Annotated in this window: 117 protein-coding genes, 6 tRNA genes, 3 rRNA genes and 2 other annotated features (2 of these 128 only partly in view); of the genes, 120 read left to right on the top strand and 6 right to left on the bottom strand. The window is 37.6% G+C overall.

Annotated features, from left to right (window positions below):
• The 69 genes from MKY60_RS20270 to MKY60_RS19930 form a co-directional block, all read left to right on the top strand.
• Window positions 1-799, top strand: partial view of a PIN/TRAM domain-containing protein gene (locus MKY60_RS20270; RefSeq protein ID WP_090567716.1) — the 3' portion only. Its footprint begins 290 nt before the window's first position; the window shows 799 of its 1089 coding nt (coding positions 291-1089); its start codon lies off the left edge, out of view; its stop codon occupies window positions 797-799.
• A gap of 66 nt (window positions 800-865) precedes the next feature.
• Window positions 866-1555 carry a 2-C-methyl-D-erythritol 4-phosphate cytidylyltransferase gene (gene ispD / locus MKY60_RS20265; RefSeq protein WP_093495450.1) on the top strand — a complete coding sequence of 230 codons (690 nt, stop codon included), beginning with the start codon at window positions 866-868 and terminating at the stop codon, window positions 1553-1555.
• A 4-nt stretch (window positions 1556-1559) separates the two neighbouring features.
• Window positions 1560-2039 carry a 2-C-methyl-D-erythritol 2,4-cyclodiphosphate synthase gene (gene ispF, locus MKY60_RS20260; RefSeq protein WP_090567721.1) on the top strand — a complete coding sequence of 160 codons (480 nt, stop codon included), beginning with the start codon at window positions 1560-1562 and terminating at the stop codon, window positions 2037-2039.
• A gap of 152 nt (window positions 2040-2191) precedes the next feature.
• Window positions 2192-3655 (top strand): glutamate--tRNA ligase, encoded by a 1464-nt coding sequence (gene gltX, locus MKY60_RS20255; protein WP_093495449.1) that lies wholly within the window; start codon window positions 2192-2194, stop codon window positions 3653-3655.
• A 59-nt stretch (window positions 3656-3714) separates the two neighbouring features.
• Window positions 3715-3934, top strand: a binding site (T-box leader).
• 54 nt (window positions 3935-3988) lie between these two features.
• Complete coding sequence (gene cysE / locus MKY60_RS20250; RefSeq protein ID WP_093495448.1) at window positions 3989-4645, top strand: serine O-acetyltransferase; 657 nt, start codon at window positions 3989-3991, stop codon at window positions 4643-4645.
• The gene (gene cysS, locus MKY60_RS20245) at window positions 4642-6042 is read left to right on the top strand and encodes a cysteine--tRNA ligase (RefSeq protein WP_093495447.1); all 1401 of its coding nucleotides are present in this window, start codon (window positions 4642-4644) and stop codon (window positions 6040-6042) included. Before cysE ends, cysS begins: the two co-directional genes overlap by 4 nt.
• 4 nt (window positions 6043-6046) lie before the next feature.
• Window positions 6047-6466, top strand: coding sequence for a Mini-ribonuclease 3 (locus tag MKY60_RS20240; protein WP_418939807.1), 420 nt, complete (start codon window positions 6047-6049; stop codon window positions 6464-6466).
• Window positions 6467-7237 (top strand): 23S rRNA (guanosine(2251)-2'-O)-methyltransferase RlmB, encoded by a 771-nt coding sequence (rlmB, locus tag MKY60_RS20235; protein WP_093495446.1) that lies wholly within the window; start codon window positions 6467-6469, stop codon window positions 7235-7237.
• Window positions 7238-7241: 4 nt separating this feature from the next.
• Window positions 7242-7751 carry an NYN domain-containing protein gene (locus tag MKY60_RS20230; protein ID WP_093495445.1) on the top strand — a complete coding sequence of 170 codons (510 nt, stop codon included), beginning with the start codon at window positions 7242-7244 and terminating at the stop codon, window positions 7749-7751.
• A 68-nt stretch (window positions 7752-7819) separates the two neighbouring features.
• Window positions 7820-8461, top strand: coding sequence for an RNA polymerase sporulation sigma factor SigH (sigH, locus tag MKY60_RS20225; RefSeq protein WP_090567740.1), 642 nt, complete (start codon window positions 7820-7822; stop codon window positions 8459-8461).
• 39 nt (window positions 8462-8500) lie between these two features.
• Window positions 8501-8686 carry a 50S ribosomal protein L33 gene (gene rpmG / locus MKY60_RS20220; protein ID WP_445677994.1) on the top strand — a complete coding sequence of 62 codons (186 nt, stop codon included), beginning with the start codon at window positions 8501-8503 and terminating at the stop codon, window positions 8684-8686.
• 40 nt (window positions 8687-8726) lie between these two features.
• A complete protein-coding gene (gene secE / locus MKY60_RS20215) occupies window positions 8727-8912 on the top strand; it encodes a preprotein translocase subunit SecE (RefSeq protein ID WP_093495444.1) in 186 nt (61 codons plus the stop codon).
• A gap of 102 nt (window positions 8913-9014) precedes the next feature.
• On the top strand, window positions 9015-9548 hold the full coding sequence (gene nusG, locus MKY60_RS20210; RefSeq protein ID WP_090567748.1) for a transcription termination/antitermination protein NusG: 534 nt from the start codon (window positions 9015-9017) through the stop codon (window positions 9546-9548).
• Window positions 9549-9719: 171 nt separating this feature from the next.
• The gene (gene rplK / locus MKY60_RS20205) at window positions 9720-10145 is read left to right on the top strand and encodes a 50S ribosomal protein L11 (protein ID WP_139176005.1); all 426 of its coding nucleotides are present in this window, start codon (window positions 9720-9722) and stop codon (window positions 10143-10145) included.
• Window positions 10146-10273: 128 nt separating this feature from the next.
• Window positions 10274-10966: a 50S ribosomal protein L1 gene (rplA, locus tag MKY60_RS20200; RefSeq protein WP_090567754.1), complete on the top strand. Its 693-nt coding sequence runs from the start codon at window positions 10274-10276 to the stop codon at window positions 10964-10966.
• A 42-nt stretch (window positions 10967-11008) separates the two neighbouring features.
• Window positions 11009-11152, top strand: a sequence feature (ribosomal protein L10 leader region).
• Between the two features lie 32 nt (window positions 11153-11184).
• Window positions 11185-11685 carry a 50S ribosomal protein L10 gene (gene rplJ / locus MKY60_RS20195; protein ID WP_090567757.1) on the top strand — a complete coding sequence of 167 codons (501 nt, stop codon included), beginning with the start codon at window positions 11185-11187 and terminating at the stop codon, window positions 11683-11685.
• A 69-nt stretch (window positions 11686-11754) separates the two neighbouring features.
• Window positions 11755-12117 (top strand): 50S ribosomal protein L7/L12, encoded by a 363-nt coding sequence (gene rplL, locus MKY60_RS20190; protein ID WP_090567761.1) that lies wholly within the window; start codon window positions 11755-11757, stop codon window positions 12115-12117.
• A 76-nt stretch (window positions 12118-12193) separates the two neighbouring features.
• A complete protein-coding gene (locus tag MKY60_RS20185) occupies window positions 12194-12814 on the top strand; it encodes a class I SAM-dependent methyltransferase (protein ID WP_090567764.1) in 621 nt (206 codons plus the stop codon).
• Window positions 12815-13024: 210 nt separating this feature from the next.
• Window positions 13025-16579, top strand: coding sequence for a DNA-directed RNA polymerase subunit beta (gene rpoB / locus MKY60_RS20180; RefSeq protein ID WP_090567767.1), 3555 nt, complete (start codon window positions 13025-13027; stop codon window positions 16577-16579).
• A 160-nt stretch (window positions 16580-16739) separates the two neighbouring features.
• Window positions 16740-20342 carry a DNA-directed RNA polymerase subunit beta' gene (gene rpoC / locus MKY60_RS20175; RefSeq protein WP_090567772.1) on the top strand — a complete coding sequence of 1201 codons (3603 nt, stop codon included), beginning with the start codon at window positions 16740-16742 and terminating at the stop codon, window positions 20340-20342.
• 135 nt (window positions 20343-20477) lie between these two features.
• A complete protein-coding gene (locus MKY60_RS20170) occupies window positions 20478-20726 on the top strand; it encodes a ribosomal L7Ae/L30e/S12e/Gadd45 family protein (RefSeq protein ID WP_090567775.1) in 249 nt (82 codons plus the stop codon).
• A gap of 98 nt (window positions 20727-20824) precedes the next feature.
• Entirely contained in the window at window positions 20825-21244 is a 420-nt protein-coding gene (rpsL, locus tag MKY60_RS20165; RefSeq protein ID WP_090567780.1) for a 30S ribosomal protein S12, read from the top strand.
• A 41-nt stretch (window positions 21245-21285) separates the two neighbouring features.
• Window positions 21286-21756, top strand: a complete 471-nt coding sequence (gene rpsG / locus MKY60_RS20160; protein WP_090567783.1) for a 30S ribosomal protein S7 — start codon at window positions 21286-21288, stop codon at window positions 21754-21756.
• A 62-nt stretch (window positions 21757-21818) separates the two neighbouring features.
• Window positions 21819-23897: an elongation factor G gene (gene fusA, locus MKY60_RS20155; RefSeq protein ID WP_090567786.1), complete on the top strand. Its 2079-nt coding sequence runs from the start codon at window positions 21819-21821 to the stop codon at window positions 23895-23897.
• A gap of 116 nt (window positions 23898-24013) precedes the next feature.
• Window positions 24014-25201, top strand: a complete 1188-nt coding sequence (tuf, locus tag MKY60_RS20150) for an elongation factor Tu (protein ID WP_090567789.1) — start codon at window positions 24014-24016, stop codon at window positions 25199-25201.
• 92 nt (window positions 25202-25293) lie between these two features.
• On the top strand, window positions 25294-25983 hold the full coding sequence (locus MKY60_RS20145; protein ID WP_093495443.1) for a response regulator transcription factor: 690 nt from the start codon (window positions 25294-25296) through the stop codon (window positions 25981-25983).
• Window positions 25980-27011, top strand: a complete 1032-nt coding sequence (locus MKY60_RS20140) for a sensor histidine kinase (protein ID WP_340931001.1) — start codon at window positions 25980-25982, stop codon at window positions 27009-27011. Before MKY60_RS20145 ends, MKY60_RS20140 begins: the two co-directional genes overlap by 4 nt.
• Window positions 27012-27109: 98 nt before the next feature.
• A complete protein-coding gene (locus MKY60_RS20135; RefSeq protein WP_093495441.1) occupies window positions 27110-27871 on the top strand; it encodes an ABC transporter ATP-binding protein in 762 nt (253 codons plus the stop codon).
• Window positions 27861-29843 (top strand): FtsX-like permease family protein, encoded by a 1983-nt coding sequence (locus tag MKY60_RS20130; protein WP_269915782.1) that lies wholly within the window; start codon window positions 27861-27863, stop codon window positions 29841-29843. The genes MKY60_RS20135 and MKY60_RS20130 overlap by 11 nt, the downstream gene beginning before the upstream one ends.
• 137 nt (window positions 29844-29980) lie before the next feature.
• On the top strand, window positions 29981-31297 hold the full coding sequence (locus tag MKY60_RS20125; RefSeq protein ID WP_340931000.1) for a Na+/H+ antiporter family protein: 1317 nt from the start codon (window positions 29981-29983) through the stop codon (window positions 31295-31297).
• A 392-nt stretch (window positions 31298-31689) separates the two neighbouring features.
• On the top strand, window positions 31690-31998 hold the full coding sequence (rpsJ, locus tag MKY60_RS20120; protein ID WP_042478628.1) for a 30S ribosomal protein S10: 309 nt from the start codon (window positions 31690-31692) through the stop codon (window positions 31996-31998).
• A 44-nt stretch (window positions 31999-32042) separates the two neighbouring features.
• Complete coding sequence (gene rplC, locus MKY60_RS20115; RefSeq protein WP_090567814.1) at window positions 32043-32672, top strand: 50S ribosomal protein L3; 630 nt, start codon at window positions 32043-32045, stop codon at window positions 32670-32672.
• A 26-nt stretch (window positions 32673-32698) separates the two neighbouring features.
• Entirely contained in the window at window positions 32699-33322 is a 624-nt protein-coding gene (gene rplD, locus MKY60_RS20110; RefSeq protein WP_090567817.1) for a 50S ribosomal protein L4, read from the top strand.
• The gene (rplW, locus tag MKY60_RS20105) at window positions 33322-33606 is read left to right on the top strand and encodes a 50S ribosomal protein L23 (RefSeq protein WP_090567820.1); all 285 of its coding nucleotides are present in this window, start codon (window positions 33322-33324) and stop codon (window positions 33604-33606) included. Before rplD ends, rplW begins: the two co-directional genes overlap by 1 nt.
• A 42-nt stretch (window positions 33607-33648) precedes the next feature.
• Window positions 33649-34479, top strand: coding sequence for a 50S ribosomal protein L2 (gene rplB, locus MKY60_RS20100; protein WP_090567824.1), 831 nt, complete (start codon window positions 33649-33651; stop codon window positions 34477-34479).
• A gap of 60 nt (window positions 34480-34539) precedes the next feature.
• Entirely contained in the window at window positions 34540-34818 is a 279-nt protein-coding gene (gene rpsS / locus MKY60_RS20095; RefSeq protein ID WP_090567829.1) for a 30S ribosomal protein S19, read from the top strand.
• A 20-nt stretch (window positions 34819-34838) separates the two neighbouring features.
• On the top strand, window positions 34839-35183 hold the full coding sequence (gene rplV / locus MKY60_RS20090; protein WP_090567832.1) for a 50S ribosomal protein L22: 345 nt from the start codon (window positions 34839-34841) through the stop codon (window positions 35181-35183).
• A gap of 3 nt (window positions 35184-35186) precedes the next feature.
• Complete coding sequence (gene rpsC / locus MKY60_RS20085) at window positions 35187-35843, top strand: 30S ribosomal protein S3 (protein ID WP_090567835.1); 657 nt, start codon at window positions 35187-35189, stop codon at window positions 35841-35843.
• A gap of 1 nt (window position 35844) precedes the next feature.
• Complete coding sequence (rplP, locus tag MKY60_RS20080; protein WP_090567838.1) at window positions 35845-36279, top strand: 50S ribosomal protein L16; 435 nt, start codon at window positions 35845-35847, stop codon at window positions 36277-36279.
• On the top strand, window positions 36269-36469 hold the full coding sequence (rpmC, locus tag MKY60_RS20075; RefSeq protein ID WP_090567840.1) for a 50S ribosomal protein L29: 201 nt from the start codon (window positions 36269-36271) through the stop codon (window positions 36467-36469). Before rplP ends, rpmC begins: the two co-directional genes overlap by 11 nt.
• A gap of 18 nt (window positions 36470-36487) precedes the next feature.
• Window positions 36488-36751, top strand: coding sequence for a 30S ribosomal protein S17 (gene rpsQ / locus MKY60_RS20070; protein ID WP_090567844.1), 264 nt, complete (start codon window positions 36488-36490; stop codon window positions 36749-36751).
• A gap of 43 nt (window positions 36752-36794) precedes the next feature.
• A complete protein-coding gene (gene rplN / locus MKY60_RS20065) occupies window positions 36795-37163 on the top strand; it encodes a 50S ribosomal protein L14 (RefSeq protein WP_053591327.1) in 369 nt (122 codons plus the stop codon).
• A gap of 36 nt (window positions 37164-37199) precedes the next feature.
• The gene (gene rplX, locus MKY60_RS20060) at window positions 37200-37508 is read left to right on the top strand and encodes a 50S ribosomal protein L24 (protein WP_090567845.1); all 309 of its coding nucleotides are present in this window, start codon (window positions 37200-37202) and stop codon (window positions 37506-37508) included.
• A 23-nt stretch (window positions 37509-37531) separates the two neighbouring features.
• Complete coding sequence (rplE, locus tag MKY60_RS20055; RefSeq protein ID WP_090567848.1) at window positions 37532-38071, top strand: 50S ribosomal protein L5; 540 nt, start codon at window positions 37532-37534, stop codon at window positions 38069-38071.
• An 18-nt stretch (window positions 38072-38089) separates the two neighbouring features.
• On the top strand, window positions 38090-38275 hold the full coding sequence (gene rpsN / locus MKY60_RS20050; protein WP_090567851.1) for a 30S ribosomal protein S14: 186 nt from the start codon (window positions 38090-38092) through the stop codon (window positions 38273-38275).
• A 30-nt stretch (window positions 38276-38305) separates the two neighbouring features.
• Window positions 38306-38704 (top strand): 30S ribosomal protein S8, encoded by a 399-nt coding sequence (gene rpsH / locus MKY60_RS20045; RefSeq protein ID WP_090567854.1) that lies wholly within the window; start codon window positions 38306-38308, stop codon window positions 38702-38704.
• A gap of 30 nt (window positions 38705-38734) precedes the next feature.
• Window positions 38735-39274, top strand: a complete 540-nt coding sequence (gene rplF, locus MKY60_RS20040; protein WP_090567856.1) for a 50S ribosomal protein L6 — start codon at window positions 38735-38737, stop codon at window positions 39272-39274.
• Window positions 39275-39304: 30 nt separating this feature from the next.
• Window positions 39305-39664, top strand: a complete 360-nt coding sequence (rplR, locus tag MKY60_RS20035) for a 50S ribosomal protein L18 (protein ID WP_090567859.1) — start codon at window positions 39305-39307, stop codon at window positions 39662-39664.
• 21 nt (window positions 39665-39685) lie between these two features.
• Window positions 39686-40186: a 30S ribosomal protein S5 gene (rpsE, locus tag MKY60_RS20030; protein WP_090567863.1), complete on the top strand. Its 501-nt coding sequence runs from the start codon at window positions 39686-39688 to the stop codon at window positions 40184-40186.
• Window positions 40187-40201: 15 nt separating this feature from the next.
• Window positions 40202-40384 carry a 50S ribosomal protein L30 gene (rpmD, locus tag MKY60_RS20025; RefSeq protein WP_090567866.1) on the top strand — a complete coding sequence of 61 codons (183 nt, stop codon included), beginning with the start codon at window positions 40202-40204 and terminating at the stop codon, window positions 40382-40384.
• Between the two features lie 32 nt (window positions 40385-40416).
• Complete coding sequence (rplO, locus tag MKY60_RS20020) at window positions 40417-40857, top strand: 50S ribosomal protein L15 (RefSeq protein ID WP_090567869.1); 441 nt, start codon at window positions 40417-40419, stop codon at window positions 40855-40857.
• Complete coding sequence (gene secY, locus MKY60_RS20015; RefSeq protein ID WP_090567873.1) at window positions 40857-42149, top strand: preprotein translocase subunit SecY; 1293 nt, start codon at window positions 40857-40859, stop codon at window positions 42147-42149. The genes rplO and secY overlap by 1 nt, the downstream gene beginning before the upstream one ends.
• A 65-nt stretch (window positions 42150-42214) precedes the next feature.
• On the top strand, window positions 42215-42868 hold the full coding sequence (locus tag MKY60_RS20010) for an adenylate kinase (RefSeq protein WP_090567876.1): 654 nt from the start codon (window positions 42215-42217) through the stop codon (window positions 42866-42868).
• 437 nt (window positions 42869-43305) lie between these two features.
• Window positions 43306-43524: a translation initiation factor IF-1 gene (infA, locus tag MKY60_RS20005; RefSeq protein WP_016429904.1), complete on the top strand. Its 219-nt coding sequence runs from the start codon at window positions 43306-43308 to the stop codon at window positions 43522-43524.
• 40 nt (window positions 43525-43564) lie between these two features.
• Entirely contained in the window at window positions 43565-43678 is a 114-nt protein-coding gene (gene rpmJ, locus MKY60_RS20000; protein WP_003247619.1) for a 50S ribosomal protein L36, read from the top strand.
• A gap of 23 nt (window positions 43679-43701) precedes the next feature.
• The gene (gene rpsM, locus MKY60_RS19995; RefSeq protein ID WP_090567879.1) at window positions 43702-44067 is read left to right on the top strand and encodes a 30S ribosomal protein S13; all 366 of its coding nucleotides are present in this window, start codon (window positions 43702-43704) and stop codon (window positions 44065-44067) included.
• A 25-nt stretch (window positions 44068-44092) separates the two neighbouring features.
• Complete coding sequence (gene rpsK, locus MKY60_RS19990; protein WP_090567882.1) at window positions 44093-44482, top strand: 30S ribosomal protein S11; 390 nt, start codon at window positions 44093-44095, stop codon at window positions 44480-44482.
• A 134-nt stretch (window positions 44483-44616) separates the two neighbouring features.
• Window positions 44617-45561 carry a DNA-directed RNA polymerase subunit alpha gene (locus MKY60_RS19985; protein WP_090567885.1) on the top strand — a complete coding sequence of 315 codons (945 nt, stop codon included), beginning with the start codon at window positions 44617-44619 and terminating at the stop codon, window positions 45559-45561.
• A gap of 53 nt (window positions 45562-45614) precedes the next feature.
• Window positions 45615-45995, top strand: a complete 381-nt coding sequence (rplQ, locus tag MKY60_RS19980) for a 50S ribosomal protein L17 (protein ID WP_090567888.1) — start codon at window positions 45615-45617, stop codon at window positions 45993-45995.
• A 446-nt stretch (window positions 45996-46441) separates the two neighbouring features.
• Complete coding sequence (locus MKY60_RS19975) at window positions 46442-47290, top strand: energy-coupling factor ABC transporter ATP-binding protein (RefSeq protein WP_093495437.1); 849 nt, start codon at window positions 46442-46444, stop codon at window positions 47288-47290.
• A complete protein-coding gene (locus tag MKY60_RS19970; protein ID WP_093495436.1) occupies window positions 47266-48135 on the top strand; it encodes an energy-coupling factor ABC transporter ATP-binding protein in 870 nt (289 codons plus the stop codon). Before MKY60_RS19975 ends, MKY60_RS19970 begins: the two co-directional genes overlap by 25 nt.
• Complete coding sequence (locus MKY60_RS19965) at window positions 48135-48932, top strand: energy-coupling factor transporter transmembrane component T family protein (protein WP_090567897.1); 798 nt, start codon at window positions 48135-48137, stop codon at window positions 48930-48932. The genes MKY60_RS19970 and MKY60_RS19965 overlap by 1 nt, the downstream gene beginning before the upstream one ends.
• 15 nt (window positions 48933-48947) lie before the next feature.
• Window positions 48948-49697, top strand: a complete 750-nt coding sequence (gene truA, locus MKY60_RS19960) for a tRNA pseudouridine(38-40) synthase TruA (protein ID WP_093495435.1) — start codon at window positions 48948-48950, stop codon at window positions 49695-49697.
• Between the two features lie 166 nt (window positions 49698-49863).
• The gene (rplM, locus tag MKY60_RS19955; RefSeq protein ID WP_090567905.1) at window positions 49864-50301 is read left to right on the top strand and encodes a 50S ribosomal protein L13; all 438 of its coding nucleotides are present in this window, start codon (window positions 49864-49866) and stop codon (window positions 50299-50301) included.
• Between the two features lie 22 nt (window positions 50302-50323).
• On the top strand, window positions 50324-50716 hold the full coding sequence (rpsI, locus tag MKY60_RS19950) for a 30S ribosomal protein S9 (protein WP_090567909.1): 393 nt from the start codon (window positions 50324-50326) through the stop codon (window positions 50714-50716).
• Between the two features lie 163 nt (window positions 50717-50879).
• Window positions 50880-51389: a GNAT family N-acetyltransferase gene (locus MKY60_RS19945; RefSeq protein ID WP_269915781.1), complete on the top strand. Its 510-nt coding sequence runs from the start codon at window positions 50880-50882 to the stop codon at window positions 51387-51389.
• 27 nt (window positions 51390-51416) lie between these two features.
• Complete coding sequence (locus MKY60_RS19940) at window positions 51417-52601, top strand: MFS transporter (RefSeq protein WP_093495433.1); 1185 nt, start codon at window positions 51417-51419, stop codon at window positions 52599-52601.
• Between the two features lie 51 nt (window positions 52602-52652).
• Window positions 52653-53366, top strand: coding sequence for an N-acetylmuramoyl-L-alanine amidase (locus MKY60_RS19935; RefSeq protein WP_090567958.1), 714 nt, complete (start codon window positions 52653-52655; stop codon window positions 53364-53366).
• Between the two features lie 78 nt (window positions 53367-53444).
• Window positions 53445-54497, top strand: coding sequence for an Mrp/NBP35 family ATP-binding protein (locus MKY60_RS19930; protein ID WP_090567917.1), 1053 nt, complete (start codon window positions 53445-53447; stop codon window positions 54495-54497).
• Window positions 54498-54526: 29 nt separating this feature from the next.
• Here MKY60_RS19930 and gerD read toward each other — a convergent pair whose 3' ends face one another.
• Window positions 54527-55135 (bottom strand): spore germination lipoprotein GerD, encoded by a 609-nt coding sequence (gerD, locus tag MKY60_RS19925; protein WP_093495432.1) that lies wholly within the window; start codon window positions 55133-55135, stop codon window positions 54527-54529.
• A gap of 140 nt (window positions 55136-55275) precedes the next feature.
• Here gerD and MKY60_RS19920 point away from each other — a divergent pair, with 140 nt between their 5' ends.
• Window positions 55276-55953 (top strand): KinB-signaling pathway activation protein, encoded by a 678-nt coding sequence (locus MKY60_RS19920; protein ID WP_090567926.1) that lies wholly within the window; start codon window positions 55276-55278, stop codon window positions 55951-55953.
• A gap of 105 nt (window positions 55954-56058) precedes the next feature.
• Here the strand turns inward: MKY60_RS19920 and MKY60_RS19915 are convergent, their stop codons facing one another.
• A complete protein-coding gene (locus MKY60_RS19915; RefSeq protein WP_093495431.1) occupies window positions 56059-56718 on the bottom strand; it encodes a hypothetical protein in 660 nt (219 codons plus the stop codon).
• Between the two features lie 382 nt (window positions 56719-57100).
• On the opposite strand from MKY60_RS19915, the gene MKY60_RS19910 reads away from it, so the two are divergent.
• From MKY60_RS19910 to MKY60_RS19800, 23 genes are all read left to right on the top strand, one after another.
• Window positions 57101-58655 (top strand): 16S ribosomal RNA (locus tag MKY60_RS19910).
• Window positions 58656-58888: 233 nt separating this feature from the next.
• Window positions 58889-61817, top strand: a 23S ribosomal RNA gene (locus tag MKY60_RS19905).
• Between the two features lie 185 nt (window positions 61818-62002).
• Window positions 62003-62118, top strand: a 5S ribosomal RNA gene (gene rrf / locus MKY60_RS19900).
• The 16S, 23S and 5S rRNA genes sit together here, the layout of an rRNA operon.
• Window positions 62119-63125: 1007 nt before the next feature.
• Window positions 63126-63200: transfer RNA gene (locus MKY60_RS19895), tRNA-Asn, on the top strand.
• A gap of 13 nt (window positions 63201-63213) precedes the next feature.
• Window positions 63214-63286, top strand: a tRNA-Thr gene (locus MKY60_RS19890).
• A gap of 158 nt (window positions 63287-63444) precedes the next feature.
• Window positions 63445-63520: transfer RNA gene (locus MKY60_RS19885), tRNA-Val, on the top strand.
• A gap of 20 nt (window positions 63521-63540) precedes the next feature.
• Window positions 63541-63624 (top strand) — tRNA-Tyr (locus tag MKY60_RS19880).
• 6 nt (window positions 63625-63630) lie between these two features.
• Window positions 63631-63705: transfer RNA gene (locus tag MKY60_RS19875), tRNA-Gln, on the top strand.
• Window positions 63706-63730: 25 nt separating this feature from the next.
• A tRNA-Ala gene (locus MKY60_RS19870) sits at window positions 63731-63803 on the top strand.
• A gap of 108 nt (window positions 63804-63911) precedes the next feature.
• Window positions 63912-64502, top strand: a complete 591-nt coding sequence (locus tag MKY60_RS19865) for a GNAT family N-acetyltransferase (RefSeq protein ID WP_241598237.1) — start codon at window positions 63912-63914, stop codon at window positions 64500-64502.
• A gap of 70 nt (window positions 64503-64572) precedes the next feature.
• The gene (rocF, locus tag MKY60_RS19860) at window positions 64573-65472 is read left to right on the top strand and encodes an arginase (protein ID WP_090565746.1); all 900 of its coding nucleotides are present in this window, start codon (window positions 64573-64575) and stop codon (window positions 65470-65472) included.
• A gap of 222 nt (window positions 65473-65694) precedes the next feature.
• On the top strand, window positions 65695-66267 hold the full coding sequence (gene sigW / locus MKY60_RS19855) for an RNA polymerase sigma factor SigW (RefSeq protein WP_090565748.1): 573 nt from the start codon (window positions 65695-65697) through the stop codon (window positions 66265-66267).
• A 17-nt stretch (window positions 66268-66284) separates the two neighbouring features.
• A complete protein-coding gene (locus tag MKY60_RS19850) occupies window positions 66285-66914 on the top strand; it encodes a zf-HC2 domain-containing protein (RefSeq protein WP_090565750.1) in 630 nt (209 codons plus the stop codon).
• Between the two features lie 118 nt (window positions 66915-67032).
• A complete protein-coding gene (cdaA, locus tag MKY60_RS19845) occupies window positions 67033-67866 on the top strand; it encodes a diadenylate cyclase CdaA (RefSeq protein WP_090565752.1) in 834 nt (277 codons plus the stop codon).
• A complete protein-coding gene (locus MKY60_RS19840) occupies window positions 67859-69130 on the top strand; it encodes a CdaR family protein (RefSeq protein ID WP_340930999.1) in 1272 nt (423 codons plus the stop codon). The genes cdaA and MKY60_RS19840 overlap by 8 nt, the downstream gene beginning before the upstream one ends.
• Before the next feature lie 37 nt (window positions 69131-69167).
• A complete protein-coding gene (gene glmM / locus MKY60_RS19835) occupies window positions 69168-70520 on the top strand; it encodes a phosphoglucosamine mutase (RefSeq protein WP_340930998.1) in 1353 nt (450 codons plus the stop codon).
• A gap of 245 nt (window positions 70521-70765) precedes the next feature.
• Entirely contained in the window at window positions 70766-71278 is a 513-nt protein-coding gene (locus tag MKY60_RS19830; RefSeq protein ID WP_090565758.1) for a type 1 glutamine amidotransferase domain-containing protein, read from the top strand.
• A 196-nt stretch (window positions 71279-71474) separates the two neighbouring features.
• Window positions 71475-73079 (top strand): gamma-glutamyltransferase family protein, encoded by a 1605-nt coding sequence (locus tag MKY60_RS19825; RefSeq protein WP_093496729.1) that lies wholly within the window; start codon window positions 71475-71477, stop codon window positions 73077-73079.
• Between the two features lie 415 nt (window positions 73080-73494).
• Window positions 73495-75297, top strand: coding sequence for a glutamine--fructose-6-phosphate transaminase (isomerizing) (gene glmS, locus MKY60_RS19820; protein ID WP_093496728.1), 1803 nt, complete (start codon window positions 73495-73497; stop codon window positions 75295-75297).
• 1578 nt (window positions 75298-76875) lie between these two features.
• Window positions 76876-77004, top strand: a complete 129-nt coding sequence (locus tag MKY60_RS19815) for a hypothetical protein (protein WP_340930997.1) — start codon at window positions 76876-76878, stop codon at window positions 77002-77004.
• A gap of 115 nt (window positions 77005-77119) precedes the next feature.
• Window positions 77120-77320, top strand: a complete 201-nt coding sequence (locus MKY60_RS19810) for a hypothetical protein (RefSeq protein WP_340930996.1) — start codon at window positions 77120-77122, stop codon at window positions 77318-77320.
• Between the two features lie 600 nt (window positions 77321-77920).
• Entirely contained in the window at window positions 77921-78352 is a 432-nt protein-coding gene (locus MKY60_RS19805; protein ID WP_340930995.1) for a helix-turn-helix domain-containing protein, read from the top strand.
• 588 nt (window positions 78353-78940) lie between these two features.
• Entirely contained in the window at window positions 78941-79783 is an 843-nt protein-coding gene (locus MKY60_RS19800) for a hypothetical protein (protein ID WP_340930994.1), read from the top strand.
• 310 nt (window positions 79784-80093) lie between these two features.
• On the opposite strand, the gene MKY60_RS19795 is transcribed toward MKY60_RS19800, so the two are convergent.
• The gene (locus MKY60_RS19795) at window positions 80094-80609 is read right to left on the bottom strand and encodes a hypothetical protein (protein WP_340930993.1); all 516 of its coding nucleotides are present in this window, start codon (window positions 80607-80609) and stop codon (window positions 80094-80096) included.
• A 220-nt stretch (window positions 80610-80829) separates the two neighbouring features.
• Between MKY60_RS19795 and MKY60_RS19790 the strand changes: the two genes are divergently transcribed.
• From MKY60_RS19790 to MKY60_RS19755, 8 genes are all read left to right on the top strand, one after another.
• Window positions 80830-81366: a hypothetical protein gene (locus MKY60_RS19790; RefSeq protein ID WP_340930992.1), complete on the top strand. Its 537-nt coding sequence runs from the start codon at window positions 80830-80832 to the stop codon at window positions 81364-81366.
• A gap of 115 nt (window positions 81367-81481) precedes the next feature.
• On the top strand, window positions 81482-81814 hold the full coding sequence (locus MKY60_RS19785; protein WP_340930991.1) for a hypothetical protein: 333 nt from the start codon (window positions 81482-81484) through the stop codon (window positions 81812-81814).
• 23 nt (window positions 81815-81837) lie between these two features.
• The gene (locus tag MKY60_RS19780; RefSeq protein ID WP_340930990.1) at window positions 81838-82236 is read left to right on the top strand and encodes a hypothetical protein; all 399 of its coding nucleotides are present in this window, start codon (window positions 81838-81840) and stop codon (window positions 82234-82236) included.
• Between the two features lie 139 nt (window positions 82237-82375).
• Window positions 82376-84967 (top strand): ATP-dependent helicase, encoded by a 2592-nt coding sequence (locus MKY60_RS19775; protein WP_340930989.1) that lies wholly within the window; start codon window positions 82376-82378, stop codon window positions 84965-84967.
• Complete coding sequence (locus MKY60_RS19770) at window positions 84960-85778, top strand: PD-(D/E)XK nuclease family protein (RefSeq protein ID WP_340930988.1); 819 nt, start codon at window positions 84960-84962, stop codon at window positions 85776-85778. The genes MKY60_RS19775 and MKY60_RS19770 overlap by 8 nt, the downstream gene beginning before the upstream one ends.
• A gap of 3 nt (window positions 85779-85781) precedes the next feature.
• A complete protein-coding gene (locus tag MKY60_RS19765; protein WP_340930987.1) occupies window positions 85782-87644 on the top strand; it encodes a site-specific DNA-methyltransferase in 1863 nt (620 codons plus the stop codon).
• A 12-nt stretch (window positions 87645-87656) separates the two neighbouring features.
• On the top strand, window positions 87657-90659 hold the full coding sequence (locus tag MKY60_RS19760) for a restriction endonuclease (RefSeq protein WP_340930986.1): 3003 nt from the start codon (window positions 87657-87659) through the stop codon (window positions 90657-90659).
• Window positions 90660-90742: 83 nt separating this feature from the next.
• The gene (locus MKY60_RS19755; protein WP_340930985.1) at window positions 90743-91477 is read left to right on the top strand and encodes a hypothetical protein; all 735 of its coding nucleotides are present in this window, start codon (window positions 90743-90745) and stop codon (window positions 91475-91477) included.
• A 23-nt stretch (window positions 91478-91500) separates the two neighbouring features.
• Here the strand turns inward: MKY60_RS19755 and MKY60_RS19750 are convergent, their stop codons facing one another.
• Both MKY60_RS19750 and MKY60_RS19745 read right to left on the bottom strand, forming a co-directional pair.
• Window positions 91501-92295: a hypothetical protein gene (locus tag MKY60_RS19750; protein WP_340930984.1), complete on the bottom strand. Its 795-nt coding sequence runs from the start codon at window positions 92293-92295 to the stop codon at window positions 91501-91503.
• Entirely contained in the window at window positions 92279-92740 is a 462-nt protein-coding gene (locus MKY60_RS19745; RefSeq protein WP_340930983.1) for a TFIIB-type zinc ribbon-containing protein, read from the bottom strand. The genes MKY60_RS19750 and MKY60_RS19745 overlap by 17 nt, the downstream gene beginning before the upstream one ends.
• 237 nt (window positions 92741-92977) lie before the next feature.
• Between MKY60_RS19745 and MKY60_RS19740 the strand changes: the two genes are divergently transcribed.
• Entirely contained in the window at window positions 92978-94669 is a 1692-nt protein-coding gene (locus MKY60_RS19740) for a hypothetical protein (RefSeq protein WP_340930982.1), read from the top strand.
• 780 nt (window positions 94670-95449) lie between these two features.
• Here MKY60_RS19740 and MKY60_RS19735 read toward each other — a convergent pair.
• Window positions 95450-96007, bottom strand: coding sequence for a hypothetical protein (locus MKY60_RS19735; RefSeq protein ID WP_340930981.1), 558 nt, complete (start codon window positions 96005-96007; stop codon window positions 95450-95452).
• A 154-nt stretch (window positions 96008-96161) separates the two neighbouring features.
• Between MKY60_RS19735 and MKY60_RS19730 the strand changes: the two genes are divergently transcribed.
• The 18 genes from MKY60_RS19730 to MKY60_RS19645 form a co-directional block, all read left to right on the top strand.
• Window positions 96162-96818, top strand: a complete 657-nt coding sequence (locus MKY60_RS19730) for a hypothetical protein (protein WP_340930980.1) — start codon at window positions 96162-96164, stop codon at window positions 96816-96818.
• Window positions 96819-96882: 64 nt separating this feature from the next.
• Complete coding sequence (locus MKY60_RS19725; protein ID WP_340930979.1) at window positions 96883-97035, top strand: hypothetical protein; 153 nt, start codon at window positions 96883-96885, stop codon at window positions 97033-97035.
• A 36-nt stretch (window positions 97036-97071) separates the two neighbouring features.
• On the top strand, window positions 97072-97317 hold the full coding sequence (locus tag MKY60_RS19720; RefSeq protein ID WP_340930978.1) for a hypothetical protein: 246 nt from the start codon (window positions 97072-97074) through the stop codon (window positions 97315-97317).
• A 375-nt stretch (window positions 97318-97692) separates the two neighbouring features.
• The gene (locus MKY60_RS19715) at window positions 97693-98076 is read left to right on the top strand and encodes a four helix bundle protein (protein WP_340930977.1); all 384 of its coding nucleotides are present in this window, start codon (window positions 97693-97695) and stop codon (window positions 98074-98076) included.
• 155 nt (window positions 98077-98231) lie between these two features.
• Entirely contained in the window at window positions 98232-98690 is a 459-nt protein-coding gene (locus MKY60_RS19710; protein WP_340930976.1) for a hypothetical protein, read from the top strand.
• A 271-nt stretch (window positions 98691-98961) separates the two neighbouring features.
• Entirely contained in the window at window positions 98962-99777 is an 816-nt protein-coding gene (locus MKY60_RS19705; RefSeq protein ID WP_340930975.1) for a recombinase family protein, read from the top strand.
• The gene (locus MKY60_RS19700) at window positions 99758-100600 is read left to right on the top strand and encodes a TnsA endonuclease C-terminal domain-containing protein (RefSeq protein ID WP_340930974.1); all 843 of its coding nucleotides are present in this window, start codon (window positions 99758-99760) and stop codon (window positions 100598-100600) included. The genes MKY60_RS19705 and MKY60_RS19700 overlap by 20 nt, the downstream gene beginning before the upstream one ends.
• Window positions 100572-102755, top strand: coding sequence for a Mu transposase C-terminal domain-containing protein (locus tag MKY60_RS19695; protein WP_340930973.1), 2184 nt, complete (start codon window positions 100572-100574; stop codon window positions 102753-102755). Before MKY60_RS19700 ends, MKY60_RS19695 begins: the two co-directional genes overlap by 29 nt.
• Window positions 102739-104403, top strand: a complete 1665-nt coding sequence (locus MKY60_RS19690) for an ATP-binding protein (RefSeq protein WP_340930972.1) — start codon at window positions 102739-102741, stop codon at window positions 104401-104403. The genes MKY60_RS19695 and MKY60_RS19690 overlap by 17 nt, the downstream gene beginning before the upstream one ends.
• Before the next feature lie 4 nt (window positions 104404-104407).
• The gene (locus MKY60_RS19685; RefSeq protein ID WP_340930971.1) at window positions 104408-106273 is read left to right on the top strand and encodes a TnsD family transposase; all 1866 of its coding nucleotides are present in this window, start codon (window positions 104408-104410) and stop codon (window positions 106271-106273) included.
• A gap of 101 nt (window positions 106274-106374) precedes the next feature.
• Window positions 106375-107517 (top strand): Ig-like domain repeat protein, encoded by a 1143-nt coding sequence (locus tag MKY60_RS19680; RefSeq protein WP_340930970.1) that lies wholly within the window; start codon window positions 106375-106377, stop codon window positions 107515-107517.
• An 84-nt stretch (window positions 107518-107601) separates the two neighbouring features.
• Complete coding sequence (locus MKY60_RS19675) at window positions 107602-108699, top strand: SAVED domain-containing protein (RefSeq protein ID WP_340930969.1); 1098 nt, start codon at window positions 107602-107604, stop codon at window positions 108697-108699.
• 13 nt (window positions 108700-108712) lie between these two features.
• Entirely contained in the window at window positions 108713-110083 is a 1371-nt protein-coding gene (locus MKY60_RS19670; RefSeq protein ID WP_445677993.1) for a nucleotide-binding domain-containing protein, read from the top strand.
• Between the two features lie 451 nt (window positions 110084-110534).
• Complete coding sequence (gene merR / locus MKY60_RS19665) at window positions 110535-110933, top strand: Hg(II)-responsive transcriptional regulator (protein ID WP_340930967.1); 399 nt, start codon at window positions 110535-110537, stop codon at window positions 110931-110933.
• Window positions 110934-110949: 16 nt separating this feature from the next.
• On the top strand, window positions 110950-111180 hold the full coding sequence (merF, locus tag MKY60_RS19660; RefSeq protein ID WP_340930966.1) for a mercury resistance system transport protein MerF: 231 nt from the start codon (window positions 110950-110952) through the stop codon (window positions 111178-111180).
• 18 nt (window positions 111181-111198) lie between these two features.
• Window positions 111199-111504 carry a mercuric transport protein MerT gene (gene merT, locus MKY60_RS19655; RefSeq protein ID WP_340930965.1) on the top strand — a complete coding sequence of 102 codons (306 nt, stop codon included), beginning with the start codon at window positions 111199-111201 and terminating at the stop codon, window positions 111502-111504.
• Window positions 111505-111725: 221 nt separating this feature from the next.
• Window positions 111726-113348 (top strand): mercury(II) reductase, encoded by a 1623-nt coding sequence (gene merA, locus MKY60_RS19650; RefSeq protein WP_340930964.1) that lies wholly within the window; start codon window positions 111726-111728, stop codon window positions 113346-113348.
• Window positions 113349-113937: 589 nt separating this feature from the next.
• On the top strand, window positions 113938-115343 hold the 5' portion of the coding sequence (locus MKY60_RS19645) for a TnsD family Tn7-like transposition protein (RefSeq protein WP_340930963.1). Its footprint extends 433 nt past the window's final position; the window shows 1406 of its 1839 coding nt (coding positions 1-1406); the start codon lies at window positions 113938-113940; the stop codon falls past the right edge of the window.

Below are 115343 nucleotides of genomic sequence, written 5' to 3'. Positions count from 1 at the left end.
CCTTGGTTCTGCGCTTAATAATATTGCAATACTGGGTATTGGATCGATTGTTCCGATACTATTGTCTATTGTTTTGGGATACTTAGGTTTCCAAGTCGGTTTTAAAAAGCGTGACGAACTTCTTCAAGTTTTTACTCCTTCTAAACAGAATAGTAGCAAAAAGAAAACAGAGGACGAGGATAACCAAGAATTGATTTTAGGAACTTATAAATTGTTAGATACGAGCGTTATTATTGATGGTCGCATCGCTGACATTTCGGTAACAGGATTTATCGAAGGGGTTCTTGTCGTTCCTCAATTTGTTTTGACTGAATTACAACATATTGCAGATTCCTCGGATACGCTTAAACGAACAAGAGGGCGTCGGGGTTTAGACGTATTGAAAAAACTACAAACGGAAAGAGCATCTGCCGTGTTAATCGTAGAAGAAGATTTCGAAGATATCCAAGAGGTAGATTTAAAATTAGTTCGACTAGCTAAAAAGATGAATGGAATTGTTGTAACAAATGACTTCAATCTAAACAAGGTTTGTGACCTACATCAAGTGCGTGTTTTGAATATTAATGACTTGGCAAATGCGGTAAAACCGGTCGTTATTCCCGGGGAAATAATGCATGTTGTCGTTATTAAAGACGGCAAAGAACACAATCAAGGTGTTGCATATTTAGATGATGGAACAATGATTGTTGTGGAAGGTGGTAAAACATATATTGGACAGGCCATAAATGTAGAAGTAACAAGTGTACTTCAAACATCGGCTGGCCGAATGATATTTGCAAAACCACAGGACTCAAAATAACGAAGAAGGGTTGTTTCCTTTGAGAAAGGAATACGCCCTTTTTCTATGTGATGGAGGTTCGTTAACATGATATATACTGTTTTATTGCCAGCAGCGGGTAGTGGGAAACGAATGGGTGCTGGACAAAATAAGTTGTTTTTAGAACTGCGTAATGTTCCTATTTTGATACATACTTTAAGAGTGTTTGATAGAGATCCTAATTGTGAGCAAATTGTATTGGCTGTGAAGAAAGAGGAAAAAGAATTGATTGAACGGCTCCTTAAAGAATACTGTATTACAAAAGTTTCGGCTATTGCCGAAGGTGGAGAAGAAAGACAGCATAGCGTATATGCGGGTTTAAAAGCCGTGACCACTAAAGGAATTGTACTCGTTCATGATGCAGCAAGACCATTTATTCATCAAGAAGTGATACAACAATTAGTACAAGTTGCACACATTTCAGGAGCTGCAGTAGCGGCAGTTCGGGCAAAAGACACGATGAAAAAAGCAGTAAATGGTATAATCCAAGAAACGATTGATAGAGAAAGTTTGTGGATTATTCAAACGCCTCAAGCATTTCAGTATACATTATTAGAAAAAGCGGAAAGATTAGCGGAAGTGGAAAACTTTCTCGGGACAGATGAAGCGATGCTCGTAGAAAGATTAGGAGAGCGTGTTCATATTGTTGAAAGCACCTACGATAATGTAAAAATGACGACGAGGGAAGATCTTCTATACGGAGAGGCTATATTAAATAAGCGAGAGCAGGAGGAATAATAAGATGATGCGAATAGGACAAGGATTCGATGTACATGAATTTGCGGATAATCGTCCGCTAATAATAGGGGGAATCGAGATACCATACGAACGAGGGCTAATCGGGCACTCAGATGCAGATGTACTACTACATACAATCACAGACGCAGCATTAGGAGCGATTGGAGAAGGGGATATTGGAAGGCATTTTCCAGATACAGACCCAGACTTTAAAGATGCAGATTCAGCAAAGCTACTAGAGCATATTTGGAAGTTGGTAGACGCTAAGGGATATAAGTTAGGGAATATTGACTGTACAATTATTGCTCAAAAGCCAAAAATGTCACCGTATATTGAAACAATTCGTACGCGTGTTGCAGAGTTACTTCAGGCGGATGTTTCTCAAGTAAATGTGAAGGCTACAACTACGGAAAGACTAGGATTTACAGGTCGTGAAGAAGGGATAGCATCGATGGCGACAATATTACTTCTCAAGAAAGACTAACTTTAATAAACATATAAGCAATGGTAGAATGGAGTAAGCTAGAGCCGTCGCAAGATGTTATCCAGGTTGTGTAAGATAATTTTAAGCATGCCCAATTGGACGCAAGTACACTAAGGCTAATTTGATGGAACGAAAACTAGGAGGATATACTTATGACACAAGAAGTTCGCGTACGCTACGCGCCAAGTCCAACAGGATTTTTGCATATTGGAGGAGCACGCACAGCGTTATTTAACTATTTATATGCACGTCACCATGATGGTAAATTTATCGTTCGTATTGAAGATACGGATATTGAACGTAATGTAGAAGGTGGCGAGTTATCACAACTTGAAAACTTAAAGTGGTTAGGGATCGACTATGATGAATCTGTAGATATTAGTGGACCTTATGCGCCGTATCGCCAAATGGAGCGCCTAGATATATATACAAAGCACGCGGAGGAAATGTTAGAAAAAGGGCATGCATATAAATGTTTCTGTTCTTCAGAGGAATTAGAAGCAGAACGTGAAGTACAAAAAGAAAAAGGTATTGCAGCTCCTATGTACAACGGTAAATGCCGTCATTTATCAAAAGAAGAAGTACAAGCAAAAGAAGATGCAGGCCAACCATATACGATTCGTATGCGTGTACCAGAAAATGTAACTTATACATTTGAAGATTTAGTTCGTGGACTGGTTACATTTGAATCTAAGGATGTTGGTGACTGGGTGCTTGTAAAAGCCAATGGAATCCCAACTTATAACTATGCTGTTGTATTAGATGATCACTTTATGGAAATTTCTCATGTATTCCGTGGGGAAGAACATTTATCAAACACACCAAAACAATTAATGGTGTTTGATGCATTCGAATGGGCATATCCTAAATTCGGTCATATGACATTAATCATCAATGAGAACCGAAAAAAGCTTTCAAAACGCGATGAGTCAATTATACAATTTGTTACTCAGTACAAAGATCTTGGGTATTTACCGGAAGCTATGTTTAACTTCTTTGCATTATTAGGCTGGTCTCCTGAAGGGGAAGATGAAATCTTCACCAAAGAGGAATTCATTAAAAACTTTGATGTATCGCGTCTGTCTAAATCACCATCGATGTTCGATAAACAAAAACTTACATGGATGAACAACCAATATATTAAACAACTTCCACTTGAAAAAGTAGTAGAGCTTGCATTGCCGCATTTACAAAAAGCAAATCTACTTCCGGCTGAATTATCAGAAGACGAACTTACGTGGGCAACAAAGCTTATTGCCCTTTACCATGAGCAAATGAGTTTTGGTGCTGAAATCGTTGAATTATCTTCATTATTCTTTGATCACGAAATTGCATATACTGAAGAAGCAACAGAGGTGTTAGCTGGGGAGCAGGTTCCTGAAGTAATGGCTGCTTTTAAAACACAGTTAGAAGGCCTAGAAACATTTGAAGCAGTAGAGATTAAAGCTGCTATTAAAGCTGTGCAAAAAGAAACAGGACATAAAGGGAAAAACCTTTTCATGCCAATACGTGTAGTAACAACAGGTCAAATGCATGGTCCAGAATTAGCTGATGCAATCAGTTTAATAGGGAAAGAAAAAGTAATTGCTCGTGTAGCCAAGTTTGCAAAACAATAAGATTGACTTTCCCCTAACAAGGTGTGAAAATGGTGATACAAATTCGAAGTAAAAAGAATAGCAAAGCGAAGAAGAGGAGAAGTAAGTAACGCACGTTCTTTAGAGAGGACCATCACCGGCTGAAAGTGGTCTGAGCCTACGAGTTACTGAAATGCACCTCCGAGCGTCATGCCGAACTTCTAAGTAGGCTGAACGTAACATCTGCGTTAAAGATGCAAAGTGGGGAAAGTATTTATATTTTTCCAATCAGAGTGGAACCGCGCTAACTGCGTCTCTGTCTATATTTATAGACAGAGACTTTTTTTATGGAAAAAAATGAAGGGAGGAATCCTTGTGTTCGATCGAATGAAAGAAGATATTGCGGTAGTATTTGAACAAGATCCAGCAGCAAATAGTAAGCTAGAGGTTATATTAACATACGCGGGACTTCATGCGATTTGGAGCCACCGCATTGCACATGCATTATTTAAAAAGAATCTTTTTTTTCTAGCACGTGCAGTTTCACAAGTTAGTAGATTTTTTACAGGTGTCGAAATTCACCCGGGTGCAACAATTGGGAGACGCTTTTTTATCGATCATGGATCGGGTGTAGTCATCGGAGAAACTTGTGAAATTGGAGATGATTGCACTATCTACCAAGGTGTCACATTAGGTGGTACCGGGAAAGAAAAAGGGAAGAGACATCCCACGCTTCATAATAATGTACTAATTGCTACAGGAGCAAAAGTATTAGGATCGATTACAATTGGTGAAAATAGTAAAGTAGGAGCTGGGTCGGTTGTATTGAAAGATGTACCTACTAATTCTACTGTAGTTGGTATTCCAGGTGTAGTTGTAATTCAAAATGGTGTAAAAGTGAAACGGAATCTCGATCATCAGGACCTGCCTGATCCGTTTACTGATCGATGTAAACAAATGGAAGATAAAATAGAAGATCTACAAAAAGAAATAGACCATTTAACGAAAGAAAAGGAGAGAAACTGGTCATGACAATCCAAATTTTTAATACATTAAAGCGTGAAAAAGAACCATTTATTCCACTCGAAGAAGGCAAGGTCAAAATGTATGTATGTGGACCAACTGTTTACAATTATATTCATATAGGGAATGCTCGACCTGTAATTGTATATGATACGGTAAGAAAGTATCTACAATATCGTGGATATGATGTGACATACGTTTCTAACTTCACAGACGTGGATGACAAAATTATTAAAGCGGCCAACGAACTGGGGGAAGAGGTCTCCGAGCTTACAGAACGTTTTATCAATGCTTATTATGCAGACGTAGAGGCTCTTGGCTGCAATCGAGCAGACTCACATCCTCGTGTAACGGATCACATGGATCAAATTATAGAATTTATAAAAGTATTAGAAGAAAAAGGCTATGCATACGAGTCACAAGGGGATGTATATTACCGTACTAGAAAATTTGATGGATACGGTAAGCTTTCTCATCAATCTGTAGACGATTTAAAAGTCGGTGCCCGTATTGAAACTGGTGAGAAAAAAGAAGATGCACTTGACTTTGCACTTTGGAAAGCTGCAAAACCTGGAGAAATTTTCTGGGAAAGCCCTTGGGGTCAAGGACGTCCTGGGTGGCACATCGAATGTTCTGTAATGGCAAGAGAAATATTAGGAGATACAATTGATATTCATGCTGGAGGGCAGGATCTAACTTTCCCTCACCATGAAAATGAAATTGCTCAGTCAGAAGCTAGAACTGGAAAGACATTCGCAAGATATTGGATGCATAATGGATATATAAATATAGATAATGAAAAAATGTCAAAATCACTAGGTAATTTTGTATTGGTAAATGATATTCGTCAGCAAATTGACCCTCAAATATTGCGTCTCTTCATGTTGAGTGTTCATTATCGAAACCCAATTAACTATTCAAAAGAATTGGTGGAGCAAGCAGAGGCTGGTTTGGACCGTATACAGACTGCTTATGATAACTTAGTTCATCGCTTAAGTACTACTGCAAATTTAGGAGACCATGACGATATTTGGCTACAAAAAATTGCGGCTGTAAAAGTACAGTTTGAAACAGCGATGGATGATGATTTTAATACAGCAAATGGGATTGCAGCTATTTTCGAATTGTCGAAACTTGCGAATACTTATTTACAAGAAAAACAAACATCTGAATCCGTATTGAAACAATTTATAGCAGATATGGATGATTTGACAGCTGTACTTGGACTAACGCTTGCTAAGGAAAAAGAAGTATTAGATGAAGAAATCGATGCATTGATCGAAGAACGAAATCAAGCAAGGAAGGATCGTAACTTTACCCGTGCCGATGAAATTAGAGATCAATTAAAAGAGTTAAATATTATTTTGGAAGATACTGCACAGGGTATTCGATGGAAAAGAGGATAAACTTGTGGAAAACTTAACATTATCAGATGTAAAACAACTAAATTCTTTAGCACTTGCTTATATGGGTGATGCTGTTTTCGAACAGGTCGTTCGGGAACACCTCATCCGCTCTGGGCGGGTTCGACCAAATATTTTACACAAAGAAGCTACTAACTATGTATCTGCAAAAGCACAAGCGACGATTGTGAAAGAGATGCTGGACAAAGAGTTTTTATCGGAAGATGAACAAGCAGTCCTACGAAGAGGGCGTAATGCGAAATCTGGATCTGTACCTAAAAATACGGACGTTATTACTTATCATCATAGTACTGCGTTTGAAGCGGTCATCGGGAGTCTATACTTAAGTGGACAAACAGAGCGTTTACAAGAAGTGTTACATTTTTCGATTGACTTTATAGATAAACAGAAAGGGGCGAACAAATAAATGACAGAAAAAAATGATCAAGTTGAGCAAACTGGTGAACTTATAGCAGGGAAAAATCCTGTTGTTGAAGCCCTTCGTGCCGGTAGAGATATGAACAAAGTTTGGCTAGCAGAAGGCATCCAAAAAAGTGGTGTATCTGAAATTATTCAATTAGCTAAAGATGCTGGAATAATCGTGCAGTTCGTACCTAAAAAGAAGCTCGATAACTTAACTGATGCAAACCACCAGGGGATAGTCGCGTCGGTTGCTGCATATCGTTATGCAGAATTAGATGATTTATTTGAGCTGGCGGCTAGCAAAAAAGAGGATCCTCTTTTTATTATTCTAGATGAAATTGAAGATCCCCATAATCTTGGTTCTATAATGAGAACGGCAGATGCCATAGGGGCGCATGGAATTATTATTCCTAAAAGAAGAGCGGTTGGACTAACAGCGGTAGTTGCAAAGGCTTCCACGGGAGCTATCGAACATATTCCAGTCTATCGTGCGGGTAACCTGGCTCAAACAGTAGATGAGCTAAAAGACCGTGGCGTTTGGATTGCAGGAACAGATGCGGCGAAGTCTACTGATTATCGAAATATGGATGCAACACTTCCACTAGCTCTTATTATTGGTAGCGAAGGAAAAGGAATGAGTCGACTGCTAAAAGAAAAGTGTGATTTTCTTTACTATTTGCCAATGGTCGGTCATGTAACGAGTCTTAATGCGTCGGTTGCTGCTTCTGTTTTGTTGTATGAGATATGGCGCGTAAGAAATCCGTTAAAAGGATAAGAAGATGCAAATTCTACTTGTCGATGGATATAATATCATCGGCGCATGGAGCGAGCTAAGGAAGTTAAAAGAAGTAAAATTACTGGACGCTAGAGACCGTTTGATTGAGCTGATGGCTGAATACAAAGCATATACAGGTATTCGAGTGATTGTGGTCTTTGATGCGCACTTAGTACCTGGTATTGAAAATAAAAAGAAAAAGTACAACGTGGAAGTTATTTATACGCGGAAAAACGAAATTGCAGATGAACGCATTGAAAAGTTAACGAAAGAATTGAGTAGTAGAAGAGTTCAAATTTATGTAGCTACATCCGATTTGACCGAGCAACGAGTTATATTTGGTCAGGGTGCCCTACGAAAATCAGCAAGAGAATTAGAAATTGAGATGTTGTCCATTTCTTCCAAAATAACAAAAAAAGTGAAGAGTATTCAGAATGACAAGCCTGCTTCTAATATTCCATTAACGGCAGAAGTTGCAGAAATTTTCGAAAAATGGCGAAGAGGAATGAAATGATTCATTGACGCTATAAATTTTCTTCCTGTATAATTGGAATAATATTCTTGTTAGCTGAGGTGACTTCATTGGAAAAGACAGAGCAGATTCTACAATTCGATAGTTTACTAGATGAAGAGCTTGTAGAGATGGTTCATCAAGGAAACACTGAAGCGCTAGATTTTTTAATAACAAAATATCGTTCTTTCGTCCGTATGAAGGGAAGATCATACTTTTTGATAGGGGCAGACAAAGAGGATATTCTACAAGAGGGAATGATCGGATTGTATAAGGCGATTCGGGATTTTAGGGAGGAGAAACTTGCTTCTTTCCGAGCATTTGCCGAATTATGTATTACTCGACAAATAATAACCGCTATCAAAACAGCTACACGTCAAAAGCATATACCGCTAAATTCCTATGTATCATTGGATAAACCTATATATGATGAAGAATCTGATCGAACTTTGATGGATATGATTGCAGGTTCGGTAATAGATGATCCAGAGGAATTAATCATCAATCGAGAAGATTTTGATTACATGGAAGGTAAGATGGCTGAAATATTAAGTGAGCTGGAACAACAAGTACTTGCCTTATACTTGGATGGCCAATCATATCAAGAAATTTCCGAAGAATTGAATCGTCATGTAAAGTCGATCGACAACGCATTACAACGAGTAAAGCGTAAACTAGAACGCTATATGGAGATTGGTAGTAATTATGCATAACTGGGATTTTGTTGACATGGAATGTGTAAGATGATAATCTTGAAAAAGACTTATACGCCGAAAAAAGGTGATATTATGGTGAAGAAGATTGTCTTAAGTTGTGTTCAATGTGGCAACCGTAATTACACGGTTCCTGCATCTAAAGAGAATGTAACAATCCGAATTGAACGTAAAAAGTATTGTGCACATTGTAATGTGCATACGCTTCATAAACAAACGTTATGAATAAAGTAATATAGATTTCTTGTGTGGGGGTTTAGCTAAAATGGCTAATGTTGGTGGGTTTTTCAAAAATGTAATGAGTGAAATGAGAAAAGTAAGTTGGCCTAAACGCAAAGAGCTTGCTAAATACACTGTAATTGTGCTTGCTACTGTTGCAGCAATGGCTGTATTTTTTGCTTTGGTTGATTTAGGGGTATCTGAATTGTTCCGTTGGTATTTAGCGTTATAATAAGTAGCATGTAAATATTTGAAAATAGCCCGTCTTATTAAACGAACGGGTTTTTTCATTTGTCTTGAGAAAAGGAGGGGACGGACGACTAGTCCTGACACTATGGAAAAAAATTGGTATGTTGTTCATACTTACTCGGGGTATGAAAACAAAGTAAAAGCAAACTTAGAAAAACGAGTAGAAACAATGGGTATGTCGGATAAAATATTCCGTGTATATATCCCAGAGCAAGAGGAGACGGATTTTAAAGACGGCAAAAAACGTGTTGTTGTTAGAAAAACTTTTCCAGGTTATGTTTTTGTTGAACTTATTATGACAGATGATGCATGGTATGTGGTTAGAAATACACCAGGTGTAACTGGATTCCTTGGTTCATCAGGTGGTGGAACAAAACCAACACCTCTGGCACCGGAAGAAGTTCAATCTATGCTTAAACAAATGGGTGACGCAGAACGTGTTGTCGAAGTAGACTTTACAGTTGGAGAATTGGTGGAAGTATTAGAAGGGCCGTTTGCGCACTTCCAAGGAAAAGTAGAAGTGATTGATACAGATAAAGGTAAAGTAACTGTATCTGTAGATATGTTTGGTCGAGAAACTAATATGGAACTAGATTTCGAACAAGTTATTAAAATATAATTTATGTTTCCACTTGCTAAAGGTGGAGAATAGTGATATCATTTCAAAGGTCAGACTGAAAATGGGTCTGTATTAATTTTTCTAATGTTATCAGCGCAGAGCTGAGAGACAGATATTTGAGTGGGAGGGGCAACCCAATTACCACATCACGGACTTAAGGAGGTGTGTCTCGTGGCTAAAAAAGTGATTAAAGTTGTTAAATTACAAATTCCTGCTGGTAAAGCAAATCCAGCACCGCCGGTTGGTCCAGCATTGGGTCAAGCAGGTGTTAACATCATGGGATTCTGTAAGGAGTTCAACGCACGTACTGCTGATCAAGCAGGTCTAATCATTCCGGTTGAAATTTCTGTATTTGAAGATCGTTCATTTACTTTCATTACAAAAACTCCGCCGGCAGCAGTGTTACTTAAAGTAGCAGCAGGTATTCAATCTGGATCAGGTGAACCGAACCGCGTAAAAGTGGCGACAGTGAAACGTGAAAAAGTTCGCGAAATCGCAGAACAAAAAATGCCAGATTTAAACGCAGCATCTGTTGAAGCAGCTATGTTAATGGTTGAAGGTACTGCACGCAGCATGGGTATTACGATCGAAGACTAATACTTAATGTGCATTTTGATATGACGCATTGTTTTTTGGAAGGTTGTAGTTGTTCATATAGGATAACTGCAACCTTTACACGTGGGAGGTTTATTCCGCTAAAACCACTATCAAGGAGGACATTTATAATGGCTAACAAAGGTAAAAAGTTACAAGAAGCAGCTAAATTAGTAGAAGCTTCAAAATTATACTCAGCTAAAGAAGCTATTGAGCTTGCTAAAAAAACAAGCACAGTAAACTTCGATGCGACTGTAGAAGTTGCTTTCCGTTTAGGAATCGATACTCGTAAAAATGACCAACAAATCCGTGGAGCAGTAGTTCTTCCAAACGGAACTGGTAAAACTCAACGTGTATTAGTATTCGCTAAAGGTGAAAAGTTAAAAGAAGCAGAAGCTGCTGGTGCAGATTATGTGGGCGATACTGAATATATTAACAAAATCCAACAAGGATGGTTTGACTTCGATGTAATCGTTGCAACACCTGATATGATGGGTGAAGTTGGTAAAATCGGTCGTGTACTTGGACCAAAAGGTTTAATGCCAAACCCTAAAACTGGTACAGTTACATTTGATGTAACAAAAGCTATCGAAGAGATCAAAGCTGGTAAAGTAGAATACCGTGCTGAAAAAGCAGGGATCATTCATGCTCCAATCGGTAAAGTTTCTTTTGAAGACGATAAATTAGTAGAAAACTTCTTAGCAGTATTTGATGTAATTCAAAAAGCTAAGCCTGCAGCATCTAAAGGTGTTTACATGAAGTCAGTGAATATCACGACTACTATGGGACCAGCTGTAAAAGTTGATACTCAATCCATTAAATAATAGTTGACAGTATAAGGGATGTCTGTTAAGATGACCTTTGTTGTTAAATATACATTTGTACCGAAGACAGTAGGAGCAATAAACTGCTTAATTTCCTACCGAGGACAAGTAAATTCAGATTCTTTTAAGATGATGACTTTCTGCCTCTGTGTCTATTCGTAGAACAGAGGCTTTTCTTTTGTCGGTATAAATGGCCAATTCTTATAGGAGGTGCCAAGATGAACAAAGCAATCGAAACTAAAAAAGTGCAAGTTCAAGAAATTGCAGAAAAGTTTAAAGCTGCTGCTTCCGTAGTAGTTGTTGACTATCGCGGTTTGAACGTTGCGCAAGTAACAGAATTACGTAAACAACTTCGTGAAGCGGGTGTGGAATTCAAAGTTTATAAAAACTCACTTACACGCCGTGCTACTGAAATTGCTGGAGTTGATGGGATTAACGAAAGCCTTGTTGGTCCAAATGCTGTAGCATTTTCTAACGAAGACGTAATTGCCCCTGCTAAAATCATTAATGATTTTGCTAAAAAGAACGAACAACTTGAGATTAAAGTTGGGATCATCGAAGGAACTGTAGCATCTGCTGAAGATGTGAAAGCATTAGCAGAACTTCCATCACGCGAAGGACTACTTTCAATGCTTCTTTCAGTACTTCAAGCTCCAATGCGCAACTTTGCGCTTGCAACAAAAGCTGTTGCAGAACAAAAAGAAGAACAAGGCGCATAATTCATTACGCGGCTTAAACACAACTAAAAGGCTAATAGCCTAAATTATCCATAATAGGAGGAAAATATAATGAATAACGAACAAATCTTAGAAGCTATCAAATCAATGACAGTTCTTGAATTAAACGACTTAGTAAAAGCAATTGAAGAAGAATTCGGTGTTACTGCTGCTGCTCCAATGGCAATGGCTGCTGGTGGCGGAGCTGCTGCTGCTGAAGAAAAAACTGATTTTGACGTAATCCTAGCATCTGCTGGAGATCAAAAAATCAAAGTAATCAAAGTGGTTCGTGAAATCACTGGTCTTGGATTGAAAGAAGCTAAAGAATTAGTTGACAACGCTCCAAAAGCTCTTAAAGAAGGCGTTTCTAAAGACGAAGCAGAAGCTTTCAAAGCACAACTTGAAGAAGTTGGCGCAGGCGTAGAAGTTAAGTAATTTTGTACAATTCGAAGAAAAAAGCTCGTCTGTAAACGACGGGCTTTTCTTCGTATGTATTGCGGAGGGTGATTTGGTGTCTGATCATTATTACTCTAGGAAACCTCAAACGGAAAGTAAACCGCGTCATTGGAATTTTACGTTGCTCGGGCACAATTTCCGATTTGAAACAGATGCAGGTGTATTTAGTAAGAGCGAAGTAGATTTTGGCTCCCGTGTATTAATCGATGCTTTTGAAGCGCCGGATCTAGAAGGTTCAATTTTAGATATAGGCTGTGGATATGGGCCGATAGGTCTTTCTATTGCAAAAGCAAATGAGAAAAGAACAGTTCATTTGGTAGATGTTAACACACGTGCAATCCAACTTGCAGAAAAAAATGCTGCTGCTAACGGGATACAAAATGTACGAATCTATGAAAGTGATGGATTGTCAGCGGTTGACACTGCGAACTTTGCGGCTATTATAACTAATCCACCGATTCGCGCTGGGAAAGAAACTATTTTTCGTTTCTATAATGAATCCTATGAAAAGTTAGTTTCAAAGGGAGAATTGTGGGTTGTGATTCAAAAGAAACAAGGGGCACCATCAACTTTTAGTTATTTAGAAGAGATTTTTGGTCAAGTTGATGTGGTAGATAAAGCTAGAGGTTATTGGATTATCAAAGCTACAAAGATTGACTTGACAAAATCGCTATGATATTATAATAAAATGCAAAAATATTATTTTGAGGACGTATGCCCTTTTGAATAAAAACAAGTAGAAATGGGTATACTGGCCGAGAAAAAGTTTGGTTAATCGAAAATGAGCTCTTGTTAAGAACTCGTTTTCTTTTTGTCTTTCGATATCATACACTAAAATGTTCATATCGAAAAGACCTAATATCGCTTTAATTGAGGGGTGAATGAGTTGACAGGTCAACTAGTTCAATACGGACAACACCGCCAACGCAGAAGTTTTGCGCGTATTAGTGAGGTGCTGGAACTACCGAATCTAATCGAAATTCAGACGGCATCTTATGAATGGTTCCTTGAAGAAGGTTTACGTGAAATGTTTAAAGATATTTCACCAATCGAGGACTTTACAGGCAATCTATCACTTGAATTTGTCGACTATAGTTTAAACGAACCGAAATATTCCGTCGACGAATCGAAAGAACGTGACGCAACATACGCTGCACCATTACGCGTAAAAGTACGTCTCCACAACAAAGAAACGGACGAAGTGAAGGAACAAGATGTCTTTATGGGTGATTTCCCATTAATGACTGAAACTGGAACTTTCGTTATTAACGGAGCTGAGCGAGTAATCGTATCTCAGTTAGTCCGCTCACCAAGTGTTTACTTCCATGATAAAACAGACAAAAACGGTAAAAAAGGTTTTGGATCAACAGTTATTCCGAACCGTGGTGCTTGGTTAGAATACGAAATCGATGCAAAAGACGTAGTTTATGTTCGTATCGATCGTACACGTAAACTGCCAGTTACTGTTTTACTTCGTGCACTAGGTTTTGGATCAGATCAAGAGATTATCGATTTAATCGGTGACAATGAATATTTACGTAACACGCTAGAAAAAGATAATACAGAAACGTCTGAAAAAGCGTTACTAGAAATCTATGAGCGTCTACGTCCTGGTGAACCACCAACAGTGGAAAGTGCAAAGAGTCTGTTATATTCTCGCTTCTTTGACCCAAAACGCTATGATTTAGCGAATGTTGGTCGTTACAAAATGAACAAAAAACTGCATATTAAAAATCGCTTGTTTAACCAAACAATAGCTGAAACGCTAGTGGATCCAGAAACAGGAGAGATTTTAGTAGAAGCTGGTACGCTGATTGATCGTCGTGTACTAGATCGTCTAATTCCTCATCTTGAAAATGGAATTGGCTTCAAAACGTTATCTCAAGTAGGTGGTGTTTTAGAGGACGATATTACAATCCAATCGATTAAGATTTATGCGCCAAATGACGAAGAGCAAAAAGAAGTTAACGTTATAAGTAACGCGTATGTGGAAACAGAGATTAAAAACATTACGCCTGCTGATATCGTTTCATCTATTGGCTACTTCTTTAACCTTTTGTTCAACGTTGGGAACACAGATGATATCGATCATCTTGGTAACCGTCGTTTACGTTCTGTAGGTGAGTTACTACAAAATCAGTTCCGTATAGGTCTTTCACGTATGGAACGTGTAGTTCGTGAGCGTATGTCTATTAACGATACACAGTCAATCGTTCCACAACAATTGATTAATATACGCCCAGTTATTGCATCTATTAAAGAGTTCTTTGGTAGTTCTCAATTATCTCAGTTTATGGATCAAACGAATCCACTTGCTGAGTTGACGCATAAACGCCGTCTATCGGCGCTTGGACCCGGTGGTTTAACACGTGAGCGTGCAGGATTTGAAGTACGTGACGTTCACTACTCTCACTATGGTCGTATGTGCCCGATCGAAACGCCAGAGGGACCAAACATTGGACTTATTAACTCACTTTCAAGTTTTGCGAAAGTGAATAAATTTGGATTTATTGAAACACCATATCGTCGTGTTGACCCTGAAACAGGGTTGGTAACATCACGTATCGACTATTTAACTGCGGATGAAGAGGATAACTATGTGGTAGCACAAGCAAACTCTCCATTATCTGATGAAGGAGAATTCCTGAAAGAAGAAGTAGTTGGTCGTTTCCGCGGTGATAATACCGTGTTCAGAAAAGAGCAAATCGACTATATGGACGTATCGCCGAAACAAGTTGTTTCTGCTGCAACAGCATGTATTCCTTTCTTGGAAAATGATGACTCCAACCGTGCACTTATGGGAGCGAACATGCAACGTCAAGCTGTTCCGTTATTAAATCCAGAGGCTCCATTCGTTGGGACTGGTATGGAACATGTGAACGCACGTGATTCAGGTGCCGCGGTTATTGCGAAATACCACGGAATTGTTGAACATGTTGAAGCAAAAGAAATTCGTGTTAGACGCATTGAAGACGTGGATGGAAAAGAAGTTAAAGGTGATTTAACATCTTATAAAGTCCATAAATTTGAGCGTTCAAATCACGGTACATCTATAAACCAACGTCCAATTGTAAAAATTGGTGATCGTGTTAAACCTCTGGATATTCTTGCAGATGGTCCTTCTATGGAACAAGGAGAGCTTGCTTTAGGACGTAATGTACTTGTAGCTTTCATGACATGGGACGGATACAACTATGAAGATGCCGTAATTATGAGTGAACGATTAGTGAAAGATGATGTATATACTTCAGTGCATATTGAAGAATATGAATCAGAATCACGTGATACAAAACTCGGACCAGAGGAAATTACGAGAGATATTCCAAACGTAGGAGAAGACGCATTACGCAACTTGGACGACCGTGGAATTATCCGTATTGGTGCAGAAGTTCGTGATGGAGATATTCTTGTTGGTAAAGTAACACCTAAAGGAGTTACAGAACTAACAGCAGAAGAACGTTTACTGCACGCAATCTTCGGTGAAAAAGCTCGTGAAGTTCGTGATACTTCCCTTCGTGTACCTCATGGTGCTGGTGGGATTGTATTAGATGTAAAAGTATTTAATCGCGAAGATGGCGATGAGTTATCTCCAGGTGTTAACCAATTAGTTCGTGCTTATATCGTTCAAAAACGTAAAATCTCTGTTGGGGATAAAATGGCCGGACGTCATGGTAACAAAGGGGTTATCTCGCGTATTCTTCCTGAAGAAGATATGCCATTCCTTCCAGACGGCACACCAGTTGATATCATGTTAAACCCACTTGGTGTACCTTCTCGTATGAATATCGGGCAAGTATTAGAGCTTCACTTAGGTATGGCTTCTAGACTGCTAGGCGTTCATATGGCATCACCAGTATTTGATGGTGCAGACGAAGAAGACGTGTGGAACACAATGGAAGAAGCAGGTCTTAACCGTGATGGTAAAACAATCCTATATGATGGACGTTCAGGTGAACCATTTGATAACCGCGTATCTGTAGGGGTTATGTATATGATTAAACTTGCCCACATGGTAGATGATAAGCTACATGCACGTTCTACTGGACCTTATTCACTTGTTACGCAACAGCCTCTTGGAGGGAAAGCGCAATTTGGTGGACAGCGTTTCGGAGAAATGGAAGTATGGGCACTTGAAGCTTATGGTGCTGCTTATACGTTACAAGAAATCTTAACTGTAAAATCCGATGACGTTGTTGGACGTGTGAAAACATACGAAGCAATTGTTAAAGGGGAAAGTGTACCAGAACCAGGAGTTCCTGAATCATTCAAAGTATTGATTAAAGAACTACAAAGTCTAGGTATGGATGTTAAGATGCTTACAATCGATGAAGAAGAAATTGAGCTTCGTGATTTAGATGAAGATGATGATATTCCTGCAGCTGACGCACTTGGTATCTTACCAATCACAGCGGAGGAAGAACCAGTTGGAACAGTTGAATAAAGAATAGCGAAAGGTACCGCGAGGGTCCTAAGCAAATTCTAGATTAAACAATAAGAATCGGACAGGTGATGCCTGTCCGTATTTCCGTATAAAATTGCATAATGCAGAGCTACTTGGAAAAGTCTTTTAAAAGACACAAGACTAAAGGGAGGTAGGCTCCTTGATAGACGTTAATAATTTTGAGTATATGAAAATTGGTTTAGCTTCACCTGATAAAATCCGTTCATGGTCTTATGGGGAAGTTAAAAAACCTGAAACAATTAATTATCGTACATTAAAACCTGAAAAAGATGGTTTATTCTGTGAACGTATTTTTGGTCCTACAAAGGATTGGGAATGTCATTGCGGTAAATATAAACGCGTTCGTTATAAAGGTGTTGTATGTGATCGTTGTGGAGTAGAAGTAACACGTGCAAAAGTACGTCGTGAACGAATGGGTCACATCGAACTTGCAGCTCCGGTATCGCATATTTGGTATTTTAAAGGTATCCCAAGTCGTATGGGTCTGATTTTGGATATGTCTCCAAGATCACTAGAAGAAGTAATTTACTTTGCTTCTTATGTAGTAATAGAGCCAGCAGACACACCTCTTGAAAAGAAGCAATTGCTTTCTGAAAAAGAATACCGTGCTTATCGCGATAAGTTTGGAACTAAATTCCAGGCTGCGATGGGTGCTGAAGCTATCAAACGTTTACTTTCAGAAATTGATTTAGAAAGTGAAACAGAACAATTAAAAGAAGAGTTGAAAACAGCTCAAGGTCAACGTCGTACACGTGCTATTAAACGTTTAGAAGTCGTAGAATCTTTCCGTAATTCAGGGAACAGACCTGATTGGATGATTTTAGATGTTCTACCGGTAATTCCTCCAGAATTACGTCCGATGGTTCAGTTGGACGGTGGACGTTTTGCTACTTCTGATCTAAATGATTTATATCGTCGTGTTATTAATCGTAACAATCGTTTAAAACGTCTATTGGATCTTGGTGCTCCTAGTATCATCGTTCAAAATGAAAAACGTATGCTTCAAGAAGCTGTTGATGCTTTGATTGATAACGGTCGTCGTGGTCGTCCGGTAACAGGTCCGGGTAACCGTCCGTTGAAATCACTTTCACATATGTTAAAAGGGAAGCAAGGTCGTTTCCGTCAAAATCTACTTGGTAAACGTGTTGACTACTCTGGTCGTTCCGTTATCGTAGTAGGACCAAACTTGAAAATGTATCAATGTGGACTTCCAAAAGAAATGGCAATTGAACTATTTAAACCATTTGTTATGAAGGAACTTGTTGAACGTGGTTTAGCCCACAACATTAAGAGTGCAAAACGTAAAATTGAGCGTATGCATGCTGAAGTATGGGATGTATTAGAAGATGTAATTAGAGAGCATCCGGTTTTACTTAACCGTGCCCCTACTCTTCACCGTCTTGGTATCCAAGCATTTGAACCGACATTAGTAGAAGGTCGTGCAATTCGCCTTCACCCTCTAGTATGTACAGCATATAATGCTGACTTTGATGGTGACCAAATGGCTGTTCACGTTCCTTTATCAGCAGAAGCACAAGCGGAAGCTCGTTTACTAATGCTTGCAGCACAAAACATTTTGAACCCGAAAGATGGAAAACCAGTAGTTACACCATCTCAAGATATGGTTTTAGGAAACTATTACTTAACACTTGAGCGTAAAGGTGCAATGGGTGAAGGTTCTACATTCTACGGTCCGGAAGAAGTGCTAATTGCTTATAATACTGGTCATGTACATTTGCATACACGTATTGCAATACCGGCAGCATCTGTAAACAATCAAACATTTACAGAAGAACAAAATAAGATGCTATTGCTAACAACTGTAGGTAAAGTAATTTTCAATGAAATACTTCCAGAAACGTTCCCATACATCAATGAGCCGACAGATTTCAATTTACAAATTGAAACTCCGGAGAAATATTTCGTTCCTACGATTACAGATGTGAAAAAACATATCGAGTCTATGGATCTTGTACAGCCATTTAAGAAAAAAATTCTTGGTAATATCATTGCGGAAGTATTTAAACGTTTCCATATCACAGAAACTTCAAAAATGCTTGACCGTATGAAAGCTCTAGGGTTTAAATATTCTACTAAAGCTGGAATTACAATTGGTATCTCTGATATCGTAGTACTTCCAGATAAAGGCGAAATTCTTGAAGAAGCACAAGGTAAAGTAGATAAAGTTATTAAACAATTCCGCCGTGGTCTAATAACGGAAGAAGAGCGTTATGCTAGTGTCATTGGACACTGGAGTAAAGCAAAGGAAGTTATTCAAGATAAACTGATGAAATCGCTAGATAACATGAATCCAATCTTCATGATGAGTGACTCAGGTGCCCGTGGTAATGCATCTAACTTTACTCAACTTGCAGGTATGCGTGGACTAATGGCCAATCCGGCTGGTCGAATTATCGAACTTCCGATTAAGTCATCATTCCGTGAAGGGTTAACAGTACTTGAATACTTCATCTCTACACATGGTGCTCGTAAAGGTCTTGCCGATACAGCACTTAAAACTGCCGATTCAGGTTACTTAACTCGCCGTCTAGTAGACGTTGCGCAAGATGTAATCGTTCGTGAAGATGATTGTGGAACTGACCGTGGATTACTAATCGGTTCACTTATGGAAGGCACAGAAGTTATTGAAGAGTTTGGCGAACGTATTGTCGGTCGTCATACTAAGAAAACAATTTTCCATCCAACTACTAATGAATTGATTTTAGAAAGAGACGGGTTAATTACACAAGACGTTGCTCGTGTTATTGAAGAAGCAGGTATTGATGAATTAACAATTCGCTCTGCATTTACTTGTAATACAAAACATGGTGTTTGTAAAAAATGTTACGGCTTGAATTTAGCTACTGGAGACACAGTTGAAGTTGGAGAAGCAGTTGGTATTATTGCTGCTCAATCGATTGGGGAACCAGGTACACAGTTAACAATGCGTACATTCCATACAGGCGGGGTTGCAGGAGACGATATTACACAAGGTCTTCCGCGTATCCAAGAGATTTTCGAAGCTCGTAATCCTAAAGGGCAAGCTGTTATTTCCGAAATTTCAGGTACTGTTACTGAAATTGATGAAATTAGAGAAGGTCAAAAAGAAATTACAATTCAAGGTAATGTGGAAACTCGTAAATATTTGGCGCCGTACAATGCACGTTTAAAAGTTCAACTAAACGATACAATGCACCGTGGTCAAGTACTTACTGAGGGTTCTGTAGATCCTAAGGAATTGTTAAGAGTTAAAGATGTTTCAACTGTTCAAGAGTACTTATTAAAAGAAGTACAAAAAGTTTATCGTATGCAAGGGGTAGAAATTGGGGATAAACATATCGAAGTAATGGTACGCCAAATGCTTCGTAAAGTACGTGTGATTGAAGCTGGAGAAACAGACCTACTTCCGGGATCACTACTAGACATCCACCAATTTGCCGAAGCGAATAAGGAAGCAGTTTTACAAGGTAAGATTCCTGCTACTTGTCGTCCGGTTATCCTTGGTATTACAAAAGCTTCTCTTGAAACAGAATCGTTCTTGTCTGCTGCATCATTCCAAGAAACGACTCGTGTCTTAACTGACGCAGCGATTAAAGGGAAACGTGATGAATTACTAGGCCTGAAAGAAAACGTAATTATCGGTAAGCTAGTTCCAGCAGGTACAGGTATGCAACGTTATCGCCAAATTAAAATCACAGACAATGAAGCAGATACTGAAAAAGAATTAGTTAACGCAGAATAAAACAAACAAAATATTAGGGAGGACTAATTTTATTTCTCCCTAATATTTCATGTTTATTGTTGACACCTTTTTCAATGAATGATAATATATTTAAGGTTGATAGTTATTTGACTTGTACCTTTGGAGGATATGCAAATGTCTTATGAAAAAGTGAAACAAGCGAAAGAAACAATCATAGGTACAAAGCAAGCAGTAAAAGCAATGAAAAAAGGGCTTGTCAACGAAGTTTATATTGCACTAGATGTAGAAGAGAGAATCATTGAACTAGCACGACAAACAGCTGTGGAAAACAATGTTTCGATTAACTATGTTGAGTCTAAAGTAGATCTTGGTAAAGCTTGTGGACTGCGCTTAGCGGCGTCAGTAGTAGCTATTACTGTGTAACAGTTTTTGTGTAATGCACAAAGACTTTGTTTTTACCCCAAAAATGAACCACCTGGATGTGTGGTATTAACAAGAACAAATGAAGGGAGGAATAATCGATGCCTACAATTAACCAATTGGTACGTAAGCCTCGTCAATCCAAAAGCACGAAATCAAAGTCTCCAGCACTAGGAAAAGGTTATAACAGCTTCAAAAAGGCTGGTACTAATCTTAACTCTCCACAAAAACGTGGGGTTTGTACTCGTGTTGGTACTATGACGCCGAAAAAACCTAACTCAGCACTTCGTAAATATGCGCGTGTACGTTTAACAAATACGTTAGAGGTTACTGCTTATATTCCAGGAGAAGGACACAACCTACAAGAACATAGTGTTGTACTTATCCGCGGAGGAAAAGTAAAAGATTTACCAGGGGTACGTTATCATATCGTACGTGGTGCTCTTGATACAGCTGGTGTTACTGGTCGTATGCAAAGTCGTTCTCTTTACGGTGCAAAACGCCCTAAAGAAAAGAAATAATTTAATTAATAATTTGACATTCGTCGAAAGGAGGAAAACACATGCCTCGTAAAGGTCCTGTTTCCAAACGTGACGTGTTACCAGATCCAATTTATAATTCAAAACTAGTAACTCGTTTAATCAATAAAATGATGGTTGACGGTAAAAGAGGTACTTCTCAAAAAATTCTATACGGAGCGTTCGAACTTGTTAAAGAACGTTCAGGTAAAGATGCATTAGAAGTATTTGAAGCTGCTCTAAATAATGTAATGCCAGTTCTAGAAGTACGTGCTCGTCGTGTTGGTGGTGCAAACTACCAAGTACCGGTTGAAGTACGTCCTGACCGTCGTTCAACACTAGGTCTTCGTTACTTAGTAAACTATTCACGTCTTCGTGGAGAAAAAACGATGGAAGAACGTTTAGCTAACGAAATTCTTGATGCATCTAACAACACTGGTGCTTCAGTTAAAAAACGTGAAGATATGCATAAAATGGCAGAAGCTAATAAAGCATTCGCTCACTATCGTTGGTAAGCTATTCTTTAAAATCAATCTAAAATCATACTCTAATCCGAATATGGAAGGAGAAATACAATATGGCTAGAGAGTTCTCCTTAGACAAAACACGTAATATCGGTATCATGGCTCACATCGATGCTGGTAAAACGACTACTACGGAGCGTATTCTTTATTACACTGGTAAAATCCACAAAATCGGGGAAACTCATGAAGGTGCATCACAGATGGACTGGATGGAGCAAGAACAAGAACGTGGGATCACTATTACTTCAGCTGCAACAACAGCTGCATGGGATAATCACCGTGTAAATATCATCGATACACCTGGACACGTAGACTTCACTGTTGAAGTTGAACGTTCACTTCGTGTACTTGATGGTGCGGTTACAGTACTAGATGCTCAATCTGGTGTTGAACCACAAACTGAAACAGTATGGCGTCAAGCTACAACTTATGGCGTACCGCGTATTGTTTTCATTAACAAAATGGATAAAACGGGTGCAGATTTCTTATATTCTGTAGGAACTCTACACGATCGTTTACAAGCTAACGCTCATCCAATTCAATTACCAATCGGTGCAGAAGATGAATTCTCTGGAATTATCGACTTAGTAACGATGAAAGCAACTGTGTACGGTAATGACTTAGGAACAGACATTCAAGAAGTGGAAATTCCTGAAGAATACATGGCACAAGCTGAAGAATATCGTGAAAAGCTAGTTGAAGCTGTAGCTGAACTTGATGAAGATTTAATGGAAAAATATCTTGGTGGAGAAGAAATTACGAACGAAGAATTAGTTAACGGTATCCGTAAAGGTACTTTAAACGTAGAATTCTATCCAGTAGTATGTGGTACTGCATTTAAAAACAAAGGTGTTCAAAAAGTTCTTGACGCAGTTGTTGCATACCTACCATCACCACTTGATATTCCGGCAATGAAAGGAATCGATCCTAATTCTGATGATGAAATTGAACGTCATTCTGACGATTCAGAACCATTCTCTGCATTAGCATTTAAAGTTATGACTGACCCTTACGTTGGTAAATTAACATTCTTCCGTGTATATTCTGGTACATTACAAGCTGGTTCGTACGTTCAAAACTCAACTAAAGGTAAGCGTGAGCGCGTAGGACGTATCCTACAAATGCATGCTAACTCTCGTGAAGAAATCTCACAAGTTTACGCTGGAGATATTGCTGCAGCTGTAGGCTTGAAAGATACAACAACTGGAGATACTTTGTGTGATGAAAAAGCTCTAGTAATTCTAGAGTCTATGGAATTCCCAGAACCAGTTATTTCTTTATCAGTTGAACCAAAATCTAAAGCTGACCAAGACAAAATGGGTGCTGCTCTTGTAAAATTAGCAGAAGAAGATCCAACATTCCGCGTTCATACAGACCAAGAAACTGGTCAAGTTATTATCGCAGGTATGGGTGAACTTCACCTTGATATCTTAGTTGACCGTATGCGTCGTGAATTTAAAGTAGAAGCTAACGTAGGTGCTCCTCAAGTATCTTATCGTGAAACTTTCCGCTCTTCAGCAAAAGTTGAAGGTAAATTCGTACGTCAATCTGGTGGACGTGGTCAATTCGGACACGTTTGGATTGAATTCTCTCCAAACGAAGAAGGAAAAGGCTTTGAATTTGAAAATGCTGTTGTCGGTGGGGTAGTTCCACGTGAATACATTCCAGCTGTTGAGGCAGGTCTTCGTGACTCACTTAACAATGGTGTACTTGCTGGATATCCATTAATCGATATTAAAGCAAAATTATACGACGGATCATATCATGATGTTGACTCGAATGAAATGGCCTTTAAAGTTGCTGCTTCTATGGCATTGAAAAATGCTGTATCTAAAGTAAACCCAGTAATTCTTGAGCCAATCATGAAAGTTGAAGTTGTTATTCCTGAAGAATATTTAGGAGACATCATGGGTGATATCACTTCTCGTCGTGGTCGCGTTGAAGGTATGGACGCTCGCGGAAATGCACAAGTTGTGCGTTCAATGGTTCCGCTTGCTGAAATGTTCGGATATGCAACGGCATTGCGTTCTAACACGCAAGGACGTGGAGTATTCTCAATGACATTTGATCATTATGAAGATGTTCCAAAATCAATTTCTGAAGAAATTATCAAAAAAAATAAAGGTGAATAATTGAATTTTCACCAAAACTAAAGTATAACTAACTTATAGTATATGAAAGACAAGGGGCTATTAGTCCCTTACTTTTATAATAAAAAATCATACAATTACTGAGGAGGACTTCTCTAATGGCTAAAGAAAAATTTGATCGCTCCAAAACACATGCTAACATTGGTACAATCGGACACGTTGACCATGGTAAAACAACTCTAACTGCTGCTATCGCAACAGTTCTTTCTAAAAAAATGGGTGGAACAGCTAAATCATATGCTGACATCGATAACGCTCCTGAAGAAAAAGAACGTGGAATCACTATCAATACTTCACACGTTGAGTATGAAACTGAAACTCGTCACTACGCACACGTTGACTGCCCAGGACATGCTGACTATGTTAAAAACATGATCACAGGTGCAGCACAAATGGACGGCGGGATCTTAGTAGTATCTGCTGCTGATGGCCCAATGCCACAAACTCGTGAGCATATCCTTCTTTCACGTCAAGTAGGTGTTCCATACCTAGTTGTATTCATGAACAAATGTGATATGGTTGATGACGAAGAATTACTTGAATTAGTTGAAATGGAAATTCGTGACCTTCTTTCTGAATACGACTTCCCAGGTGATGACCTTCCTGTAATTAAAGGTTCTGCTCTTAAAGCTCTTGAAGGAGAAGCAGATTGGGAAGAAAAAATTATTGAATTAATGGACGCTGTAGATAGCTATATCCCAACTCCAGAACGTCAAACTGACAAACCATTCATGATGCCAGTAGAGGATGTATTCTCAATCACTGGTCGTGGTACAGTTGCTACTGGACGTGTTGAGCGTGGACAAGTTAAAATTGGTGACGTTGTAGACATCATCGGTATTACTGAAGAAGCAAAATCAACTACTGTAACTGGTGTTGAAATGTTCCGTAAACTTCTTGACTATGCTGAAGCTGGAGACAACATTGGTGCACTTCTTCGTGGGGTTTCTCGTGAAGAGATCCAACGTGGGCAAGTATTAGCTAAACCAGGTTCAATCACTCCACACACAGACTTCAAAGCTGAAGTTTATGTTCTTTCAAAAGAAGAGGGTGGACGTCATACTCCATTCTTCTCAAACTACCGTCCTCAGTTCTACTTCCGTACAACTGACGTAACTGGTGTTTGTAACTTACCTGAAGGTGTAGAAATGGTTATGCCTGGAGATAACATCGAAATGACTGTATCTCTAATCTCACCAATCGCTCTTGAAGAAGGTACTAAATTCTCTATCCGTGAGGGTGGACGTACTGTAGGCGCTGGTGTAGTTGCTACTATCACTAAGTAATCTATAATTCTTTAATATAAAACCATCTCGTGACGACGAGATGGTTTTTTTTATACTTAAAATTGTGTACACTGTACGTAGGAGGTAATAAAATGCAAAAAATTATGCTAATTGAAGATGATATTTCGATATTTAATTTATTAAAAGAAAAGTTTCTTCTTTGGTCATTTGAAGTAATTGGGCCTAATGACTTTCAGCAAGTACTTCCTACATTTATAGAACAGAAACCACAGTTAGTAATTATAGATATACAGCTTCCGGCTTATGATGGCTTTCATTGGTGCCGAGAGATTCGGGTGCATTCAAAGGTGCCTATTATCTTTCTTTCGTCGAGAGATCATCCAATGGACATGATTATGGCGATGCAAATGGGGGCAGATGACTTCGTTCAAAAACCTTTTAATATGGAAGTCTTATTAGCGAAAGTTCAGGCACTCCTTCGTAGAACGTATGACTATACTGAAGAACAGTCAGATATTGTACAGTGGAACGGTGCTATTATAGATTACTCTAGAAGTAATATCTCCAAGGGAGATAAAGAGGTTGAACTTACTAAAAATGAGTTATTTATACTTAAAATTTTATACCAATTCGTAGATAAAATAGTTTCTAGAGATGATCTCATGAGAAAGTTATGGGATGATGAGAAATTTGTGAATGACAATACACTTTCTGTAAACGTTAATAGACTGCGGTTAAAATTGGAGCAAATTGGGTTAGAAGAAGTTATAATAACCAAAAAAGGATTGGGATATATGGCGGTAACAAAGGGTGAGCTATGAAGCTGTTTCTCTTATATATAAAAGAACGTACTCCATGGATTTTATTTTTTGTTTTTTTTCAGCTATGGATTAATATACTACTGACAATAGACGTTTCCTTTACAAATACCTCTTTATTGTATATGAATAGTATAAATTTATTTTTGTTTTTAATGTTCTTTTTGTGGAGATTTTATCAAGAAACAAGATTTATAAATAGTATTGTTAGTATAAGTGAGAAAGACTCTACATTTGATCAGGTTATTGCAAGATTACCAAAGGGACAATCCCTTTTCGATAAAATAATCATGGATGAGCTTCAAGAGCTTATTCTATTAGGGAAACAGGAGTTAAATGATTCTAAAACAGTTTTACTTGAAGAAAAGGACCAAGCACTTTCCTGGATACATGAGATGAAAACCCCACTAACTAGTATGAAACTTATGTTAGATAACGTGCAAGATTCAATGCTTAAAAAAAAATTAGAGGTAGAATGGCTCAGGTTACACATGCTTTTAGATCAACAGCTTTATAAAACACGCCTTCCTTTTATAGAAAAAGATAATGTGATAGAAGAAGTAAATCTAAAAAGTGTTATTTTCCAGGAAATAAAAGAATTAAAGCCTTGGTGTATGCAGCGTAATATAGGTTTTGAAACCAAAGATTTAGATGAAGATACCCTAACTGATCAAAAGTGGCTTTCATTTATAATACGGCAGATAATATCGAATGCAGTTAAATATAGTAAAGAAGGGCAAGAAATACAGATCTATACTAAAAAGGATGAGTTGGGTCACTTGATTCTTTCCATTCAAGATGAAGGTGTTGGGATATCTCAAGCGGACATGCCTAGAATTTTTGATAAAACTTTTACGGGTAGGGTGGGAAGAGAAAGTACTGCTTCCACTGGAATGGGACTATACCTAGCAAAGAATTCTGCCGAAAATCTAGGAATTACAATAAGTGTAGTTTCTGAGGTTGGTATTGGGTCTACCTTTTCATTACATTTCCCCTTACAAAATAAGATGCAACAAATACTAGGTAGGTGACAATAATGTCATCTACTTTCTTTGTTTGTCACCTTAAACAAACGATTTTCTATTAAATAGTGGGTAAAATGAGAGTAATAAAAGGTAGGAGGTAGACCATGATTATTTTACGAGGTCGAAAAATTAAAAAGGTGTTTGGAAAAAAGACAAATACTCAGGAAGTATTGAAGGATATTGATATAGAAGTACGAGAAGGGGAATTTGTTGGAATTATGGGACCTTCGGGCTCGGGTAAAACAACTCTTTTAAATGTGTTAGCATCTATTGATAAAGTTACAGAAGGTATGATAGAGATAAACAATTTTAATCTGCAAAAAATGAAGGAACAAAAACTTGCCCAGTTCCGCAGAGAACAACTTGGTTTTGTCTTCCAAGATTATAACTTGCTGGACACATTGACTGTCAAAGAAAATATATATCTCCCTTTATCAGTAGGAAAAGTTCCTAAAACTGTGGCAGAGAAGAAGATAAAGGATATCACAACTCTTTTAGGAATTGAGGATATATTGAACAAATATCCTAATGAGATATCTGGAGGACAAAAACAAAGAACGTCGGCTGCAAGAGCTCTTGTGGGTAATCCGTCTATCGTATTTGCTGATGAACCAACGGGGGCATTGGATTCTAAATCGGCTACTGCATTACTAAGTAACTTAGAAAAAATTAATAAAGAGAAAAAAGTGACAATTATGATGGTTACGCATGATCCTGTGGCTGCTAGTTTTTGCTCACGAGTACTATTTTTAAAAGACGGGCAAATATATTCGGAGCTCTATAAAGGTGAAAAGGATCGGAAGCAATTCTATCGTGAAATTATGAATACACAAAGTGTATTAAGTGGTGATGGCTATGACGCTTAATCAGTTAGTTCTAAGAAGTATGAGGAAAAATGCAAAAAATTATTATTTATATGTCTTCGCTTTAATATTTAGCGTTACATTGTATTATTCCTTTGTAACGTTACAGTATAATCCAGCAATAACTAAGGAAATTGGTAATGGTATGACTGCAACAATTTTAAAAGCGGCTTCTTATCTACTCCTATTCATTGTCATTTTCTTTGTTCTTTATGCTAATAAGTTATTTATGAATCGACGGAGCAAGGAAATCGGCTTATATCAGCTAGTAGGAATGCCAAAGGGGCTAGTGACCAGATTAATAGCAATTGAGAATATTATACTTTGGTTAGGTGCAATTATCCTCGGAGTATTTATGGGGTTTATTACATCGAGAATATTTGTAATGATTCTTTTGAAAATAATAGAAAAGGATGCGTTTGTAGAACTTTCTTTTTCTATAGAAGCTCTTCTAAGGACTGTAATTGTATTTCTATTATTACTAATGGTAGTGATTTTGCAAACAGCTATGAGGATAAGGAGAGTGTCACTCTTAAGCCTTATCACTACAACAGTAGTTGCAGACGAAAAGGTTAAAAAATTCAACGCTTTTCAAATGATCTTAGGGTTTATAGGGCTTGTTTTTATAGGATACGGCTACTATTTATCCACTACTCTATTAGATTTATTAGATGATCCAACACTGACGCCAGATAAGATGTTGATTCAACTGCTTTTAATACTAACCTTAACGATTGGTGGAACATATTTTGTGTTTCGTTTCTCGGTAGCGCTTATTCTTAATATGGTAAGGAAAAGTAAAAAAGGTTTAATGTCTGTTGCAGATGTTTTATCTTTGTCTACTATTATGCATCGCATGAAGTCCAGTGCAATGTCTCTTACGACTATTACGATTTTATCTGCTACAACACTTGGAATACTCACATTAGCTTATATCTCTTACTACTCTGCAGATGCGATGGCGCAGGATTCAGTGTCTTATGATTATGTAATGTACGAGGATACTGGTTTTGACTTAATAGATGAGTTTGACAAAGAAGGGATTCAATATACTAGACATGACCTAGATTTACTGGCGGTTCAAGCTGATGTCCGTCCACTTCTTTTGAAAGAATTTGCGCTAAAAAAAGATGTATCCACGCTACTGACAGTGCAAGTTGTAAGTCAGAAAGATATACAAAACAAGTTACCTAATCTTCAATTAAAGGAAGATGAGGGTTATATAGTAGGCTATGATAGTTTGAGTGCGGAGAATATAAGACTGGAATCAGAAAAACCAATTCAGTTTATCACTTCTACTGGAACGGATGAAATATTTATTACTGAGGTTACAGAAGAATCCTTGGTACCAAATTATCATAACTATAATTTTATTACGGTTATAGTATCTGATTTCTATTTCCAAAAATTACTTCATGATCCTCTAAATGAAAATCAAAAGATAGTAGGTATGGAGTTGAAGGAAGAGGATCAACTAAAAAAAGCGGAGGAAGTATTTGAAGAGAACAAAGTATCAGTAGAAATCCCTTACCCTAGTGGACTAGCAACAAAAACAGTTAGTGTAGAATCTCAAGAAATTTATCGTTTAGATATATTAAACTCATTTGGGCTGACAATTTTTATATCAGGATTCTTAGGTCTAGCATTTTTGATTGCGACTGGGAGTATATTATACTTTAAACAAATGTCCGAGGCTGATGAAGAAAAGGGCGCCTATACGATTTTGCGTAAGATGGGATTTACTACTAATGAAATTATGAAGGGGATTCGTCGGAAGCAGCTGTTTAACTTCGGCTTTCCGTTATTAATCGGTCTCTCACACAGTTATTTCGCAGTTAAAGCTGGATGGGTTTTCTTTGGTACGGAACTAGTAGCTCCCTTACTGATTACGATGAGTATATATATTATACTTTACTCAATATTTGCTATTCTATCTGCTGGCTATTATAGAAAAGTTGTAGAAAATGCATTTTAATAAAAAACCTGAGTCCATTTCTTTTGGATTTCAGGTTTTTTATAAATAGTACGAGGATAGACTATTGACATTTGAGTTGTAAAATTATAAACTTCTACGTATTAGTAATCTAGTGTGTGAAAGTGAGAGTGTTTTATATGAATGCTGTTTTAATTGCAGTAATAGTAATGTTAGTATTGAGTTTACTTCGTATCAATGTAGTGTTCTCATTAATTATAGGTGCTCTTGTAGGTGGGCTCACAGCAGGTCTATCCGTTGCAGAAACGATTGATGCATTTACGGGTGGGTTAGGTGCTGGAGCGACCATAGCGCTTAGTTATGCACTGTTAGGAGGCTTTGCAATTGCTATCTCTAAAACTGGTATTCCGGAGTTATTAGTGTTGGCAATTTTAAAGGTAGTGAAAACTAAGGGAGATTCAGATAAAACAGGATTTGTGAAAGCTTTAGTCTTTTTATTGCTATTGATGATGGCTGTGTTCTCTCAGAATTTGATCCCGATTCATATTGCTTTTATTCCATTGTTAGTACCACCTATCTTAAAAGTGTTGAACATGTTACAAGTAGACCGAAGATTGATTGCTTGTATTTTGGCGTTTGGTTTAATTACTCCATATATGTTTCTCCCGTACGGATTTGGTGCAATTTATCAAGAAATCGTTGCTACACAGATGGGCCTCTCCGGCCTAGAGATAGCATTAAATGATATTCCCAAGGCGATGGCTATTCCGGCTCTTGGAATGGTATTTGGGTTAGTAATGGCATTTGTATTATTTCGCAAACCTAGAAACTATAAACAAGAAGCAGTAAAAGTAAGCGAATTAAAAGTACAGGTGAAAAAAAGTAGCATTATCTTTACGGTGATTTCATTAATAGCAGCGTTAGTTGTTCAAGTAGCAACAAACTCTATGATTGCGGGAGCTCTTGCAGGTATTGTAGTCCTTTACGTCAGTGGTGCGTTAAAAAGGAAAGAGGCAGATGAACTTCTCACAGAAGGAATGCGTATGATGGCATTCGTTGGTTTCGTGATGATTACAGCCAATGGATTTGCGGCGGTCATTAATGCTACTGGGCATGTAGAAAGTCTAGTGGAAGCATCCTCAGGGCTATTAGGGGGTAATATTAGTGCAGCGGTGTTACTAATGTTGATCATAGGTTTGGTAGTGACGATGGGAATAGGTTCATCATTTGCAACTATACCTATTATCGCTGCTATCTTTGTACCGCTTGCAATGGAGCTTGGGTTAAGCCCAGTAGCGACAATCGCATTAATAGGTACTGCAGGTGCTTTAGGTGACGCAGGTTCACCTGCTTCCGACTCAACGCTTGGACCAACTGCAGGATTGAACGTTGATGGACAGCATAATCATATTTGGGATACATGTGTGCCAACATTTCTTTGTTATAATATTCCACTCGTTCTTTTCGGATGGATAGCGGTAGTGTTTGTTCTATAGTAATAAATAGAAGGAAGGGTATCTCTATTAAAGGGATATCCTTTTTAATTGAAATTGTTTTAGAGAAACAGTTGCAAATTGTAATAAAAGGAACTACGTATTCTAAAAATAACATTACTCATATCAGTTGCTATTTCAATCTAAATTTTATATACTAGACAACGGCTTAGAAAAACATAAGTATTATAGAAAAAGTAATGCGGTTATAACATTAAAAAGAATTTCGTAAAAACACTTGCGAAATCTTTTTTTATTGTATATAATGTTGAATGTTGGTCTTTGACTGCGATGAAGCGAGAGGTTACCGACACACCCGGCCGCTTTGCCATGGCGAGTGTACGGAAAATTTTCGTGGAGAATGTCTAGAAAATAGGCGAAAAGGAGGGAAAGTAATGGCAAAACAAAAAATTCGTATCCGTTTAAAAGCGTATGATCACAGAATTCTTGATCAATCTGCTGAGAAAATTGTGGAAACTGCTAAACGTTCAGGTGCAAGTGTATCGGGTCCGATTCCACTTCCGACTGAAAGATCTGTTTATACGATTCTTCGTGCTGTTCATAAGTATAAAGATTCTCGTGAGCAATTCGAAATGCGTACGCATAAACGTCTTATCGATATCGTTAACCCAACACCACAAACTGTTGATGCGTTAATGAAGCTTGATTTACCATCTGGCGTTGATATTGAAATCAAACTTTAATGGTAAAAAATAAAAAACACAAATTATTATAGGAGGTGTGACGAATGACCAAAGGAATCTTAGGTAGAAAAATCGGTATGACGCAAGTATTTGCTGAGAACGGTGACTTAATCCCTGTAACTGTTATTGAAGCTACTCCAAACGTAGTACTTCAAAAGAAAACAGCTGAAACAGACGGTTACGAAGCTATTCAGTTAGGTTTTGAAGACAAGCGCGAAAAGCTTTCTAATAAACCTGCGAAAGGGCACGTAGCTAAAGCAAGCACTGCTCCTAAGCGCTTCATCCGCGAATTCCGCGGCTTGGATACAGCTAATTACGAAGTTGGTCAAGAAGTCAAGGTAGAAAGTTTTACAGAAGGCGATGTAATTGATGTAACAGGTGTTACTAAAGGTAAAGGTTTCCAAGGTGTTATTAAACGCCACGGACAATCTCGTGGACCAATGGCCCATGGATCTCGTTACCACCGTCGTCCAGGTTCAATGGGGCCAGTTGCTCCGAACCGTGTATTCAAACAAAAGAAATTACCTGGTCAAATGGGTGGACATACAGTAACAATCCAAAACTTAGAAATCGTAAGAGTGGATGCTGAACGTAATCTACTATTAGTAAAAGGTAATGTTCCTGGTTCTCGTAAATCATTAGTAGTTGTAAAAGCTGCTATTAAATCGAAATAATTCTCTTAAGGAAGGAGGAAACAGGAATGGCAAAAGTATCATTATTCAATCAAGCAGGCTCTTCAGTTGGTGAAATCGAATTAAACGATAAAGTTTTCGGTATTGAACCAAATGAATCTGTTTTATTTGAAGCTATCATTTCTCAACGCGCTTCACTTCGTCAAGGTAATCACAAAGTGAAAAACCGTTCTGAAGTTGCTGGTGGTGGACGTAAACCATGGAAACAAAAAGGAACTGGACGTGCTCGTCAAGGTTCTATCCGCTCTCCACAATGGCGTGGTGGTGGTGTTGTTTTCGGACCGACTCCACGTAGTTACAGCTTTAAATTACCTAAAAAAGTACGTCGTTTAGCTCTTCTTTCAGCTCTTTCAACAAAAGCTCGTGAAGAAAGCATTGTAGTACTTGAAGGTTTAGCATTTGATGCACCAAAAACAAAAGAATTCGTGAAAGTGTTATCTAACCTTTCAATCGATAAAAAAGCGTTATTCGTAACTGCTGATTTAGATGAAACAGTAGCATTAGCTGCTCGTAACATCCCTGGAATCACAGTTGTGTCTGCAACAGGCATTAACGTTTTAGATTTAATCGGTCATAACAAACTTGTAATGACTAAAGCAGCAGTAGAAAAAGTAGAGGAGGTGCTTGGATAATGGAAGCACGTGATATTATTAAACGTCCGGTCATTACTGAGCGTTCTTCTGAAGTAATGGCAGATAAAAAGTACACTTTTGAAGTGGACACTCGCGCCAACAAAACTCAAGTTAAATACGCTGTTGAAGAAATCTTTGGAGTAGATGTTGAAAAAGTAAACATCATGAACTACAAAGGGAAATATAAACGCGTAGGTAAATTTGGTGGGTATACAAACAAACGTCGTAAAGCGATTGTTACGTTAACTCTAGAAAGCAAAGAAATCGAGTTATTCGAAATCTAATCCTTGTAAAAAGGAATTAATACTCAAGAAGGAGGGAATAACATGGCGATTAGAAAGTATAAACCAACGACAAACGGACGTCGTAACATGACTTCATTAGATTACGCTGAAATCACAACTGACAAGCCAGAGAAATCTCTACTTGCTCCTGTGAAACGTAAAGGCGGCCGTAACAATCAAGGTAAAATTACTGTTCGTCATCATGGTGGTGGACACAAACGTCAATACCGTATCATTGATTTCAAACGAAACAAAGATGGTATACCAGGACGCGTTGCTACTATTGAATATGATCCAAACCGATCTGCGAATATCGCATTAATTAATTATGCGGATGGGGAAAAACGTTACATCCTAGCTCCTAAAGGCTTAGAAGTGGGCATGACAATCGTGTCAGGACCAGAAGCTGATATTAAAGCTGGAAACGCTCTTCCATTACAAAACATCCCAATGGGTACTACTATCCATAACATCGAAATGAAACCTGGTAAAGGTGGTCAGTTAGTTCGTTCTGCTGGTACATCTGCTCAATTACTTGGTAAAGAAGGTAAGTACGTAATCGTACGTTTACAATCTGGTGAAGTTCGTTTAATCCTAGGTGTTTGCCGCGCTACAATCGGTGAAGTAGGAAACGAACAACATGAACTTGTGAACATTGGTAAAGCTGGTCGTAATCGTTGGTTAGGCAAACGCCCAACTGTACGTGGATCGGTAATGAACCCTAACGATCACCCACACGGTGGTGGTGAAGGTAAAACTCCAATCGGTCGTAAGTCACCTATGTCTCCATGGGGTAAACCAACTCTTGGATACAAAACTCGTAACAAGAAAAACAAATCCGACAAACTTATCATTCGTCGTCGTAAAAAATAAAGTGGTTTTACTACGGTTCACAGATAGAACCGTGGTGTCATCACGGAGGGAGGTTTCAGCATGGGTCGTAGCTTGAAAAAAGGACCTTTCGCAGACGATCATTTATTGAAAAAGGTCGATGCACAAAAGGACTCTGAGAAAAAACAAGTGATTAAGACTTGGTCTCGCCGTTCAACAATTTTCCCTACTTTTATCGGATTAACTATCGCAGTATATGACGGACGTAAACATGTTCCTGTATACGTGACTGAGGATATGGTAGGTCATAAACTAGGCGAGTTTGCACCAACACGCGCTTATAAAAGTCATGGTGCAGATGATAAGAAAACAAGACGCTAATTTGAGAGGAGGTCATTCAAATGTCACAAGCAAAAGCTATTGCTAAAACAGTGCGCATTGCCCCTCGTAAGGTAAGATTAGTCGTTGATTTAATCAGAGGTAAGCAAGTCGGTGAAGCAGTTGCGATTTTACAACTTACTCCAAAAGCAGCATCACCTGTTGTTGAGAAAGTATTGAAATCTGCTATTGCAAACGCTGAGCACAATTATGATTTAGATGTTAATAACCTAGTTGTTTCTGAAGTCTTCGTTGATGAAGGTCCAACATTAAAACGTTTCCGCCCACGTGCAATGGGACGTGCAAGTGCTATTAACAAACGTACTAGCCACATTACAATCGTGGTATCAGAGAAGAAGGAGGGATAATTCGTGGGTCAAAAAGTACATCCTATAGGATTACGAGTAGGCATCATTCGTGACTGGGAGTCAAAATGGTACGCTGGTAAAGACTATGCAACTCTACTACACGAAGACTTGAAAATCCGTAAGTACATCGAAACTCGTTTAAAAGAAGCTTCTGTTTCTACTGTAGAAATCGAACGCGCTGCAAAACGTGTTAACGTTACAATTCACACTGCTAAACCAGGTATGGTAATCGGTAAAGGTGGTACTGAAGTGGAAGCACTTCGTAAGCACTTGAACGATTTAACTGGTAAACGTGTACACATAAATATTGTTGAAATAAAAAGAGCTGACTTAGATGCTAAATTAGTAGCTGAAAGTATTGCACGCCAATTAGAAGGCCGCGTATCTTTCCGTCGTGCTCAAAAACAAGCAATTCAACGCACAATGCGTTCTGGCGCTAAAGGTATTAAAACTCAAGTATCTGGACGCTTAGGCGGCGCTGACATTGCGCGTGCTGAACATTACAGCGAAGGAACTGTACCACTTCATACATTACGTGCTGACATCGATTATGCACATGCTGAGGCTGACACAACTTATGGTAAGCTAGGCGTTAAAGTATGGATCTATCGTGGTGAAGTCCTTCCAGTTAAGAAGAACTCTGAGGAAGGAGGCAAATAATATGTTAATGCCTAAACGCGTTAAATATCGTCGTGAACACCGTGGGAAAATGCGTGGTGAAGCAAAAGGCGGCAAAGAAATAGCATTCGGTGAATTCGGTTTACAAGCAACTGAAGCAAGCTGGATCACAAGTCGTCAAATTGAGTCAGCTCGTATTGCAATGACACGTTACATGAAACGTGGCGGTAAAGTATGGATTAAAATATTCCCTCATAAACCATATACGAAAAAGCCTCTTGAGGTACGTATGGGTTCAGGTAAAGGTGCTCCTGAAGGATGGGTAGCAGTTGTAAAACCTGGGAAAATAATGTTTGAAATAGCTGGCGTTTCTGAAGAAGTTGCTCGTGAAGCATTACGTTTAGCATCACATAAGCTTCCGATTAAATGTAAAATAATCAAACGTCAAGAAATTGGTGGTGAATCTAATGAAAGCTAATGACATCCGTGAACTTACTACTGCAGAAATAGAACAAAAGGTAAAATCACTGAAAGAAGAGCTTTTCAACCTTCGCTTCCAATTGGCGACTGGTCAATTAGAAAACACAGCTCGTATTCGCGAAGTTCGTAAAGCTATCGCGCGTATGAAAACTGTGGTACGTGAAAGAGAAATCAGTGCAAACAACTGATAAAGGAGGTTTTCTGGCATGACTGAGCGTAATCAACGCAAAGTATACACTGGCCGTGTTGTATCAGATAAAATGGATAAAACAATTTCTGTTTTAATTGAAACTCATAAAAAACACAAGTTATACGGTAAACGTGTTAAATATTCTAAGAAATTTAAAGCTCATGATGAGCAAAACGAAGCCCAAATCGGAGATATCGTCCGTATCATGGAAACTCGTCCGCTATCAGCTACTAAACGCTTCCGCCTATTGGAAGTTGTAGAAAAAGCGGTTATTATCTAATAATAAGTTCGGAACTAATAAATTCCGAAGGGAGGTTACCTAAGTGATCCAACAAGAAACTCGTATGAAAGTTGCAGACAACTCAGGTGCACGTGAAGTTTTAACTATTAAAGTACTTGGTGGTACTGGACGTAAAACTGCTAATATCGGCGATATCGTCGTATGTACAGTTAAGAAAGCAACACCAGGTGGCGTTGTCAAGAAGGGTGACGTCGTTAAAGCTGTAATCGTTCGCACTAAGAGCGGCGTACGCCGTAAAGACGGAACATATATCAAATTTGATGAAAATGCTTGCGTTATTATCAAAGACGATAAAGGACCGCGTGGAACTCGTATTTTCGGACCAGTTGCTCGTGAATTACGCGACAGCAACTTCATGAAAATCGTATCTTTAGCTCCAGAAGTTCTTTAATTTACATGAAAGTGCCAATCAAGGAGGTGCGACAGAATGCATGTTAAAAAAGGCGACAAAGTAATGGTAATCTCAGGTAAAGACAAAGGTAAAACAGGTGTTGTTCTTACTGCTTTTCCTAAGAAAGACCGTGTGTTAGTTGAAGGTGTAAACATCATCAAAAAACATATGAAGCCAAACCAAGCTAATCCGCAAGGAGGAATTGTAAGCCACGAGGCTGCAATCCACGTATCGAATGTTATGTTAATCGACCCAAAAACTGGCGAGCCGACTCGCGTAGGTTCTAAAGTGGAAGATGGCAAGAAAGTTCGTGTTGCGAAAAAATCCGGTGAAATTATTAAATAAGTAAAGAGAAGGGAGGTACACACATGAACCGCCTAAAAGAAAAGTATCTTAAGGAAGTTTCTCCTGCTCTAATGAGCAAGTTTGAATATAACTCAGTAATGCAAGTACCTAAAGTTGATAAAATCGTTATCAATATGGGTGTTGGTGATGCTGTTTCTAATACAAAAGCTCTAGATGCTGCTGTAGAAGAATTACAAATCATTTCAGGTCAAAAACCTGTAGTTACGAAAGCTAAAAAATCGATCGCTGGTTTCCGTCTTCGTGAAGGTATGCCAATCGGTGCAAAAGTCACTCTACGTGGAGAACGTATGTATGACTTCTTGGATAAATTGATCGCTATTTCACTTCCACGTGTACGTGACTTCCGCGGTGTTTCTAAAAAAGCATTCGACGGTCGCGGTAACTACACTCTTGGAGTTAAAGAGCAATTAATCTTCCCTGAAATCGATTATGATAAAGTATCGAAAGTACGCGGTATGGACATCGTGATTGTAACAACTGCGAACTCTGACGAAGAAGCTCGTGAGTTATTAACACAATTCGGTATGCCATTCCAAAAGTAAAATAAGGGAGGCGAAAACGTGGCTAAAAAATCAATGGTCGTAAAACAACAACGTACGCCAAAGTTCAAAGTGCAAGAATACACACGCTGTGAGCGTTGTGGACGTCCACACTCTGTATATCGTAAATTCAAGCTTTGCCGTATTTGTTTCCGTGAACTTGCATACAAGGGACAAATTCCTGGCGTTAAAAAAGCAAGCTGGTAATCCCCTATAACTGGGAAGGAGGTAAATGTAATGACAATGTCAGATCCAATTGCAGATATGCTTACACGCATTCGTAATGCTAACATGGTTCGTCACGAGAAATTAGAAGTTCCTGCTTCAAACCTGAAAAAGGAAATCGCGGAGATTTTAAAACGCGAAGGTTTCATCCGTGATGTTGAATATGTAGAAGATAGCAAACAAGGTATTATCCGCATCTTCTTAAAATATGGTCAAAATGATGAGCGCGTTATCACTGGTTTGAAACGTATTTCAAAACCTGGTCTTCGCGTTTACGCTAAAACAAACGAAGTACCTAAAGTATTGAACGGTTTAGGAATTGCTTTAGTTTCTACTTCAAATGGTTTATTAACAGATAAAGAAGCTCGCGCTAAACAAGTTGGCGGAGAAATCGTAGCTTACGTTTGGTAATAATCAACAAACGAATGGAGGTGCAACAAAATGTCTCGAGTAGGTAAAAAACCAATAGAGGTTCCTGCAGAAGTTACTGTTACAGTTAACGCTGATAATACAGTAGTTGTAAAAGGACCAAAAGGTGAATTAACAAAATCTTTTAACCAAGATATTAAGATTGAGCAAGAAGGTACAGTAATAACATTAGTGCGTCCTTCAGATTCAAAAGAACACCGTACGATTCATGGAACAACTCGCGCTTTGCTAGCTAACATGATCACGGGTGTATCTGCTGGATTCGAACGTGGACTTGATTTAGTTGGGGTAGGTTACCGTGCACAATTACAAGGAACTAAACTTGTACTAAATGTAGGGTACTCACATCCAGTTGAGTTCACTCCTGAAGATGGACTAGTAGTTGAAGTTCCTTCTAATACAAAAGTTATCGTTCGCGGTATTGATAAAGAACGCGTTGGTGCTTTAGCATCTAACATTCGTCAAGTTCGTCCACCAGAGCCTTATAAAGGTAAAGGTATTCGTTATGAAGGCGAAGTTGTACGCCGCAAAGAAGGTAAAACAGGTAAATAATGCATTTCGCATTAGAAAGGAGTGACCACTGTGATTACGAAACAAGACAAAAATCAAGTTCGTAAGAAACGTCATGCACGTGTTCGTACAAAAATCACGGGTACTACTGAACGTCCACGTTTAAATGTATTCCGTTCTAATAAACATTTATACGCACAACTGATTGATGATACTCAAGGTGTTACAATCGCAAGTGCATCCACTATGGATAAAGATTTCAATGGAACAGCTGGAAATGTAGAAGCTGCTAAATTGATTGGTGAAACAATCGCAAAACGCGCTACAGAAAAAAACATCAAATCTGTTGTATTTGACCGTGGCGGTTACTTATATCATGGACGTGTTAAAGCGTTAGCTGAAGCTGCACGTGAAAACGGCTTAGAATTTTAAGAAGAAGGAGGGACATATTTCATGCGTGGTATTGACCCAAACAAACTTGAACTTGAAGAACGCGTAGTAACGATCAACCGTGTTGCTAAAGTTGTAAAAGGTGGACGTCGTTTCCGTTTTACTGCATTAGTAGTTGTCGGTGACAAAGATGGTCATGTAGGATTTGGTACTGGAAAAGCACAAGAAGTTCCAGACGCTATCCGTAAAGCAGTTGAAGACGCGAAGAAAAACTTAATAGAAGTACCTAGAGTTAAAGGAACTACTCCTCACCTAGTTGTAGGACACTTTGGTGCTGGATCTATTCTAGTTAAACCTGCAGCACCTGGTACAGGAGTAATTGCTGGTGGACCTGTTCGTGCGGTACTTGAATTGGCTGGTATTACAGATATTCTTTCTAAATCACTTGGATCTAACACACCAATCAACATGGTACGTGCTACAATCGAAGGTTTAACTCAATTAAAACGTGCTGAAGACGTTGCTAAATTACGTGGTAAATCAGTAGAAGAACTGTTAGGATAAGGGGGGGAAATTACAATGGCAACTAAATTAGAAATTACCCTTACTAGAAGCTTGATTGGTACTAAACCAGCTCAACGCAAAACAGTAGAAGCTCTTGGATTACGTAAAATGCATCAAACAGTTGAGCATCAAGACAATGCAGCTATCCGTGGGATGGTTGGCAAAGTAGCTCACTTAGTAACAACAAAAGAAATTTAAGGTTTATTTTAAGAATAAGGAGGTGCCACCATATGAAACTTCATGAGTTAAAACCATCAGAAGGATCTCGTTCATCGCGTAAGCGTATCGGACGCGGAATCGGTTCTGGAACTGGTAAAACATCAGGTAAAGGTCATAAAGGTCAAAACGCTCGTTCAGGCGGAGGCGTTCGTCCAGGATTTGAGGGCGGTCAAAACCCGTTATTCCGTCGTTTACCAAAACGTGGATTTACGAATATTAATCGTAAAGAATTCGCAATTGTGAACCTTGACACATTAAATCGTTTCGAAGAAGGCACAGAAGTTACACCTGCTTTATTAATCGAAACAGGTGTTGTGAGCAGCGAGAAATCTGGTATCAAGATTCTAGGTAATGGAACACTTGACAAGAAGTTAACTGTAAAAGCTCATAAATTCTCTGCATCAGCAAAAGAAGCAATTGAGAACGCTGGCGGATCAACAGAGGTGGTTTAATGTTTCAAACAATCTCCAACTTTATGCGTGTGAGAGATATTCGAAATAAAATCATTTTTACATTATTGATGTTAATCGTCTTCCGTATCGGTACATTTGTACCTGTACCTTTCGTCGATGCCGATGTGTTAAAACAAACAGACCAAATGGGTTTGATTGGTTTCCTTAATACATTTGGTGGTGGAGCCCTTGCTAACTTTTCTATTTTAGCTATGGGTATCATGCCTTACATCACTGCATCCATTATTGTACAATTACTACAAATGGATGTTGTTCCGAAGTTTACTGAGTGGGCTAAACAAGGTGAAGTCGGAAGACGTAAACTTGCACAATTCACTCGTTACTTCACAATTGTGTTAGCTTTTATTCAAGCGATTGCGATGTCATACGGTTTCAACCGTATGTATAGTGGTTCATTGATAAAAGATGATGGTATATTGACATACTTAGTTATTGCAGTTGTTTTGACAGCCGGGACTGCATTTTTAATGTGGTTAGGAGAGCAAATTACCGCTAAAGGTGTTGGGAATGGTATTTCTATCATTATCTTCGCTGGTATTGTTGCTGCCATTCCAAACGCAGTTAACCAAGTGTACGCACAGCAAATTGAAGGTGCAGGAGATGCGCTGTTTATCAATATTGTAATAGTACTTTTACTTTTATTAGCAATTGTCGCAGTAACAGTTGGAGTAATTTACGTTCAACAAGCGTTGCGTAAAATTCCAATTCAATACGCGAAACGTGTTTCTGGTGCAGCCCAAACTGGTGGTCAACAGACTCACTTGCCTTTAAAAGTTAATGCTGCGGGAGTAATTCCGGTAATCTTTGCCTCAGCGTTTCTTATGGCGCCACAGTCAATCGTATTATTTTTCGGTCAAAACAGTACTACCGAAGCTATTACGAGAGCATTAGATTATACACAACCTATTGGTATGACGATTTATATTGCTTTAATCATTGCATTTACTTACTTCTATGCGTTCATTCAAGTGAATCCAGAGAACGTAGCAGATAATTTGAAAAAGCAAGGTGCGTATATTCCAGGGATTCGTCCAGGGATCAATACACAAAATTATTTAACTAGCGTATTGTATCGATTAACTTTTGTTGGAGCTATATTCTTAGCTATCATTTCAATCATGCCGATGCTATTTGTGAAATATGCGGATCTTCCGCAGTCAGCACAAATTGGCGGAACAAGTTTGTTAATCGTGGTTGGGGTTGCACTCGAAACGATGAAACAGCTAGAATCCCAACTAGTTAAACGTCATTATAAAGGCTTTATGAAATAAGGTAGGTTTTTAGGGACATTGATGTTCCTAAAAATCGACTATATAGTCCTGGGGGGCATTTTCGTATGAATATCGTTTTAATGGGTTTACCTGGTGCTGGTAAAGGTACTCAGGCAGATAAAATTGTTGAGAAGTACGCAATCCCTCATATTTCTACAGGCGATATGTTTCGTGCAGCAATTAAAGATGGTACGGAACTAGGTTTGAAAGCAAAATCGTTTATGGATCAAGGTGCCTTGGTACCCGATGAAGTTACGATTGGTATTGTCCGCGAAAGATTAAGTAAACCAGACTGTGAAAAAGGATTCCTACTTGACGGTTTCCCTCGTACAGTTCCTCAAGCAGAAGCACTTGATGCTTTACTTTCGGAACTTGATAAATCTATCGAGCATGTGCTTAATATTCAAGTAGAACAAGAAGAATTGATTAAACGTCTAACAGGTCGACGCATTTGTAAAGAATGTGGAACTGCTTACCATTTGGTCTTTAATCCACCTGCTAAAGATGGAGTATGTGACAAAGATGGTGGCGAGCTTTATCAACGTGCTGACGATAATCCGGAAACGGTAACTAACCGTCTGGAAGTAAATATGAAGCAAACACAACCTTTGCTTGATTTTTATGAAGACAAAGGTGTTTTATCTAATATAGATGGACAGCAGGATATTAAAGTAGTATTCGCTGATCTTGATGCTCTGTTACAGGGCAGCCGCATATAATTGCCCGGTGCCTGTCGCAGACGACTGAATACCCGGGTAGTATGCAAAGAACGAAAATGTTTTTTTCGAGAGCTGCAAAAGCATATTGCGCCCGGTATACGTTCGGAGGAAAAGAAATGCATCAAAAGCGGGGACTCCCTTGTCCACGTGCATTTATAATACTTACGGGGTATAATGGGTTTCGTGGAAGCATCTGTGTAACGAACGGGTACTATGGAACTCATCCAACACATTCGTACGAACATGTTGACATGAGGGAGAGTCTACTCCGTGGATTGCTAAAAGCGAAACCTTACGAGTGTCTTTCGAACATCTCTCATGATTTCCAAACATATGCTTGAACGAATAGTTTCGTTCTACTAGAGGCTATACTAACAGCAAATTACGTTTGAGTTTTGATGAGAACCTGATTTGTATATAGAAGGGAGACAGGGTTGATGGCGAAAGATGATGTAATTGAAGTCGAAGGAACAGTTGTTGAGACTTTGCCAAACGCGATGTTTAAGGTAGAATTAGAAAACGGTCATACGATACTTGCGCATGTATCGGGTAAAATTCGTATGCATTTCATTCGTATTTTACCTGGAGATAAAGTCACAATTGAACTTTCTCCTTACGATTTAACTCGCGGTCGTATTACGTACCGTTTTAAATAATAATCTTTTGCACTCCGGACTACTAAGGAGGTTAGGTTAGATGAAAGTGAGACCATCTGTGAAACCGATCTGCGAAAAATGTAAGGTAATTCGCCGACGCGGTAAAGTAATGGTAATCTGTGAAAATCCTAAACACAAACAAAGACAAGGATAATAAGAAGGAGGTGCACGACACATATGGCACGTATTGCTGGTGTTGACATTCCACGCGACAAACGCGTTGTTATTGCATTAACATACATTTTCGGAATTGGTAAAACGACTTCTCAAAAAGTATTGGCGGAAGCTGGTATTTCAGAAGAGACACGTGTACGTGATCTTACAGAAGACGAACTAAACAAAATCCGTGAACAAATCGGTGTATACAAAGTAGAAGGTGACCTTCGTCGCGAAGTATCACTAAACATTAAACGTTTGATGGAAATCGGTTCATTCCGTGGTATCCGTCATCGTAGAGGCTTACCAGTACGCGGACAAAATACGAAGAACAATGCACGTACTCGTAAAGGTCCACGTAAAACAGTAGCTAACAAGAAAAAATAATCGGTAAAGGAGGTTTCTTCTTAACATGGCACGTAAACAACAAACACGTAAGCGTCGTGTGAAAAAGAATATCGAATCCGGTATTGCTCACATTCGCTCAACATTTAACAACACTATTGTGACTATCACAGACATGCAAGGAAATGCACTTTCTTGGTCAAGTGCTGGAGCTCTTGGATTTAGAGGTTCTCGTAAATCTACTCCATTTGCTGCACAAATGGCTGCAGAAACAGCTGCAAAGACTTCAATGGAACATGGTATCAAAACTTTAGAAGTAACTGTTAAAGGACCAGGTGCTGGTCGTGAAGCGGCAATCCGCGCACTTCAAGCTGCAGGTCTAGAAGTTACAGCAATTAAAGACGTAACACCAGTACCACATAATGGTTGCCGTCCACCAAAACGTCGTCGCGTTTAATAGGTGATACTCAACTTGTTTGAGAACATCATTTATTGTACAGACTGTGGTTGTATTAACAGCAATCAGTTAACGATCGAATTCATGATGGAAAGAACCTATACATTCGATGTTTTGAGGGAGGGTAAATTGGAATGATCGAAATCGAAAAACCAAAGATTGAAAGTGTAGAAATCAGCGAAAATACCAAGTTTGGTAAATTTGTTGTAGAACCGCTTGAACGTGGCTATGGAAATACTTTGGGAAATTCTTTACGACGCATCCTTCTGTCATCTTTACCAGGAGCTGCAGTTACTTCTATTCAAATTGATGGCGTTTTGCACGAGTTCTCAACTATTGAGGGCGTAGTGGAAGATGTAGCATCTATTATTATGAATGTGAAAAAACTAGCTTTAAAAATCTACTCTGACGAGGAAAAGGTCATTGAGATTGATGTTAAAGGTGAGGGAACGATTACAGCTGCTGACATTACACATGACAGTGACGTAGAAATTTTAAACCCTGAACTTTATATTGCTACAATCGGCAAAAATGGTCATTTCCGCATGCGTATGTACGCAGGTCGAGGCCGTGGCTACACTCCTGCTGTTCAAAACAAACGTGAGGATCTTCCTATCGGCGTAATCCCGATCGACTCTATTTATACTCCAGTTTCACGCGTGAATTTCCAAGTGGAAAATACTCGTGTTGGGCAATTGTCCAACTTCGATAAACTAACACTTGATGTGTGGACAGATGGCAGCACAGGTCCTAAAGAGGCGATTTCTCTTGGAGCAAAAATTCTAACAGAGCACTTGAATATCTTTGTAGGGATGACTGATGAGGCTCAGACTGCTGAAATCATGGTCGAAAAAGAAGAGGATCAAAAAGAAAAAGTTTTAGAGATGACTATTGAAGAACTTGATCTTTCTGTTCGTTCTTATAATTGCTTAAAACGCGCTGGTATTAATACAGTACTTGAGCTTGCAAGCAAATCAGAAGACGATATGATGAAAGTACGAAACCTTGGACGTAAGTCTTTAGAAGAAGTAAGAGCGAAGTTAGATGAGCTTGGTTTAGGATTACGTAAAGAAGACTAAACGGGTTTTGATATAGCGAGACTTGAATTATTCACCAAAGGAGGGAAACATCCATGGGTTACAGAAAACTTGGACGTACAAGTTCTCAACGTAAAGCGATGTTACGTGACTTAACAACTGACTTAATTATCAATGAGCGTATTCAAACTACTGAAGCACGTGCAAAAGAATTACGTTCTGTTGTTGAAAAAATGATCACTTTAGGTAAACGCGGAGATTTACACGCTCGTCGTCAAGCTGCGGCTTACATTCGTCGTGAGGTTGTTGCTTCTACTGATGAAGAAGGTAACGAATCTACAATCTATGCATTACAAAAGTTGTTTGATGATGTAGCACCACGCTATGCTGATCGTCAAGGCGGTTACACTCGTATTATGAAAGCTGGACCTCGTCGCGGAGACGGAGCACCAGTAGTAGTAATTGAGTTAGTTTAATTTAGTTTTTTAGGTGCTCACGCACCCAAAAAGTAAATTAAAGCCTCCGGCGGATGTCACAGATTTTAATTACGCTTGCGCAATTAAAGTTTGGACTCAAATACACCGGGGCGAATTTTATTTACAATTTAACAGGCGTTTTTACGTCTGCCAAATTGAAGAGGGTAATGGTGGTTTACTACCGCCCTCTTCTTTTTCAAACAGATTTATACGACATTATAAAAGCAGAGTGTTATGATGAGCGGGCTTATTGGGATTTTCGAATCCTCAACTAGTAGCGTCTCGTCTAGCTCTACGCACCTCATTTTCCTGATTGGTCTTGAGCAACCAATCTAGAAATAAGTTATAGAAGAGCGCATTTCTCAAAATGAGGTGCGCGCTTTTTTAATTTACCGTAAAATGATGTAAACTATTAGCACAGCTGAGTTGAGCAGAGGAGGTAAAGGATGAAACGCGAAATTATTTCTTTACAGGAAGTTACATTTACATATGCAGAAGAAGATACAGGTGTACGACCTGCTATACAGAATGTCTCATATACAATTAATGATGGTGAATGGGTAGCGATTGTAGGCCATAATGGTTCTGGCAAATCGACATTAGCACGATTAATGAACGGTCTTCTATTTCCTCAGACGGGAACGGTAAGGGTTTTTGGAGAACCGTTAAATGAACAAAATTTATGGGACACTCGGTCTAAAATGGGAATGGTTTTTCAAAATCCAGATAACCAATTTGTTGGAGCAACCGTGCAAGACGATGTTGCGTTTGCTTTAGAAAATAACGGAATCCCATTTGAGGAAATGGTAGAACGTGTACAAGCCTCCTTAGTAAAAGTGAAAATGAGTGACTTTATGAATAGTGAGCCACATCATCTATCTGGAGGACAAAAACAAAGGGTTGCTATAGCTGGAGCTATTGCACTTCAACCAAAGATTTTATTGTTAGATGAGGCAACTTCCATGTTAGATCCACAGGGGAGAGAAGAGGTACTTCAGACTGTGCACCAGCTGAGAAAAGAAACCGACTTAACGGTTATCTCTATTACACATGATTTAGAAGAAGCACTTCTTGCTGATCGTGTAATTGTTATGAATCAAGGGAAGAAGTATGCAGCAGGGTCACCACAAGAAATATTTGAACGAGGTCAAGAGTTAATCGATTTAGGATTAGATTTACCTTTTGCAATGAATATGTCTAGATTATTACGAGCACAAGGTGTGCAAATTGGAGCAGACCACATGTCAGAAGAAGAGTTGGTGAATGATTTATGGACATCTCACTTCAACAAGTAAGTTATGCTTATGCCAAAGATACTCCATTTGAAAAAAGAGCTTTATACGATGTAGATTTACTTATTCCTTCAGGTTCTTATCAAGCCATCATTGGTCATACAGGTTCTGGGAAGTCTACGGTGCTGCAGCACTTAAATGCATTGTTGAAGCCAACAGAAGGAGTTATTCGTATTGGTAGTACGGAAGTAGTTGCAGCTAAAAAGAACAAGAAATTACGAGAGATTAGACAAAAGGTAGGAATCGTTTTTCAATTCCCTGAGCATCAATTATTTGATGAAACGGTTTTAAAGGATATTATGTTTGGACCTATGAACTTTGGGGTGCCAGAAGAAGAAGCAAGACAACGTGCTATAGAATTAGTAAGGCTACTTGGTTTACCAGAAGAGGTTATGGAAAAGTCGCCGTTTGACCTGTCTGGAGGACAAATGCGAAGAGTTGCCATAGCGGGAGTCCTTGCAATGAATCCAGAAGTATTAGTTTTGGATGAACCAACAGCAGGGCTTGACCCAAGAGGGCGTAAGGAAATAATGGAGTTATTTTATCGACTCCATCAAGAAAAAGGTTTAACTACTGTACTCGTAACACATAGCATGGAAGACGCTGCTAGATATGCAGACCGAATTGCTATTATGCACAATGGACAATGTGTGCTGCAAGGGATACCCCAGGAGATATTCTCAGATGAGGATCGTTTAATGGATTATCGTCTAGAATTACCTCAATCTATTAAGTTTCAAAAGAAACTAGAAGAGATGATGGGAAAAAAATTGTCGACACTTTGTTTAACAGAAGAGACTTTAGCTGAAGAACTAGCACGCCTGATGAAAAAGGAGCGTGAAATTTAATGCTTGAAAAAATGATATTTGGGCGTTATATTCCAGGAGATTCTTTTATTCATCGTTTGGATGCTCGTGCCAAGCTTATATTTGTTTTCTTATTTATCATGGTTGTCTTTATTGCAAACAACTGGATTACGTATGGAATATTACTAGTGTTTACTTTTTTGATCATACGATTATCGAAAATTAGGCTTTATTTTTTGATAAACGGATTAAAACCTGTTGTGTTTTTGATTATATTTACGTTCTTATTGCATCTGATTTTTACTCGAGAAGGTTCAATTATTTTTGAATGGAAGTTTATTAAAATTTACGAGGAAGGGCTAAAGCAAGGGATATTCATATCTATACGCTTTACCGTACTCGTTGTTTTAACGTCTATTCTCACATTAACTACAACGCCTATTTCAATTACAGATGCATTAGAAACTTTATTGAACCCATTAAAAAAGTGGAAGCTACCTGTACATGAGTTGGCTCTTATGATGTCAATTTCGTTAAGATTTATACCAACTTTAATGGATGAGACAGATAAGATTATGAAAGCTCAAATGGCGAGAGGATCTGATATGACAACGGGTAGTATGAAGGAGAGAATGAATGCAATCGTTCCACTTCTAATACCTTTGTTTGTAAGCGCATTTAAACGTGCAGAGGATTTAGCAACTGCAATGGAAGTAAGAGGCTATAAAGGCGGCGAGGGACGTACTAGGTACAGAAAGCTAGAATGGGCTACGAGAGACACGTTAATCATCCTGTCGCTCGTCGTACTTGCTGCAATACTGGTTTACTTTAGAAAATGATTAAGAGGTGTTAACGTGAGACTTCGAGCGATTATTAGTTATGATGGCAGTCAGTTTTCTGGTTATCAGGTTCAACCGGGAAAACGAACTGTTCAATTGGAAATAGAACGTGTCCTAGAAACAATTCATAAAGGCGCCGTTGTTAAAATTGTTGCAAGTGGAAGAACAGATGCTGGCGTTCATGCAACAGGACAAGTTATTCACTTTGATAGCCCGTTAACATTTCCGTTAGATCGTTGGTGTACCGCTTTAAATGTTCAACTACCTGGAGATATTCGAATATTATCGGTAGAACAGGTATCTGATGATTTTCATGCCCGATACCATGCTATTGGAAAGACTTATCGTTATATTTGGTCACTTAGTGAAATACATAGTCCATTTGAGCGTGACTTTTCCGTACATGCTGACCGATACAAACCAGATATCGCATCGATGCAAGAAGCTGCTCAACATTTGTTGGGTACTCATGATTTTTCAAGTTTTTGTGCAGCTAAAACGAATGTAAATGATTTTGTGAGAACTATTTATTCTATTAACTTTGAAATGAAGAAAGAAACACAACAACTCCATATGGTTATTAGTGGAAGTGGCTTTTTATATAATATGGTGCGTATTATTGCAGGTACATTATGGGAAGTAGGTATTCGAAAAAAAAGTGTGGAAAGTCTTTCGGAAATCCTCTTGTCGTGTTCTCGAAAGGAAGCAGGGAAAACCGCTCCAGCACACGGTTTATACCTCGAAAAAGTAGCTTACGATGAATGAAACAACATCACCAGGTGTTTTACGGAAAATGCTTGACTAATTGTTACATTCGAGGTATGATGATGTATGGTATTTCTTAACCCCACAATATAAGCCCCGAAACTTATTGGTATGAGGATATAGAAAATTTTAGATCGATTATGATTGAATTAGGAGGACAAAATACATGCGTACAACATTCATGGCTAAAGGTCACGAAGTAGAACGTAAATGGTTAGTAGTAGACGCTGAAGGCCAAACTCTTGGTCGTCTAGCTTCAGAAGTTGCAGCTATTTTACGTGGTAAAAACAAACCAACATTCACACCGAACGTTGACACAGGTGATCATGTGATCATTCTTAATGCAGAAAAAATTCATTTAACTGGGAACAAGTTAAATGACAAAATTTACTACCGTCACACTCAATTCTCAGGTGGACTTAAACAACGTACAGCTTTAGAAATGCGTACTAAGTACCCAACGAAAATGCTTGAGTTAGCAATTAAAGGAATGCTTCCTAAAAACTCTTTAGGACGTCAAATGTTCAGCAAGCTTCACGTTTATACTGGAGCAGAACACCCACATGCAGCACAGAAACCAGAAGCATACGAGCTTCGCGGATAATAATTAAGAGGAGGACATTCACTTGGCACAAGTTCAATATATCGGCACTGGTCGCCGTAAAAGTTCAGTAGCACGTGTGCGTTTAGTACCGGGCGAAGGAAATATCGTTATCAACAAACGTGACGTAGCAGATTACGTACCATACGAAACTTTACGTGAAATCATTAAACAACCATTAGTAACTACTCAAACTTTAGGTAGCTACGATGTACACGTAAACGTTAATGGTGGTGGATTCACAGGACAAGCAGGAGCAATCCGTCATGGTATTGCACGTGCACTACTTACAGTAGATCCTGATTTCCGTCCAGCATTGAAATCAGCAGGATTCTTAACGCGTGATCCACGTATGAAAGAACGTAAAAAACCAGGACTTAAAGGCGCTCGTCGTGCACCTCAGTTCTCAAAACGTTAATATTAAATTATCAGTTCAAAGCATTTCTCGAGATTTCTCGGGGAGTGCTTTTTTTGTTTGGTCATGCGAGAAATATAGACGGTTGTCAAAATGTTTAAAAAGTAATTGTATGTCTATTTTGAGAGGTGTATATTTAGAAAATAATTATAAAGGAGGAGCGAAAATGGATCTTACCTCACAAAGATTAGTATTTCGTTTGTATGAGGCGAATGACTTTGACTTTTTATATTCAATGTTAAATGATTCGGAGATGATGAAGTACATAGGGAATGGCGATACGCGAAATACAGAAGAAGCACTTGCTTTTTTAGAAAGGATTCAGAGTCACTATAAGCAAAACGAAGAGTTTGGCTTAAAATTACTCGTTCGAAAAGAGGATGGGATTCCAATAGGACACGCTGGAATAATTCCTCAACAAATTGACGGAAAAGAAGAGCTAGAAATTGGTTATTGGATTGCAAAAGAATTCTGGGGTAATGGGTATGCAACAGAAGCAGCTAAAGCATTGCTTAATCGTGCAACCAATCAGTTAGGTATACATCGTCTAATCTCTCTTATTCAGACGGACAACACAAGATCTGGTCGTGTAGCCATCAAAAATGGTATGCAATTAGAAAAAGAAATAATTTTAAAAGGCAAGTCGGTTAGTTTGTATACATATAAAAGTCAGTAATGATTTATAAAGAAGAAGAGGGAATGTATGAGAAGTAAATTTAATGCTGTGACGGGCACGATACTTGTTAGTATTTTTATTGCGCGTTTTGGAACGTTTTTAGTTTTGCCTTATTTAACGCTATTTTTGCTCGAGGACTTTCATTATTCGGGCGTGCAAATTGGAACGATTATATCGACACTGGCTCTATCTAATTTAGTGATGAGTTTTTTTGTAGGACCATATATTGATAAGTATCCTAAGAACAAAGTCATAATGGTAGGACTCCTTGGATATTTAGTTTGCTATTTTTATTTCCCTTTCATCGATTATTATGCAGGGTTTTTAGGATTTGCTGTTTTGCTTGGTGCGAGTCAGGCAGTTGTGGAACCTACTTACCGTGTATTACTGAGTCTATATACAGAACCAGAAAATCGTCGATTAATATTTAATATCCGCTACTTTTTGATTAATATATCTGCTGCAGTTGCCCCGCTGATTTCTGTTTATTTCCAAAAGTATGGAATGGTAAATCTATTTTTTATTGTTGGACTTATTTTCTTATTAAACATATTAACATTTGTCTTTATATTTAATAAGTACCCTCTGAAACAGGAACCTATTAGTTTAACGAAGCCTTCAATATTTCATTCGTTTCATGTCTTTAAAAGGGATACAAGTTTTTCGATTTTTGTGTTGGCATTAATCTTTATTAGTTTTGGTTACAGTCAGTTTGACTCTACTTTTAGTCAACACATAGGGAAGTCTTTTGACCATGAACTAGCAATAAAATATTTCGCGTGGCTTATAACAACAAATGCTATTACCGTATTAGTCATTCAGTACTTTGTCTATAAGCTAGGAGAATTGATAAGCACGACTACTTCCTTAATGATTGGAAGTGGGTTATTGTCAATTGGATTATTTTTCTTTGGGCAGAGTGACTTAATATTGTGGTTAATGGTTGCTATGGTTATTTTTACAGCTGGAGAAGTATTAGTATTTACTATGGTTGATATTCATTTAGATGGAATGTGTGAGGATCATGAGAAGGGTACTTATTTTGCCCTTTCAGGTGTAAAGTCTGTCGGTCGAATAGCTGGTCCTAGTTTGGGTGGTTTTCTGTTGGATACGATGAGCGGTGGCGCAATGGTGTTCATCATCATTTCACTTATCACGTTATTAGCTATTCCATCGTTCTATTACAGTTCAAAAATACGTGGACAATTCTAATCATACTCTTTGTCCCTCATACGTATAATGAGTGAAAAAGGAGCGATGAACCTGAAAAAGTGGCTAATTATCTTTGTTTTGTTTTTGATATCCCTTCTTGCAGTTGTGTATGGAACAAAAGCTAGTGACATTGGTTTTTTCTTGCCTGAACCAATGAGTGGAGTGAAGATTGTCATTGATCCAGGGCATGGAGGGATTGATGGTGGAGCTAGTAGTGGCGATACAGTTGAACGAGATATTACGCTAGCTATGTCCCTAAAACTAGAGAAAAAGTTGAAGTCGCAGGGTGCAACAGTGGTCATGACACGAAGTAAGGAAGGTGATGCAATTGCAGAACATAGACCCGATGAGGATTTCCCTACTACGAGGGCTAGAAAGGTTGCCGACCTATTATTGCGTGAAGAAATTATGAATAACTCAGAGGCAGACTTAGTCATTAGCTTGCATGTGAATGCAGTTCCAGAGGAAAGATGGAGAGGGGCTCAAGTCTTTTATCATGCAGACGGACACGCAGGTGGAGAGTTATTAGCTAAATCTATACAAGGGTCCATTCGAGAAAAAATCGGAAACACAGAGCGGGAAGCACTGGCGATTAAACAGGTATATATATTGAAGAAAGCAAATGCACCTGCAGTATTAGTAGAAACAGGCTTTTTAAGTAATAATGAAGAGCGAGAATTATTGAAGTCTGAAAAGTACCAGAAGGAAATGGTAGAAGCTATATCTGAAGGTGTAATTGAATTTGTTGAGGATAATATTTACTAAGACAATGTAACGTATTGTAGACACTCTATTATGGTATACTATAAGGCGAATAGTTAAACTTAAGGGGAGTGTCTACAGATGATTAATGAGCAACAAGTTCGTACTTTGCTAGGAGCATTAAACGACCCATTTTTACATAGAACACTAGAAGAAACGAATGGGATTTCAGAAGTGTCTATTAAAGAAGAGAAAAATCATGTAAGTGTAAAGCTAGCTATAGCTAAAATAAATTCAGCAGAACAAATGCAACTACAAGGAAAAGTTGTAGAAGTCTTGAAAGAAGCAGGCGCTGCAACTGTAGGTATTCGTTTTGAAGAGCTACCAAAAGAAGTACTGGAGCAGTTTCGAGGGAAAACAAAAGAAAGTGACAACGAAAATCTTCTCTCTCCAACTAGTAAAGTGAAAATTATTTCTATAGCATCTGGAAAAGGCGGTGTTGGTAAATCTACTGTTTCAGTGAACCTAGCGGTTGCGCTTGCTCGTTTAGGTAAAAAAGTAGGGCTTGTAGATGCTGATATTTATGGGTTTAGTGTACCTGATATGATGGGCGTAAAAGACATTCCGCAGATTATAGAGGACCGTATTATTCCTGTAGAACGTAAAGGTGTCAAAGTAATCTCTATGGGCTTCTTTGTAGAGAACAATACACCAGTTGTATGGCGCGGACCAATGCTTGGAAAAGTACTAGACCAATTCTTCAAAGATGTTGAATGGGGAGAATTAGACTTTCTGCTCTTAGATTTACCACCAGGTACTGGAGATGTCGCTTTAGATATTCACCAAATGCTACCGACATCGAAAGAAATCGTAGTAACAACACCGCATCCAACAGCTGCATTTGTTGCAGCAAGAGCAGGTGCAATGGCACTTCAAACTGATCACGAAATTCTTGGAGTAATCGAAAATATGTCGTGGTATGAATCAAAATCCACAGGAGAAAAAGAATTTGTATTTGGTAAAGGTGGAGGACCGAAGCTTGCAGAGGAATTACGTACAGAATTACTAGGACAACTTCCATTAGGGCAGCCAGACTGGAATGACATCGATTTTGCTCCATCTGTTTATGAAGAAACACATAATACTGGAAAAATTTATTTAGATATTGCGCAAAAAGTTATAGAAAAAGCATAAGAAAGAGGCCGTTTCCAAAGAGGAGCGGCCTATTTTTCTTCTTCTTCTTTCTTCTTATCTTCCTCAGATGAACCAGCAGCTCCTCCTCCTTCAGATCCGCCCCCAGCTTTTTCAGTTTTACCCCCAGCTTCCTCCACTAATTTCTGCCACTTAGCTTGCAGTACCGGACTTTTGATAGTTTCTTCTACAACCTTTTGCATTTCTTTTCTCATATCGCTGGATTCCAATACTTTAGCTAATTCTTTTTTCATCTCAGCTGAACTAAAAAAGGTCTCTAAATCCTTTAAATAATTTGGATCCTTCATTAAGGCTTTCATTAATTCCTCTTGCTGCTTTACCATACTCTTTGCCATTGTCTCTGAAAACTTTGGATCTGAATAAACTTCCTTCCAAAAGTCCTCAGCTTCTTTTGAAAGCATTGTCTGTTCAACAGATGTCTTTACTTGTTCACTGTCTAATACTAGGAGTTCTTTGAATTGAGGATCTGACAATAATGTCCGAATTGCTTTTTTTCCATCCTCGGTTTGCAGAGCATCAATGAACATTTTCTTATTCTCCTCATAAGAAGGCTGAGTAGCAGGAGAACTACAACTAGCGAGAAGTCCAAGACTCAATAATAAAAGAGCAAAGTATTTCATATCCGTCACCGTCCTTTCGATTATTGTTCACATTTGGTTAGGAAATATGTATAGTCAGTAGGAAGAAATAGATTTTTCATAAAAGGCTTGTTACAATTTATACTTATAAAGGAAATAGAAAAGATGGAGGAAATCTTGCAGTGACTATTCGAAATTGGTTTAAATTCTTTCTAAATGCCTTGCTAATCGGTGGTTTAGTAACAGGTGTTTTTGGTTTATTTATACGTTGGGATGATGCTTTTTCACAATACTTTGAAGCAGGACAATGGGGAGAGTTCTTAGCTGCATTTGCGTTTATGGTAGTAATGGGCTTTACAATTAGTGTAATTGCTCAAATGGGTTACTTTGCCTATTTAACAATTCACCAAATGGGTGTAAATATTTTTAGGACCCTTACTCTGTGGAACTGGGTGCAGTTATTGATTATTGCATTTGTTATATTTGATTTAATTATGTTTCGTTTTAGACCAAATGCAGAAACAACCGGACAAATATGGTTATACGTTATCTTACTTACAGTATTAATCATTACCTCAGTAGTAGTGGCAATTGTTAAAGCGAATCTTACGAAAAAGCACGCACTTATATCTGCTTTATTTTTCATGATAGTTATCTCAACCTTAGAGTGGCTTCCGGTACTAATGGTACGAGCGGATAATGTAGATAGTTGGGTTACATTATTATTGTTCCCGATTTTAGCGGTTAATGCATATCAATTACTGGCGCTGCCAAAATATAACGCTAAGTCTGAGGTCGATCGTTTGAAGTTGGAAGAACGTAGAAAAAACAGAAGAGAAGCAGCATCTGCTAAGAACTAATAAAAGTTGCTCTGACTACTAGTCGGAGCAACTTTTAAATTTATAAGGATTATAATGAACTACTTACGTACTTACGGTGACTTTACCTGGTTTATGACTAATTTTTTATTCTGGATAAGTTTTTGTTTTTACTTTTAAACCGAAGATATTTTGTTCAATGGTAATAATTTTTTTTGACTTAACAAACTTTACCAGCTGTTGTATATCTATTCGTTCTTCTTGATGAAGGGGAACGGTAAGGATATCTCCTTTTTCAAGTGCAGGAACTTTATTGGACCAGTACTTACTAGAGCTGAGTAAATTTACTTCCTGTTCCCAAGCCTTTTTTTGCAATTCAATAGGAAACTCATAATCTATTGTTCTAAACCAAAGTGGTCTTTCTCCTATCGCTTGTTCAAATCTTTCAACTTCTTTTTCAAACAAAGTTGGATTTTCTATATAAGTTGCTCCACTTGTACCTAAAAGACTAATGGGTACGTTTTTTTCTTTCATGACTTTTATAATGTCCTCAGAGCGTTCGATCCATTCAATACTTATAAAGAAATGCGGATAAGGAGCTTGTAAGTCATTTACAAACTTTTCTATATCATCCTTTCCAAAAGTTAAATCAACCGTAATAGTATTCCCATATGATCCTTTCGAAATAACAGTAGGCTTTTCCGTAAGCTGAAATACAGGGAGCAGCGAGGATAGATTTTTTGGTACATTAAATAAAAACAATCCTAAGACAATCAATAAACCAACTAGTAAAGCTTTTGTTTTCAAAGAAACACACACCTTTTCAAATCGTTTTAATTAATTTTATGATTTAGTGTTGACATTAATGTTAAAAAGATGTTAAGATACAAAGGTCGCTGAAACAAGACGACAACTTAAACAATATGAACATTGAAAACTGAACATGCAAAACGTTAAGACATACAGCTTATCAGCTAACTTTGTTAGTCTGATAGCAAAACAATTTTGACATCATTTAATGATGATGCCAGCAAAACAAATGAGCTTTTAAACTAGTTCTATTCGCTGGATGACGAGACGTAGTGCAGTGCGAGGAAGCAATCGAGAGAGGGAAGGAACGTACTAACGTACGTGACTGACCGAACGAGTGAAGCTGACAAAGCAATGTGCTGCGTAACGTCATCCAGATCTTATGGAGAGTTTGATCCTGGCTCAGGACGAACGCTGGCGGCATGCCTAATACATGCAAGTCGAGCGAATGACGAAGAAGCTTGCTTCTTCTGATTTAGCGGCGGACGGGTGAGTAACACGTGGGCAACCTGCCCTGTAGATTGGGATAACTCCGGGAAACCGGGGCTAATACCGAATAATCCATTTCCTCACATGGGGAGATGTTAAAAGACGGCATCTCGCTGTCACTACAGGATGGGCCCGCGGCGCATTAGCTAGTTGGTGAGGTAACGGCTCACCAAGGCGACGATGCGTAGCCGACCTGAGAGGGTGATCGGCCACACTGGGACTGAGACACGGCCCAGACTCCTACGGGAGGCAGCAGTAGGGAATCTTCCACAATGGACGAAAGTCTGATGGAGCAATGCCGCGTGAGTGAAGAAGGTTTTCGGATCGTAAAACTCTGTTGTGAGGGAAGAACAAGTACGAGAGTAACTGCTCGTACCTTGACGGTACCTCATTAGAAAGCCACGGCTAACTACGTGCCAGCAGCCGCGGTAATACGTAGGTGGCAAGCGTTGTCCGGAATTATTGGGCGTAAAGCGCGCGCAGGCGGTCCTTTAAGTCTGATGTGAAATCCCACGGCTCAACCGTGGAAGGTCATTGGAAACTGGGGGACTTGAGTACAGAAGAGGAAAGCGGAATTCCAAGTGTAGCGGTGAAATGCGTAGAGATTTGGAGGAACACCAGTGGCGAAGGCGGCTTTCTGGTCTGTAACTGACGCTGAGGCGCGAAAGCGTGGGGAGCAAACAGGATTAGATACCCTGGTAGTCCACGCCGTAAACGATGAGTGCTAAGTGTTAGGGGGTTTCCGCCCCTTAGTGCTGCAGCTAACGCATTAAGCACTCCGCCTGGGGAGTACGGTCGCAAGACTGAAACTCAAAGGAATTGACGGGGGCCCGCACAAGCGGTGGAGCATGTGGTTTAATTCGAAGCAACGCGAAGAACCTTACCAGGTCTTGACATCCCGCTGACCGGCCTAGAGATAGGCTTTTCCCTTCGGGGACAGCGGTGACAGGTGGTGCATGGTTGTCGTCAGCTCGTGTCGTGAGATGTTGGGTTAAGTCCCGCAACGAGCGCAACCCTTGATCTTAGTTGCCAGCATTCAGTTGGGCACTCTAAGGTGACTGCCGGTGATAAACCGGAGGAAGGTGGGGATGACGTCAAATCATCATGCCCCTTATGACCTGGGCTACACACGTGCTACAATGGACGGTACAGAGGGTCGCAACCCCGCGAGGGTGAGCAAATCCCATAAAACCGTTCTCAGTTCGGATTGTAGGCTGCAACTCGCCTACATGAAGCCGGAATCGCTAGTAATCGTGGATCAGCATGCCACGGTGAATACGTTCCCGGGCCTTGTACACACCGCCCGTCACACCACGAGAGTTTGTAACACCCGAAGTCGGTGGGGTAACCCTTACGGGAGCCAGCCGCCGAAGGTGGGACAGATGATTGGGGTGAAGTCGTAACAAGGTAGCCGTATCGGAAGGTGCGGCTGGATCACCTCCTTTCTAAGGATAATATCGGAATACGAATCTTTATTCGTATCTTAACGTTTTGCAGTTCAGTTTTGAATGTTCATTTTATATGAAGATTCTATACTTGCTCCTGCGATTTTTCGTCGCAAAGTGAGCAAACCTTTGTTCTTTGAAAACTGGATAAAACGACATTGAAACAATAAACAACAAGAAATTCTGTTGTGATTATTTACATAATTACAACGTGTAAGACTTTTTAACTTTTAGGTTAAGTTAATAAGGGCGCACGGTGAATGCCTTGGCACTAGGAGTCGACGAAGGACGGCACTAACACCGATATGCTTCGGGGAGCTGTAAGTGAGCTTTGATCCGGAGATTTCCGAATGGGGAAACCCACTGTTCGTAATGGAGCAGTACATTTGCGTGAATACATAGCGCATCTGAGACACACCCAGGGAACTGAAACATCTAAGTACCTGGAGGAAGAGAAAGAAAAATCGATTCCCTGAGTAGCGGCGAGCGAAACGGGAATAGCCCAAACCAAGAGGCTTGCCTCTTGGGGTTGTAGGACACTCTACATAGAGTTACAAAGGAATGAGTTAGACGAAGCGATCTGGAAAGGTCCGCAGGATAGGGTAAAAGCCCCGTAGTCCAAAATTCATTCTCTCTTGAGTGTATCCTGAGTACGGCGGAACACGTGAAATTCCGTCGGAATCCGGGAGGACCATCTCCCAAGGCTAAATACTACCTAGTGACCGATAGTGAACCAGTACCGTGAGGGAAAGGTGAAAAGCACCCCGGAAGGGGAGTGAAATAGATCCTGAAACCGTGTGCCTACAAGTAGTTAGAGCCCGTTAATGGGTGATAGCGTGCCTTTTGTAGAATGAACCGGCGAGTTACGATTACATGCAAGGTTAAGTTGAGAAGACGGAGCCGCAGCGAAAGCGAGTCTGAATAGGGCGAATGAGTATGTGGTCGTAGACCCGAAACCAGGTGATCTACCCATGTCCAGGATGAAGGTAAGGTAACACTTACTGGAGGTCCGAACCCACGCACGTTGAAAAGTGCGGGGATGAGGTGTGGGTAGCGGAGAAATTCCAATCGAACCTGGAGATAGCTGGTTCTCTCCGAAATAGCTTTAGGGCTAGCCTCAAACGTTAGAATCTTGGAGGTAGAGCACTGTTTGGACTAGGGGCCCATCCCGGGTTACCGAATTCAGACAAACTCCGAATGCCAATGATTTATGTTTGGGAGTCAGACTGCGAGTGATAAGATCCGTAGTCAAGAGGGAAACAGCCCAGACCACCAGCTAAGGTCCCAAAGTATTTGTTAAGTGGAAAAGGATGTGGCGTTGCTTAGACAACCAGGATGTTGGCTTAGAAGCAGCCATCATTTAAAGAGTGCGTAATAGCTCACTGGTCGAGTGACGCTGCGCCGAAAATGTATCGGGGCTAAACAAATCACCGAAGCTGTGGATTGATACCTTTGGTATCAGTGGTAGGAGAGCGTTCTAAGGGCGTTGAAGTCAGACCGGAAGGACTGGTGGAGCGCTTAGAAGTGAGAATGCCGGTATGAGTAGCGAAAGACGGGTGAGAATCCCGTCCACCGTATGACTAAGGTTTCCTGAGGAAGGCTCGTCCGCTCAGGGTTAGTCGGGACCTAAGCCGAGGCCGATAGGCGTAGGCGATGGATAACAGGTTGATATTCCTGTACCACCAAACCACCGTTTGAGTAATGGGGGGACGCAGAAGGATAGGGTAAGCATGCTGTTGGTTATGCATGTCCAAGCAGTAAGGTGTGAATGTAGGCAAATCCGCATTCTATAACATTGAGCTGTGATGGCGAGGACGTATGTCCGGAGTTCCTGATTTCACACTGCCAAGAAAAGCCTCTAGCGAGGTGATAGGTGCCCGTACCGCAAACCGACACAGGTAGTCGAGGAGAGAATCCTAAGGTGAGCGAGAGAACTCTCGTTAAGGAACTCGGCAAAATGACCCCGTAACTTCGGGAGAAGGGGTGCTCTTTTGGGTGCATAGCCTAGAAGAGCCGCAGTGAATAGGCCCAGGCGACTGTTTAGCAAAAACACAGGTCTCTGCAAAACCGTAAGGTGAAGTATAGGGGCTGACGCCTGCCCGGTGCTGGAAGGTTAAGAGGAGTGCTTAGCGCAAGCGAAGGTGCGAATTGAAGCCCCAGTAAACGGCGGCCGTAACTATAACGGTCCTAAGGTAGCGAAATTCCTTGTCGGGTAAGTTCCGACCCGCACGAAAGGCGTAACGATCTGGGCACTGTCTCAACGAGAGACTCGGTGAAATTATAGTACCTGTGAAGATGCAGGTTACCCGCGACAGGACGGAAAGACCCCGTGGAGCTTTACTATAGCTTGATATTGAATTTTGGTGCAACTTGTACAGGATAGGCAGGAGCCTTAGAGCCCGGAGCGCCAGCTTCGGAGGAGGCGTCGGTGGGATACTGCCCTGGTTGTATTGAAATTCTAACCCATACCCGTAACCCGGGTAGGAGACAGTGTCAGGCGGGTAGTTTGACTGGGGCGGTCGCCTCCTAAAGTGTAACGGAGGCGCCCAAAGGTTCCCTCAGAATGGTTGGAAATCATTCGAAGAGTGTAAAGGCAGAAGGGAGCTTGACTGCGAGACCTACAAGTCGAGCAGGGTCGAAAGACGGGCTTAGTGATCCGGTGGTTCCGCATGGAAGGGCCATCGCTCAACGGATAAAAGCTACCCCGGGGATAACAGGCTTATCTCCCCCAAGAGTCCACATCGACGGGGAGGTTTGGCACCTCGATGTCGGCTCATCGCATCCTGGGGCTGTAGTCGGTCCCAAGGGTTGGGCTGTTCGCCCATTAAAGCGGTACGCGAGCTGGGTTCAGAACGTCGTGAGACAGTTCGGTCCCTATCCGTCGTGGGCGTAGGAAATTTGAGAGGAGCTGTCCTTAGTACGAGAGGACCGGGATGGACACACCGCTGGTGTACCAGTTGTTCTGCCAAGAGCATCGCTGGGTAGCTATGTGTGGACGGGATAAGTGCTGAAAGCATCTAAGCACGAAGCCCCCCTCAAGATGAGATTTCCCATTACGCAAGTAAGTAAGATCCCTCAAAGACGATGAGGTAGATAGGTTCGGGGTGGAAGCGTGGCGACACGTGCAGCTGACGAATACTAATCGATCGAGGACTTAACCAAATTTGTTTAACGTAACAATGTCGTTTATCCAGTTTTGAGTGAACAAACACTCTATATATGAGGGTTTCAAGACACGAGTAATTCGAGGAAACAATTGAGAGAAAGAAGGAACGTACTAACGTACGTGACTGACAGATCGAATGAAGTTGACAACGCAATGCGCCGTATATTGAAAGCCGAATGAGTCTAGTGATGATGGCGAAGAGGTCACACCCGTTCCCATACCGAACACGGAAGTTAAGCTCTTCAGCGCCGATGGTAGTTGGGGGTCTCCCCCTGTGAGAGTAGGACGTCGCTGGGCACCAAAGAAAAAGTCGTTACCGAGAAATTGGTAGCGGCTTTTTTTGTAAAAATAAATAAGCCGTAGGCAGTCTTTCTCTATAAAGAAGCATGCGAGAAAGTAGAGGGGCAAAGAGTTCAAGGAAGCAAACGAGAGAGACTCGGAGCGTATAACATACGCGAGAATTGAACGAGAGCGGCTGACGAAGAAATCTGCTGACCATCTGCTTTCGCAGCCCCGGACACGGAAGTAAAGCTCTTGCGCCGATGGTAGTTGGGGGTCTCCCCCTGTGAGAGTAGGACGTCGCTGGGCACCAAGAAAAAGTCGTTACCGAGAAATTGGTAGCGGCTTTTTTTGTATAAATAAATAAGCCGTAGGCAGTCTTTCTCTATAAAAAAGTATGCGAGAAAGTAGAGGGGCAAAGAGTTCGAGGAAGCAAACGAGAGAGACTCGGAGCGTATAACATACGCGAGAATTGAACGAGAGCGGCTGACGAAGAAATCTGCCGACCATCTGCTTTCGCAGCCCGAACACGGAAGTTAAGCTCTTGCGCCGATGGTAGTTGGGGGTCTCCCCCTGTGAGAGTAGGACGTCGCTGGGCACCAAGAAAAAGTCGTTACCGAGAAATTGGTAGCGGCTTTTTTTGTATAAATAAATAAGCCGTAGGCAGTCTTTCTCTATAAAAAAGTATGCGAGAAAGTAGAGGGGCAAAGAGTTCGAGGAAGCAAACGAGAGAGACTCGGAGCGTATAACATACGCGAGAATTGAACGAATGCGGCTGACGAAGAAATCTGCCGACTCATAGGTTTTATATAGAGTATTTATCATAATTACGCTATGATAAGATCGTTGTTAATCCCTAAACTGCTCACCAAGGCACTTATTTCTCATCACATTAGTAGAGTGCTTACATACATAAGAAAGAGTACAAAATTAAAAAGAATACTTTTTTTCAATTCTTCAAATACAGACTTGAATTTTTAAGAAGAGTTGCTATAATTATATTTGTACTTTAAATAGGTATACGTTCCGAAGTAGCTCAGTGGTAGAGCAATCGACTGTTAATCGATCGGTCGTAGGTTCGAGTCCTACCTTCGGAGCCATTTTTTTGTCTTTGCTTCCATAGCTCAGTAGGTAGAGTGCTTCCATGGTAAGGAAGAGGTCACCGGTTCAAATCCGGTTGGAAGCTTCACTACAAATTATTTAAGGAAAAAACTTGTCTTAATGTCAGATATATGATATTATAGTTCTTGTCTGGTTTTTACATAAATGAGGAATAGTTTCACTTGAATGAATAATAGTAGTTCGAGATGGAAAGCTATACTGTACCAGCATTCATAAAACCCAGGAGGATTAGCTCAGCTGGGAGAGCATCTGCCTTACAAGCAGAGGGTCGGCGGTTCGAGCCCGTCATCCTCCACCATTATATTTATACGTAGCTTTGGAGGGGTAGCGAAGTGGCTAAACGCGGCGGACTGTAAATCCGCTCCTTAGGGTTCGGCGGTTCGAATCCGCCCCCCTCCACCAGTTTATTGGGGTATAGCCAAGCGGTAAGGCAATGGATTTTGATTCCATCATGCCCTGGTTCGAATCCAGGTACCCCAGCCAATCGTTTTTAAATTTCAAATAGCATGGGGCCTTAGCTCAGCTGGGAGAGCGCCTGCCTTGCACGCAGGAGGTCAGCGGTTCGATCCCGCTAGGCTCCATAAATAGTATAGTTAAACTCTTTCAATCAAAAGTTGAAAGAGTTTTTTTGTATAAAAAATGCTTTTCAAAATAGAGTAGTTTCCTTTATGATGAAATAAAAAAGTGAGGTGTACGATTTGACTGAGACATTAATCTATGGGGATGTGACTTTACGCCCGCTTCTAGTTTCAGATTGTGAACTATTGTGGGAACTTTATGAACCAGGGATATTTGAATTTATGTTAAATAGGATTGAAAGCAAAGAACAGCTAGAAAAGTGGTTGTATGCTGGTATTCATCAAATGAATGTGGATAGCACTGCTTTGGCATTTGTAGTTGAAAATACAAACACAAAAGAAATTATGGGGACCACTCGTATTTATGCGATGGATCAGTCGAATAATAGTTGCGAGATAGGTTCTACTTTCTATGGAAAACAATATCAGCGTACACATGTAAATACAACCTGCAAGTATATGTTGTTAAAGTATTGCTTTGAGCAAATGGGTATGATTCGAGTTCAGTTTAAAACAGATGAATTAAATCTATCCTCTCAACGGGCAATCGAACGAATTGGCGGCGTAAAAGAGGGTATACTGCGTAATGAACGAATACGATCTAACGGGTCTGTTCGAAATGCGGTTGTATACTCTATTATTGAAAGTGAATGGTCGGAAGTGAAATACAAGCTTGTTCAATTAATGAATAAATATTCGTAATTATGCTTGGTTGAGCCAAACACCCTTTAGCATTTACAATGGGAGTAACAACTTAAGGGGGTATAAAATAATGAGTAAATTAAACATTTCAATTATAGGGGTTCCAATGGACCTGGGTCAAAATAGACGAGGCGTCGATATGGGACCAAGTGCAATACGATATGCGGGTGTAGTAGAAAGACTTCAAGAGCTTGGGCACTCCGTAGATGATGTTGGGGATATTGCGATTGGAAGAAGAGAGACATCTCAAAACACGAAATTACGTAATCTAGAAGAAGTAGTTGCAGCGAATACAATACTTGCTAATAGAGTTCATGATATTATTGGAGAAGGTAATTTTCCGATAGTACTTGGTGGTGATCATAGTATTGCTATAGGAACACTTGCAGGGTTAGCAGATCGTTATGACAACCTAGGAGTCATTTGGTATGATGCTCATGCCGATTTAAATACAGCTGAAACATCGCCTTCTGGAAATATCCATGGGATGCCACTTGCTGTAAGTATTGGCTTAGGTCATGAAGCGCTTGTGAATATTCGAGATTTTGCTCCGAAGATTAAACCAGAGAATGTCGTGATTATTGGTGCTCGTTCGGTTGATCCGGGAGAACGAGATCTTATTAAAGAAAAAGGGATTAAAGTATTCTCTATGCATGAAATTGACAAGCTTGGAATGTCGGAAGTAATGACTCAAACAATTCAGTATTTCAAGGATCGTAAAGTTGATGGGGTTCACCTTTCACTCGATTTAGATGGTTTAGATCCTTTATATACACCTGGGGTAGGAACTCCAGTAGCTGGAGGTATTACATACAGAGAAAGTCATTTAGCGATGGAAATGCTATATGCTTCAGAGATGGTTACTTCAGCTGAATTCGTAGAAGTAAATCCAATTCTCGATGAAAAAAATAAAACGGCTGATGTAGCGGTTGGATTAATGGGTTCACTATTAGGGGAAAGTCTTGTCTAAAAATTTTTTTTGTAATTAATAGTGCTCAAAATAGAAAGTTAAAACAAGTAAGGTATATCTTTGATAAGAAAAAGCGGACATCCAGTCTGCTTTTTTCTTTTTGAAAATCCACACAAAGATGGAAATGTTTGATAATATTAAGATATACAAAAAAAATGAAACCTGTTGATACCTTCATACGTATAGGTAAGACAGCCGCATGGAGCGGGGGCGAAATACACGATGGATGCGTTAGTGAACAAACGAATAAAACAGATATTAAAAGGCGATAAAGACGCATTCGCGGAGATTGTCGACCTGTATCAGCATAGGTTATATCAAGTATGTTATAGGATGCTTGGTAACCGTCACGAGGCAGAGGATATAGCTCAAGAGGCATTTGTCCGTGCTTTTATTAATATTCATACGTTTGATCAAAAAAGAAAATTTTCAACTTGGCTGTATAGAATTGCGACAAACTTATGTATTGATCGTATTCGGAAAAAGAAGCCGGACTACTATTTGGACGCTGAAGTAAGAGGTACAGAAGGTCTTGATATGTACTCACAAATAGCAACGTCTGATGAACTTCCTGAAGAAGAACTCATGAAGCTGGAACTACAGGACCGAATACAGTATGAAATTAGTAGACTTCCTGATAAGTATAGATCCGCTATCGTATTAAAATATATGGAAGAATTATCTCTGCAAGAAATAAGTGAGATATTAGATCTGCCACTTGGAACAGTTAAAACAAGAATTCATAGAGGACGAGAAGCGCTTAGAAAACAGCTAAGCAGACAGCCTCATATCTAAAATAGGAGGGAATCAAGATGAATGCATGTCCAGAACGAATTGTTCACTTTATGCACGAATATTTAGATGGTGAAATCAGCCGTGAACATGAGCTGGAACTTAAATCTCATTTGCAATCATGCGAAGCCTGTCAGGCACATATGCATGAGTTAAGTGATGTTGTTGCTTTCGTCAAAGGGGCTGCTCATATAGAAGCGCCAAATGATTTCAATCATTCTGTTATAGCTAGGTTACCGAAAGAAAAATCCCACGAAGGAGTAAGTAAATGGTTGCGACGTCATCCAGTACTTACAGCTGCTGCAATGTTCTTATTATTGATGAGTAGTGCACTTTTTACGAATTTTAATGATGAACAGCAGTTCTCCTTTACAAAACAAGAAAACGTTCTAGTAGAAGGAGAAACGGTTATTATACCTGAAGGACAAGTCGTTAAAGGTGATTTGGTTGTTCGAAACGGGGATGTTCAGATTGATGGAGAATTAGATGGAAACCTAACCATTATTAATGGTACTGCATATATGGCTTCAACCGCAAATATTACTGGCACTAGTGAGGAAATCAATGAAGCCTTTGACTGGCTATGGTACAAAATCAAAGATGGTGCAAAGGAAGTCGTTTCATTCTTTGAAAAAGATGAGACTAAATAACAGTAAGTCTATCCATATATATTTTGGGTAGACTTTTTTGATTCCAAAAGCGAGGGATTTTCGTAATTATGTTATACTTATCTAGAATGGATAAGTGATGAAAAGTGGGGGATGCCACATGTCGTTTATGGAGCAATTTACAGACCTAATGCCAGTAAACGTTATTGTAAATATTTTGGATGTCTTATTTGTATGGTTTGTTATTTACAAAGTTATTACCTTGATAAAAGGAACTAAAGCAGTTCAATTATTAAAAGGAATCTTTGTCATTGTCATTGCACGTGTTGTGACGGACTTTTTTGGCTTAAATACACTTGATTGGCTGTTGGATCGAGTAATTGAGTTTGGATTTTTAGCAATCATTATTATATTCCAGCCAGAAATAAGAAGAGCACTTGAGCAGATTGGTAGAGGTAAGTTATTCTCTAGAAGCACAATGCAATTGGAAGAAGAGCAAGGTCGCCTTATTACTGCGATGACGAAATCGATTAGTTATATGGCAAAAAGACGAATCGGAGCACTCATCTCCATAGAGAGAGAAACTGGTTTGACAGATTATATAGAAACGGGGATCCCGTTAAACTCCTATATTACATCAGAGCTTCTTATTAATATATTCATACCGAACACTCCACTACATGACGGAGCCGTTATTATAAAAAAAGATACCATTGCTTCAGCAGCCTCTTACTTACCTTTATCAGAAAGTCCTTTCATATCGAAAGAGCTAGGTACGAGGCATCGAGCTGCAATTGGCTTGAGTGAAGTGACGGATGCTATAACGATTGTTGTATCAGAAGAAACTGGTGCGATTAGTTTAACCTCCAATGGAGATTTACGAAGAGATTTATCGATAGCAGAATTTGAGTCCCATTTAACTCGCCTTTGGTTCCCGAAGGAGGAGCAGGTAACTTCTTCTAAATGGCTATGGAGGGGGAAACAAAATGGATAAGATGATGAACAATCCCTGGTTCTTGCGAATAATTGCATTAGTATTAGCAATTGCACTTTTTATAAGTGTGAGAAGTGAATTGGAAAGTGATAATACAAATGCAAGCAGCAAGGATGTTGATGTTATTCGTGATATACCTCTAGAGGTTTATTATGACGATGATAACCTAGTAGTTACCGGACCACCAAAGACAGTTAACGTCAACGTAGAGGGGCCAAGACAATTGGTGTTATCGGCAAAACTAATGAAAGACTTTAAAGTATTTGTAGATCTTAGAGATCTAACTATAGGTACTCATCGGGTCCCGATAGCTACGGAAAACTTCCCAGAAAATTTAAATGTTCGAACAGATCCGGTTTATGTCGATGTTGTAATTGAAGAACGTATTTCTCGAGAGTTTAGTGTAGAAACGGATATGAATGAAAGCCTATTAGCTGAAAATTATGTAGTGAAGTCATATGAGGTAAAACCACAAAAAGTAACAGTAACAGGAGCAAAAAGTGTTATTAATAGCATAGGTTATGTAAAAGCTACTATTTCAGGAGACCAAGGTATCAACAAGTCCTTTGAACAAGAAACGACTGTCAAAGTACTCGATCTTGACTTAAATAAGCTAGACGTCATCGTTGAACCAAATTCTGTTCAAGTAAGTGTAAAAATAGAAGAGTATAGTAAAGAGGTACCGATAGCTCTAGTGAAACAAGGTAAACCCAAAGAAGGGGTCACCGTAAATGGTCTAACTACAAAAACAGATGCAATTCGATTATATGGACCTAAATCAGTACTTGATAAAATAGATCAGCTAAATGTCGATGTAGATATAAGTAAAATGGAAAAATCTGGTAGCTTTAATATGAAATTAGCTTTACCAGAAGGAGTTACAAAAATATCAAAAGAGACAATAGAGATTACAGGAGACGTTACACTTGCTCCTGACTCTGAAACGGAAGAGGCAGATGAACAGGAAGAGCCAGTTTCCACAATTACAGAAAAGTCATTTGACCAAGTGCCGATTAATGTAAGAGGGTTGCCAGATAGGCTGGTAAGTAATTTTCAAAAACCATCAGACGGCATTGTCTCGGTTGTTGCTAAAGGAACAGCAGAGGCTTTAGACAAGGTTCAATTAAACAATTTTTCTGTATATGTAGAAGCAACTAATTCGGAGGTGGGAGAAAGTGTTCTTCCAATCCAAATAGAGGGTTCATCTGAAATAGAGTGGGAAACTTCTGAACAAGAAGCAGTCCTTACGGTTAAAGAAGCTTAATAGGTTGTACAACAGGTTTTTAAGGAGAGAAGAATAAATGGGAAAATATTTTGGTACAGATGGAGTTAGAGGCGTTGCAAACTCAGAGCTAACACCAGAACTTGCATTTAAATTAGGTAGAGTTGGTGGATTTATACTAACGAAGGAAGTAACAGAACGTCCGAAAGTATTGATTGGTCGGGATACTCGTATATCTGGTCACATGCTAGAGGGTGCACTTGTGGCTGGCCTTTTATCCGTAGGGGTTGAGGTAATGCGTCTAGGAGTTGTTAGTACACCTGCAGTAGCTTATTTAACTAGAGCAATGAGTGCAAGTGCTGGTGTGATGATTTCTGCCTCTCATAACCCTGTGGCAGATAACGGTATTAAATTCTTTGGCTCAGATGGATTTAAATTAACTGATGGACAAGAGGAAGAAATTGAGCAGCTATTAGATAGTGATATAGATGAATTACCACGTCCAACCGGAGCAGGTGTCGGAACGGTATCTGATTACTTCGAAGGTGGTCAAAAATACATTCAGTATTTGAAACAAACCATAGATGAAGAATTTGTAGGGATCCATGTAGCCCTGGACTGTGCAAATGGTTCAACATCGTCTCTTGGAACGCACGTATTTGCTGATTTAGATGCCGACTTATCTACAATGGGATCTTCACCAAATGGATTGAATATTAATGATGGCGTCGGTTCTACACATCCAGAAAACTTAGCGAAGTTTGTTCTAGAAAAAGGAGCAGATGTTGGGCTTGCTTTTGACGGAGATGGAGATCGTTTAATTGCGGTAGATGAAAAGGGACAAATTGTAGATGGTGACCAAATTATGTATATTTGTGCCAAACATCTTCATGCAAATGGACGTCTAAATAACGGGACAGTTGTTTCCACTGTAATGAGTAATATGGGCTTCTACAAAGCATTAGAAACACAAGATATGACGAGCGTAAAAACTGCTGTTGGAGATCGATACGTAGTAGAAGAGATGAAAAAGAATGGCTTTAACCTAGGCGGGGAGCAATCAGGACATATTGTTTTCCTTGATTATAATACAACGGGTGATGGTTTATTAAGTGGTTTACAGCTCGTGAATATTATGAAAATAACAGGTAAAAAACTTTCTGAGCTTGCTGCGGAAATGACTATCTATCCACAAAAGCTTATTAATGTACGAGTTACGGATAAGCACGCGGTAACGGAAAATGAGAAAGTGGCAACTATTATTAGTGAAGTAGAAAGTGAAATGGCTGGTAATGGTCGTGTCCTTGTACGTCCATCTGGTACAGAGCCGTTAGTTCGCGTAATGGTAGAAGCAGCAACCGAAGTGGAATGTGAAAACTATGTAAACCGAATCGTTGAAGTTGTAAAAGCTGAAATGGGTTTAGAAGAATAAGTTTAGAAAACCGACATATTTAGTATGTCGGTTTTTTTATGTAATCTGCTATCCCATCGAGTGGTTTTAGAACAACGGATCAAGGCAAAGGTGCCTTTAACTTCATTCTTTCAACGCTTTTCGATAACAGGATTTAGGTCAGTCCATGAAATACTATATCTAGAATTTACTTGTGTATTTCTAATGTTTACTAGAGCAAGTTTAGTGGAATAGTAAGAGAGAACAAACAATTAAGGAGTGAGGAAATGGCTAAAGTAGCAACATTAATCACAAATATGTTTGAAGACGTGGAATACACAGGTCCAGCACAGGCACTAAATGATGCAGGGCATGAGGTATTTGCTATTGAAAAAGAAGCAGGCAAAGAGGTAACAGGTAAAAACGGAGAAGCCACGGTGAAAATTGATTATGGCGTTGACGAAGTGAAACCTGAAGAATTTGACGCATTATTTATACCAGGAGGATTTTCACCGGATATTTTACGAGCAGATGATCGTTTTGTTCAATTTGCTAAGTATTTTATGGATGAGAAAAAACCAGTGTTTGCAATTTGTCACGGCCCACAATTACTCATCACTGCGAAAACATTAGATGGTCGAGACGCGACTGGATATAAATCGATTAAAGTAGACTTAGAAAATGCAGGGGTAAAATTCCATGATGAAGAAGTATTCGTTTGCCAAAACCAGTTGGTGACAAGTCGTACTCCAGATGATATTCCGGCGTTTAATAGAGAAATTGTTAAGCTATTAGGCTAGTTAAGCATCAGTCGGATAGCACATATATTAAAGTTAATCAAAATTTAAATGGATAAATTAAATAAGAGCATCTTCTAATTTTTAGAGGGTGTTCTTTTTTGAATTGCGAGAAAATTCATATATATTTTCTGAGTTTCTTTTATTATACTTAAGAAATCAAACCATACCTGTTAGGAAGGTATAAAAGGGAGTTATTATGGATTATTTACATCACCCGTTTCAAGGAAAACGTCATACGGTATTTGCGAAAAAGGGAATGGTTGCAACCTCCCAGCCTTTAGCAGCACAGGCGGGAATGGATATATTAAAAAAAGGCGGGAATGCAATTGATGCGGCAATTGCTACGGCAGCGGCACTTACTGTCGTAGAACCCACCTCTAACGGAATCGGTGGGGATGCTTTTGCGTTAGTATGGACAAAAGACAGGCTCTATGGGTTAAACGCTTCGGGTCCAGCACCACAATCTATCTCTATCGACGCGATAAGAGAAAAAGGGTATGACAAAATACCTGTTCACGGAGTTATTCCTGTGACCGTGCCAGGAGTTCCTGCTGCTTGGGCTGCATTGTCAGAAAGATTTGGGAAACTTTCACTTCAAGAAGTTTTAGAGCCTGCTATTCAGTATGCAGAGGAAGGGTATCCGTTAACTCCGATACTAGGAAAGTACTGGAAGCTTGCCTATAACAGATACAAAGCTACATTTACTTCAGAGGAATTTAATGCCTGGTTTGAAACCTTTGCACCCAATGATCGTGCTCCAGAAATAGGGGAGATGTGGAACTCACCAGATCACGCCCGTACTCTCCGAGCGATAGGAGAAACAAATGCTCGTGATTTTTATGAAGGTGAAATTGCAGAGAAAATCGATGAGTTTATGAGAAAGCATGGAGGTTATTTATGTAAAGATGATCTTCGTACATATAAGGTAGAATGGGTAAATCCTATTTCGGTCAATTATAAAGGTTATGATGTATGGGAAATCCCGCCGAATGGGCAAGGAATGATTGCATTAATGGCGCTCAATATATGCAAAAACTTGGCGGAACCAAAATGGCAAAGTATGGAGACACTTCATCATCAAATAGAAGCTATGAAGTTGGCTTTTACAGATGGTCAGGCATTTATAACAGATGTTGCTGAAATGCAGATTAGTGTAGAGCAGCTGTTATCAGAGGAGTACGCCAAAAATAGATCTAATGACATAAATGAAGAAGCAGCAAATCCAGAAATATATGACATCCCTAAAGGTGGGACTGTATATTTAGCTACTGCTGATGAAGAAGGTAATATGGTTTCTTATATCCAAAGTAATTATATGGGATTTGGTTCAGGAATAGTTATACCCAAAACAGGTATTGCCTTGCAAAATAGAGGACATGATTTTTCTTTAGAAGCGACTCACCCAAATGTGTTAAAACCAGGAAAAAGAACATTTAATACTATCATTCCAGGCTTCCTAAGCAAAAATGGTAAGGCAGTGGGTCCTTTTGGTGTAATGGGAGGATATATGCAGCCACAAGGACATTTCCAAATCGTGACGAATACAGTAGATTACCTGTTAAACCCACAAGCTGCACTAGATATGCCTCGGTGGCAGTGGATGAAGGGAAAAGTAGTTCATGTAGAACCGGAATTCCCAAGCTACCTTGTACAAAGTCTTATAGGTAAAGGGCATCAAATTCAAGTTGCTTCTGATGGTGGTAGCTTTGGTAGGGGGCAGATTATTTGGAGAAATGATGAAACAGGAGTTCTTCAAGGAGGAACCGAGTCTCGTACAGATGGATCAATTGCAGTTTGGTAAGTAATTTTGTCACTAGAGGGCTATTACTTTTGTAGTGGTCCTTTAAGTTGATTAAAACCCCCTGCACTCATTAAATTGACGAGCATACTATGAACATATATAATGTAGAAGTTGCCAATCTAGTATTGGTAGCCGCGTAGAAATGGAGGACAGGTAACGCGTAAAACACAGAAAACAATTATAGCGCCAGAGCTGAAGAAATTGGACGGAAAATCATCTTCAGCAGACGAGGTGGAGGTTATCGAAATTTCGGCGGATGCCTCCCGACCGTATTTGCCCGGTTGTTATTCTTTTTCATAAAACATTCGAGTGATCGGATGACAGGTGGAATAGAAGGCATTCTTAGCTTAATTGGCTACTACACCATGTGTAGGAAGCTTATTTTGACATGAATGTAAACGGAGGAATTTAGATTATGTGTGGAATTGTTGGTTATATTGGAGAAATTGATGCAAAGGAAATTTTATTAAAAGGGTTAGAAAAGTTAGAATACCGTGGCTATGATTCAGCAGGTATTGCAGTATTAAACGAAGATGGAGTAATGGTATTTAAAGAAAAAGGTCGCATTGCGGATTTACGTGACGTAGTAGATACAGAAGTAGGGGCGACTGTTGGAATTGGTCATACTCGCTGGGCAACTCATGGTGTACCAAACCATGAAAATGCTCATCCTCATCAAAGTACAACAAAACGTTTCACGTTAGTGCATAACGGAGTAATTGAGAACTACCATTTGATGAAGAAAGCTTATTTAGCAGACGTGGAAATGGCTTCTGAGACAGATACAGAAGTAATTGTACAGCTGATTGAGCGTTTCTCTAAAGACGGATTATCTACAATTGACGCACTTCGCAAAACATTGCATTTAATACATGGTTCTTATGCTCTTGCATTACTTGATAATGAAGACGAAGATACAATTTATGTAGCGAAAAACAAATCACCATTACTTGTAGGTGTTGGTGAAGGATTCAATGTTGTAGCTTCTGATGCAATGGCGATGCTTCAAGTAACAGAGCAATATGTTGAGCTTCATGACCAAGAAATCGTAATCGTAAGCAAGGATTCTGTAGAAATTCAAACATTGGAAGGCACAAAGGTTGAACGTGCTCCATACAAAGCAGAACTAGATATGAGCGATATTGAAAAGGGAACATACCCTCATTATATGTTAAAAGAAATCGATGAGCAGCCAGCTGTTATTCGTAAAATTATTCAAGCTTACCAAAATGAGCAAGGGGAACTTTCAATTGACCCTGCAATTTTGACAGCACTTCAGGATGCTGACCGTCTGTACATCATTGCAGCTGGAACAAGCTACCACGGTGGGCTAATTGGTAAAGAATACTTTGAAAAAATTGCTGGTATTCCTGTGGAAGTGCATATTTCTAGTGAATTTGGCTACAATATGCCATTACTATCAGAAAAACCAATTTTCATGTTCTTAACTCAATCAGGGGAAACTGCAGATAGCAGACAAGTTCTTGTGAAGATAAAAGAACTAGGATACCCAACAATTACGATGACAAACGTACCGGGTTCTACTCTTTCTCGTGAAGCAGATCACACACTTTTACTTCACGCAGGTCCAGAGATTGCTGTTGCTTCTACAAAAGCATATGTAGCACAGGTTGCGGTATTAATGGTAACTGCTTCCGTATTCGCACAATCTCAAGGAAAAACGCTAGACTTTGATGTTGTAAAAGAGCTAGGAATTGTAGCAAATGCTGTTCAAGCAATTGTAGATTCTAAGGAAGAGATGGAAGAAATCGCAAAAGAGTTTTTAGCAACTACTAGAAATGCCTTTTTTATTGGACGTAACGTAGACTTCTACGTAAGCCAAGAAGGTGCATTAAAACTTAAAGAAATTTCATATATTCAAGCAGAAGGATTTGCTGGAGGAGAACTAAAACACGGTACAATTGCTCTTATCGAAGAGGGTACACCAATTATTGCTTTAGCAACCCAACAAGCAGTAAGCCTGAATATCCGTGGTAATGTGAAAGAAGTAGTAGCACGTGGTGCTAATCCATGTATTATTGCAATGGAAGGCCATGAGGAAGAAGGAGATCGCTACGTACTTCCAAAAGTAAACGAGCTATTCGCTCCACTAGTAGCAGTAATCCCACTACAACTTATCAGTTATTACGCAGCCTTACACAGAGACTGCGACGTAGATAAGCCTAGAAACCTGGCGAAGTCAGTAACTGTGGAGTAGGTTAAAGGTTATATAACTTTAATTTTGTGAAAAAACAATAAAGATGTATCCTCGACAATAAAGATGTATCCTCGACAATAAAGATGTATCCTAAACAATAAAGATGTATCTGAGACAAAAAAGATGTATTCTAATTTTGAGATGATTGTAAAAATCGTATGCAAGAGATTATTTCTCTTCCATTGTACCTGCAAAATCGAGTTCTTCCTTAGCAAAATTAACTGTATTCTTGGTCAAATAAAATGTTCCCTAACACGAGCGAAAATCGGAATCACCATCCGATTTTCCTCGTGTTTTTTGTTGGATAAAAAGAGCGAGGAAAAAGCCTGGCGAGAAAGAACGTGGGGGAAAAGCGAGAAGAAAGACGTGAGAGAAAGCCTGATAAACCTTCTGTTTGAAAGGAAAGCGGGAGAAAAAAGAAGCGGGGGAAAGTGCGAGAAAAAGCATGAGAAAAGGCGTGGGGAAAAGCAAGAAAAAGCAGAATAACTCCAAATTTCAGGGAACAACTAATTTACCTGAAAATCATGAAATCTGACAAAAAATAGGATGAAAAAAGAGCGAATTAGGGAACAACTAATTCGCCTACAGAATATGGAAAGTCAGTCAGGGCAAGGGTTTGAAAGAGGGGGGAGAGAACGACTTCGTTTTTCGGGTACATAGAAGGGAAAGGTTTTAAGGGAGAAAAGGGATAAGGAAATAAAGATTTTATAGCCGTTTTCAATATTGAGAGATTAATTAAGAGCAATTTTAGAGACATTCAAAAGAGAATGTCACGTCATAACGGAGAATCTGGAACACTTTTATAAAGCGATACAAAGAGAAATCAATAATCCTATCATGAGAGAACGGTGAAAACATTACGACACTTAAGAAAATGTCGTCTCAGAACGGAGAAACTGGAACACTTGGACAAAGCGATACAGAGTGAAATTAATAAACTTATCATCTGAGAACGGTGAAAATATTACGTCATTTAAGAAAATGTCGCCTCATAACGGAGAATTTGGAACACTTGGACAAAGCGATACAGAGAGAAATCAATAAACCTGTCATGTGAGAACAGTGAAAATGGTACGACATTCAAGAAAGTGTCGCTTCATAACGGAGAATTTGGAACAGGTGGACAAATTGATAAAATGAGAAACCAATAAAAGTATAGGGAATTTATCCGTTTGATAAGTCGAGGGATTATGGAGAAGAGAAACGATTGCAAATTCTAATCTCCCCATGTATTGAGGAGGATTGGTTTGCATCATGTCTATCTAATAATTGATTTTCAAGTTGAAAAGAAATATGATTAATTCAAATAATGGATTCTTGAAAAGGTTGGGATTCCTATGGGAGATTTCCGAAACCACAACTCAATAAAAAACTTCTAACCACGCTTAGTCACCCGACTGAGCGTTTTTTATATGGTTTGTTTTCAAACACTATTGAAAGAAGGTGAGAGGAGTGAAGGTAAAGGTTCAAAATATAATTGTTGCAATCATTGGAGATTCACTAATGATTGCTCTTGCTTTAGCAGGCTCATATTTTATCAAGACTGTTTTAATTGACTGAATTTTTTAAGTAGGGTTTATGGAATTTAAAATTACGAATCTATTTATAACACACACATTTATGCTAACTCTTGAAGTAAACCAAGAGAAACTAAGTGAAATACAAGATGATATTAAAATGTTTCAAACTGTGAAATTTACAGAATGAATGGTAATGCAGTCTGGGAAACGATGTAGACTTCGATAGAAAATTCTTAAGAAAAATATCTAAAAATATCGAGTTTTTTATGGTGAACAAAATAAATATGCCTGGAGGCTGAATCATGAAAATTGAAAAGGAAATATCTAACGATTATACCCCTAAATATTTTGACCAAGCAGAGATTGAAACTGTCAATTGTGACATCAAAGAATGGCTGAGGACAGAAAATATGGTTTATAAGGGTTTTTTCGAAGAAGTTACCAGAGAAGAAGAATTTAAGGCAGTAAAAGAAGCTATGTCTGACGCAATGATTGAAAGATAACTTACAACTTATATAGTACATCCTGCTTTGAAGGCTTGTACAAATGTTATTTGCTTTAAATTAAAGTGATATACAAGGTAATAAAATAAAAAGTTGAAAAAGGATGAGTGAGATTGCGAAAAATAAAAGTCCGAACGAAGTATCAAAATCCAAATAGACGAGTAATGCAAGTTCCCATAGAGCTGATGGTGAACCAAACTTTAAAAGATGCTAATCAGAAGGTTCTACGCATCTTATCAAAAAGAGGCTTCTAACTTTAATTAGGAAGGAAGAGGGTAACTTATGAGTCAAAAAAGAAGAATTGTGAGGAAACCACGTTTTTCTATGCCGATTCCAACTATCAGCCCAAGACGTGTAAAAAGAAATAGGGATACGAAAGCATTGTTGAATTATCTGAAGAGCAGACGCAAAGTAGTCGTTATATTCTTATTCAAATGAACCTATATCATTAAAACTCATACCTTGTCTAACCATGCTTTATTAGAGTTATAGTTCTCTATCTTACTGCTTATCATATATGGTTCTTAAAATCAGGAATTCATTAAGAATGAATTTACAGGCGGTTCTGCTTGAAAAGCAGATATTTGAGGAGGAGAGAGTATGAAGACAGGGAGAGAAATGCCAAGAAATTTTGGAGAAAAGCTCAGGTTTTATAGGCATGAAAAAAAGTATTCACTTAAGGATGTGCAACGTATGACAGGTGTAGATGCGGGCTACATCAGCAAACTCGAAAACCTAAGTAGGAAATCACCTTCGTATCCTATCTTACGTAATTTAGCTTCTGCACTTGATGTATCAATTGCAGACTTAATCGATATTGATATACCAGAAGCACCTCTTAGAAGTATACAGGAAACCTTAATTTTTTCGGAATATCTAATTATGGGGAGATTGCCCACTTCATCTGAAAGGGAGGCTATGCTTTCTGTCATTCAAGCTATTCTTGACTCAGAATGGCAGGAGAATAGCAAACATACTGATACGATAAAAATAATTGAGAAGGTTGATAGGCTTTTAAGATTATTACGTTAATACAGGCAGAGAGAGGAGCGATTTATAGTTCTTCTCTCTGTTTTAATATGTAGAGGATTCATTGTGCATCTTAGAATTGAACGAAATGGTCAATAAAATGAATTTATGGAAGTTTAATGAGCTAACCAGATAGTGATTTATAACAAACAATATTGTACGGTAAGAGTGACAGATTGAGACTAATCTGTTGTTTTTTTTATCCTTTTTGTCAAAAAAGAAAAAGTTAAGTTTTGTGTTTTTTAAAACCCTTGAGAGCAGTGGTATCAAGGTTTTGGAAGGTGTGCAACTTTCGGAAAACATAAACCTATATAGCGTTAAAAAAATCCACAATAATTAACTTGAAATGTCAAAAGAATCCTGAAATGTCGAAGAGCTTATTCTCTAAAACCAAAACCAATTTTCAACTAACAGCCAAGCTGTTTTCAAAAGAACAAAACCCCATAACGAATTTGTTATCCAAGTTAACTTGTTATGATATATTCAGTACATTACCTGATAGTATACATAATTTTGAATGAAATTTATTATTAAGAGTTACCGCAAAAGTATGAACTTGTTCTGACTTTCCAAAATTCATAAAAACAAGGAGTGTTGCATTTGTTACGAGTTGAAGAGTATATATACAAGCGAAAAAAGGAAGACGAACTAAATGAGTTCGATAAGTCACTTAGAATGGAAAATACAAAAAAGGTGATTGACTATGTTTTTGAATACTTTAATCAGTATCTCACCGAAAACGCAATAGATGAGAGAACTGTGTTGCAAAACGAAAAAATTCAAAAGCTACAAAAGCAACTGGATATTTATGATGAAGACGTACAGAACTGGTTGCTAAATATTTATGAAACTCATGATAAACAAATCCACCGCTCTATCATAACTCTTTTGAAAAAAGAAGATACGTTTTTCCTTTATCATAGTGATAGTGATTTTCGAAGCTCTTCATATGATATTTACGCTAATCTGATAAAGAAAAATCCTTTTTTGAAAGACCAAACTGAGTCATTATTTCATTTCATCAAAGACCATCACAGAATTGTAAGTACAAAAGATGCAATTTCAAATTATCCATTTATCTCAAAAGAAATCAATGATTGGGTTGAAAGGTCTTGGGAATCTTATAAAGTGAATTTATGGGCGTTCGCTTCTGACTACGCTAATCGATTTTATAATGACCTATCCATGTGGCCAACGAAGCATAAAAAGAAAAGCAAAGAAGATTATCAAGAGTTTGACTATGATTGTAGACAGAAGTCAAATCTTTTTAACATTGATTCCTTATATACGAGAATCTCTGACAAGCCATTTATGAAAAGGAAAAAGCAGTTACTCGAAGTCATGCTAATGTATGTTTGGCTTCATTCAATATGGGGAGATGAGGACAATTATTGGGAGGAATATAGCACCAAAGTAATTAAGGTTGAAAGCTAAGTTGGTATTCCTGATATCAGTTGAGGAGTTTTGGGGATAGACTTAAATATAACGCCACAATAGTAACTACAATAGCGGCCCTGGTTGCCATTATAGGCAGTCTTTAGCAGTAGATAATTAAACCACACGGAAAGCATTGAGAAGCGTATTAAAGAGCTTATAAACGACATATGTGTGGTGGCAATTTTTTAAAGGTTATAAATATATAAGATGACTGTTTTACATAATATCATTGACCAATAAAAGTTAGAATGAATAACTTACTCCAATTGAACAAATTGTGGAGTAAGTTATTTATTTTTAACTTTGTCTAAACTTCGTTATTTTCTACGTATTGAATCCCTGCCCTCTCGTACCTTAAAAAAGGATTTATCCCATCCCAATCAACATCCATTTTAGTTGCGTGAAGTAGAGCATCCTCTTCAGTAGTGACAGTACATACATAATAATATTTACTTAAAACTTCTTGGACAAAATCAGGACTCATAGAGTTGTCTAACGTCTTTTCAGACAGTTGTTTTATGTAATAATTTTTCGGGACCATGTGCTCGAACTTTAAGTTACCAATAATCTTCTTCTCTTCAATAGCATTTATAGCTTTTATGCTAATAAAGTCAGACATGCTGTGTTTTCCTTTGTATAAGCCTGATTGGCGATAGTAGCTTTCTGTAAGATAGTAAAGGTCATCTCCAATTCCTTTAGAACTTAAATGATGTTTTCTTAACCTTACGTCAGAAATACTCTTTTTTAAAATTAAAACTTCATACATATTTGTTGATAGATGATTAATGAAGTCATGGCGATTAAATACACTTGTTTTATTCATTTGGAATCCTCCTGGTACAGCTTTTTAATCTTATAATTGAATAAATTAAGTATATTACTTGTCAAACGAAGGTACGATTATTTATTCATTTAGGAGTTAAGAAAAACTAAATTTAAGAACTTCATAACTTACTAATTAGAGTAATGCTTTATTTAGGAATATATTAATCTCTTAAATCTATAATATAAGACCATTCAAGAAAGAGAGGTGATATTAGAATATGGATTTAAAATTAAATGATAAGGATGTTTCAATCTTTGGTCTCACTATTCCACAAACTTTTCAAACCAGCCTGAGAAAACGTGGGAAATCAGCAGTTAATCATCGATATGAAGAAAAAACGAGTGAGTTACAAGTAAAATGTTCAACCTGTCAATTATGGCATTCTGTATATAAATTAAAAGGCGAAGCATGGGAAGGCATAAATCAATCTTACAGAGTTTGTAATGCTGGAAAACAAAATGCTTATTTTGATGCTTATTGCAATCATTGTTATAGCAAAAAGGATAAACATGATAATCAAACCACTGAGAATGATGGTAAAAGCGAGAATAAGGAACAAGAGCTGAAGAGTATATCTGATAAAAGTTATCTTCCATGGAGCGAAAAGATGGGCGGAAAACAATCATCAGTCTTTCTTTTTCCTGAACATGAAACTTACTTGAAGTTATATGGAGTTCTGCACAACAAGCGAAAAAACCAGATTATTAATGAAATCATTGCAAGATTCATGGAGGAAAACCCGATAAATATTTAAAAGACTGTCAAAATGACTAATTCTATTTTTGTATATTCATTAGAAGTGTCATAGTTCTAATATGAAATTTTATATCAAAACCCTATCATATTTGAATTGAAAGGAGGTAAATGCTTTGAAACGAATTGATAACGAAATTTATCTAAGTGTTAGGGAAGTTGCATATGAAGTAGACCGTTCTCCAGCTACTATGTTCAATCTCTTAAAGATAGATAAACTGATAAAAGAAGAAGGGAGAGAAGGATTTCTGCCCAATACGACAAGAATCAATAATATTCAACACTTTAAACTAAGCGATATAAAAGTCATTAAATCTGGAATTGCCAATCTGAAGAGAGGTGACTTGAAAGAATATCGCAAACACCTGACTTCTTATGAAAAGCTCAAGCGTCAGAACGAAGAATTGAAAGAAAAGTTGGTTATCTATGTAGAGCTGTCCAAGACATGAGGATAATTAACGGTCGCAAGTATATGACTACAGGAGATATAGGAGCATTCATTAATCGTAGTCAAAATTCAGTTGTGCGGTGGTGCAAGTACAGTGACCTATTGGAGGAGATGGGCGACAAGCGAATAATTCCAAAGCCATTACTTATAAATGGTCAGCGGTTGTTCACTTTAGAACAGGCAAGAATTATAAAAGAGTTTGCAGAATCAGAAAATAAGTATGGTTTGATGGCTGAATTCAATAGGAAGTCTCTTGGACAGCGTGGCAAAGATATTGAAAAGCGAATAAAAGCAAGAGAAAAGAAAAGAGCAGAAGTGAGCGAGCAAGAACAGTATTTCGAATTGGACAATGCATTATCGAAAGTGAATAGAAAAGCTGTCGATTATAAGGACAGATTCAAGAAATTGAAAAGAGATTCGTAATTTTTACGGGTCTTTTTATTTTATTAGAAACACAGAACCTTATTTTACTAATCCTGCAAATTAGTTACTTCCCCTTACGTGTTAGTATATTTTTGGTACAATGAAAATAGGACATTTCTATCATTTGGAGGGGATGAATATGAATACTCAGCAACAGCTAACCTTGGAAAAACTGTTTAAAATACATAACTTTCAACCAAACGAGGGGCAAAGAGAAGCAATATTATCATTAGAGGGTCCTCTCTTCCTAATGGCAGGTCCAGGTTCAGGGAAAACAAGGGTGCTTTTATGGAGAACAGTAAATGCAATTGTATTTCACAATGTGTTTCCTGAAAATATCTTTCTTTCGACATTTACTGAAAAGGCCGCAAAGCAACTGAAAGATGGTTTACAGACAATATTAGGCACAGTGACTAATCACACAGGAACACCTTATGATATTTCAAGAATGTACGTAGGTACTGTTCATTCACTTTGTCAGAAAATAATAGGTGATAGACGCTTTATTAAAAATCGTTCAAGGGTTAAGCCACCTATCCTTATGGATGAATTAGAGCAATACTATTTCATTAATTCTCGTTCATTTTGGAAGTTGACCGAAGAACTAATCCACGTGAAAGAAGACGAATGGCGAGCAGAGATGAAGAAATATTTTGGAAAGCGTTCAGAATCAAGGCACGATACAGCATTGTCAGTTATATCAATTTTTAATAGATTTTCAGAAGAAAACCTTTCGATAGAAAAAATAGCAGAACATGCAACGGAAAAGCAGGATGAAACATTACTTCAAATTGCAAAGCTATATGACTGGTATAAGAATAAACTTACTTCAGAAAATAAGGTGGATTTTTCACTTCTTCAACAACGAGCGTTAAAGCAACTTCTTGAAAGTGAACATGTTATATCAGAGTTTCAACACGTAGTAATAGATGAATTTCAGGATACAAATCGAATTCAAGAGCAACTATTCTTCCGATTAGCAAATGGAAAAAAGAATCTTTGTGTGGTTGGTGATGATGACCAGGCTTTGTACCGTTTTCGAGGAGCGACTGTAGAAAATTTTGTACAGTTTCCCCAACGGAGTAAGTTGTATTTGCTGACGTCTCCAAAAGAAATTAAGCTAAACGTCAATTACCGTTCAAAAAAGCAAATCGTTGCTACATATACCAACTTCATTGACAAGGTAAGCTGGGTGAGGGAGAACGGGGACGGCTATTATCGTCTTCACGACAAAGATATTCAGTCACATAACCAGGACAATGATATCTCTGTAATAACGACTACTCCTGCAAAGTCTGAAGATGTAGCAGAGGAAATTGCTCTTTTTGTAAAAAAGTTAATTGATGAAAAAAAGGTGGAAGACCCTAACCAGATAGCTATCCTGTTTCCAGCCTTGAAAAACAATCAGCATGTGAAGAGAATGAAGAAGGCTTTAGAGGGACAGGGGGTTAAAGTATATGCCCCACGAGCAGGTCGCTTTTTAGAGGTGGAAGAAGCTAAAGCGATATTAGGTATTTTTGCAGAGGTGATTGGGAGACCTGAAAGACAGGAGTATTCGGGAGCGTATAAGGAGTATCATGACTGGCTGGATAGTATTAAGGAAGAAGTGAAAGAATTAATTAGTAAAGATGAAAGACTCGATAAGTTTATTACTACAAAAAAAGTTGAACTACAAAAGTTCAAAGATGATTATATTCGGCTATTAAAGACGGTTAATGATAATGGATGGGAACTAACAGATAACTATGAACCACAAAAGCACAAACGAATCTTATCAACAACACCATTAATTTCTCAACAGACAGTTAGAGGATTGGGTTCTAATAGACTGGACAAAATTATTGAACAAAGGAATAAAGAGGGAAGACCATTCAGCTTACAATACATTCTGAATCGTGCAACGTCAGTAGATTGGAACATTTTAGACTTATTCTATCGGTTATGTGGTTTTCCTTACTTTTCACAAATGTTTAAGCTCGCTGAGGTCGGAAAAGACGAAGGTCCGATAAGTAATCTATCGATGATTTCAGAGTACCTTTCACGTTATATGGAACAGTCTTCATCAGTTATTACAGGTGCAAGATTAATTGAGGGTAGTCTTGCGAACGATTTCTTTGGAAGGTACATTTACGGACTGTTTAGGTTGGGTGAAACAGAGGTTGAAAATGAGGAAACACCTTTTCCAAAAGGAAGAGTATCTTTTTTGACAATTCACCAATCCAAAGGGTTAGAATTCCCTTATGTTATTCTTGGGAATCCAGGTAAGAAAAATCAAAAAGTACCGAGAGAAGAAGAGATTGTTAGACCGCTGACTGATGGGGATAATGAACCATTAGAACGTATTCCTGAGTTTGATACAATGAGATTGTTTTATGTAGCACTCTCAAGGGCTGAAGAAATGCTCGTTATTTGTCATTTGAAAGGACAGGGACAGAAAGTCGAACCTGCTTTCAAAGAATTGTTAGAAGAGATGAAATATCCTCTCATTCCTAACGTGACAGTTTCTGAAATGCCTACTGTACAAGTGAAAGAAGATGAGATACCGAAAGTTTATTCCTATACAAGTGACTATTTAATGTATTTAAAATGTCCTCGTAATTATATGGTGTTCAAGAAATATGGTTTCGTACCATCTCGTTCACAAACTATGCTATTTGGTTCTCTGGTCCACCAGACGATTGAAGATATTCATAATCACATCATTGCTTTAAGGGGTGAATCAAATGAATAATGAACAAATGCTGAACTTCATTGAAGAAGCATTTGAAGAAAACTACGAACTGTTAAGATTAGAAGGAGGACACTCGCTGTCGCCCCATGTAAAAAAACTCGCATTGGAGCAAGTGAAACACTATTGGAAAAAGCTCAGAAATCTGGCTGAAAACGTTTCTGATACAGAGGTGCGACTCACTTTGCCCCAACAAAAAACACCGTCTGGAAAGTCCTATACAATACAAGGGGTTGTAGATGTTGTTAAAGAAGACGACAAAGTAATCATGTACGACATCAAAACTCATGATGTAGACTTGGTAAGGTGCAATATAAAAGATTATGAGGGACAATTGAATGTATATGCTCATATCTGGCAAACTGTGAGGGGACAGCAATTAGATGGTACTTCTATCATTGCCATTGGTGAAACTAATGATTTGAAAAGGGCTAAGCATAGAGCATCTTTGAATAATAGTGAACAAATATTAGAAGATGCTATATCTGAATGGAATCCAGAAGTGCCAATTGTGATAGAAAGAGAACGGGTAGATTCGTATTTAGAGTCTTTTGGAGAAGTTGTGGATAGGATTGAAGCATTTGAATTTAGTCCACCCTCTGTTGAAAAACTTAATTCAAAGGTTCAAGATAACAAAACGTTTGCAGTTCATGTTTGTCGAAACTGTGATGTGCGTTTTTCGTGTGAACCATTTAAGGAATATGCTTTTTCTTCAAGAAGAACGCAAACTGATTTTATAACATTTTATGATGATTATGGTTCAGAACATGAAAAAGTTGAAATAATAGAGTCGAATTTAGAGGAAGAGGTGTAAAGATTGTCAATTGAAGAATTGAAAAGACCTGAACGAATTGATGAAGATAGAATTGAGAAATTAAAAGAGTTGTTTCCAGAGGCATTTAGTGATGGATATGTGAACATTGAAATTTTAAAAGAAGAAATTGAAGTGTTAAATGATGACTTTATTGACGAAAATAAAGATGAATTTTATGGACTGAACTGGGTTGGAAAAAGAGAAGCAAGAAAGTTGGCTTCTGTGCCTTTTCAAGGGACATTGGTTCAAGAAAATAATGAAGGAATGAACGAAGAGAATGCTAACAATGTATTTATTGAAGGTGATAATTTAGAAGTTTTGCGTATGATGCAGAAAAGCTATGCAAGCAAAATAAAAATGATTTATATTGACCCTCCTTACAATACAGGAAATGATTTTATTTATCCTGATAACTATAAAGAGCCTGTTGAAACCTATTTACAGTTTACTGGGCAAGCTGATGAAAGCGGATTATTAACAAGTAATCCAAAAGCAAGCGGAAGATATCATGCGAATTGGTTAAATATGATGTATCCAAGACTGAAACTGGCAAAAAATCTTTTGCAGAAAAATGGTCTTATCTTTATAAGTATTGATGAAAATGAACAGGCTAACCTTAAACTACTTTTAGATGAAATATTTGGAGAAGAAAATTATGTGGATACAATAATATGGAAAAAAAGATATGGAGGCGGAGCTAAGGAAAAATATTTAGTCACTGTTCATGAGTATATAATTATATATGCAAGGAACATCAACTATCTCCCTGAGTTATTTGTGCCACTATCTGAAGAAGATATAAAGAGATATTACAAAAGTAAAGATAGCAACTATGAAATTAGAGGAGCTTATCGTACACATCCACTTGAAGCAACAAAAAGTGTGGGAGAAAGAAAAAACCTAATTTACTCTATACCTGGGCCTAATGGGGAAGAAATTTGGCCAGAAAAACAATGGTGGTGGGATAAGGAAAGAGTAATAACAGCTTTAGAAAATGGTGAATTAGAATATGTAAAGACAAAAAAAGGAACATATACGGTTCACACTAAACAGTATCTTAAAGATGAAAATGGCGTAATTAGAAAAACAAAAGCACAATCATTGATTGACGATATCTATACTCAACATGGGACAAAAGAAATTGAACGTCTTTTCGGAGACTCAACAGTATTTACTTTTCCTAAACCGACCGAATTAATAAAGAGATTGATAAACATAGCTGATGTTAAAGACGGGGAAATAGTATTAGACTTCTTTGCTGGTTCAGGTTCGACTGGTCATGCAGTGTGGTCTTCTAATAGTGAGGATGGTAAAGATAAGAAATTCATATTGGTACAATTACCTGAACAAGTTAACAAAAACGGATATGATACCATTGCGGATGTAACAAAAGAAAGGTTAAAACTTGCGATAACTGAATTAAAAAGAGAACAAGGCAAAAAAATTGATGACCTTGATATGGCATTTAAAGTTTTTAAATTGAAAAAATCAAACATAAAAAAGTGGGATAATTATTCGGGAGAAGACGTTGACTTGCTTTCTCAAAATATAGATTTATTTAACAGTAGTCCATTCATAAGCGAAGCAAGTGTCAGGGATATTGTATTAGAAATAATGTTAACACAGGGATTTCCGTTTAACAGTACGATAACTTTAAAAAATCAAAATTCCAACGAACTTTGGATTGTAATGCATGAAGATATTCCTTTTGCACTAATTGTATGTTTAGATGAAAAATTAAAGTTTGAGACAGCTAAATATCTATCTTCAAGTTTTGGAAATAGTGCATTTATTTGTCTGGATAACGCATTATCTAACGAAGAAAAGATAATATTGAGTGAATCAATGAATGTCAAAACCATTTAGGAGGTGGACTAATTGGCTAAAAAACTTACCTTACAATATAACGCAGACCAACAGTTCCAATTAGATGCTATTTCCAGCGTAGTTGATTTGTTTGAAAGTATACCATACCAAGAACAAGCTGATTTCCCAGTTGGAACAATGAACGATGTCACACCTAACTTTCCTAAGAATGAAATTTTAGATGAAATTTTATTATTTGAAAATCTCCAAAAAATTCAGGAGAAAAATAGCGAGGAAAGTCGTGGTAGTGAGTTAGATATTTCAGATGACCTATATGTAGATGATGGAATGGGTATGGAAGTGACGGGGAATGACTCTGTGCGTGTTCCTCACTTTACAGTGGAGATGGAAACTGGTACTGGTAAGACCTATGTGTATATTCGGACAATGTATGAATTAAAAAAACGTTTGGGGTTCACAAAATTTATTGTTGTTGTTCCGAGTGTTGCTATTTATCAAGGAGTAGTCAAGTCTCTAAAAACAATGAGAAATCACTTTCGCCAATTATATGATAATCAAGATGTTGCAGTTGTAGAATATGATAGTACGAAATTGGGTGAGTTGAATACATTCTCAAATAGTAATGATTTAACAGTGATGGTAATGACTATAGATTCGTTTAATAAGGCAAGTAATAATATTTATAAACATACAGAAAAACTTCAAGGTGAATGGAAACCTTATGAATATATACAAGCTACAAGACCAATTGTCATTCTGGATGAAGCTCAAAATTTTGAAACAAGCAAGGCAAAAGAAGCGATACGGACATTGAAGCCTTTGTTTGTTTTAAGGTATTCCGCAACACATCGAGAAACGCCTAATTTAATTTACCGCCTGACACCAATTGATGCCTTTAGAAACAATTTGGTTAAACAGATTGAAGTGATTGGAGTTTCTGAATTAGGCAATCTGAACGAAAAGGTACTCCGACTACTGGAAGTAAGAAGAAATCCCATTTCTGCTGTATTAAAAGCCTTAGTTTTAGAAAAAGGTCAATTGGTAGAAAGAGATATTGTCTTAAAGCAAGGAGATGATTTACACAGCAAGACAAAGAATCCTGATTATGAGCATTTCAGAGTTGAAGATATCCGATATGGTCGAAATGAAGAAGAACAATTAATTACTTTTGAGAACGGGATTACATTATCAGCGAGTGATTCTATGCTTTCTAAGGAAAGTATCTTCAGAGCACAGATTGAAAGAACTATAAGTGTACATATGCAACGTCAACAAACCCTGAAAGCTCAAGGAATCAAAGTTTTGTCTTTATTTTTTATTGATAGGGTAAAGAATTTCACAGCTCCTGACGGTCTAATAAAAAAGATTTTTGATGAGAGCTTTGAGCAAATAAAAAATCATTACGAAGAATTTAAAAACTTGTCACCTGATGAAGTCCGACAAGGTTACTTTGCTAAGCCAAAGGTTGACTCTTCCGATGATGAGGCTGTAGATACTGAGGGGAAAAATAATAAACAGCGTGAAATGGAAAAACGGGCTTTTGAACTCATAATGAAAGATAAAGAACAATTGTTAAGTTTTGAAGAACCAGTTTCATTCATTTTCGCTCACTCTGCTTTAAAAGAGGGTTGGGATAACCCGAACGTGTTTCAGATTTGTACGCTTAATCAGACAAATTCCTCTATGAAAAAACGCCAGGAAATTGGACGTGGTTTACGACTATCCGTTAATCAAGAAGGGAAGAGAGCAGAAAATCATGACATTAATATTTTGACTGTCATAGCGAATGAACAATATGAATCATTCGTTTCTCGATTACAGCAAGAATACATTGAGGATGGTGTTAGTGCTCCTCCTGCACCAAGGACACCTGAACCAAGCAAAGTAAATAGAAGAGATGATATCTATAACTCAGAAGAATTTAAAGAGTTTTGGAAAAAACTTAACAAAAAAATGAGTTATAAAGTTTCTGTAGAGACCGAGAAGTTAATTGAACAGTGTGTTGAAAGGCTTCATAATGCTAAATTCCCTTCCCCTCTAATAGAAGTTACCAGAGGTCGTTTTATCATGTGTGATTATAAAATTTCTCTTACTGCGGTAGAAGGCGATAATGCAAAAATTAAAATAGAAATGGATGACTCAAGGGGTGAGAAAAACCAATACGAGCTTGTAGTGTCGGTTAATGATGAATTAAAGAAAAAAACAAAGGATGAGAGATTACGTGGATTTAAGGTTCTACGTATAGGAGAGCTGTATGGAGAGCCATATGTAAAGTTTGCAAATGAAATTACAGTCAAGAAGATTGAACCTTTTAAATTTCAAACCGAAAAAGCAGAAAAGCCTAAAAAACAAATTGAACAGACTGAGAAAACTACTTATCCGATTCCCGATTTTATTTCTCGAACTGCCAATGAAACTAATTTAACGAAAAAAACAATAGTTGAGATTTTTAAGCGACTAACTACAGAGCAAAAAGAAAAAATCTTCTATAATCCAGAAGGATGGATTTCAACTTTTCTTAATGAAATTCGCATTACATTAAGTGACCATATCGTAAGAAACATTGAGTTTGAAATTGATGATAACACAGAAGTGTATGAATTAGATACACTCTTCCCAAATATGGTTAAACAGCCTCAAAGGGAACTGATTGAAGCTGGAATAGCTGGGCTATATGACAAAGTACAAATAGACTCTGATGTTGAGCGAGACTTTATTGAAAATCTTATCAAACCAGATGTTGAGAAAAACAATACGATTTTGTACTTTAAGTTTCCTCCAAAGTTCAAAATCATGCTACCGAAAATAATAGGAAACTATAACCCCGATTGGGCGATAGTTAGAAGGTATGAGGGTAAGTTAAAGCTCGAATTAATAAGGGAAACGAAAGGGAATGTAAACCTTGAAGACCTTCGTTTTCCACAAGAAAAGAGAAAAATTCAATGTGCAATGAAATATTTTGATAAAATTGGAGTGAACTATAGAGTTGTAACTTCATCCAGCTACGATTGGATGGATGTGAAAGAAGCTAAACAATTGAGCTTGAATGATTAATATTAAAAAAAGAGTTATATCTTAAAGAGCTGGCCATATTAGTTTGGTCAGCTCTTTCTAAATTATAAAAAGGACGTGAGTCAGTGAAAAAGACACAACTTTATTTTTGGAAGCCATTGATGGAAAGTTATAAAAAGGAATTATCTATGGTTACAGATTATTATAACCGTACAAAGCCTGTGTTTGGTGACAGTGAAAAAGAAGCCACTGAATATGCTAATCATATTTATGAAGCCTTTCCCGCCAACGAAGACACAGACCCAGCTATGGTAGCTGAATTTGCTTTTGAAGAAGGGCTTAGACAGTATGAAGTTTTGGAAGTCATGAAGAGGAATCATTTGCTGATGACGATTTCTATGCTGTGTCAAATATGGGAACAGCAGTTGATTAAATTTACAATGTCAGAGTTAAATAACTTTTTGGAATTCAGAAATAATGCATTGTCATTCAATGATGCAAAAAAAGTATTTGAAACACACGGTCTCAAAGTTGAAGAGAGGGTCTCATGGAACAATATAAGAGAAATGAGAATGCTGGTTAATACAATTAAACATGGTGAAGGCGGTTCTGCAAGAAGGCTTAGAGCGGTTAGACCAGACTTCTTTGAACATGAACATGATGACTTAAAAGGAACAGATACACTGGAACTTGCAGGTTCTGTATTGTTAGATTCCTATTCACTAAATGTAAAAGAGGATGACTTTGCAAAGTATGTAACATCAACAGAAGCATTCTGGGAGGGCATGCCAGAACGAGCATTTTCAGATACAGATTCGATAATAAATGCATTTAAAAAGAAACAGTCAGATAGTGGTTAAGTATCTGATTGTTTCTTTGCATTTTATAAAAAGGTTTGGAACATGCTGACTAACTGTTGCCCAACCGTATTTAACCCATCTACTCCAGTCCCTAATTTTCCAGCATACTCAATTTTTTCTATAGCATGTTTGACCAAAGAACGTTTCGGTTTTTCGGATATAACTTCTGCAACAGCAACCTCAATAATTTCTTTTGTATCCTCTTTGTCTTCTTTATCGATATCCAATGCTTCAATCAGTTTATAAAAATCTTCGGCTAATTCTTTAAGGTTCTGGGCTTCAGCATAGTGATTATTTTGAGTTGCATTAACAGTGCCTTGTCCCTGAGCAATGGCTACTTGTCCGCCAGTTACACTGATATTAATTCTACCGTCATCCCCCATGTCTAACCAGACTCCTTTCAAATAAACTTCAATATGGCTTACAAGTAAATGAACAACTCTATCATTAAATGAATCAACCATATCTTGAAATTTTCTGCTCGAACCATACCAATAACAAATAGTAATATACTCATTGCAATGTTGACTGCAATACTTTAATAGCTGGTAGATAAAAGAAATTTCATATTCTTTATCAGGCTCTATGGGATATCCTTCACGCATCGTTCTTTCTTTTGTGATTTTTTCCATATCAAAAATTTTGGTATTGTGTGTTTCAATGAATTCCCAAATAAGAGGGTTTGTTTCTATAAAACCAAGAAACCTTCTTAAGTTACTCATGCCATCATCCATGTTGGTTTTTAATAATCTGCTGGCTATTCTGCGGAATTCAGCAGACATAATCTGAAATTCTTTTTTTTCAATTAATATTTCCATTGGTTTCTCCTCCGCAAAATGGGCAATATAGGGTGTCGTCAATGATTGAGAGCTTTACATCTTTTTCACAGCAAGGCACATTGTAAGTTTCCATGTTATCTGACTCCACAATCAATTTTGGTGAGTTCATCTTGAGTTTAGGACTTGTTTTTACTTTTAAAAATCTATTCTTTTTAAAAGACTTCTCTATGTTTTTTTGGAATCCATTTAGCATTTCAAACATATGGTTTTCAGCAAGACGCATCGCTTTTTCAATAACTTCATCTGTTAAGAATTGATTTGGTTCTGCTACAAGACCACAATAAGGACAAAAAGTTTCATAAACCGAATCATCCATTGCATCAGTACCAGTTAACTTAAAGTTGGAGTTACAAAACGGACATTGCAAAGTAACAAAGCCATCATCGTCAAGAGGGATAGAGAAAGATATATTTGTATCTGTCATTTATAATCACTCCAATATTCAGAACTATTTCATAATTATACCACGTATTATTAGTTGAAATCAGATGTGTAAACACCATGCTATTCTGTGTTTCAAGGTAACTTAATTAGTATGGAAGGTATTAGGTGTGCTTTAAGATTTTTGGTAAGACGCAGTCAGACACTTAAGCCATATTTTTATTGTTCGATTCATTTTATACTTCTTCTACATAACAGAATATGAAGGAGGAAGTATAGTTTGATTAGTACAGCAAGAAAAGAAATATTTAAGGATTTAAGACAGCAAATTTTTGATAAATCAAAGTGGAAGAGAGACCACTTCTCTGTGTATAACTATGAAGCAGGTTTAGGAAAGTCGATGTATGCACAAGAGTTAATGGCGGAATCTTCCGAACGCATACTATACGTTCAGCGATTTTCTAAAAATAATGCTCTGGAGGTAACTGTAAACAGAATTAATAAAATAGCAGGAGAAAATGTTGCAGTCGCTTATACAGGCGAAGATACCAGGAAAAAAAGGATAAGGAAGAAGAAATTAGAGGCACGTGTACTTTGTATTACTCACAAGATGTATATCCAGATTTGTCGTGGAAATCATCAAGACTTACTATCGAATCGCAAAATATTAATTATTGATGAGTATCCAGACTTGATAGAACAAATAAAAATAGGTAAGAAAGAAATTGGACAGCTTTTTATTGATATTTTTCATTATGGCAATACGGATGGACTTGCATTGCGACTGCGAGAGTTATTACACAAGTATTCCCACGATTCTGAAATGATTCTAAAAAAAGAAATGAAATTTGTAGATTTTAGTGACTTGGCATTCCGAAAGTATGCGGAAACTATTAATCAAATAATAGATGAAGTTGTACAAAAGGGAAAAGGCGAAGACTACGAGTTGTTATTTAAGTTTCAGCAACTTTTAAAAAAAGGAGCATATTTCTACCATGGCTCATTTCATACCATAGATTCAACAATTAAGTTCTCAATGCTCGAATGCAATATCATCTTGGATGCCAACGGAGGGTTTGATTATAGATATAATCTCTCAAAAAAATTCAAAGTAATCCATCAAGAAAAGTATTTGGACTATTCACAAGCTGAATTATATCATTATGAGCTAAATACAAGTAAAAGAAGTATCCTTTCTTACTTGAATCTCACAGAGACAATATTAAAAAAAATCAATTTTAGTGAATGCAAAGGGATATTATTTGTTACTGAGAAAGAACAAGTGGAAAATGTCAAAATGGAAATTGAGGGTTATTTCGATGAGAATTTTGAGGATATCCAAACAAGATTATCCGTTAATCTTTCAGTTGGATACTTTGGGGCTTTAACAGGAATTAACGATTTTCGATTATATGACAAAGTAGTAATCTTGAAGACTCCGAACTTCAATTACGAAACATATGTGATGAACAACTTCATATATAATTCTTTTGAGGGTATCCCAAACGAAAATATTCCCATTTTCGAGAATAAGGCAGTTGAAACGATTCGCCTTTCAACAGTGGCTGGCGAAATCTATCAAGCAATAAGAAGGATTGCGAGAGATTCACCAGGTGAAGCACAAATTCATATTGTTAATGATAATCAGGAAATCATAAATACTATTTTAGAGCAAATGCCATGTATACAATATTCAAAACATCAAATTCATGTACTAAAGAGCAAAAATGACAGGGAACGTCAACAAGAACATCATTCAAAGAAGAAGTTAAACGAAAAGAGACTGGAGGAAGCTAAAAAGCTAATCATTGAAGCCCAGCAGTCTGGCAAGTTGTTTATAAAGAAAAAAGATATAAGAAGCATGTTAGGCATTAATCAATCGCCGAACTTCACATTGCTTTTAAATGAACTTTCTTCGTTCCTACATGATAAAAAGGTTATAAATGAAGGCCAAAAGTTGATTTTTAGATAAAACAATTATTGGATGTGAAATTATAAATAGGGTATTAATTAAAACACAAGTGCACTCCTCAAGCACTTGTGTCTTTTATTGTTCTATATAGTTAGTGTATCAACAAGATGTTATTTAGCACGTTAGTTCGAGTGGGAAAATAGAATAATAAAGATTTTCATTTGCAACTTTGAACATTTCCATAAAGCAATTGCAGTTGCCAAATTTGCTGAAAACAGACAATGTTCTTGTCCAAAACACTTCTTAAAAAAACACTACTATACATAAAGCCAAATGGATAACTGCAAAAACACCTTAATCTGCAATTGCGGAAGAGCTTTTATCCATTTGCTTTGAGATTCATGTTGTTTTTCCTTACAATTTTGTACAGTTCAGGTAAAGTGGGTTATTAAATTTAAGTAATGAAAAAACCCCGCTTAAGATATCCCTCGTATTGAAAATGTCACTTGGCAAATAAATAATCCTTGTGAAGATTTATATTGAACCCTTGTTTTGACACTTCGGGAAAAGTTTCTTGACGACTGCAGAGTGGAATTTTAATGATACAACTGACTATCTAATAAATTATGATGAAACCTCGCAAAAAGTTATATAAATTGAAAAACACTTCTATATATAAGGAATGAAATATAATATAACTTTTTGGATTAGAATTCATTCATAACTTGAAACCATATCTTTTTTCAAACTAACGAGCAAAATAACTTTTGTAGTTAAATCAATAGAACGAATTAGACATGGTAAGTTTAGAAGCCAATCAAATTGTGAGAACATTTCCTTTCATTCAATAGAAAAAATAGTCGGCTGACCAAACATCTCTAAGTAGTTATCGATTTTCATAGTTGAGTATATATTATTTTTAATGAAATAAGCCACGATGCAATCAAATTCACTGAGCTCATCTATAAGCGAGAATTCAGCTTTTCTTAATAGTGTTTCAGTTTCTTCAATATTTAATCTCAGCCCTATAGCAAGGCAGATTAATTTTTGTTTGGTTGGTCTGCACTTATTATTTATCAATTTATGTTTGTACTGCCTTGAAACTCCCACTTTATCCATCCGTCTTGAAATATCAGGGTAGTCTCGTTCTTTATTTTCAATTAGTATATTTACAAATTCTCCGAGAGTCTGGGATTTACTTTTTAACTCCGTAACTTTGATGTTTAATGCTCTTTCTATTTCTCTATCGCCAAGTACATGCCCCATTACAGATGACGGGTAACCATCAAATAAAACGATTTCTTTCGGTATATTCAATGATTGAACTATATTGTAGATTTCATTATTAACGATAAAATCCCTTATGTCTTCCCTTGTAGTATCTGAAAATTTATTCAACAACTACTCCTCCTGAATTTTTAAAATGTAGCCTGGCAGGCGACACCTCAAATATTTTGACTATATACAATAGAATCATAGAGTAACGCAATAGGAACTACAAGATATCATTTTGATTTTGCGAGGCTTTAAATAAATAAATGGAGGAATTATTATGCAATCTAAAATTGAAGTACAACAACTTGGGAATGTGGATGGACATTTTAATACGGAAGAGGCTTGGGCAATTGTAAACGCAATAAATGGACCGATTGGGATTTCTGAACGACCAGAAAAACAAGAACTGATACAAATAGTAGTAAATTATTTTAATCGAACAAGAAAGAAAAATACTCTTCAGGTAGATGAGAAAGATTTAATGAATAAATTAAATGTTTTGTCAGATGTTCAGATAGAAGATATGGCATTTAAAGCTATGCGGTTTTTAGAGATTGATTGTAATGAAGAACTGAATCATGAAAGTGAAGAGGTATTGAAAATCATCTTTAAAGTAACAGACCTTGGAGAAGACTATGCTCACAATCATTTTAATGATGCATACTCAGAAATTGATGAGGGATGGTTGGAAGTCGCATCAGAAAAAATTCGACACATTAGAACTTTGTTGGGATTGAGATATAACCTTCTTGTGACGATTATTGCAACAGATGGAGGGTTTGATTTATACGTGAATTGTGATTCTTGCTTCACCTTACATCATCTGCAATTTTATTCTATAGAAGAATTAATTGAGATAGATGTTGCAAGTGAAGCTCAGTATTTGGTCGCTTTAGAAGGAGATAGTGATTCGGAGGAATGGTTAACGCAATAAAAATTCAATTAATATTGAAGCGAAGCCTTTACGTGGCAGTCCAAACTTCTATGGTGGACTGCCCATGATTAATCAAACAGAAATAGATTGGAGGAGTATCGTGGATATTATAGATGCACTGAGATTAACGGATGTAGACGAAAATAATTATTCAAGCCAGTTGAAATGTATCGAAGGAGAAAGTGATACTAACGAATTTGATGATAATTACGAATAGACATTTAGTAACCTTGTGCTGAGTAAAAAGCAAGATATGGATATTGAAATTCCAACTATTCAGAACGCTATTTTAGCTGGGGAAATATTAGAAACCTTATATTATGTTTCAGTAAACATGAGTTCTTCAGCAGATATTTATCTATCTATTTTTGAACAACTAACTGAAATAGAAGGTTACAAAGAATGTGTCAACTTGAATACGGAGGGAGTTATATTCGATGTAGAAAGCGATGCAGAGAATTTTTCTCGGTTTATGGACTGCGTTGAATGGATTTGTTGATGAATAATTTGAATGATATTAATTTGAGTGTTCCTATGAAAGGAGTTAATGGCAAATAAGCATACAGGGAATTAGAGATGAAGTTTTCCGTATTGAGCAAATATTATTTCAACATTCATTTCAAAAATTAGATGTAGCGGAGTTAGAACTTTTACTAAAAGCGATATCGTATTTAAGAGAAATGTTTACGGAGGTAAGGTTTGACCATTATACGATTTCAGAGCTTGAGGATATTCGATTCAGGTTAGTTGAATTAAGTTACAGCATTAAAATCTATCTGAGCGAGAGCATGGAAAAGAGTGCAGATATGGAAATCGAAAGTCTATTGAATCTTTACAAAATCGTCTAACAACAAAATAAAGGAGGCAGTTTTACTTGAGAAACCCGAAAGAACTGGAGGTTACGAAAAGGATTAGAAAACTATCGAAAGAGATTTACACCTTGTCTATGACATTTCCGAAACATGAACTATACGAGTTGGGTTCTCAACTGCGAAGAGCCATGGATAGTTCTTACTTAAATTTGTTCGAGGGGAACACGTCTATTTACCCTAAAACATATATTAAACATTTGGATTCATCCATCAACAGTCTCAGTGAAATTTCAGGAATTTTTGATTTGATACTTGATAGGGGATATATCACCAGCTCACAGTATGGCGAATTGGAAAAGGAATGCAAAGAAATTCAATATGTTTTACGGGCTATATTGAACAAGACAAATTATAGGGCAAGCAATAAAGATGTTAAAGTGTTTTAATGCTTGAGAAATCGTGAGCAATCACTATAATTAAGTTAGAGAATTAATCAATAGCACAAATTTCTTTAGGCGAAATGCTCTGTTTGTAAAAAAAAACAGAGCATTTCGCCTTTAGTCATTTGTGCTTCTTTTTTTGACTAAAGGAGGAAAACCAAATGAAAGAAATAAAGTTTAAGAATTTTAGAATTTACGAGGAAAGAAATTTTGATTTAAAGCCTAAAGCCTGTTTTGTTTTTGAAATTGAAAAAATTAAAAATGATGTTGAAGAACTATCACAAAAATTTTCACCAGGTATGCTGGTAGAGTTGCCCGCTGTAGAAGAGGGGATGAATAAATTATTTGAATGGAATGCCGAATACTTTCACAACTTCACATACTCACATATCTACTTTCAAATCAAAAGCTGGAATGAGTTCGATTTTCAAAGTAAGACTATGACTTTAAGTGGGTCACTTACAAAAGAAATGCTAAATGAAGTGGGGTATGAAAGTTTATTTGAGTTAAGTCAAAAGAATTTAAACCTGTGTGTTGTCCTTGTAAACAAAAGAGATGGAGAAAGTCAAAGGGTTGCATATTTGCACACAATATATTTTTGGGACCAATTGAATGAATAAACGATTTAGAAGTACCCGTCTATGTGTTCTATAAAAATAATTAGGTCAATACATTTAAACCTCTGCAGGAACAAGCAAGTGAGAATAGCGTTTGTTTCCAAATAGTATAAAAAACAGAGTAAATAGAGAAAGGTTATGCCAACTCAAACATTACTGGTGAAGTAAAAAAACAGAAGAACTATCTATAACACCTGACAGTTCTTTATTTTTTAGGGTTTTCCGTAAGACATTATGAATAATACTTGACGACAAGTTGGGTAGGGGGATAAAGATGGAAGTTTACGGATACGTCAGAATTAGTACAAAGTCTCAGATAGAAGGGTACGGTATTCAAACACAAGAAGCGGCTATTAAAGAATATTGCCTAAAAAACAATTGTAATTTGATAGAGGTTTTTAAAGACGAAGGGATATCTGGTTCAGACTTTAATAGAGATGGATTGACTGAAATGCTGAGTAATCTTAAAGGCGGTCAAAAAATCCTTGTACTCAATACATCAAGACTTTGGCGAAGCGATGCAGTGAAGGTTCTTGTACAACGAGAGTTAATTAAGAAAAGCTCGGATGTCCTTAGTGTTGAACAACCGACATATTCCATTTATAGCAAAGACCCTAATGATTTTCTTATAAATGGACTAATGGAGTTATTGGACCAGTTCGAGAGGATGTCCATTACCTTAAAACTCAGTGCAGGCAGAAGAACAAAAGCGAAGCTGGGAAGCAAGGCATGTGGAAATGCTCCAATCGGTTACAGGTGGAATGAACATGCGGAAATTGTATTAGATGAAAAGCAAGCAGAAGTCGTTGCACTTATTTTTAAGAAATATTTAGAGATAGGTAGTCTTGAAAAACTTAAACGCTATTTGAAAATCGCACAAATAAAAACTAATCGTGGAAATGATTTTAGTAAGCAGGCCTTGGCAGAAATTCTTAAAAATGATTTTTACAAGGGTGTTCTCCGACACAGTGATTTAGTTATTGCAGGCAATCATCCGCCAATCGTAAACAAGATTGTCTTTGGAAAAGTGCAAGCATTGCTAAAAAGGAATAGAAGAGGGCGTGTTGAGCATGAGCAGAGAGTGGAATGAAGAGAAATTGCAAAGATATATGAAAGAAGGACGAGGGCAAGGAGAATATGAAGAATACAAAGGATTTATTCAAATTCACGATTTCGGAAGTCTCGGTAGGAGTGCTCGAATAAAGAGTTGGAAGACGAACCGAATTCTCCATTTGCTTTCTGATATTGAGACAAGGTTTTTTTACCTGACTGAATTCGATGACTCTATTCTTCAGGTGAAGGAGCATTTCCCTCTATACGATTTTGAAGACGTTGTTGGAGAACAAGAGGATATTGATATAAGAAAGTTTAAAGACAACCAATCGGGTTTTCCATACATCTTAACAGCTACCTTCCTGATAACAGTAAGAGGGCGGGATGGTCGCACATTTGAAGTAGCAAGGAGTGTGAAAGCATCACACGAGCTTGAGAAGAAAGCAAGAATTGAAAGGTTCGAGTTAATCAGAAGATATTTTGATAAAAAAGGAATTGATTGGGGTTTGGTCACTCAAAAGGAAATACCGCTTATAAAGGCAAAAAACATTGAATGGGTACACCCTGCAAAATTTCTTACTGAAACAACTGACTTTACCGAAAGTGATGTTGGGTATCTCCAAAGTATCCTTATGGAATCATTCAGTGGAAATACTCGTGCAATTCGTGACATTACAAGTGTGTTTGATAATCAGCTAAATCTTGAGGCTGGTTCAGGATTATTAATATTTAAGCACTTGTTAGCTACGAAACAAATCAAAATTGATATGCATAAAAAAATTGACTTAAATGAGTCAGCAAAAATTTTAGAAATAGTGGAGACAGAGAGAGGTGAGTCGAAAAATGCTATTAACCGTTAATATGCTGATTGGATATAATCAAGACTCTGACAAATTCACGATAAATAGAATTCTTTGGATTAGTAGCGATTATACGACATTGTTTTCAATAGACATATTTAAGAATAAAAGCACTCCAATCCATGTAGAAGTTCAAGAAATCGAATCTGGTCTTCAATCCAACCAGTTGTTTCTTGTTCACAAGGACCCATATCAAACCTTTAGAACAGACGATGAAATAAGCTACAAAGAACGAACTGTGCAGGAAAGAGGATGGGAAGTAATTCAAGCAATTGCTGATAAAGACAATGAACCCAGTATATTTGATGCGGAGAAACGTGCTGAGCTTATAAAAAAAGCAAGTAGTCAATTCAATATAAGTAGTAAAACGGTATATAAGTATTTAAGACGATATTGGCAGAGGGGGAAAAATAAAAACGCTCTTTTACCTGATTATCAAAACATAGGGAAAGCCAATGATAAACAAACGCCTGGTAAAAAGAGAGGAAGACCGAAAAAGTATAAAAATATCGTTGGTGAAGGCGTAAATGTAAATGAGGAGACTAAACGTATTTTTCACATCGCCATAAACAAATTTTATTACTCGAATGTTGGGAACTCATTAAAAACTGCCTATGAATTAATGAGGAAAGAATTTTATGTAAATGACGAAACGACCTTATTGAAAGCGTCTGAAGAAGTTCCGACATTTGGTCAATTCAAATACTTCTTTTACAAAGAAAGAAATCGAAAAAAAGAAATTTACTCAAGAGAAGGTTCAAAACAATACTTACAGAATCATCGCCCTTTATTGGGGAATTCAACGAGTGAAACTACTGGTCCAGGATTTTATGAAATAGATGCCACGATTGGCGATATCTACTTAGTTTCAAGGTATAACAGAAAATGGATAATTGGTCGCCCTGTTGTCTACATGTGTATAGACAGATTTTCTCGTATGGTAGTAGGTCTATACGTGGGATTAGAGGGACCATCTTGGAACGGGGCTATGAATGCTCTGGCAAATGCTATGACCAACAAAGTCGAATATTGCAGACAATATGATATTGAAATTAGTGAGGGGCAATGGCCTGTACATCACTTATGCGATACTCTCATGGCAGACAGAGGTGAGTTGGAAGGTAAACTTTCAGAATCTCTCATAAGCTCATTACATATAAAGGTTCTCAATTCAAGCCCATACAGAGCAGATGCGAAAGGAATTGTAGAGAGAAACTTTCGAGTGATTAATGATAAAATCATCAAACCTTTCCTTCCAGGAGCGGTAAGCCCACATGCAGTAAGAGGAGATAAAAATTATCGGCTTGACGGAGTTTTAGATATTTTTCAGTTCACGCAGATAATGATTAAATCATGTCTCCATCATAATAACAGCTGGATAAACCAGTATAAGCGTGAAGAAACTATGATTGAAGATGATATTGAACCTATTCCTATAAAACTATGGAATTGGGGGATAAAAAACAGAGCTGGTCTTTTACGGTCTGTTTCTGAAGATATAGTGAAGTTAAATTTAATGCCTAAAAAAAGAGCAGTTATTTCTGAGCGAGGCATCAGGTTAGACGGACTACTATATACTTCGGAAAGTGCACTAAAAGAAAGGCTGTTTGAAAAAGCAAGAATAAGTGGGAGTTGGAAAGTAGACGTTTCATATGATCCTCGAAATATCAATCATATTTATATTAGAAAAGACAATGGGAAAAGTTTTGAAAAGTGCTATTTACTTGATGGTCAAGATGCTCACAAAAATAAATCTGTTGAAGAACTGGTGTACTTACAGGAGTATGAAAAGCTACAGAAACTACAAAAAGAAGACGAGCAGTTGCAATCAAAAATGGATTTAGTTTCGGAGATAAAAGACATAGTTCAACAAGCAAAAGAGCTAACGAAAGAACATCAGGATGGTTATGAAAGTAAGAATCGAAAATTAAAAGGTATTCGTAAGAATAGACAGATAGAGAAGATATTGAACAGAGAAAATGAAGCATTTGAGTTGGATAAAGATATTACGAAGCAAAAGGGACAAGTTGTTTCTATCGATAGTGTTAATCGTCAAACTTCAGAGGAAGAAGTGGAAGAAGTGGAAGAATATAAGAATGAGCTGGCTTTGCTGAAGAAAAAGCAAAAGGAGAATTCGTATGGCAAATCAGAATAAATTATTGATTCCAAACGGTACTGAAGCAGTATTTGCTGAGTACACTGACCAGGAAGTAGAAGAGTATAAAGGGAATCCGTTTATTGAAGCACTTCCCCCGATTTTCTCAAAAGAACAAGCAATTGATAAATTGGCTCACTATCCAACATTCGATAGAGCGGAGCGAAACTTAGACAGCCATATAAGACTGCATCTCATTCAGCGGTTATTCCAATATTACCAACCGACTTTCCATACGCTTGATTTAGAATCCAGGGTTTCCAGAATGATTCGTATGGGCTATGTTCATCGAAATCCTCTCAAACCTGAATTCATTAACGTTTTAAAAGGAAATTATCAATATATTAAAAACGGAATTGTTGATATGTCGGAAAGTATAAGTAATAAAAACACCTCCTCTGCAATGACGATATTAGGTCCTTCAGGTTTAGGTAAGTCGAGAATGATTAATGTTATCCTCTCAACTATGCCTCAAGTTGTTGTTCATTCTCGATATAAAAATAGTGACTTTAACATGTATCAATTAACGTGGCTCAAAATAGATTGCTCATTTGACGGAAATATTAAAGGTATTTGTATTGATGCATTTAGAAGCATAGATAGTAAGCTGGGAACAAATTATTACAAAAAGTTTGGTTCTGCACGACAGCCGATTGCATCTATGCAACCTGCCTTAGCTCAGATGTTACAGGTTCATGGTGTTGGTCTTCTTGTAATAGACGAAGTGCAATCGTTGAGTGTAGCAAAATCAGGAGGGGCTGAAAAAGTGATGAATTTTTTTCATTACTTGGCGAACGTGGGCATTCCCATCCTGCTAATTGGAACACCAAAAGCACTTCCTTATCTGAGGGGAGACTTCCGACAAGCAAGACGAGGCAGTAGTCAAGGCGACCTCATAATGAAAAGAATGGAAAAGGACTTAAATTGGGATTTAATTATTGAAGGTATGTGGGATTATCAGTGGGTGCGGAAACCTACCCTTCTTACTGAAGAGCTGAATGAATCACTGTACCTGCAATCAGGTGGTATAACAGACATAGCTATTAAACTCTTTTTTATGACACAGGTCAGGGCTATTTCAAGTGGTAAAGAAGAATTAACACCTGCGTTGATTAACAAAGTTGCAAAAGAGAATTTGCAACTAATACAACCAATGATTAAAGCAATAAACAGTGGAGATATTAAAGCTATTTCTCGTTATGAAGACATTACACCAATTGATATAGAAGGTTTTATAAGTCAGGAATCCAATTCTGTGGCTATGACCCAAAAGATTAAAGAGCTTCAGCAAGCAAAGAAGAAGCAGGAGAAAGGTTGGAAGGAGAATATCAGAGAACAAGCCATTCTAAATTTAATTGAGCTGGATGTTGAGCCGAGAAAAGCAAAAAAGTTTGTTGAATCAGTAATTATACAATACGGACAGGGTTTGGATGTAAAAGAAATCGTAAAAGAATCGTTTAAACTATCAATCATAGAGGAAGATAACCCTCCGCCAAGCAAAAAGTCTAAGAAAATAGAGTTGCAAAACAAACATGATTTAAGAGTAATTGTCTCCGAAGGAAAAACAGTGGGCTTATCTGCACACGAAGTATTGAAGGAAAAGGGAATCATAAAGGTAATTGAAGATGACTCCTTTAGCGTAGGTTAAATCAATGGTTGCATTCTTTCCTACCACATATCCTGATGGTGAATTACTCTATTCAGTTTTGGCTCGGTATCATGTAAGAAGCGGAAATATTAGTCCTAAAGCAACCATTGAAGAGTTGTTTGGTTCTCGCTCAGTCACAGCAGTTGTTGACTTACCAGCCAATATAAATTCTTTAATCGATAATCTGCCCATTGGAAGTGCGAATACTGATGAGAAATTAATCTATGAGAATACTTTATATCCTTTCTATAGTGCTTTTCTTTCTCCAGAACGAGCTGAAATCGTAATGAACTCAATGAAGAAAAATGACGGTGGAAGGATTCATAACCGTATGGGAATAATGGCAAGTTCCATTACGGATAATAGATATTTGCGTTGGTGTAGTGAATGTGCGAAGGAATCTGAAACAGCATACGGAGAATTGTATTGGAAACGAAGTCATCAAGTTCCTGGGGTTGTTATTTGCTCAAAGCACAGGACATTTTTGAATGATAGTACAGTGCAGTTCAATCATTTCAATAAACATGAATTCATTCCAGCTTCTTTAGATAGTTGTGTGACTAATTCCGATTACAAGGTCTTTTCTTCATTAGAGAGGCTTGTATCAGCTGGTTTTGAAAATAAGTATTACCAGCTTGTAGAAAATGTAGAGAAATTGCTGAACAATCAATATCCGAAGCAATTACCTGGCTGGTACTTATCAAGATATTTAAACCGTTTAAAAGAGATGGGTTTAGCAAATGTAAGTGGTAGAGTGAATCAACAGGAACTTAAGAGAGCATTCATAACTTATTATGGAGAATCGCTTTTAGAATTAGTGCAATCACCTGTTACAGATAGTGATAGTTCGTGGCTAAGTATGATGGTGAGAAAACCACGTAAAACTTTTCATCCTATTAGACATCTGTTAATGATTCAGTTTTTAGGGATTACGTTGGAAGAGCTTTGGGGTGAAGAGCATGAGTATCTTCCTTTTGGGAAAGCTCCTTTTCTATGTCTAAATGCAGGAGCAGACCATTATTTGAAACCAGTAATATCTAAAATGGATATACGCTACGATAGCAAGGTAAAGCGACCAGTTGGAACATTTAGCTGTTCTTGTGGATTTATTTACGCAAGAAGTGGTCCCGATAATAGCGAGACAGATAAGTACAAGATTGGCAGAGTGAAAAAGTTTGGAGAAGTGTGGGAGGCTAAATTGGCAGAGCTTCTTCAAATGAAATTAAGTCAGAGGGAAATTGCAAGAAGATTAAAGGTAGACGTAAACACAATTATAAAATATGGGCAAAAAGCAAGTGAAGAAAAAATCGAATTTGAAAACGTTGAAACTCAAAATCTTAATGAGAGTTTTCGCAATAATTGGCTGACCTTGCAAAATGAGTATCCCAACAGTAGCAAAACGGAGCTGAGAAAAATAAACAATCGTCTTTATACCTGGCTATATCGAAACGACAAAGAGTGGCTCAACTCGAACTCACCTAAACAGAAACAGTTATCTATTATTAATAAACGAGTCGATTGGAGTAAAAGAGACGAGGAGATACATGAAGTTGTTAAAGGTGTTGTTGATTCAACTATGCAGTCTGCTGAAAGACCCGAACGAATTACTATTGGGCTGGTGGGAAAGAAAGTTGGTAAATCAGCTTTACTTGAAAAGCACTTAAAAAAGCTCCCTTTGACGTATGCATACTTAAGTTCCAAAGTTGAGACGGTACAGGACTTTCAAAAAAGAAGAATAAAATGGGCAATTGAAACGAGCGAGGCGGAGGATATAGTTTGGTGGAAAGTCGCTAAAAGAGCAGGGATAGGAGAGAATAGTATGAGAGTGAACGACTTAAAAGAATACTATTTAGACCTACTAAAAGAGTAGATTTTTTCAATAGGTTTACCTACTTTTCGTATAATTCGGATTATTCAATTGTTTAGACAAACTTATAGATGTATAATGATGGAAAAGAGGGAGGCGATGGAATGAGCAATGAAAACTTGTTAATTGAAGTTGAGATTGAAGAAAAAAGTAACGATAAACCAAGAACAGTAGTAGTTGGTGAGTCTATTAAATTCCGAGCAAATATTAAAGATGATAGTTCAGGAGTGAAAACTGTTTCAATTTCATTTAAAAACCCTTCAAACAGTAGAACGCAACATGTACCACTGTCGCAAAAAAGTCCTTCTAAAATATGGGAAGGAACGTATAAAATACAATCAACTGATGAAGCGGGTAAATATGACGAATTCTTTATTAATGTAACTGATAATGCAGGAAATAAGATTTATGGATGGGATGTTCTAAATCATTTTAAAGACAAAATGATATTTTTTGTTGAAAACAGCCAAGGAGGAGACATAAATCCCCCGACTTTAATAAGTGCAAAGATTAATCCAGCCACAGTGACAGTCGGTGAATCTTTGGCATTCACTTTAAGTGCAGGAGATGATTTATCTGGAGTAAAAAGCATTGCGATAAGTTTCAAGAACCCGTCAGGTAGCAAAACAGAACATGTACCATTAAGATTTGACGAAAGTTCAAATAATTGGACAGGGACCTATAAGGTGTTAGCAACTGATGAAGGCGGTGAGTATAAAGACTTATTTATCAGTCTTAGCGACAATGCAGGTAATCGAACCTATGGATGGAATCTCGCTGAAGAATTCAGAAATGATATTATTTTCAACATTGAAAATAGTGAAGGGGGAGATATAAATCCTCCAAAATTAAAAGATGCAGAGGTGTCTCCGAAATCAGTACAAGTTGGTGAGACATTAACTTTTATTTTAAATGCAGAAGACGATTTGTCGGGAGTAAAAAGTATATCTTTAAGTTTTAAAAACCCTTCAAATACTCGAACAGAACACGTTCCTCTTCAATTCGATACAGGTATTGGTAAGTGGAAAGGAATTCATACAGTATCCTCAACGGATGAAGGTGGCGAATATAAAGAGTTTTTCATCACTTTAGGTGATAAAGCTGGAAACCGAACTTACGGCTGGAATCTGGCCGATGAATTTGGAGAAGTAATGAATTTTGTTATCAAAAATAGTTCTGGTGATATTACAGCACCAGAAATAAAAAATGTAAATACTCAAACAAATAATAAAGGCAAAAAACCTTAACCGATTTTAAACAGTATGATTTTTACCACCTTGTAGTATTGAAGGTGGTTTTATTTTGACGCATTTAAGGAGGAGGTGAGACACGTGAAATTTGATATATTAATTGTTTTTTCTATTATTATGGTGATTGGTGCAGTTTTCACGGTGAAAAACTTTAAATCAAAACAGAAAGAACAAGGAGTGTCAATTATACTGTTCACTTCTGGTCTCTCACTTGTTGTGAGCTCGTTTGGTAATGTTTGGACTAACATAAATAAACTCTTTGCAATATTAAATCTAAGTGAATCTGCCAAAGATGCAATCGAGATTAATTCCGCATTTTCACAGACTCAATGGGTACAACTTATCGTAGGGATACTATTGATGATAGTTGGAGGATATCTACTATATTTTGCGAAGAACAAAATATTTATTTTAAATATTAATGCATACTATGATAAGAGAATGGAATCGAATAACCAAGACGTAGGGCTGTCCACATTTGAATTTAAAGAAAGAGAAATTGACTTAGTTAGAATTTATAAAAAAGGTGTAACAAGAAGCTCTATTAAAGAAGTTGTGGGAATTATAGAAGAAAAAACGAATTCATTTAAAGTGGAGAGTAAACATTTTAAAAGAGGATACACGGGAATCGCACCTATACCTTTCGTAATGTTGGTGGGAACATTTTTGCAACGTGAAAAAATTAATGAGTATTTTGAATTCGATAAAATTGAGACCGAAAAATTCTATAAATTAAAGAAGGGAAAGAAATATTCTACATTACAGATGAACAAGCCTCTTAATGAAATAAACACAAATTCTGATGAATTTGTGATAGCAGTTTCACTTACTAAAAGAATTACTCAGGGACAAATGAAGCAATTTAAAAATGCAGAGAAGGTTGAACTATATATAAATAATCCAAAAGATAATGTAATTAGGGACAAGGCTCAACTATTGGAATACGCCCAAAAGATTGCAGAGGTTATAGAAGAAATATCTGCTTCGACTTGTTGTAAAAAAGTGCACCTCCTCATTTCATCTCAGAGTAGTTTGGCATTAGAGGTTGGGAAGAGAATTGACAACCAAAGAATGGCTGAAATAACTTGTTACTTCTTTGATATAAAACAACACGATTCTAATTATCCATGGGGGATTATCATGAACGGTGAAAATAAAGGTAAATTAATAGAGCAATAAAGGAGTGGGGGACTTGTACAACGTTGAGAGCAAACTGAAGACATTTTATAACAAACACGTAGTTCTTCCAAAAGGAGAAAAAACGCATTTATTTCAACTTAAAAACCTTAATGTAAATAGATTGAAGGAAGGAATCAAAGAGTATAACTCTGAGAAAGATACAAACTATAAGATAGTTGAAACGATTACACAGGGCAGTGTAGCAATGTCAACTGTAGTACAAAATGAGAGCAGTGACTATGATATTGATGTTGCAATAGTGTTTGATAAAGATGAACTTCCAGAAGGAACAACAGCAACAAAAAACATGGTAGCGAATGCTTTAAAGAAAAAATGTAAACAATTTAATGTTGAACCTGAAGCCAAAACTAATTGTGTGAGAATATCTTATGAAGAAGGATATCATGTCGATTTTGCTGTTTATCGTAGAACAAAGAACTTTCTTGGGGATTATGAATATGAACACTGTGGTAGTGAATGGAGAAAAAGAGACCCAAAGGCAATTACAAAGTGGTTTATTGAATCAAATAGGGAAAAGGAATACAAGTTACGTATTGTAGTTAGATTGCTGAAAATGTTCTGTAAATCCAGAGACGAATGGGTTATGCCAGGAGGATTAGTTCAGTCAGTTTTGATGGAAGAACGTTTTGAAAAAGAGGATAGAATTGATAAGATGTTCTATCAAACGATTAAATCGGTTCGTGACAGGTTGGTCTATAATAAGGAAGTTTATAATCCTGCTGATGCAAGTCAAAGTCTGAAGCTGATAAAGAAAGATGATGATAGGCTTCAAAGACTTCAAGATAGGCTCACCACTTATATAAATAAACTGGATGTACTGTTTGAGGAAGTTTGTACTGATAAACAGGCAATAGGAGCATGGAATGATTTTTTCAATCATAGCTACTGGCAAGAACAGTACGATAATGCTAAAGAGGAAAGAACAATGGCAAAATATGCTTTTTCAAAATCGGATGAAGAGATTATCTATAATGAGAGTGAAGAATTTATTCAATATCTCTTTCCAGTAGAGAAGAAATATCAATTAGCTTTAGAGTGTCATGTGGAGCAAGATGGTTTTAGAATAGACACTTTAATGAATATGTTGAGGCAAGGGAAGTGGCTATCACCACAAAAAACATTGAATTTCTTCATCAGTACAAATACTACTCCGAAACCGTATGATATTTATTGGAAAGTTAAGAATCGAGGAGACGAAGCTAAAAGAAGAAACCTTGTACGAGGTCAAATAGTAAAAATTAACTCAGTAACTCATACTGAGGCTACTCAATTTAAAGGAGAGCACTTCGTAGAATGTTTTATAGTTAAAAACGGTGTCTGTGTGGCAAGAGCAAAAATTGATGTGCCTAATTCTTATCAATAATAGTTCACATCATTAGTAAATGTCTTATCCCCTTTTAAATCCCTTGTTACTTCAGCCTGCCGTCTATGTACCAGAAAATAAACTGTATCCTTAGTCAAATAAAACACTCCCACACACGAGTAAAATCAGAATCACCATCCGATTTTACTCGTATTTTGTTGAAGTAAAAGAGTTAACAAGAGAACAATTTAGTTTTTCGGATATAGTAGAATCCAATTTGCAATAGTTAAATGTCAAAGCAAGGATTATGAATTAAGATGGTTGAAAGTTGTCGAGAAAGCTGTTAATCAAGAAGAATCGATTGAAGAATTGAGGGGGGATTTTTAAATAGTCATAATGCCAATGATTAATTATATGAAGAAAACATTTTTCATTATTAGAAAGATGTTTAGTATTATTCTTGACCCCGTACTATAGTACGGGGTTTATACTTTGTTTGGAGGTGAATTGTTTGAGCTATCGTATTAGTGGTTTTGCAGATAGATGTGATGTAAATAAGGAAACAATTAGATATTATGAAAAAAAGAAGTTATTACAAGAACCTTCTCGAACAAATTCAGGTTATCGGATATATTCAGAGGATGATGTTAAGCGTGTAGGGTTTATTAAACGAATGCAAGAGCTGGGTTTTTCTTTGAATGAAATTTATAAATTACTTGGGGTTGTTGATAAAGATGAAATTCGATGCCAAGACATGTTTGAATTTGTATCAAAAAAAGAAGAAGAAGTTAAAAAACAAATAGAAGATTTAAAGCGGATTGAACGTATGTTGAAAGATTTAAAGAAAAGATGTCCAGATGAAAAAGAATTACATGAATGTCCTATTATTGAAGCGTTGATTGAGGACTAATAAGAAGGAGATTTTTATGAAACATAAAAAGAGCTTTATTACAGGAGTGGTAGGTATATTTGTTGTTCTACTATGTTGTGCTACACCGATATTAGTTATTTTATTAAGTGCTATTGGATTAGGGGCGATAACTGGCTATTTAGATTACATTCTAATTCCAATTTTAGCAATTTTTCTTGCCTTAACATTCTACTCTTATGACAAGTTAAATAAATCCAGTTCTAAGAATGATTCTTGTTGCTCTTAATATATAGGTGGTGAAATAGTGGTGAAAGAGAAAGTTTCACAAGTAGCAACGTTATTCTCTGGATTTGTGATGGCAGGTTGTTGTTTAGGACCCTTCATTTTGATTCCTTTTGGTTTAACAGGCTTTGCTGGAGGATTGGCTATTTATGCAACGAAATATCAAACGATGTTAATAACAGTTACATTGGTTTTATTGGCATACTCATTTTATTTGATTTATGGGCGAAAGTGTAAAAAGAGAAGCTCTATTATTGGATTATGGATTACAACGGTTTTGGTTTTAGGGATGCTTGTTTATACGCTAATGGCTGAAGGATACCTATAAGAACTGGGTATTTGGTTATACGTTAAACAGCAACAGCAAGATTTTATATCGTTTCTGCTTGTTTTTGTGTAGAAATGAGAAAGATGTAAAAACTGTTAGTGATATTTTTAGTTCATTTATGGTAACAGCTTTTGTAGGGTTTCGAGGCTGAGATTTAAAAGAGTAGATGGTTAAAAGGCTATTAAAAAATTAAAATAAAAGGATTAAGGAGGATAAAACACATGAAAAAATATCGGATACAAATTGAGGGAATGACTTGTAAAGGATGTGAGGAGCATGTGGCTGTTGCACTTGAAAATATAGGAGCAAAAAACATTAAAGCTAATTTTAGTCGTGGTGAAGCTCTATTTGAATTACCTGATGATAAAGAGGTTGAAATTGCCAAAAGAGCTATCAATGAAGCAAAATATCAACCTGGTGAAATAAAAGATGTGGATTTAGGTAATGAAGGTGATTATGACCTGCTTATTATCGGTTCTGGTGGAGCAGCCTTTTCTGCCGCCATTAAAGCAATAGAATATGGGGCAAAAGTTGGGATGATTGAGCGTGGAACGGTTGGGGGAACATGCGTAAATATTGGTTGTGTTCCTTCAAAAACCCTTTTACGAGCTGGGGAAATCAATCATTTAGCAAAAACAAATCCATTTATTGGGTTACAAACATCTGCTGGAGAAGTGGAATTAGCACCGTTAGTAAAGCAAAAGAATGAATTGGTTAGTGAACTCCGCAATCAAAAATATGTTAATTTAATTGTTGAATATGGATTTGATTTAATTGAGGGTGAAGCAAAATTTGTTGATGAAGGTACAGTTGTGGTTAATGGAAAAATACTTTCTGCAAAACGCTTTTTAATCGCAACGGGTGCTTCTCCATCTTTACCACCGATTGCAGGACTTGAAGAAGTAGATTATTTAACAAGTACAACGCTACTTGAATTAAAAAAAATTCCAAAACGCTTAACGGTAATTGGTTCAGGGTATATTGGAATGGAACTTGGGCAACTTTTTCATCATTTAGGTTCGGAAGTTACACTTATGCAAAGAAGTGAGCGTCTATTAAAAGAATATGACCCTGAGATTTCTGAAGCAGTGGAAAGAGCTTTAACAGAACAGGGTATAAACCTAATAAAAGGGGCAACTTTTGAGCGTGTGGAACAAGAAGGAGAAATAAAAAAGGTTTATGTAACGGTTGAAGGAAAACGAAAAATAATTGAATCAGAGCAACTCCTTGTTGCAACAGGTAGAAAACCAAATACAGATTCTCTAAATTTAAGTGTAGCAGGTGTTGAAGTGGGAAACCACAAAGAAATAAAAATAAATGAATATGCTCAAACAAGTAATGAAAAGATTTATTCTGCTGGGGATGTAACACTTGGACCACAATTTGTGTATGTAGCGGCCTATGAAGGTGGAATTGTAGCTGATAATGCAATTGGTGGGTTAAATAAAAAATTGGATTTATCGGTTGTACCAGGTGTTACATTTACAAATCCTTCGATTGCAACCGTTGGTTTAACAGAAGAACAAGCAAAAGAAAAAGGATATGATGTCAAAACATCTGTATTACCTTTAGAAGCTGTTCCAAGAGCAATTGTAAATCGTGAAACCACAGGGGTATTCAAAATAGTGGCAGATGCGAAAACATTAAAGATATTAGGAGTTCATGTTGTATCTGAAAATGCAGGGGATGTAATTTATGCAGGGACATTAGCAGTAAAATTTGGTTTAACTGTAGAAGATTTAAAGGAAAGTCTCGCACCATACTTAACTATGGCAGAAGGGTTAAAGTTGGCTTCTCTTACGTTTGATAAAGACGTTTCAAAATTATCTTGTTGTGCAGGATAATCTATTTTATACAAATAAATTACCCTGCTCCTTGTAAGTCCTATCACCTGCATTCTATGTACCTGCAAAATCGAGTTCTTCCTTAGCAAAATTAACTGTATTCTTGGTCAAATAAAATGTTCCCTAACACGAGCGAAAATCGGAATCACCATCCGATTTTCCTCGTGTTTTTTGTTGGATAAAAAGAGCGAGGAAAAAGCCTGGCGAGAAAGAACGTGGGGGAAAAGCGAGAAGAAAGACGTGAGAGAAAGCCTGATAAACCTTCTGTTTGAAAGGAAAGCGGGAGAAAAAAGAAGCGGGGGAAAGTGCGAGAAAAAGCATGAGAAAAGGCGTGGGGAAAAGCAAGAAAAAGCAGAATAACTCCAAATTTCAGGGAACAACTAATTTACCTGAAAATCATGAAATCTGACAAAAAATAGGATGAAAAAAGAGCGAATTAGGGAACAACTAATTCGCCTACAGAATATGGAAAGTCAGTCAGGGCAAGGGTTTGAAAGAGGGGGGAGAGAACGACTTCGTTTTTCGGGTACATCCATACGATTTTTTTTTTTAGAAAACTAAAGTTTCAATAAATAAAGGAGGTTCATACATGATAGGTTATTTTCCATGTCCATATAAAGACGAAACTATATATAGTATAGCTGCAAGATACGCTAATCATACGGGGGCTCTATCGAAAAATGCTGTTTTACTAGAATTGTTTGATATACAAAAGCCTATGTTAAATGAAGAATATCTATCTAAGATAGATATTCTTGTATCTAAAATCAATCATTTTTCGAATGAATATACTTTGCATTACTTTTTAAGTAAACACTCTTCATCGCCATTATATACCCCTTTCATAAACAATAAAATTCACAACACTGCTGTTGCGTTAGAATTTCATTTGAAAAGTAAAAAAAAATATAAATGGGATGTTCCTTCAAAGGATTATTTATATTATTGTAGCAAGTGTGTGCAGCAAAGTATAGATAGGTATGGTGAAAGCTATTGGAATAGAGTTTTTCAAGTGCCAGGGGTGATGGTTTGTAGTAAACACGCTAGGTTTTTAGATATATCTCAGATAAATATTGTTAAAAATCCTATAAATAAATTTATTCTGCCGATTGAAGATGTAAATAAGTTGGAGGGAAATGACAATACAATCATTGAACAACTAATTGAAATAACATCAAATATTGAATATTTCTTTAATAATGAAGTAAAGAAATTTAACTTCAAACAACTATATGAGAAATATTTTGAATTTATTAAGATAGCAGGAATTGCAACACCGAAATCAACTCTTAAGTCGAGACTAGGGGAGTTAATAATTTCGAAATTTAATGAAGAAACTTTAAATATTCTTAACTCTAATCCACGAAATAACAAATGGTTATCATATTTAAGTATAGAAAGGATAAAGCATATTCACCCTGTTAGACATGTATTACTTATGATGACTTTAAGTGAGTCTGTCGAGAGTTTTATTAATACTTCGCCGCAGTATCTACCTTTCGGAAGTGGTCCATGGGTGTGCATGAATCCGTTGTCCGACCATTACTTAGATAAAACTATATCTGAGATTGAAGTTATTTTTAATGATTTTTCTGGGAAGTTTAGAGCTGATTTTATTTGTAGTTGTGGATTCACTTATACGTTAAATACTGGAGAGAGTAATCCTCTTAGTATAAACAAGTTCTCTAGTAGGGTTAAAAAGAAAGGAATTGTTTGGGAAAGAGAGTTCGATAAATTAGTAAACGACGGTATAACGGTTAAGGAATTAGCTAAAAAAATAAAACAAAGCAAAAATACGGTACAAAATATTATTAAAAAAGGACATAGATATCTTGAGAACGAAAAGAGAGAGAAACAAAAACAATTAAACGTCAAAAGAAAGAAACAAGAAAAAGAGGATAGAGAGAAATGGGTTGAAATTTTTAAAGATCACCCTAACTACTCACGGACAGAATTGCATGATATGTATGGGAATCTTTATAAAAGGCTATTAGT

Origin of the sequence: Psychrobacillus sp. FSL K6-1415 (genome assembly GCF_038003185.1) — a bacterium.
GTDB classification, from domain to species: Bacteria; Bacillota; Bacilli; order Bacillales_A; family Planococcaceae; genus Psychrobacillus; species Psychrobacillus psychrodurans.
The sequence above is the reverse complement of the archived record's forward strand: the minus strand, read 5'-3'. Positions and strand labels throughout refer to the sequence as shown.

Excerpts from the sequence above, each read along its gene's own strand:
- MKY60_RS20170 (WP_090567775.1), top strand. The coding sequence starts at position 20,478 with ATGTCTTATGAAAAAGTGAAACAAGCGAAAGAAACAATCATAGGTACA.
- rplJ (WP_090567757.1), top strand. The coding sequence starts at position 11,185 with ATGAACAAAGCAATCGAAACTAAAAAAGTGCAAGTTCAAGAAATTGCA.
- rpsJ (WP_042478628.1), top strand. The coding sequence starts at position 31,690 with ATGGCAAAACAAAAAATTCGTATCCGTTTAAAAGCGTATGATCACAGA.
- rpsQ (WP_090567844.1), top strand. The coding sequence starts at position 36,488 with ATGACTGAGCGTAATCAACGCAAAGTATACACTGGCCGTGTTGTATCA.
- rplQ (WP_090567888.1), top strand. The coding sequence starts at position 45,615 with ATGGGTTACAGAAAACTTGGACGTACAAGTTCTCAACGTAAAGCGATG.
- MKY60_RS19970 (WP_093495436.1), top strand. The coding sequence starts at position 47,266 with ATGGACATCTCACTTCAACAAGTAAGTTATGCTTATGCCAAAGATACT.
- MKY60_RS19720 (WP_340930978.1), top strand. The coding sequence starts at position 97,072 with ATGGATATTGAAATTCCAACTATTCAGAACGCTATTTTAGCTGGGGAA.
- glmS (WP_093496728.1), top strand. The coding sequence starts at position 73,495 with ATGTGTGGAATTGTTGGTTATATTGGAGAAATTGATGCAAAGGAAATT.
- MKY60_RS19830 (WP_090565758.1), top strand. The coding sequence starts at position 70,766 with ATGGCTAAAGTAGCAACATTAATCACAAATATGTTTGAAGACGTGGAA.
- MKY60_RS19705 (WP_340930975.1), top strand. The coding sequence starts at position 98,962 with ATGGAAGTTTACGGATACGTCAGAATTAGTACAAAGTCTCAGATAGAA.
- cysS (WP_093495447.1), top strand. The coding sequence starts at position 4,642 with ATGACAATCCAAATTTTTAATACATTAAAGCGTGAAAAAGAACCATTT.
- MKY60_RS20010 (WP_090567876.1), top strand. The coding sequence starts at position 42,215 with ATGAATATCGTTTTAATGGGTTTACCTGGTGCTGGTAAAGGTACTCAG.
- merF (WP_340930966.1), top strand. The coding sequence starts at position 110,950 with ATGAAACATAAAAAGAGCTTTATTACAGGAGTGGTAGGTATATTTGTT.
- gltX (WP_093495449.1), top strand. The coding sequence starts at position 2,192 with ATGACACAAGAAGTTCGCGTACGCTACGCGCCAAGTCCAACAGGATTT.
- rplD (WP_090567817.1), top strand. The coding sequence starts at position 32,699 with ATGGCAAAAGTATCATTATTCAATCAAGCAGGCTCTTCAGTTGGTGAA.
- MKY60_RS20230 (WP_093495445.1), top strand. The coding sequence starts at position 7,242 with ATGCAAATTCTACTTGTCGATGGATATAATATCATCGGCGCATGGAGC.
- rplW (WP_090567820.1), top strand. The coding sequence starts at position 33,322 with ATGGAAGCACGTGATATTATTAAACGTCCGGTCATTACTGAGCGTTCT.
- rplC (WP_090567814.1), top strand. The coding sequence starts at position 32,043 with ATGACCAAAGGAATCTTAGGTAGAAAAATCGGTATGACGCAAGTATTT.
- rplV (WP_090567832.1), top strand. The coding sequence starts at position 34,839 with ATGTCACAAGCAAAAGCTATTGCTAAAACAGTGCGCATTGCCCCTCGT.
- MKY60_RS19730 (WP_340930980.1), top strand. The coding sequence starts at position 96,162 with ATGCAATCTAAAATTGAAGTACAACAACTTGGGAATGTGGATGGACAT.
- MKY60_RS19775 (WP_340930989.1), top strand. The coding sequence starts at position 82,376 with ATGAATACTCAGCAACAGCTAACCTTGGAAAAACTGTTTAAAATACAT.
- ispF (WP_090567721.1), top strand. The coding sequence starts at position 1,560 with ATGATGCGAATAGGACAAGGATTCGATGTACATGAATTTGCGGATAAT.
- rplA (WP_090567754.1), top strand. The coding sequence starts at position 10,274 with ATGGCTAACAAAGGTAAAAAGTTACAAGAAGCAGCTAAATTAGTAGAA.
- gerD (WP_093495432.1), bottom strand. The coding sequence starts at position 55,135 with ATGAAATACTTTGCTCTTTTATTATTGAGTCTTGGACTTCTCGCTAGT.
- MKY60_RS19825 (WP_093496729.1), top strand. The coding sequence starts at position 71,475 with ATGGATTATTTACATCACCCGTTTCAAGGAAAACGTCATACGGTATTT.
- rplF (WP_090567856.1), top strand. The coding sequence starts at position 38,735 with ATGTCTCGAGTAGGTAAAAAACCAATAGAGGTTCCTGCAGAAGTTACT.
- rplM (WP_090567905.1), top strand. The coding sequence starts at position 49,864 with ATGCGTACAACATTCATGGCTAAAGGTCACGAAGTAGAACGTAAATGG.
- MKY60_RS19690 (WP_340930972.1), top strand. The coding sequence starts at position 102,739 with ATGGCAAATCAGAATAAATTATTGATTCCAAACGGTACTGAAGCAGTA.
- MKY60_RS20140 (WP_340931001.1), top strand. The coding sequence starts at position 25,980 with ATGAAGCTGTTTCTCTTATATATAAAAGAACGTACTCCATGGATTTTA.
- MKY60_RS19840 (WP_340930999.1), top strand. The coding sequence starts at position 67,859 with ATGGATAAGATGATGAACAATCCCTGGTTCTTGCGAATAATTGCATTA.
- MKY60_RS19975 (WP_093495437.1), top strand. The coding sequence starts at position 46,442 with ATGAAACGCGAAATTATTTCTTTACAGGAAGTTACATTTACATATGCA.
- MKY60_RS19945 (WP_269915781.1), top strand. The coding sequence starts at position 50,880 with ATGGATCTTACCTCACAAAGATTAGTATTTCGTTTGTATGAGGCGAAT.
- rpsE (WP_090567863.1), top strand. The coding sequence starts at position 39,686 with ATGCGTGGTATTGACCCAAACAAACTTGAACTTGAAGAACGCGTAGTA.
- glmM (WP_340930998.1), top strand. The coding sequence starts at position 69,168 with ATGGGAAAATATTTTGGTACAGATGGAGTTAGAGGCGTTGCAAACTCA.
- MKY60_RS19795 (WP_340930993.1), bottom strand. The coding sequence starts at position 80,609 with ATGAATAAAACAAGTGTATTTAATCGCCATGACTTCATTAATCATCTA.
- rpsM (WP_090567879.1), top strand. The coding sequence starts at position 43,702 with ATGGCACGTATTGCTGGTGTTGACATTCCACGCGACAAACGCGTTGTT.
- MKY60_RS19745 (WP_340930983.1), bottom strand. The coding sequence starts at position 92,740 with ATGACAGATACAAATATATCTTTCTCTATCCCTCTTGACGATGATGGC.
- rpmJ (WP_003247619.1), top strand. The coding sequence starts at position 43,565 with ATGAAAGTGAGACCATCTGTGAAACCGATCTGCGAAAAATGTAAGGTA.
- MKY60_RS19985 (WP_090567885.1), top strand. The coding sequence starts at position 44,617 with ATGATCGAAATCGAAAAACCAAAGATTGAAAGTGTAGAAATCAGCGAA.
- rpsS (WP_090567829.1), top strand. The coding sequence starts at position 34,540 with ATGGGTCGTAGCTTGAAAAAAGGACCTTTCGCAGACGATCATTTATTG.
- rplL (WP_090567761.1), top strand. The coding sequence starts at position 11,755 with ATGAATAACGAACAAATCTTAGAAGCTATCAAATCAATGACAGTTCTT.
- MKY60_RS19815 (WP_340930997.1), top strand. The coding sequence starts at position 76,876 with ATGGAATTTAAAATTACGAATCTATTTATAACACACACATTTATGCTA.
- rpsG (WP_090567783.1), top strand. The coding sequence starts at position 21,286 with ATGCCTCGTAAAGGTCCTGTTTCCAAACGTGACGTGTTACCAGATCCA.
- cdaA (WP_090565752.1), top strand. The coding sequence starts at position 67,033 with ATGTCGTTTATGGAGCAATTTACAGACCTAATGCCAGTAAACGTTATT.
- tuf (WP_090567789.1), top strand. The coding sequence starts at position 24,014 with ATGGCTAAAGAAAAATTTGATCGCTCCAAAACACATGCTAACATTGGT.
- rplO (WP_090567869.1), top strand. The coding sequence starts at position 40,417 with ATGAAACTTCATGAGTTAAAACCATCAGAAGGATCTCGTTCATCGCGT.
- MKY60_RS20125 (WP_340931000.1), top strand. The coding sequence starts at position 29,981 with ATGAATGCTGTTTTAATTGCAGTAATAGTAATGTTAGTATTGAGTTTA.
- MKY60_RS19790 (WP_340930992.1), top strand. The coding sequence starts at position 80,830 with ATGGATTTAAAATTAAATGATAAGGATGTTTCAATCTTTGGTCTCACT.
- MKY60_RS20135 (WP_093495441.1), top strand. The coding sequence starts at position 27,110 with ATGATTATTTTACGAGGTCGAAAAATTAAAAAGGTGTTTGGAAAAAAG.
- rpsK (WP_090567882.1), top strand. The coding sequence starts at position 44,093 with ATGGCACGTAAACAACAAACACGTAAGCGTCGTGTGAAAAAGAATATC.
- MKY60_RS19700 (WP_340930974.1), top strand. The coding sequence starts at position 99,758 with ATGAGCAGAGAGTGGAATGAAGAGAAATTGCAAAGATATATGAAAGAA.
- rplX (WP_090567845.1), top strand. The coding sequence starts at position 37,200 with ATGCATGTTAAAAAAGGCGACAAAGTAATGGTAATCTCAGGTAAAGAC.
- MKY60_RS19750 (WP_340930984.1), bottom strand. The coding sequence starts at position 92,295 with ATGGAAATATTAATTGAAAAAAAAGAATTTCAGATTATGTCTGCTGAA.
- infA (WP_016429904.1), top strand. The coding sequence starts at position 43,306 with ATGGCGAAAGATGATGTAATTGAAGTCGAAGGAACAGTTGTTGAGACT.
- rlmB (WP_093495446.1), top strand. The coding sequence starts at position 6,467 with ATGACAGAAAAAAATGATCAAGTTGAGCAAACTGGTGAACTTATAGCA.
- MKY60_RS19770 (WP_340930988.1), top strand. The coding sequence starts at position 84,960 with ATGAATAATGAACAAATGCTGAACTTCATTGAAGAAGCATTTGAAGAA.
- rplP (WP_090567838.1), top strand. The coding sequence starts at position 35,845 with ATGTTAATGCCTAAACGCGTTAAATATCGTCGTGAACACCGTGGGAAA.
- ispD (WP_093495450.1), top strand. The coding sequence starts at position 866 with ATGATATATACTGTTTTATTGCCAGCAGCGGGTAGTGGGAAACGAATG.
- MKY60_RS19780 (WP_340930990.1), top strand. The coding sequence starts at position 81,838 with ATGACTACAGGAGATATAGGAGCATTCATTAATCGTAGTCAAAATTCA.
- MKY60_RS20145 (WP_093495443.1), top strand. The coding sequence starts at position 25,294 with ATGCAAAAAATTATGCTAATTGAAGATGATATTTCGATATTTAATTTA.
- rplB (WP_090567824.1), top strand. The coding sequence starts at position 33,649 with ATGGCGATTAGAAAGTATAAACCAACGACAAACGGACGTCGTAACATG.
- MKY60_RS19710 (WP_340930976.1), top strand. The coding sequence starts at position 98,232 with ATGAAAGAAATAAAGTTTAAGAATTTTAGAATTTACGAGGAAAGAAAT.
- rpmC (WP_090567840.1), top strand. The coding sequence starts at position 36,269 with ATGAAAGCTAATGACATCCGTGAACTTACTACTGCAGAAATAGAACAA.
- rplE (WP_090567848.1), top strand. The coding sequence starts at position 37,532 with ATGAACCGCCTAAAAGAAAAGTATCTTAAGGAAGTTTCTCCTGCTCTA.
- rpsH (WP_090567854.1), top strand. The coding sequence starts at position 38,306 with ATGACAATGTCAGATCCAATTGCAGATATGCTTACACGCATTCGTAAT.
- rpsL (WP_090567780.1), top strand. The coding sequence starts at position 20,825 with ATGCCTACAATTAACCAATTGGTACGTAAGCCTCGTCAATCCAAAAGC.
- rpmD (WP_090567866.1), top strand. The coding sequence starts at position 40,202 with ATGGCAACTAAATTAGAAATTACCCTTACTAGAAGCTTGATTGGTACT.
- MKY60_RS19850 (WP_090565750.1), top strand. The coding sequence starts at position 66,285 with ATGAATGCATGTCCAGAACGAATTGTTCACTTTATGCACGAATATTTA.
- MKY60_RS19810 (WP_340930996.1), top strand. The coding sequence starts at position 77,120 with ATGAAAATTGAAAAGGAAATATCTAACGATTATACCCCTAAATATTTT.
- merA (WP_340930964.1), top strand. The coding sequence starts at position 111,726 with ATGAAAAAATATCGGATACAAATTGAGGGAATGACTTGTAAAGGATGT.
- MKY60_RS20130 (WP_269915782.1), top strand. The coding sequence starts at position 27,861 with ATGACGCTTAATCAGTTAGTTCTAAGAAGTATGAGGAAAAATGCAAAA.
- secY (WP_090567873.1), top strand. The coding sequence starts at position 40,857 with ATGTTTCAAACAATCTCCAACTTTATGCGTGTGAGAGATATTCGAAAT.
- MKY60_RS19680 (WP_340930970.1), top strand. The coding sequence starts at position 106,375 with ATGAGCAATGAAAACTTGTTAATTGAAGTTGAGATTGAAGAAAAAAGT.
- MKY60_RS19930 (WP_090567917.1), top strand. The coding sequence starts at position 53,445 with ATGATTAATGAGCAACAAGTTCGTACTTTGCTAGGAGCATTAAACGAC.
- sigW (WP_090565748.1), top strand. The coding sequence starts at position 65,695 with ATGGATGCGTTAGTGAACAAACGAATAAAACAGATATTAAAAGGCGAT.
- MKY60_RS19965 (WP_090567897.1), top strand. The coding sequence starts at position 48,135 with ATGCTTGAAAAAATGATATTTGGGCGTTATATTCCAGGAGATTCTTTT.
- secE (WP_093495444.1), top strand. The coding sequence starts at position 8,727 with ATGGCTAATGTTGGTGGGTTTTTCAAAAATGTAATGAGTGAAATGAGA.
- MKY60_RS19685 (WP_340930971.1), top strand. The coding sequence starts at position 104,408 with ATGGTTGCATTCTTTCCTACCACATATCCTGATGGTGAATTACTCTAT.
- rocF (WP_090565746.1), top strand. The coding sequence starts at position 64,573 with ATGAGTAAATTAAACATTTCAATTATAGGGGTTCCAATGGACCTGGGT.
- MKY60_RS19940 (WP_093495433.1), top strand. The coding sequence starts at position 51,417 with ATGAGAAGTAAATTTAATGCTGTGACGGGCACGATACTTGTTAGTATT.
- fusA (WP_090567786.1), top strand. The coding sequence starts at position 21,819 with ATGGCTAGAGAGTTCTCCTTAGACAAAACACGTAATATCGGTATCATG.
- MKY60_RS19805 (WP_340930995.1), top strand. The coding sequence starts at position 77,921 with ATGAAGACAGGGAGAGAAATGCCAAGAAATTTTGGAGAAAAGCTCAGG.
- nusG (WP_090567748.1), top strand. The coding sequence starts at position 9,015 with ATGGAAAAAAATTGGTATGTTGTTCATACTTACTCGGGGTATGAAAAC.
- MKY60_RS19725 (WP_340930979.1), top strand. The coding sequence starts at position 96,883 with ATGATTAATCAAACAGAAATAGATTGGAGGAGTATCGTGGATATTATA.